Source organism: Providencia sp. 2024EL-00732 (genome assembly GCF_044006275.1).
GTDB classification, from domain to species: domain Bacteria; phylum Pseudomonadota; class Gammaproteobacteria; order Enterobacterales; family Enterobacteriaceae; genus Providencia; species Providencia huashanensis.
The window spans coordinates 1-115,343 of the sequence record NZ_JBIPDG010000004.1 but is presented as its reverse complement, the minus strand read 5'-3'; the positions used below and the strand labels follow the sequence as shown (position 1 = coordinate 115,343).

Below are 115,343 nucleotides of genomic sequence, written 5' to 3'. Positions count from 1 at the left end.
AACCAAAAACATTGGGTTGACCATTTTGGCTCCTCTTTAGCAGTTCTACATTTACTCAATCAAGAAGAGGACGCACCAGATTGGCCGACATGTTTAGTTATATACGAGGAAGGTCGCAAAGTTGATTTCACATTTGCTGAGCCTGAACGCTTATATAAAATGAAACGTGAGGGGTTAGATGCGACATTCTCTCGCGGGTTTATTGTTTTGTTAGATAAAACTGGGATCACTGAAGGGCTACCAAAAGATGCCAATTTGCTATCTTTAGCACCAAGACCGTTAACAGAGACTGAGTTTTCACAAACTGTCACAGACTTTTGGCACGAAGCCCATCAAGTCGCCATAGCACTAACCCGTGAAGAATTATGGGTGGCATGGTCAAGAAGTGCCGATATGAAGCACTATTTCTTAACGCTACTTGAGCACCTTGTAACCATACAAGGTAAGCATGTTTGGTATAATGGCCGCAAGTACCATGAATGGATGCCACAAAAGTACATACAGGCACTAGAAATCATTTTTAATTGCAGTACCTCAGAAAAAGCTGCCTTGTCATTACAATGTTTAATGCGTTGTTTTGATGAGGTGAGTATCGACCTTGCCAAGTTACAGGGCTTTTCTCCTGCGCATAATTTAGCAAAAAAAATGCAAATGTTAGTCATTGGCTTTTTACAAGATAATGGCTTGCTACCTGAAGGATTATAATTAATTAGCGTAGAGTACAGCGAAAAAAGGCGATTTAATGACTATCTTTACAAAACAATGAGTTCTTTTATTTTGACTTTCAAAAGATGACTCATTTAACGGTATAACTGTATACAAGAGTTACCCTCAGTTAAATAAACCATCCCTTTTGAGCCCCAACACCAGGGGCTATTTTTTTATCTTGTCACTTTTCAGTTTATCTCAGTCATATTTAAGTCACTAACTAATTCATGCACTTTTTAAAGGTATGCTTAGAACCATTGCGCGCTTGCCGAGGTATGGATTGCCGACTGAGTATTTACGGGGTAGTGAATTGGCTTGAACTGCTGTTAAGATGGTGGGTCGTGCAGGATTTAAATTCTGCGAATTTAGCCTGCGGCCTGAACCTGCAACCAGCTTGCCGAGGTATGGATTGCCGACTGAGTATTTACGGGGTAGTGAATTGGCTTGAACTGCTGTTAAGATGGTGGGTCGTGCAGGATTCGAACCTGCGACCAATTGATTAAAAGTCAACTGCTCTACCGACTGAGCTAACGACCCATCTGAATTGCTTGAATTGTTTGTTTCTTTTAGATGGTGGGTCGTGCAGGATTCGAACCTGCGACCAATTGATTAAAAGTCAACTGCTCTACCGACTGAGCTAACGACCCATCTATATAACTTTTCTAACTAATCACAGCTTCTTACCCTTCGGGTTGAACCTGCAACCATCTTAATAAAACTCAATCATCTACCGACTGAGCTAACGACCCATCTAAAACTATATTTATTTTTGGTATCTCGAGGTTTTCGGCTAACCGTATTCTCGTATCAACGGCGGCTTATATTACTGATTTCTGACGATGGTGCAATGTTTTTTTTACTAAAATAGATTGAATGCGCACTTATCATACTGATAACCCCGAAATATTCGGCAATATTGCTTCGGGGTTAGTAATTAAAGTGTACTCAACTTTTTTTCTGCTAATTTTGAGCCTGCACTGTTTGGATATTGCTTTAACACCTGTTGGTAAACAGCCTTTGCTTTATCCTTTTGCCCTTTGTCTTGCATGATCAGCCCAACTTTATATAAAGCTTCACTGCTTTTCTGAGATTTAGGATATTGCTTAACTACAGTTGCAAAGTAAAAAGCCGCGTCATCTTTGCTGCCTTTGTTGTAGTTTAACTGCCCCAACCAATAGTTGGCGTTAGATTGATACCCAGACTTAGGGTAGGTTTTGATAAACCCTTGAAGCGCATTAATAGCCCCATCAATTTGGGCTTTTGATTTGCTTTCCATTGCAAGCTTAACTGCCGCATTATAATCATCTTTCTCATTTCCACCTGTATTAGCTGATGCAGCAGGTGTAGTTGAAGAAGATGCATTTGATGCACTAGTGTCAGGTGTTTCACCTGTATTGGCAGAATTGCCGTCACCCGAGCCATTTAATTGCATATACAAATCTTTTTGACGCTCAATAACTTGATTCAATTTATATTCACTTTCTTGAATCTGACCACGTAACATATCTATGTCGCGTTGGTTATCGGCAAGCTGTTGCTGGATTTGATACATAATTTGGCCTTGAGAATTAACCGCAGTCTCAAGTTGGGTAAGACGGTCTGTTGTTGAACCAGATCCGACATTGTTGATTGGCGCTTGGGCAATAGCGGCCCAAGGGGCCGCTACGCCAACCAATAACGACAGACCTACAATTAGATGTCTGAAGTTACTGTTCATAATAGATAATTTCTCTTATCTATTAGTATGCAATGACTGCACGACGGTTTTTCGCGTAGTCTGCTTCAGTGTGACCTAACACAGCTGGTTTTTCTTTACCGTAAGAAACCAGTGAAACTTGGTCACCAGAAACACCTTTGCTTTGCAGATACATTTTAACTGCATTAGCACGACGCTCGCCCAGCGCGATGTTATATTCTGGAGTACCGCGCTCATCCGCATGACCTTCAACAACAACACGTACAGATGGGTTGCTACGTAGGAATGCTGCATGCGCATCTAACATTTCCGCATACTCTGGAGATACGTTGTATTTATCGAAACCAAAGTAAACAGTGTTGTTTTGTTGCAGCTGTTCCATTTGCTGACGTGCCAGCTCTTCCGCAGACAGACCAGTGTTAGTTTGGTTAGTAGAAGTATCTACGCCATCTTGGTCATTGTTTTTGTTAGAGCTACAAGCTGCGACTGCCATGATTGGTAATGCGATCATCAGCCCTTTAAGCACTTTATTCAGTTGCATCGTTTTGATCCTTAATATTTTTTTGCCACACATTATTATTATGCATCACAGATACGGCGACCAGGCAGGGAATTTTACCTGTCCATCGGTAGCCGGAAGACGCGCTTTGAAACGCCCGTCGGTCGAAACTAGCTGCAATATAGTCCCCAAGCCTTGAGAGGAGCTATAAATTACCATAGTGCCGTTAGGTGCGATACTCGGCGTTTCATCTAGGAACGTTTTCGTTAAAAATTCAACGTTGTTCGTTGCCAGATCTTGTTTGGCGACATGTTGCTGACCGCCGCCGGAGCTGACCATCACTAAGAAAGTACCATCCGGACTAACATCAGCGTCCTGATTTTGTGTTCCTTCCCAAGAAACACGTTCAGGGCTGCCACCATTAATATTCATTTTATAAATCTGCGGACGTCCCGCCTGATCTGAAGTATAGACTAAAGTTTGGCTATCCGGCATCCAGCTTGGTTCAGTATTGTTGCTACGACCATCTGTTACTTGACGAATTTGCCCACTCGCTAAGTCCATAACATATAAATTCAAGCTGCCTGTTTTAGACAGTGCGAATGCCAGTTTTGTCCCATCAGGAGAGAATGCAGGTGCCCCATTGTGACGTGGGAATGATGCAACCTGACGGACTGCTCCTGTAGAAAGAGTTTGAATAACAAGCGCTGAACTACCGCTTTCAAAAGTGACATACGCGAGTTTTTCGCCATCTGGTGACCATGCTGGCGACATTAAAGGTTCTGGTGAACGATGAACTGTAAACTGGTTAAACCCATCGTAGTCAGAAACTCGTAATTCATATGGATACTGACCGCCTTTGTTAACCACAATATAAGCAATACGCGTGCGGAATGCACCACGAATACCGGTTAGTTTTTCAAAGACTTCGTCACTTGCAGTATGAGCTGCATAACGTAACCATTCTTTAGTGACTTTATATTGGTTCTGAGATAAAACAGCACCTGGGTTAGCTGCAACATCAACCAGTTGATAGCTGACAACAAAGCTACCATCTGCGGCTGGCTGCACTTGCCCTACAACCACTGCATTAATACCCAATGCAGTCCATGCTTCTGGAGTTACTTCAGAGGCTGTACCGGGTTGCTGAGGCATACGACTTGGTTCAATAGGGTTAAATTTCCCGCTATTACGTAAATCAGAACCTACGATTTGGCCTACTTCCTGTGGGGGTGCTCCAGCACCTGTCCATTTAAAGGGTACGACACCAATCGGTTGAGCTGAATTAACACCTTCAGTGATCTCAATACGTATTTCAGCCTGAGCCACTGTCGCCCATAGCATTAGGAACCCTAAAACTACTTTAAAAGCCTGCTTCATTCTTGTCTCCCTTACTACGGATTGTTTACCACCGCAATAATTCGCTGAATTTTAACAAAGGTATAATAACAAAACTAGATACCACACAAACTATTTATTCTAATGCGATAGATTTTTCAATACAGATAGCTCTGACTTACTTAAATCAAGGTTTAAAATCGACGACGATACCTTCCCTCTTAACCCTTTCAAAAATTTTATCTGAATCGGGTCTTGGCATCGAAGCTAACTTCGCAGCTCGAATTGCCGCATCACATAACGCAGCGTCGTTCGTCGGGTTATTTTTAGGTTTAATCCCCATCAAAGCGCCATCCCGTGCGAGCACCAATTGCAATTCGCAAGTCCGCCCACGATAAGTATCTGAATCATAGAACTTACTTTGGATTGCCGCTTTTACCTTACCTGCATAGTTATCAACATCTGCGTTTGAGGCCCCTGATTTTTTACCGCCACCAGTTCCAGCAGAAGCTTGGCCGCCCTGTTTACTTGGCCCAGAAGCAGTTAAATCGCCGAGTAAATCATCTACAGAAGCCGCATTTTTTGCCGCCTCTGCTTTCGCTTTCGCTGCTTTAGCTTTCGCTTCTTTATCTGCTTTCTCTTTCGCTTCTTTATCCGCTTTAGCCTTAGCTTCCTTGTCTGCTTTTATTTTAGCTTCTTTATCAGCCTTTTCTTTGGCTTCTTTTTCTGCTTTTTCTTGAGCTTCTTTCTCTGCTTTAGCTTTAGCCGCTTCGGCTTCTTTTTTAGCTTGAGCTTCAGCTTTCGCCTTTTCAGCTGCCTGCTCTTTAACTAATTTTTCCTTTTCAGCTTTCGCTTTCGCGGCAGCTTCTTCCGCTATTTTTTGCTCTTCCTTGGCTTTTTTAGCGGCTTCTAATGCTTTTTTCTGTTGCTCTTCAGCTTGTTTTTGTTGCTTAGCGGTATCTCGTTCAGTTTTGATACGCTCTTGTTCAAGCTGTTGCAGGCGTTTTTGTTCCTTTTCTTGCTGCTCTCTTAGCTCAGCCTCTTGTTTTTGTTCTTGCTCTTTACGCTCTTTAGCTGCTTGTCTGACCATGTTTTGTTGTTTTTGCATTTGTTCATATTGCTCAACAACCACGCCAGGGTCGACCATCACCGCATCGATGACAGTCCCTTCTTCCCCGCCACCACCAAGTTTGACGACGGAAACTAAAGAGCCTATAACAATCAAGCCAATCAATATGATGTGCAATACAACAGACATCACTAATGAACGGTTTAGGTTATCTTTTTTCTCTTTTGACTTTCCCACTCTGGTATCCAAAAAAAGAATTGTGACTTATTCAAACCACAACAACCCAGCCTAGATAGGCTGAGTCATCAAGCCGACAGATTTTATCCCTGCACTGTGCAAAATATTCAGAGCCTTAATAACTTCTTCATAAGGCACCTCTTTTGCACCACCAATTAAGAAAATCGCTTTTGGGTTTTTCTCTAATTGTGATTTCGCTTCAGCAGCAATCTGTTCTGGTGGAAGCAATTCTAATACCTCACCATCGAGCCGCATATTATACTGCCCAACACCCGACACCTCTAAAATTATAGGTGGATTGTCACTTGATGATACGGTTTGTGTATCTGTTGCATCCGGTAATTCAACTTCCACACTCTGGGAAATAATGGGTGCCGTTGCCATAAATATCAGTAACAGCACCAACAAAACGTCCAGCAGTGGAACGATGTTGATTTCGGATTTCAGCTCACGTCTGCGACTAGTGCGCGCCATTCGCTTATCTCCTCAACTTATTTCTTATCAGCAGAGAATGCTTGACGATGCAAGATGGCTAAAAACTCTTCCATAAAGTTATCGTAAGTTTGCTCTAACTTATTGACTCGTAAGTTCAAGCGGTTGAAAGCCATAACCGCAGGAATCGCTGCAAACAAACCTATCGCGGTTGCGATAAGTGCTTCGGCGATCCCCGGAGCAACCATCTGTAATGTTGCTTGTTTTACCGCACCCAAAGCAATAAACGCATGCATAATTCCCCATACTGTCCCGAATAAACCAATATATGGGCTAATCGAACCAACAGTACCTAAAAATGGGATATGTGCTTCTACTGACTCTAATTCACGATTCATTGATATACGCATCGCGCGTGATGCACCAGTAACCACCGCATCTGGTGCGTGAATATTTGCCTGATGTAAACGAACGAACTCTTTAAAACCGGAGTGGAAAATTTGTTCAGCTCCGCTCAATTCATCACGGCGAGCTTGGCTTTCTTTATATAAGCGCGATAGCTCAATACCTGACCAAAACTTATCCTCAAATGCCTCCGCCTCACGGGTTGCAGCATTTAAAATTTTCGTTCTTTGAATAATAATGGCCCATGATGCAATAGAAAAACCGATCAAAACGAACATAATGAGCTGAACCAAAAGGCTCGCTTTAAGGAATAAATCCAGGATATTCATGTCAGTCACTGTTTAAACTCCGCGACAATAGACTTAGGAAGCGCAATCGGCTTCATTTTTGATGTGTCCACACAAGCAATTAGGGCATTAGCCCCACAAAGCAGGTTACCTTGTGAATCAACTAACCTTTGATGAAAAGTTAATGAGGCACGTTTCATTTCAACAATTTGCGTCTCAACCTCCAACAGATCATCTAGCTTTGCCCCTTTTACAAAATCAATTGTCATGCTACGCACAACAAAACCAAGGTTATCAGCAAGCATACTTTGTTGGTTGATTCCTTTATTTCGCAACATTTCGGTTCTTGCTCGCTCAAAAAATGCTAAATAACGTGCATGATAAACTACACCGCCCGCGTCTGTATCTTCATAGTACACGCGAACTGGCCAGCGAAATAACATAACAACCACTCCGTCTTAGGTTAAATTAACTAACGGTGCCACTATACGCAAGACAGTGCCAGTTTGGAATCACTTTGAAAGTAAAGATATCAAAAATAATTATGGGTCCATTGACCCACAATTAGCAATTAGAATTATCTAAAGACTTGTAAAAGTCCCCAAATAAGAATGATGGCAGCAGGTAATGGATGGAAAATCGCACGCCAAATGACTTTTTGGGGTTTGAAACCAACACCAAAAATCATCGCACTGCAAGTTGCCCAAATTAATAACAGCCCTTGCCAAATTTGGAATGAACTGGTTTTTGCAGCAAATAGAGATGGGTCCCACATCACTGCACCAGCTGTAACTAAAGCTAAAATAAGGATAAGGGCCCTTAACGGCCCCTTATCCAATAGCTGATAGGTTTTATCCACCAGCATTTTATTTACTCACCATCTTTAGCTGCTTTAGAGTCTTCAGAGTGCTCTAATGCTAGTGCTGCAATCACTGCAAAACTACAAGCTAACAGCGTGCCGAGAATCCAGGCGAAATACCACATAGTTATGCTCCTTAATACAGTGAATGCTTGTTGCCTTCGATGAAGTTTTTGTCCAGACGACCAAACATTTTGTAGTAACACCATGCGGTGTATGCCAGTACGATTGGAACAAAGATAGCCGCGACAACTGTCATGACTTGCAATGTGAACAAGCTAGATGTTGCATCCCACATGGTCAAGCTTGCATTTGGCATAATGCTTGAAGGCATGATGAATGGGAACATTGCTACACCACAAGTTAAAATGATACAAGCGATAGTTAATGAAGAGCTCACAAACGCCCAACCATTTTTGTCTGCTTTACTGAACAGCATAGTCAGTAGTGGCAGCGCTAAACCCAGTGCAGGCAGAGCCCACAGGATTGGGTAAGTATTGAAGTTAGTCAACCAAGCCCCTGAAACAACCTCTACGGTTTTATTCAGTGGGTTTGATACCGCATGGTGATCAATCGCTGAAGTGATAACATAGCCATCGATACCCATTACTAACCAAACACCAGCACCCGCAAACGCTAACAGTGTGACTAACGCACAGATATAGGTTGCTTTACGTACACGTAGGTACAGCTCGCCAGTGGTACGCATTTGCAGATAAGTTGCACCTTGGGTAACAATCATCATTAAACCAACCACACCCGCTAACAGACCATATGGGTTCAGCAGACCAAACAGGTTACCTGTATAGGTTAAGTACTGTTGGTTATCAATTTGCAGTGGGACACCTAATAATAGGTTACCAAATGCAACACCGATAACTAATGGTGGAACGAAACCACCGATGAACAGACCCCAGTCCCACATGTTACGCCATTTTGGGTTCTCCAGTTTTGAACGGTAGTCGAAACCCACCGGACGGAAGAACAAAGCAGCTAACACTAAAATCATCGCGATATAGAAACCGGAGAATGATGCCGCATAGACTTGTGGCCATGCAGCAAACATCGCACCACCCGCAGTGATTAACCAAACTTGGTTACCATCCCAGTGCGGTGCAACGGCATTAATCATGATACGGCGTTCGGTATCTGTTTTACCTAAAATAGGTAATAAGAAGCCAACGCCCATGTCAAAGCCATCCGTGACAGCAAACCCAATCAGTAATACACCGATAAGGATCCACCACACAAACCGAAGAACTTCATAATCAAACATAAGTGGCTCCTATTTACTGAACGTCGTGTGCAGAAGTGTTTTTCTGTTCAAAGTGGTAGCGACCAGTTTTCAGGCTACTAGGCCCTTTACGAGCGAATTTGAACATTAAGAACATTTCAGCAATTAAGAACAGTGTGTACAGACCACAGATCAATACCATAGAGAAGATCAGGTCATGGGTCGTTAAATTAGAATGAGCAACCGACACCGGTAATACTTCACCAATTGCCCAAGGCTGACGACCATACTCTGCAACGAACCAACCTGATTCAATTGCAATCCATGGTAGTGGAATACCAAACAGTGCAATACGTAACAGCAGTTTGCTTTGACCAATTTTGTTACGGACTACTGACAGGAATGCCCAGCCAATAATTAATAACAACAGGAAGCCAACACCAACCATGATACGGAATGCCCAGAACAGAGGCCCTACGTTAGGAATACTGTCTTTTACTGCTTTTTGAATTTGCGCTTCTGTCGCATCAACAACATTTGGTGCGTATTGTTTTAACAGAAGACCATAACCGAGATCTTTTTTGCTAGCTTCAAATGCAGCACGCAATTCAGGATCTTTATTTCCAGCTAACAGTTCTTGTAATTGACCATATGCAACCATACCGTTACGGATACGAACTTCGTGTTGTTTCATTAGATCTTTCAGACCTAATACTGGCGTATCAACAGAACGAGTTGCAATGATACCCATCGCCCAAGGAATTGAGATAGCAAACTTGTTTTCTTGCTTCTCAGTATCTGGCCAAGCGATTAAGTTAAATGCAGCTGGAGGCGCATGGGTTTCCCACTCAGCTTCAACCGCAGCGAGTTTAGTTTTCTGAACGTCACCCATTTCGTAACCTGATTCATCACCAAGAACGATAACAGATAGAACCGCAGCAATACCAAAACTAGCAGCAATTGCAAAAGAACGCTTAGCAAAAGCAACATCACGACCTTTAAGTAGGTAGTAAGAGCTGATACCTAAGATAAACATTGCACCAGTACAATAACCTGCAGCCACTGTGTGGACAAACTTAACTTGCGCAACTGGGTTTAAGACTAGCTCAGAGAAGCTAACCATTTCCATACGCATTGTTTCAAAGTTGAAGTCAGCTGCGATCGGGTTTTGCATCCAACCATTCGCCACTAAAATCCACAAAGCAGAGAAGTTAGAACCTAAAGCAACTAACCATGTTACAGCAAGGTGTTGAGTTTTGCTTAAACGATCCCAACCAAAGAAGAATAAACCAACAAAAGTAGATTCTAAGAAGAACGCCATCAAACCTTCGATTGCCAGAGGCGCACCGAAGATATCTCCAACGTAATGAGCATAGTAAGACCAGTTAGTCCCGAATTGGAATTCCATGGTCAGACCCGTTGCAACACCTAGGGCGAAGTTAATACCAAATAACTTACCCCAGAACTTAGTCATATCTTTATAAATTTGCTTGCCAGACAGCACATATACCGTTTCCATGATCGCAAGCAAAAACGCCATACCGAGCGTTAATGGCACGAACAGGAAGTGATACATTGCAGTTAAGGCAAACTGTAATCGTGACAGTTCGACAATATCAAACATCTTGACTCCTTGCTCCTAGCAGGAAGACACCGACTTGCGGCAACCCAGCTTCCAGATTAAATTTCGAAGAAAGCCTCTTAACTACCAGCAAAAAATGCCTCAAAACAACAAATAATTAACAAAACCAAAAGAAAGAACAATACTATAATAATAGTACGCCTATCTTCACATACAATAAACTTCTTTTACGTGACTCAGATTTGAATTCTGAATTTACATCAATAATTATACCCTTTAATAGAAAATAGAGTATTTGATCGTGCACCAATTTAAGCAATTTCGACAAATAAAGCTAGAGGTAATAAATTGATTTACGTCAATTTTTTTCCTGTTGTTAATTGATTTGCATACCAGTCAATTAATAGTTATTCACTTGTTAATGTACTGTTATTGGTATTGATATAAATGTTCTTATTTTTTCTAAAGATTAACAAAAAAATATAACCTTTTTATTAAGAAGTCTAAAAAAGAATATTTAATTTCTAATAGTATCTTATTTCAAAGCTATTATGAATTTTATTAATATACGAACTTATCTCAACTAAAATCATATATTCGGTTAATTAACTTTCCCCAATAATTATAAAATTGACCTGACACAACTTTCTCGTTTTTTGCTTAAAATGGGCTTTGTAGCCCATCAAAGCTATGGAGCATTTTCACAGATAGCCGTACCTGTACTCGTATCTTTTAATATTTTTAAGTATAGACACTCTTTGCCAGAAATCCTTATCCTCTCTCCAGAAATTACACTAACGGCTTTTAAAGCCATAAAAAAACCCGTACTCAAATAAGCACGGGCTTTCGTCTCTTACGGCTGCTAGTTACCTAGCGGATCATTTACTTATTCAGTAATGATTTCACGGCATCGCCGATGTCTGCAAGGCTACGAACGGTTTTCACGCCCGCAGCTTCTAATGCAGCAAATTTCTCATCCGCAGTACCTTTACCGCCAGCAATGATTGCGCCAGCATGGCCCATACGTTTACCTTTCGGTGCCGTTACGCCAGCGATATAACCAACTACTGGTTTAGTTACATGCTCTTTAATATAAGCCGCAGCTTCTTCTTCCGCGTTACCACCAATTTCACCGATCATGACAATCGCTTCAGTTTGTGGGTCAGCTTGGAACATTTTCAGGATATCAATAAAGTTTGAACCTGGGATTGGGTCACCACCGATACCAACACAAGTTGATTGGCCTAAACCTGCATCAGTAGTTTGTTTTACCGCTTCATAAGTCAGCGTACCTGAACGTGAAACGATACCGACTTTACCTGGCATATGAATGTGACCAGGTTGGATACCAATCTTACATTCACCTGGAGTGATAACGCCTGGGCAGTTAGGGCCGATCATGCGAACGCCAGCTTCATCCAGCTTCACTTTCACAGTCAGCATGTCCAGAGTTGGAATACCTTCAGTGATGGTGATAATCAGTTTAATGCCTGCATCGATAGCTTCTAAGATAGAGTCTTTACAAAATGGCGCTGGCACATAGATAACAGACGCAGTTGCACCTGTCGCTTCAACCGCTTCGCGAACTGTATTGAACACCGGCAGACCTAAGTGTGTTGTACCACCTTTGCCTGGTGTAACACCACCGACCATTTTTGTACCATAAGCAATCGCTTGTTCTGAATGGAATGTACCTTGACCACCAGTAAAACCTTGGCAAATCACTTTGGTGTTTTTATCGATTAAAATAGACATTATTTAGCCTCCGCTGCTGCTACTGCTTTTTTAGCTGCGTCAGTCAAGCTGTTAGCAGCGATAATGTTCAAGCCGCTGTCTGCCAGTTTCTTAGCACCTAATTCAGCATTGTTACCTTCTAAACGCACAACTACTGGTACATTTACGCCAACTTCTTCAACTGCACCAATGATGCCGTCTGCAATCAGGTCGCAACGAACGATACCACCAAAGATGTTAACAAAAACGGCTTTCACGTTTTCATCAGAAAGAATGATTTTAAATGCTTCAGTTACACGCTCTTTAGTTGCGCCGCCACCAACATCTAAGAAGTTTGCAGGTGCGCCACCGTGAAGTTTAACAATGTCCATAGTTCCCATTGCTAAGCCTGCACCGTTAACCATACAACCAATGTTACCATCTAATGCAACATAGTTGAGTTCCCACTGCGCTGCTTGAGCTTCGCGCGCATCTTCTTGAGATTCATCACGTAGTTCACGGATTTCTGGCTGACGATATAGCGCATTACTGTCGATGCCTAATTTGCCATCTAAGCAAACTAAATCACCCGCAGTACTGATAACCAGAGGGTTAATTTCTGCTAAAGCTAAGTCACGCTCAAGGAATAAAGTTGCTAGACCCATAAAAATTTTAGCAAATTGGCTAACTTGTTTACCTGTTAAGCCTAATTTAAATGCCAATTCACGGCCTTGGAAAGGCATTGGGCCAGTCAGTGGGTCGATAATTGCTTTATGAATTAATTCAGGCGTTTCTTCAGCAACTTTTTCAATTTCCACACCACCTTCAGTCGATGCCATGAAAACAACACGACGAGTGCTACGGTCAACAACCGCACCTAAATACAACTCTTTATCAATGTCAGTCGCTGTTTCAACAAGAATCTGGTTTACTGGTTGGCCGTTAGCGTCTGTTTGATAAGTCACTAAGTTTTTACCTAACCAGTTTTCTGCAAATGCTTTAACTTCGTTAATATCGCTAGTGACTTTAACGCCACCTGCTTTACCACGTCCGCCTGCATGTACTTGGCATTTAATTACCCATGGGCCATTGCCAATTTTTTTAGCAGCGTCTACGGTTTCAGCGACTGATGAACAGGCATAACCTGTTGGTGCAGGCATCCCATAACGTGCAAACAACTGTTTTGCCTGGTACTCGTGTAAATTCATGATGTTCTATCCATAATTGAGTCTGAAGAGGCGTTTATTCGCCTCCTGCAATTGTTACTGATTTAGCAACCCGCAAGCGGGTTGCATCGGTTACTTCAGACCGGGCAGGTTGTTCCTACCCTGTTATGTTGCTATACGTCCAGCAGTAAACGAGTTGGATCTTCCAGCATATCTTTGATAGCGACTAAGAAGCCCACTGACTCACTACCATCGATTAAACGGTGGTCATAAGACAGCGCTAAATACATCATAGGAAGAATCTCTACCTTACCATTTACAGCCATAGGGCGGTCTTTAATGGCATGCATGCCTAAAATTGCGCTCTGTGGTGGGTTAATGATAGGTGTAGACATCAGAGAACCAAATACGCCACCGTTAGTGATAGTGAAGTTACCACCACTTAAGTCTTCAACAGTTAATTTACCATCGCGACCTTTAACAGCCAGTTCTTTAATTTTTTTCTCGATATCTGCCATGCTCATTGCATCAACATCACGTAGAACTGGAGTTACCAGACCACGAGGCGTAGAGACGGCAATGCTGATATCAAAATAGTTGTGATAAACCACATCGCTGCCATCAATAGAAGCGTTAACTTCTGGATAGCGTTTCAGTGCTTCTACCGCAGCTTTAACATAGAAGGACATAAAGCCTAAACGTACACCGTGGCGTTTTTCGAATGCTTCGCCATATTGTTTCCGTAAGTCTTTAATTGGTTGCATGTTAACTTCATTAAATGTTGTCAACATTGCAGTGGTGTTTTTCGCTTCTAACAGGCGCTCTGCGATACGTTTACGTAAACGTGTCATTGGTACACGTTTCTCGCTACGGTGTGCTAACGGCGCTTGTGGTGCAGCAGGTGCTGTTGCTGCTGGAGCTGCTGATTTATTTGCTGCTAAATGTTTTTCAACATCTTCACGAGTCAAACGACCACCAACACCCGTCCCTTTAATGTCAGCTGGGTTCAGGCTATGTTCTGCAATCAAGCGACGAATAGCTGGGCTCAGAGCGTCATTACTTTCAGTCTCTAGGCTTGCAGTTTGGCGTTGTGCTGGCGTTGCTTCCTGTGCATCTTTAACTTCAGCAGGAATACCTGAGCTATCACCTAAACGAATACGACCTAACAGTTGTTTAGATAATACCGTCGCGCCTTCTTCTTCAACGATAGCTTCTAACACACCTGCTTCACTTGCAGGCACTTCTAACACCACTTTATCTGTTTCGATCTCAACCAGGACTTCGTCACGCTGAACACTATCACCTGGTTTTTTATGCCATGTGGCAACCGTGGCATCTGCAACGGACTCAGGAAGATCGGGAACAAGAATTTCTACGCTACTCATTTTCTATCCTTTAATTATTCAATGTTCAAAGCGTCATTAACCAGGGCTTTTTGTTGTTCCTGGTGAACGGACGTATAGCCAACTGCTGGTGATGAAGAAGCAGCTCGACCTGCATAACGTAAAGTAGCCCCTGCTGGGATAGCTTCACGGAAATTATGTTGACTGCAATACCAAGCACCTTGGTTTAATGGCTCTTCTTGACACCATACAAAGTCTTTAACATCAGTAAATTGCGCCAACGCTTTTTGGATATCATCGTGTGGGAACGGATACAACTGCTCAATACGCACGATAGCAACGTCAGTTTGTTCATTCTTACGACGTTGTTCTAACAGATCGTAATAGACTTTCCCTGAACACAGAACGACGCGTTTCACATTTTTCGGATTGATTTCATCGATTTCACCGATAACTGGTTCGAATTTGCCATTCGCCAGTTCATCCATACTAGATACTGCTAATGGGTGACGGAGCAGAGACTTCGGTGACATCACAATCAGAGGACGACGCATGCCACGTAAGGCCTGACGACGTAACATGTGGTAAACCTGAGCTGGTGTTGATGGAACACATACTTGCATGTTTTGATCAGCACACAGTTGGAGATAACGCTCTAAACGTGCAGATGAGTGTTCTGGCCCCTGACCTTCATATCCATGTGGCAGTAACATTACAAGGCCACACATACGACCCCATTTTTGCTCACCAGAGCTAATGAATTGGTCGATAACAACCTGAGCACAGTTTGCGAAGTCACCAAATTGCGCTTCCCAAATCGTCAGAGCACGTGGTTCAGTCGTCGCATAACCATATTCAAATGCCAATACTGCGTTTTCTGTTAGGACAGAGTCCCAAACGTTGAATACGCCTTGACCGTTATGAATATTTTGTAATGGAACATAGACAGAACCGTTAGTTTGGTTATGAATAACCGCATGGCGGTGGAAGAATGTACCACGACCCGCATCTTCACCTGACAAACGAACAGGAACACCTTCATCAACCAATGTTGCATAAGCTAAAGTTTCAGCCGCACCCCAGTCGAGTAATTTTTCGCCTTTCGCCATTTCAGCGCGATCTGCATAAATTTTCTCAACACGAGACTGAGCAACAACACCTTCAGGAATAGTGCTAACTTTAGTTGCCAATTCAGTTAAACGTTTGATATCAACGGTCGATTTGTATGATTCATCCCATTCATGGTTCAAATACGGAGCCCATGTATAAGAATTGAGTCCCATTTCACGGTACTCTTCAACCACACAATTACCTGCATCTAAGGCATCACGGTACAGATTGACCATTTCAGTCACATCATTAGCACTCAACACGTTCTCTGCAATTAAACGGTCCGCATAAATTTTACGTGGTGTTGGATGCTGTTTGATTTTTTGATACATCACAGGCTGAGTTGCACTTGGCTCATCCGCTTCGTTATGACCATGACGGCGATAACACACTAAATCGATCATCACATCACGTTTAAATGTATTACGGAAATCTAGCGCTAAGCGAGTCACAAATGAAACGGCTTCAGGATCATCAGCATTCACGTGGAAAATAGGCGCCTGCACCATTTTCACGATATCAGTACAGTATTCAGTTGAACGGGTATCTTTCGGATTTGAAGTAGTAAAACCAATTTGGTTGTTAATAACGATACGTACAGTACCGCCAACTTCATAACCACGAGCCTGAGACATGTTCAGTGTTTCTTGAACAACACCCTGACCGGTAACTGCGGAGTCACCATGAATAGTGATTGGTAACACCATGTTGCTGCGACCTTCGTCCAAGCGATCACGACGAGCACGCACTGAACCAATTACCACAGGGCTAACAATTTCAAGGTGAGATGGGTTAAATGCTAACGCTAAGTGAACACGAGAACCGGCGGTTTCAAAGTCAGACGAGAAACCTTGGTGATATTTAACGTCACCCGCACTTGAATGGTCTTTATGTTTACCCGCGAATTCATCGAATAATTCACCAGGTTTTTTACCTAGGATATTCACAAGAACGTTTAAACGACCACGGTGAGCCATCCCCAGAACAACTTCACGAGTATCCTGTTTGCCTGCGTGGTGAATTAAATCTTTCAGCATTGGGATCAGGGCATCACCGCCTTCCAATGAGAAACGTTTAGCCCCTGGGAATTTAGCCCCGATATAGCGCTCAAGGCCTTCAGCGGCGGTGAGTTCCGCTAAGAAACGTAATTTTTCTTCTTTAGAGAAAACTTTTGCAACATCAACTGACTCAAGACGTTGTTGAATCCAACGTTTTTCTTCAGTATTTGTGATATGCATATATTCAGCACCAATCGAACCGCAATAAATGCGTTTCAAGTGCTCATATAGCTCACTAAGTTTCATGGTTTCTTTGCCAATAGCAAATGAACCCACGTTAAAGGTTTCGTCGAAATCTTCTTTCGTCAGATTATGGAATGCTGGGTCTAAATCTGGAACAGATTCGCGTTTCCAAAGCCCTAACGGGTCAAGATTCGCATTCTGGTGCCCGCGGAAGCGGAATGCATTTATTAACTGCAAAACTTTGACTTGTTTTGCATCGATAGCTGGATCGCTAACAGAAGTGTGATAACGCGTAGAGTCTTTTGCTAAGCGGCGGAAGTAATCGCGCGCTTGGGAGTGGAATTGTTCACCACTAGTACCTAAAGTAGCACCAGGAAGTTGCTCAAAAATGGCTTTCCACTCGGCATCTACAGAGTTAGGGTCAGTCAGATAATCTTCATAAAGCTGTTCTATATATGTCTGGTTCGCGCCTGCCAGAAAGCTTGAATCCAGCCAGTCCTTCATTACGCCGTTCTGCATTGTGATCCCTTAAGCTTTAAAAGCTTTAGTTTTCGCCGTGGTTAACTAATTACCGCATTTAAGCGGCCTCGATAAAGGTTCTCTTGGACGTGCTTTATGCATGTTCTCTCTTTGGGAGGCCCTTTATCAGTAAGGGTTTCCCTTTTAAGGAACCTTTAAAAACTGGCTACGGTTTTTAAAGGCCCCTATGCTTGGGCTGTCGTCTTCATCTTTTTTTGCAGTTGGCTATTTTTTCTACTTTTTACTGTTACTTTCTTTGCTTTCACTTTTTTGCGCTTTTGTTATGACAACGTTTTATTAAGTGCTACATTTTATATATGACAATGTTACTTTCTGATGCTCGTTGTGGGTATTTCGTTTTCGCGCTTTTGTGACCTTAAGCGCTATTTAAATTAAAAACCCTACTTTACTTTACGCCCTATTTTTAAGTTATGTATTTATTTTGTGCTATTCCCATTTTAACCCGTAGCACTTAAGCACTACGGGTTAAATATTCACTATCAGGCAGTATGTTTTAGCAACATAGATTTAATATGACCGATAGCTTTTGTTGGATTTAGCCCTTTAGGGCATACATTGACACAATTCATGATGCTATGACAGCGGAAAACACTAAAAGCGTCGTTCAGATCATCTAATCTTGAATCCGTTTCAGTATCGCGGCTATCGATCAGGAAGCGGTATGCTGCCAGCAAGCCCGCAGGCCCAATAAACTTATCTGGATTCCACCAGAAAGATGGGCAAGAAGTCGAACAACAAGCACATAAGATACACTCGTATAAACCATCAAGTTTTTCACGTTGTGCAGGAGTTTGTAAATTCTCACGAGCAGGTGGGTTCTTATTATCATTAATAAGATATGGGCGGATTTTCTCGTATTGGGTATAAAACTGAGTCATGTCGATAATCAGGTCGCGCACAACAGGCAAACCTGGTAACGGACGGATAACAATTTTTTTCCCACCACGGATTAAAGCGGACAATGGTGTGATACACGCCAGCCCGTTTTTACCGTTCATATTGACACCATCAGAACCACAGACACCTTCACGACAAGAACGACGGAATGACAGTGTTGGGTCCTGTTCTTTAATTTGGATCAACGCATCCAACAGCATCATGTCACGCCCTTCTGGCACTTCGAGGGTGTAATCTTGCATGCGTGGGGCGTTGTCCACATCTGGATTATAACGATAAATCGAAAATTGTAGTTTCATAGTTTATTTCTCCGCAACTGGATTAACACCACGCATTAGTAGGTACGAATTTTCGGTGGGAAGGCTTCACGCAATTTTGGCTGCATGTTGACTTCACGACGCGTCATCGTTTCAGATTGCGGTAAATATAATGAGTGACATAACCAATTCGCATCATCACGCTCTGGATAGTCAAAGCGGCTATGCGCCCCACGACTTTCTGTACGGAAGTTCGCTGCTTGTGCTGTCGCATAAGCGGTTTCCATCAGGTTATCCAGTTCTAAACACTCAATACGCTGAGTGTTGAACTCTGTTGAGGTATCATCAAGACGTGCATTTTGCAGGCGTTCACGGATCACTTTTAGCTCTTCCAGACCTTTCGCCATCGCATCACCTTCACGGAATACCGAGAAGTTATGCTGCATACAGGTTTGCAGTGCCTTGCGGATCTCAGTTGGATCTTCGCCAGTACGAGCCCCTTCCCAACGGTTAAAGCGTGTCATCGCCGCATCAATATCGGATTCAGAAGCATCACGCATTGAACCTTGTTCCATGATGGACTCTTTTAGGTGTAGACCCGCAGAACGACCAAATACGACTAAGTCGAGCAATGAGTTACCGCCTAAACGGTTAGCGCCGTGTACAGATACACACGCAATTTCACCCACAGCAAACAGACCTGGGATAACTTCGTCTTCGCCTTTTTCGTTATAGCGAATCGCTTGGCCAGTCACTTTTGTTGGAATACCACCCATCATATAGTGACAAGTTGGAATAACTGGGATTGGCTCTTTGATTGGGTCAACGTGAGCAAAGGTACGGGATAATTCAAGGATACCCGGTAAACGAGACTCGAGAACTTCTTTCCCTAAATGATCCAATTTCAGTTTGGCATGTGGACCCCAAGGACCATCACAACCACGGCCTTCACGGATTTCAATCATGATTGAACGTGCAACAACATCACGACCGGCCAAATCTTTCGCATTTGGCGCATAACGTTCCATGAAACGCTCACCGTCTTTATTCAGCAAATAACCACCTTCACCACGGCAACCTTCTGTCACAAGAACCCCTGCGCCAGCGATACCCGTCGGGTGGAATTGCCACATTTCCATATCTTGTAAAGGAACACCAGCACGAGCTGCCATCCCAACACCATCACCGGTATTGATATGCGCATTGGTGGTCGATTGATAAATACGCCCTGCACCACCCGTAGCTAAAATGGTCGCTTTAGCTTTGAAGTAAACTAATTCGCCAGTTTCCATACAAATTGCAGTACAGCCCACCACATCGCCGTCTTGATTTTTAACTAAATCAAGGGCATACCACTCTGAAAAGATGGTTGTGTGATTTTTTAAGTTTTGCTGATACAAAGTATGTAACAGTGCGTGACCAGTCCGGTCAGCCGCAGCCGCAGTACGTGCCGCTTGCTCGCCACCGAAATTCTTAGACTGACCACCAAATGGACGCTGATAAATACTGCCATCGTCTAAGCGAGAAAAAGGTAACCCCATATGCTCTAATTCTAGGATAGCCTCGGGCCCTGTTTTACACATGTATTCGATTGCATCTTGGTCACCGATATAGTCGGAACCTTTCACGGTATCATACATATGCCATTCCCAGTTATCAGGGTGAGTGTTGCCTAAAGCAACAGTGATACCACCTTGCGCTGATACTGTATGAGAACGGGTTGGAAATACTTTTGACAGCAGAGCACAAGACAGGCCCAACTGTGAAATTTGAAGTGCTGCACGCATACCTGCGCCACCAGCACCAATAACGATAGCGTCAAACTCTCTGATTGGCAGATTCATTTATGCACCCCACACAACAATTGTTCCGTAAATTAAATAAGCCAACAGACCAACAACGATAGCCAGCTGCAGCACTAAACGAATTGCTAGCGGCTTGACATAGTCAGTTAGCACTTGCCACATGCCAATCCACGCATGCACAAGAATCGAGAACAATGTGAGGATAGTAAATACTTTCGTCACAGAAGAAGCGAAGAAACCACGCCATACTTCATAAGTAATATCATTGATAGCAACAAAACCAACAATGTAGATTACGTATAATACGATAATAATCGCAGAAGCACGGATTAACAGCCAGTCCTGGATACCAGTACGGCCTAAAGCAGAAGCATTACTTACCATACTAAGATCCCCGCCAGAATTGCCAGAATTACGGTGATAACAAATGTAATTTTTGCAGATGAGTTACCAGCAGCAAGGGTTTCATCAACACAGCCAAAATCCATCAGCATATGACGAATACCACCACAAATGTGGTAAGCCAATGCCGTTAGAATGCCCCAAAGAATGAACTTAGCAAAAAAGCCAGTCATTATTTCAGACGCGTATTGAAAACCTTCTGGAGAGGAGAGAGATGTCCCTAGCAACCAAAGCAGAATACCAACTGCGATGAGAGTAATGACGCCAGAGACACGGTGCAAGATCGAAGATATTGCAGTGATCGGGAAATGAATCGTCTGCAAATCAAGGTTGACAGGTCTTTGTTTTTTCACAATTTTGCCCACACAGCTCTTTATTATTTTCCATCCTCCGGACCTGGGGTGGAAATCAGACAGCGACAGGGGGTACAAAATGCAACTTAACACAAACTCTAATCCATCATGTTTAAATAAAGTTGCATACTGATCACGCTGGGAACTCCTACTACAGGGTAATCCGGAGACCTGCCGCTAGTATAAAGTCTTCACAATGCCATTACAATTCCCACACAAAATGTTTGGGGACATTTAGCCCGAACAGTGAGAAGGATCACGATTTAAACATTTTGTATAAATGTGCTTATCTTATTTGACAATGATTCAACATTTATCTTACATATAGGTCTAGCAGAATTATCTTAAGGTGTGGGCGTTCCCTCACTGAAAAATAAAAAACATGAATGTTGCAATGTTAAGTACCTTCCAATTTGAACTGTGACAGGTATTACTAACAAAAGTTATGAAAGTTGTTCCTCTTACCACAAATAATGATATTGTAAGTAAAACAACAAAAAGAACATAACATCTACACACTCATAAACAACCTAATTACATTGTCGTCGGTCGTCAGATTTCAGGTTTTATGTGATAGCTAGCTGATTTTCTAATCATACCGGTAGAACAATGCACGAAGAAACAGTATAACGCTGAGCTTCTGGGTTGTTGGGTGTCGATTATCAAGCGCTAAGGAGACCGTAAATGGCTGATAACAAAGCTAAGCTAACGACTGGTAGTAAGGGTGATATTGACCTCGATATTTTAAGCCCTACCATTGGTCAAGACGTTATCGATGTCCGAACTTTAGGTTCAAAAGGGTTCTTTACCTATGACCCTGGTTTTACTTCTACTGCATCCTGTGAATCAAAAATCACCTATATCGATGGTGATAAAGGCATTCTGCTGCATCGTGGTTTCCCGATCGATCAACTCGCTACCGAAGCTTCTTACCTCGAAGTTTGTTATATCCTGTTATACGGCGAAGCACCGACTCAAGAGCAATACGACACATTTAAAAATACGGTAACTCGCCACACGATGATCCACGAGCAAATCACTCGCATGCTGAATGGCTTCCGTCGTGACTCACACCCAATGGCAGTGTTATGTGGTGTAACAGGTGCACTGGCTGCGTTCTACCATGATGCATTGGACGTGAACAACCCGCGCCACCGTGAAATTACAGCTTATCGTCTGCTGTCAAAAATGCCAACTGTTGCGGCAATGTGTTATAAATACTCCATTGGCCAGCCTTTTGTTTATCCACGTAATGAACTGTCGTACGCGGGTAACTTCTTGCATATGATGTTCTCTACACCATGTGAAGAATATGTGGTAAATCCAGTTCTCGAACGTGCAATGGATCGGATTTTAATCCTACATGCTGACCACGAACAGAACGCTTCAACATCAACCGTACGTACTGCTGGGTCATCAGGTGCAAACCCATTTGCTTGTATTGCTGCGGGTATTGCGTCTCTGTGGGGGCCAGCTCACGGTGGGGCTAACGAAGCCTGTTTACGCATGTTGGAAGAAATTCAAACCGTTGAGCATATCCCTGCATTTATCGAACGTGCGAAAGACAAAAATGACTCTTTCCGCTTAATGGGCTTTGGTCACCGTGTTTATAAAAACCATGACCCACGTGCAACTGTGATGCGTGAAACTTGCCACGAAGTACTTAATGAGTTGGGCTTAAACGATAGCTTACTCGAAGTCGCTATGGAGCTAGAACGTATTGCCCTGAATGACCCGTACTTCATTGAGAAAAAACTGTATCCAAACGTTGACTTCTATTCAGGCATCATATTGAAGGCAATGGGAATTCCATCTTCAATGTTTACTGTTATTTTTGCTATTGCACGTACAATTGGTTGGATAGCCCATTGGAATGAAATGCATGATGACGGTCTGAAAATTGCTCGTCCTCGTCAGCTGTATACGGGTTACAGCCAACGTAAATTCAACTCTGGATTAGCAAAAAAATAATATTCAATTAAATCTATCCCCCTACAAATACTCAAGCCTCGGTTTATCGAGGCTTTTTCTCTTTTACTGTTGATATTCCCGCGGTGTTACCCCACTCATTTTGCGAAAAAAACTGATAAAAGCACTATCACTGGCTAAGCCAAGCTCTTGAGTAATAAAGTGATATGGGTGATTTTGTGCCAATAACTCAATCGCTTTAATAAACCGCCATTGTTGCCGCCATGTTTGATAAGTCATTCCGGTTTCTTTTAAGAAAACCCGTGTAATGGTTTTTTCACTTGCGCCAATCGTTTGAGCAAGTTGGTTTAAATTAGGTGGTAATTGCTCGATATCGAGGCCTTTAAAGCGCCTATCTTGAGGAAGTGCAAGTAATGTTGGCTCAGTCGTTGCACTTTGTAGTTCATCGATAAATACTGGTAATAAATTTGCTAAGCGCCCTTGTTGCCAATCACTGTCAAACGGGGCAATTGCAATCCGTTCAAGTACCTCTCTTAGCAGAGGTGAAATGCTCAAAATGACGACTTCATTCGCTATTTTTTTAGCATATTGTTCACTTAAATACACCGAACGATAGCCCACAGATGCGCGCATTTGTGCTCGGTGACAAACAAATGGAGGTATCCATGCCACCCTTCCAGGAGGTAATAGAGAAATTCGGTTCTCAAGTGAAATTCGTATACACCCTTGTTGTGTAAACAAAAGCTGCCCCATTTCATGGCTATGTAAACCAGAATCATGTTGCCCCATTTGAGCTGCTATTCCCAATACTGGCGCTGTATACCAGTGAGTTTGAAATTCATCTGTTTGTTCTAGCCAAGCCATAATGTCCCTTTTTTGATATTTATAGTCTTTATTTTTGTAATGGGACACTAAAAATACCATTAAACTGCTTGTCATTGAATAGTTGTATTCATCTTCACCATCTATTTTTTATTAATATAAGCAGGATAATTGGTATGAAACACCCTCTTTCATTATGGCTTGCTGTTGCCTTAATGATGTTTCCACAAATCGTGGAAACCATATACAGCCCAGCATTGACCAACATTGCTAGCGCATTTAATGTCGATGCTGAACAAGCATCACAAACATTATCATTCTATTTCTTTGCTTTTGCGCTAGGTGTCGTATTTTGGGGAAGAATGTGTGACACGCTAGGCCGCCGCCCGACTATCCTGGCAGGTCTGTTGATCTACGGTATCGCCTCTATCTGCGCGTTGTTTATCACACACTTTTATTTATTACTGTTAATGAGAATGCTTGCCGCATTTGGTGCCGCCGTCGGTTCAATTGGAACACAAACCGCAATGCGTGATAGCTATCAAGGGCATGAATTAGCTAAAGTTTTTTCAATTATGGGTATTGCCCTAGCCATTAGTCCTGCATTAGGGATGTTATTCGGTGCGGGGTTAGTTAGTTTTGGCGGATATCTCGCCGTTTTTACTGGCTTGGCATTTCTCGCGGTCGTGCTTTTTATTTGGTCTACTTGCCGTTTACCAGAAACACGCCCTGAAAATGTGATCAAAGTCCCATTTATGGCGACATTTTTACGAATGATCACAGATAAAGAAATTGTTAGAAATGTGATCTTGATAGCATTTTTCAACATTAATTTATTTAGCTATTATCAGCTGGCACCTTTCAGTTTTGAACGATTAATGCTCACTCAGCAACAATTTGGTTTAACTGGAATTTTATTAGCACTTGGAGTGGGCTTAGGGTCAATCATTAATCGTCATTTATTGGCTAAAAAACACACATCTGAGCAACTTGTTAAGCTCTCTAGCATCATATCTTTGATAAGTGGTTGCTTGGTTTTTGCTCTGATGGATTCTATTTGGTTCATTTTACCGGTGATTGGTGTAGTTATTGGATATGGAATTGCTATTCCTAATATCCTTGCACATGCTTTAAATCGCTATAGTGATAGAAAAGGTACTGCTGGGGCTATTTTAGGTTTGTTTTACTATATCGGACTCGCCATTGGTTTGATGGTCGCAGGCTGGAGCCAACACTTAGGCTTGGTATTAACCATTTCAGGGTTGGTTCTTGTTCTTTCATCATTACGCTATCGAATTTATACGAGTTAACTTTTTATTTTACTAATTACACATAATTTTCTACGCATTTTACATCACAAGTATGTGACTAGGGGTCGCGAGTGTAGCCAACACCGCCAAGGTTAGAATTAGAAACTCAATGAAGATTAGCTTGAAAATTTAATTATCTAAATAGTTCGAGTTGTGGCTAGGCGGCAAATGAGCGACTCCCTAAGAGCATAGCCAACACTGCCGAGGTTAGAATTAGAAAATCAATGAAGATTAGCTTGAAAATTTAATTCTCTAAATAGTTCGAGTTGTGGCTAGGCGACAAATGAACGACTCCCTAAGAGCATACACAAGTATGTGACTAGGGGTCGCGAGTGTAGCCAACACCGCCGAGGTTAGAATTAGAAAATCAATGAAGATTAGCTTGAAAATTTAATTCTCTAAATAGTTCGAGTTGTGGCTAGGCGGCAAATGAGCGACTCCCTAGGAGCATACACAAGTATGTGACTAGGGGTCGCGAGTGTAGCCAACACCGCCACAGCTCGAAATATGACGAGAATTAGGCTGGGTTATCGATATCGATAAACTCTGCGTCTAACCCATGGTGATCAACTAGCCACTTAGTCAGCGCTTTAATCCCATAACGCTCTGTCGCATGATGCCCTGCACTGTAGAAATGGATACCCATTTCTCTTGCTATATGGATTGTTTGCTCTGAAACTTCACCTGTCACAAATGCATCTACGCCAAACTCGGCGGCTTGTAAGATAAAGCCTTGTCCGCCCCCTGTGCACCATGCAATTTGGCGAATTTCATCTTTAGCATTGTCACCACAATGCAACACTTTGCGACCAAGGCGGGACTCTAAGCGCTGGGTTAATTCCTGTGGTGTAATCGGTTGATCAAAGAAACCGAATGGCATTAATGGATCAATTTGGCCATTTACTTGCACACCCATGATATACGCAAGCTGAGTATTATTACCTAATTGATGATGAGCATCTAAAGGAAGATGGTAACCATAAAGGTTAATATCATTCGCTAATAATGTTTTTAAGCGATTTTTTTTCATACCTTTAATAATTGCGGGCTCATTTTTCCAAAAATAGCCATGGTGAACAATCACAGCATCCGCTTTCTTTTCAACTGCCACGTCCAGTAGTGCTTGGCAGGCTGTTACACCGGTGATGATTTTATGCACATGAGGGCGCCCCTCAACCTGCAATCCATTTGGTGCAAAATCTTGGAATTCACTAATTTTCAGCTCATCATTAATGATTTCTTCTAATCTTAAATTATGCATTATGTGGTCCTTTTTACTACACCGCTATAGGGTCAACCCCATCATTTTGAATGTAATTTACTGATAATCAATAAGCATAAACGGAAACATGCTTTTTTTCTGTGTTATTTGCTGTAAATAAGGATGCTAACCAAAAAGAAAGGTAATAAAGAAAGGCAATAAGGAAAAGAAAAACAGGATGAGGGATAAAAAAAACAATATCCCCACAATAGGTCATTGCAGGGATATGGCATTACCACTTAAAAGCAAAGCAATTATTAATGATGGCTTTCAAACGTGGCTTCTGAACGCTCTAACCAAACGGGCTTATCGCTGGTTTTAGCCCATACTTTGTGTAAATGGCTATAAAATTTTGCTCGTTGCGGATGAAAAACCATAACCGGAAACGCAATAATGCCAGCTGTAACAGCAGCAGTGCGGCGTGCAAGTACCTGATTACGGGAATATTCGCGATATGTGGACATCGGTATCCTCCTTCAGTTGCCACTCTATTTGTCGATTCCAGAATTGCTCTAAAACCCCAAATAATGACTGTTTAGAAGAGCGACTAAAACCGAACAGATAATATAAAAATTAACTGTCAATATCATAGCGCAAACTGTGTAATAAAACTACTCATCTGACCACTATAAATTAAAATTTACATAATAAAATGATAAATTCCGTTGTTTTATTACATTATTTAACCTGATTGCGTCAAAAACAAACAAATCAGCAACATTTACATAACAATTATTCGCTTTAACTCGCCATCTCTGTTTTATTTTATTCCCTCGTATAAAAATACATTTTTATACTTTTTTTACACCGAAGGTCTATTTTTTATCAGCTTCTTTACAACGGAAGTTTTAGCCTTATTGCATGGAAATAATAAGGAGAAAATACTGTGTCATTACTTTCCATTATTGGGGCAGTTCTCGTTGTGTTACTGCTGGTTTATCTGGTCTATGCCCTGCTAAGCGCGGAGGATTTTTAATATGACCACTACCACAATTTTAATTATCGGTAGCTTTTTACTCGTGCTGTTTATTTTGGCAAAACCATTAGGCAATGGTATTGCTCGGTTAATTGATAGCGATATACCGAGTACGCTAATAAAAAGCGAAGCCCTTCTTTGGCGCTTAGGCGGCGTAAAAAAGCCAGGGCGAGAAATGGCGGAAATGACTTGGCTACAATATGCCTTATCGATTTTACTGTTCAATATTTTAGGCTTTATATTGCTGTTTTCTATATTAATATTCCAAGGTCATTTGCCCCTTAACCCACAACAATTTCCGGGAATGAGTTGGGATTTAGCCTTTAACACCGCAATTAGCTTTGTCACAAATACTAATTGGCAATCCTATAGCGGTGAAAACACATTAAGTTATCTAAGCCAGATGTCTGGGTTAACAGTACAAAATTTCCTTTCCGCTGCAACAGGGATTGCCGTTGTTTTCGCCCTTATCCGAGCATTTTCACGCCATGGTCGTAAAACGGTTGGTAATGCATGGGTGGATATCTACCGTATTACTGTGTATCTACTTTTCCCATTAGCGATTATTTTTGCTCTATTTTTTGTTAGCCAAGGTGTTATCCAAAACTTCTCAGATTACCTATTAGTTAATAACCTAAATAATAGCAACCAGTTATTACCAATGGGGCCTGTCGCCTCTCAAGAAGCAATTAAGCTACTCGGTACTAACGGAGGCGGTTTCTTTGGAGCTAATTCTTCACACCCATTTGAAAACCCAACGGCATTAAGCAATTTCGTACAAATGTTAGCCATTTTTCTAATTCCAACAGCGTTATGTTTTGCTTTTGGCCGTGTCGTTGGCAACAACAAACAAGGTCACACCCTGTTATGGGTGATGGGGATTATTTTTGTCGTTGCTGCCATAGCGGTTATCAAAGCAGAGTATGTTGGTAATCCATTTTTAAGTGAATTCCATGCGACTACCACTGCCAATATGGAAGGAAAAGAAAGCCGCTTTGGTATCTTAGGCTCCGCATTATTCGCTGTTGTAACAACGGCTGCCTCTTGCGGTGCTGTTAATGCAATGCATGATTCCTTTACTGCGATGGGTGGCATGGTGCCGATGTGGTTAATGCAAATCGGTGAAGTGGTTTTCGGCGGTGTGGGATCTGGCTTATATGGCATGTTGCTATTTGTTTTACTCGCTGTATTCCTTGCTGGGCTAATGATTGGTCGTACTCCTGAATATCTCGGTAAAAAAATCGAGGTGCGCGAAATGAAAATGGTTGCACTGGCTATTTTAGTGACTCCCACTTTAGTACTACTGGGTACCACACTTTCATTAATGACTGAAGCTGGGCGTGCAGGGATCTTAAACCCAGGCGCTCACGGGTTTAGTGAAGTGTTATACGCTTTTTCCTCCGCAGCGAATAATAACGGTAGCGCGTTTGCTGGACTTAGCGCAAATACACCGTTTTACAACCTGCTATTGGCGGTCACCATGTTCTTAGGACGTTTTGGCGTCATTCTGCCAGTTCTCGCCATTGCAGGTTCGATGGCAAGCAAGAAACCTCAAGCGCAAAGTAATGCAACATTACCCACAACAGGTCCGTTATTTATTGGTCTGCTTGTATTCACTGTACTTCTCATTGGTGCGCTGACCTTTGTACCTGCCCTTGCGTTAGGTCCAATTGCAGAGCAACTACACATCGGTTTCGCGGGATAATGAGGGGAAGAAAATGAAAAGTAATAACATCAAATTATTTGATAATAAATTAATCAAACAATCTATCTTTGAAGCATTCAAAAAATGCACACCGCAAGCACAATGGCGAAATCCCGTGATGTTCGTGGTGTATATCGGCAGTATTATCACCACCCTTTTATGGTTAGCAATGGTAACTCATTACACTGAGGGTAACGCTTGGTTTAGTGGAATGGTGACACTATGGCTATGGTTTACACTGCTCTTTGCTAATTTTGCCGAGGCGCTAGCTGAAGGGCGAAGTAAGGCACAAGCCCAAAGTTTAAAAGGGGTAAAACAGCAAAGTAACGCAACTCGTTTGGCTTCTGCATCAATGGATGCGGCTCAAGAAATCGTGATTTCAAGCCAGTTACGTAAAGGGGATATCGTGCTTATCCATGCTGGAGAAACAATCCCTTGCGATGGTGAAGTGCTTGAAGGTGGTGCATCTGTCGATGAAAGTGCAATTACTGGTGAGTCAGCTCCTGTGATCCGTGAATCCGGTGGTGACTTTTCCTCAGTCACCGGAGGGACTCGCGTTCTTTCTGATTGGTTAATTGTTGAATGTACCGTAAACCCCGGTGAAACATTCTTAGACCGAATGATTTCAATGGTTGAAGGCGCACAACGTCGTAAAACCCCCAATGAAATCGCTTTAACGATCCTGTTAACCGCCCTGACGATTATTTTCGTGTTGGTATGCGCCACCTTGTACCCATTCACGGTTTTTGCTGCCGATTATGCAGGCGCAGGTAGTGCGGTCTCTATTCTAGTCCTTATTGCTTTATTAATTTGCTTAATTCCAACCACTATTGGCGGGTTACTCTCTTCTATTGGTGTGGCAGGGATGAGCCGTATGTTAGGTGCAAATGTGATTGCCACCAGCGGTCGTGCAGTGGAGGCTGCGGGTGATGTCGACGTCTTATTACTCGATAAAACCGGTACTATCACCCTTGGTAACCGACAAGCATCTGAGTTTTTGCCTTTAACGGGTGTGACTGAACAGCAACTAGCAGATGCAGCTCAACTTTCTTCTTTAGCCGATGAAACCCCTGAAGGGCGTAGTATTGTCGTGTTGGCGAAACAAAAGTTTAATTTACGTGAAAGAGATATTCATGGCCTGAATGCTACCTTTGTTCCGTTCTCTGCAATGACTCGTATGAGCGGTGTCAACATTGGAGAAAGAATGATCCGCAAAGGTTCTGCGGATGCGATACGCCGCTACGTTGAAGCAAACCATAGTAAATTCCCGATAGAAGCCGACCAATTAGTTGAAAAAGTCGCTCATTTAGGGGGAACCCCTCTTGTTGTTGTGGACGACCAAACAGTACTCGGTGTTGTAGCATTAAAAGATATTGTTAAAGGGGGAATGAAAGAGCGATTTGCTCAAATGCGTAGCATGGGGATCAAAACAGTTATGATCACCGGAGATAACCACTTAACAGCCGCCGCTATTGCTGCAGAAGCCGGTGTCGATGACTTCCTCGCTGAGGCAACCCCCGAAGCAAAGCTCGCATTAATCCGCCAATATCAATCAGAAGGCCGACAAGTTGCCATGACGGGTGATGGTACCAACGATGCCCCAGCATTAGCGCAAGCGGATGTGGCTGTAGCGATGAACTCAGGGACACAAGCGGCCAAAGAAGCAGGTAACATGGTTGATTTAGACTCTAACCCAACCAAATTAATTGAGGTCGTCCATATTGGTAAACAAATGTTGATGACACGAGGCTCATTAACAACCTTTAGTATAGCCAATGATATTGCAAAATACTTTGCCATCATTCCAGCCGCTTTTGCTGTCACTTGGCCTCAACTTAATGCATTAAATATTATGCAGTTACATTCACCTGCATCTGCGATTCTCTCAGCGGTGATCTTTAACGCTTTAATTATCATTTTCTTGATCCCATTGGCGATTAAAGGGGTCAATTATCGCCCTATGAGCTCCCAATCATTGTTGCAACGTAACTTAAGCCTCTATGGTTTAGGTGGGTTAATAGTGCCATTTGTTGGGATTAAATTAATTGATATGTTTATTCGCTTATTTGGGATATAAGGAATTGATAATGAACATGATCCGCTCTTCTATTATTATGTTAATAATTCTCACTTTATTCACAGGGATCGCCTACCCATTGATGGTGACAGGGCTTGCTAATGTCTTTTTCCCTTGGCAAGCTCATGGCTCCTTACTCACTCAAGATGATCAGGTTATCGGTTCTGAACTGATTGGACAAAATATACAAAGTGAAAATTACTTTCATGGGCGGCCCTCTGCAACCGCTGAAGCCCCTTATAATACATTAGCATCTGGCGGTAGTAATTTAGCCGTTAGCAACCCATTACTATTACAAACAATGGAACAACGAAGTGCCCAACTTCGCTCAGAAAACCCAGCGGCTGACAAGAGCATCCCTGTTGATTTATTAACAGCCTCTGCCAGTGGATTAGACCCCAATATTTCTGTTGATGCGGCGTTATATCAAGCCCCGCGAATTGCTAAACACAGACAGATCCCACTAGAAGAGGTAAAATCATTAATTAATACTCATACTGAAAATAGTGTATTCGCTTTTTTAGGCGAGCCTGTTATTAATGTCTTAAAGTTAAACCTTGCTCTTGATGAATATCAGCAACAAGCCAATAGCCAAACTCACTAAGGCCTATTATGAAAAATCAGGAACCTAGTCGCCCTAATCCCGACGATTTATTGGTAAAGGCCAATGAAACAGGCCGTGGCAAATTAAAAATTTTTTTCGGCGCCTGTGCTGGCGTCGGGAAAACCTATGCCATGCTTCAAGAAGCCCAAAGACTAAGGTCACAAGGATTAGATGTGCTTATTGGTGTAGTAGAAACCCATGAACGCGAAGAAACAGCTGCGTTACTTGAAGGTCTCTCACAGTTACCACCAAAGCGTATCCAACATAGGGGACGCCGTTTAACTGCTTTTGATATTGACGCCGCAATTGCTAGGCACCCAGCCATTATTTTAATGGATGAATTAGCATTTAGTAATCCTAATGGCAGCCTACACCCTAAACGCTGGCAGGATGTCGAAGAGCTATTAAATGCTGGTATTGATGTCCTTACGACCATTAACGTTCAACATATTGAAAGTTTAAATGATATCGTCGGAAGCATTACTGGTATTCGAGTGCGTGAAACGGTTCCTGATCATATTTTTGATGCCGCAGATGAAGTCGTATTAGTTGACTTGCCTCCTGATGACTTACGGCAACGCCTAAAAGAAGGCAAAGTTTATATCTCTGGGCAAGCAGAGCGAGCAATCGAACATTTTTTCCGTAAAGGGAATCTCATCGCGCTACGTGAGCTGGCTCTACGTCGAACTGCCGATCGCGTTGATGACCAGATGCGGGAATTTCGTGATGGCAAGGGGCAAGCCCCTGTCTGGCATACCCGGGATGGCCTTCTATTATGTATTGGTCATAATATGGGTAATGAAAAGTTGGTTCGCACCGCGGCTCGCCTTGCCGCAAAGTTTGGCAGTGTATGGCATGCTGTATATGTGGAAACTCCTGCGCTCCATCAATTACCCGAGGCTCGGCGCAGAGCCATTTTAAAGGCATTACGTCTTGCTCAAGATTTAGGCGCTGAAACCGCCACGTTATCTGACCCTTCTGAAGAAAAAGCCATATTACGTTATGCTCGAGAACATAATTTGGGCAAAATACTGATTGGTCGTCGCGATAAGCAACGTAAATGGCCCATATTTAATTTACGTCCTGGCTTTGCTGACCGTCTTGGCAAATTAGGGCCAGACCTTGACTTGGTGATCGTCGCGCTAGAAGAAAAAAGCGAATGGGATAAAGAACCAGAGAGAAAACCTTTCTCTGAAAAATGGCGTTCAGACATGAACGGTTATTTGATGGCGATTGTGATGTGTGCTGCAATTACCGTGTTCTCACGCACATTTTTGTTAGCGTTAGATAAAGCCAACTTAGTCACGCTCTATCTACTCGGCGTGGTACTTATCGCGCTATTTTATGGCAGGCGCCCTTCTGTCTTTGCGGCACTAATTAATGTTATTAGCTTTGATTTATTCTTTGTTCAGCCCCATTTTTCCCTTGCTATCATGGATATGCAATATTTAGTCACCTTTACGGTTATGCTAATTGTTGGCGTCGTTGTGGGGAATTTAACTGCTGGCATGCGCTATCAAGCCCGAATTGCCCGTTATCGTGAACAACGAACGCGACATTTATATGAAATGACAAAAGAATTAGGGCAAGCACTCAGCACCGATGACATCGGCAGAACAGGCTATCACTTCCTTAATAACGCGTTCCAAGCCAAAAGCTGTTTATTAATACCCAATGCTGAGGGGCAATTATTGCCCTTAAAATGTGAGGGGCACAGTGCAATGCAAATTGATAATGCAATTGCCAAATGGAGCTTTGATAAACGCCAACCCGCAGGAGCTGGCACCGATACTCTTCCCAGCGTCCCCTATCAATTGCAACCTATAACAACCGCAGATCAAACACTTGCCGTCTTAGCGATTGAACCTAGAAATATGCGCCAGTTGTTGATCCCAGAACAACAACGTATGTTACAAACCTTCACTGGGTTAATTGCCAGTGCCCTTGCTCGGTTAGAGCTAACCAAACAAGCCGAATCCGCAAAATTAGATATTGAACGTGAGCAATTGCGTAATTCATTACTCGCGGCCCTTTCACACGACCTAAAAACACCATTAACCGTTTTATTTGGGCAAACTGAAATATTAATGTTGAATTTGTCTGCTGAAAACTCGCCACTTACTGAGCAAGTTAATAAAATGCGCCAACAAGTTCTGAGTACTTCGCGATTAGTCAATAATTTACTCGATATGGCACGGCTGCAATCTGGTGGTATTCAACCTAATTTAGAGTGGCAATCACTACAAGAAATTACCAGTAGCGCTGTCAGAACATTAGACTATACTTTACATAGTCATCCTTTAGATATTGATATCCCTGCTGATTTATTACTCTATTGTGATGCCAATTTGATAGAGCGGGTGCTTATCAACCTATTAGAAAATGCCGTAAAATATAGCCATGAAGATACCCCAATTGGTATTAAGGCGAGGGTTGAAGGGCAAAAAATTCATATTGAAATTTGGGATGCCAGCAATGCAATCCCTGATGGACAAGAAAAAACTATTTTCGATAAATTCTCTCGAGCGCAAAAAGAATCAGCCATTCCCGGAGTTGGCTTAGGCCTTGCTATTTGTCGTGCCATTATTCAATTACATGAAGGGGAAATATGGGCTCAGAACAATAATAAAGGTGGAGCCAGCTTCCACTTTGTTTTACCTTTAAAACAACTACCTGATATTGAAACCGAAATTTAGGAGAACAACCACTATTGTGAGTACTCATCAAATCCTGATCGTTGAAGATGAAAAAGAGATCCGCCGCTTTGTTCGCCTTGCGCTGGAAGGTGAAGGCTGGAAAGTTTTTGAAGCAGAAAACTACCAACGCGGGTTGATTGAATCTGGGACACGGCAACCCGACTTGCTTATCTTAGACCTTGGGTTGCCTGATGGCGATGGGCTTGATTTAATTCGTGATTTACGCAAATGGAGCAGTATTCCTATCATCGTTTTATCCGCTCGAGAAGACGAATCTCAAAAGGTTGCCGCCCTTGATGCAGGTGCTGATGATTATCTGACTAAGCCTTTTGGCATCAGCGAATTACTCGCACGAGTCCGTGTCGCCTTGCGTCGTTTTGGCAAAGCGGCACAAGAAAACTCACAATTTCAATTTGGTGATATTACGGTCGATTTTATTAATCGGGTTGTCACTAAGCAAAATGAAGAATTACACCTTACTCCCATTGAATTCCGCTTGCTCAGCGAGTTAGTTGCTAACAGCGGCAAAGTATTAACCCAACGGCATTTATTATTACAAGTATGGGGGCCGAGCTATATTGAGCATAACCATTATTTGCGAATTTATATGGGCCATTTGCGGCAAAAATTAGAAAATGACCCAACTCGCCCAATTCATTTACTTACAGAAACAGGCATTGGTTATCGCTTTATGCCTTAAATTGAATTCTAGGAATCTTACCGATAGTTTAAATTAAACGGCTGCTTATAATTTACTCACCTTTTTTCTATGGAGAGAAATTCGTGCAATCACTTACAGCCCAACTATCAAACCGCTTTTCCTCTGCTTTAGTGCTTTTTTTAAGTGTTTTTGTCACCACTCAAGCTCTAGCATTAAGCCCTGAAGAAAAAATTCGTACTGAATCATTATTAGCAGAACTCGGTAAACAACAAAACCTGACTTTTACTCGTAATGGTACGGAGCATTCTGCAACTGATGCTGAATCTCACTTGAGATTAAAACTGCGTAAAACTGAGAAACGCCTCAATACTACTGAACAATTTATCGATAACGTTGCTTCAAAATCATCGGTTACAGGGGAAGAATACCAAGTCAAGGATGCACAAGGTAATGTTTTCCCTGCCAATCAATATTTACATGATTTATTGAAAAACAGTGTGGATAAAAATTAAGAAGTCACAGTAGGTGTTTTTAACCATAAATAAAAACACCTACTGGATGATTGACTAGTTTGCTATCATCTCCCCGACTTTAACAGCCACCCAACCTGCTGGTGTTGTTGCCCCACCGACAATGTTTGTCATTTCAGAAATACCTTCTGGGACAGGGATATTTGAATTAACTGCCGCCTGTGTATACTCTTTAGAAATATCTGTCCCAACATAATAAATAGATGTAAGGACAAGTGTTCCACAAATAAACATTCTAAACATATTACGCTTACAGAAAGGCGTAACCATTGCTAATAAAAACATTAATGAAGCAAGGTCAACGAAAGGTAATACTTTATTACCCGGTAAAATAAATGCGAGCACAATTGCCATTGGGATGAGTAAAAGCCCTGTCGCTAATACTGATGGCTCTCCAATTAATAAAGCGGTATCCATTCCTATATAGAAGTCTCGATTAGGAAATACTTTTTTCAATTTAGCTTCAACGGCATCTCGTACAATTAATAAACCTTGAACTAATATTTCGATCATTTTAGGTAGCAATAACATTGCAGCAGATACAGTAACGGCCAACGCAACAGACTCACTAATGCTATAACCTGCCATTAATGCTAAAACTAAACCAAGAATAAACCCGAGTGTTAATGGCTCGCCAAAAACACCAAATTTTTTATTGATCGTTTCGGGTTCTAAGTTAATTTTAGAAACCCCCGGTATTTTTTCAATAATATAATTAGTTGCTATTCCAAAGGGAACATACATGATACAAGTTAAATGCGGGAACGAAATTCCTTTTAAATTATAGTTTCGCTGTAAATAAGGCGCAGTAATATCCGCAGCAACTAATGTTAAAATAAAAATAACATAGGTGATACCAATTGAGAGCCAATAACTTTCAGTACCTGCGTAAACGACTGAACCAACAAGTAAGAAGATCCAATAATTAAAAATATCGATATTAATGGTTTTTGTCATTTTAAAAACAACCATTAATAGGTTTATCACAATAAAGCCTACGACTACCGGTAACATAATCGGAGAGCCCCACCCAATCGTTGATGCCGTAGGCCAACCTGTATCAACAACCGTTAGGTTTAACCCCATTTTCTCTACCATTGATTGCGATGCAGGGCCAAGATTAGATAATAATAAATTAATTACCAATCCAACGCCGACGAAGCCAATTCCCACAAGCATCCCTGCTTTAAATGCTGTACCTACTCTTACGCCAAAACATAATGCAATAATAAAGAAAATAATGGGCATCATGACAGATGCACCAAGGCCTATAATACTATTGATAATATCCATAGCATTTTCTCACGTAAAAGGATTTGAAATAGAATGCATGGTAATAGCACGCATTCTATCGTTTAATATTAAATTTTTATTTTAATTTAATAACTCTATTTTATTTCCTTCAGAAATAACTCTGAAAATAATTTTGGTGTATTGCTAAATGCATCAAGAGTACTCCCCGCCATATGAGGTGTGATAGTGATATTATCTAATAAATAAAATTCACTATTATCTTTTAGTGGTTCATCATCAAAGGTATCAATTGCCGCCCCCATGATTCTTCCATTCTTTAATGCTTCAATCAAATCACTTTCATTAATTAAACCTGACCGCGCCGTATTAATAATAGTGGTGGTCTTTTTCATTAAATCAAAATGTTTTTTATTAATTAAATTTTGTGTTTCGCTGGATAGCCTTGCATGTAAGGAAATAATATCCGCTTGGGAAACTAATTCTTCTAAGGTTTCAACTTTAGTAAACCCAGCAATATCGCTCACATATTTATCATAATATAAAATTGTACACCCAAAACCGGATAAAAATTTAGCAACTAACTGTGCAATATGCCCAAAACCGACTAACCCTATTATTTTCCCGCCTATTTCGGGAATAACATCTGCATTAGGAAAATCTTTACGCCAATGCTTATCTTTAAGTGCGTCATGTGCTCGGGCAATATTACGCGTCTCAGATAACATTAACCCGACAGTAAACTCAGCGACACTACGCGCATTACGCCCTGGTGTATTGAACACCTTAATTCCCTTGCTTTTCGCATATTCAACATTAATATTTTCAATACCGCCACGCAGTACCCCGATATATTTTAGTTTTGGCAAACTATCAATCACCGCTTTATTTATTGGCGCAAATTGGGTGACCACTAATTCAGCATCTTGTGCACTTGTATACAGTTCAACGGGTAAAATTACCGCTTCTGAACCATGCTGCTCAATTTGTAAGTTATCTTCTTGAAGCTTTTCGATGGAGCTGTGTGTCCACTGATTAACCGTCACATCAATACCGTTATTACGTAATTTCTCTAAGCCTAAATCCATCGTATTCTTTTTAATGAATAAATCGGCAATCGCAAGGCATTTCATTTTCTTTCCCCTTTTACTTAACGCATTAACATGCCACCGGTCACATCAATGGTTGCACCAGTCATATAACTCGCTTTTTGTGAAACTAAAAATACCCCGATATCTGCAATTTCGGATGGAGAAGCGACGCGACCATTTGGTATACGATTAAGATAATATTCCGCATTATTGCGCAAATTCTCACGGATCATCTCCGTATCCATAATGCCTACTGCAATGTTATTCACATTAATATTTTGTTTTGCCACTTCTCTAGCTAATGAGATTGAAAAAGCCACTAACCCTGCTTTACTGGCCGCATAATGAGAATGCCCAGTTGTTGAACCATGAAAAGCTGCTTGTGAGGTGATATTCAAAATCGAACCTGTTATTTCCTTAGCTAAACATTGGTTAACAAATAGCTTGCTTAGATGAAAAACTGATTTCAAATTCACATTCATCACCTTATCCCAATCCTCCAATGAGATTTCGCTCACTTTACCTGATAGCCAGACAGCCGCATTATTGACCAAAATATCAAACTGCCCGAACTCACTTAACCCACTATCGAATAGGGTATCGATAGCTTCGCTATCACTTAAGTCGGTTCTAATGGCTTGGACTTTTACACCACTTTTCCCATTGATTTCTTTCACTAATGACTCTGCATCGTCAGGATGACTGCGGTAAGTAAAACAGACATTAACGCCTTCTTGTGCTAATGAACGAACAAACTCACGTCCAAGCCCTGTCGCCCCACCTGTCACTAATGCGTTTTTTCCTTGTAAGTGAAGTTTCATAATTAATTCCTTTTATTATTCAGTAGCTAGCATATGCATTGGTGAACGACTATGGGATTTCCATGTAGCTTGCATATCATCAAGCATGCGTTTATACAGTGCGTACTTTTGCTGATAAACGGTTTTATTCGCTGTATCCGGCTTGATGATATCGGCTACTTTGACCATCACTTCACAGGCAGCAAATACATCTGGGAAATGCCCTTCCATCACGGCCGCTGTCATGGCCGCACCCAGTGTGCCGTGTTCTTGAACATCTACAATTTCAAGCTGGCACTGGAAGATATCAGCAAAAATTTGTAGCCAAACTGGGGAATGCGTTATCCCTCCAGCAATACGAACCACATCACTGAGTTGTGGGTTAATCTTTCTTAACCTTTCAACGTGATAAAGATGACTAAACGCGACCCCTTCATAGATAGCACGCAAAAAGTGCCCACGATGATGAAAACTAGTGACACCAACAAACCCTGCTGTTGCATCTGGAATGGTATTGGAACCAAAAACAAAAGGAAAAAACATGAGTTGGCTTTCGCTTGGTGTTGTTGCAGCAACGAGTTGATTACAAAGCTCATAAACTGAACCGCCCTTCGATTCTTCGAGTTGTTTGTCCGCTGCCATAAAATGTGTAATAAACCACTCTAAATTACTGGCAGAGGTTGGGCTGGCTTCTGTAATTTGCCATCTATTTTCCATTGGATAAATAGATGTCATAAATAGGTTTTTATCAACGACTGGCTTGTCTGTTACGTATTCATTAATACTCCACGTCCCCGCCACAATCGCTAATTTATTAATTTGGTTAACACCCGATGCTAAAGATGATGCTGAAATATCAAATATCCCCCCTGATACAGGAGTACCCGCACTTAGCCCCGTCAACTCAGCAATTTCGGGGGTGATATACCCACAACAATCCGTTGATAATTTGATTGGTGGCAGCTTGTCTTTCCACTCTAAACCGCCCCAAAATTCAAGAATTTCATCGTCATAACAACGGTCACGTACATTAATTAAGTTAGTCCCTGAAATATCTGTCAGCTCTTGGTATGCCTCACCTGTTAAATAAAAACGGATCAGGTCTTTGACCATAAAAATATAACGGGCTTTTTGTAAGCTCTCAGGTTCATGATCACGCAACCATGCAAGCAACGCAACAGGCTGCCCTGCCCAGATGGACTGCATCGTTTTTGGCAAAATATCACTTTCAAATCGAGGTGACCGATACCAGTTTTCGACATATTGTTTTGCTCGATTATCTGTGGATACGATACCATTACGCGTCGCATTTCCCTGTTCATCAACGAGGTACAACCCATTTCCGTGACCTGTCACAGATATACCAATAATATCCTCAGCATCTATAGCGGATTTTTTTAGCACCTCTTTAATAACTAAAAGATTTGATTGCCAAAGTTCTGCAATATCCCTTTCAGTGAAAAAAGGTTTTGGAGTGATCATTCGTGTCGTATTTGAAGCAATAGAGACGACCTGGCCTTCTAGGTTATAGATAGCTGCTTTGGTGACGGTTCCACCATTATCAATGCCCATGACATATTGTGTTTTCATTATGAGCCTCTTTGTAATCGGATTTTTATAATTGTTGTTTACCAAAGGGTATGTTCACTGGTTGTAATTCCGTTAAAGCCGGTATAGAAAATTTTATCGACAATATATTTTCTTTTTACAAATCCACCTGCAATGAATGGTTTATTACTTTGATTAAAGCTTCTTTTTAATAAATCAAAACAACTACAGGCATATTCAGCTGGTAATAATTCAATAGCATCAACATCAACTGAATTGTTTTTAACCATATTACTTGCTTGCTCTAATGAACGAGAATCCACTAGTAATACTCTGAATATTGTGTCTAACCCTTCTTTTTTTGCATAACGTAGAGCTGTAAAATTTGAAGAAATAACACCGTCAACTTTATAAAAGTTTTTAAGCACCGTAATACCTGATTGGTCAGGTTTAAATCCACCTAATAATTCTAAATGGACTAAAACTTTTTTCCCTGCCTTATGGCATTTTCCAATCATAGATTGCAAATTACCAATATCGGCATCTGGTAATAAAATATATTCAGAACGACAATTTAATGCCTTCTCAAAATATTTGTAATTTCTGACTGATGGAATAACGGTGTTATTTAAATTCATTATTTAATTCCAATTATTTTGTATTTTGATATAGAGCATAAGCTTCTTCAGGTGATGCCCCTTGGTGAATAATGGCATTTAAACCTGCAACCATTGCGATAGGTTTAGGGTCTTGTGTAATGTTACGCCCAACCGCAACACCTTTAGCCCTCATATTCATGCAATGCTCTACAAATTTAAAGTAGCCAAGTGTATCTGTTTTTGGTCCACCCAAAGCTAAAACAGGGACCATCGAAGCTTCAACAATCAGATAGTCGTCTTCGGTACCTGAAAAACGCGTTTTGATCACATCAGCACCCAGCTCTACGGCAATACGGGCGGCATCCGCAATAACTTTGGCTTCATTGGATTCTGGACTAGTCACTGGGTAACCATAAGGCAATGATTCTACAATGAAAGGCATATTCCATTGTTCTGCTTCTTTTACCAATCTAGCGACCATAGCGTGGGTTTTTTCTTCATTAAATGCGCCAGGAAAGGTCATACAAACCATGCCATCAGCATCTATTTTTAGTGCGTCCTCTGTCGTAAATACCTGTTGCGTGTCAGGTACACTGTTATCATATACATTCACCGTTGAATCAACACGCAGCACAATCGAAATGTCTTTAAACTCCTTCTGGTAATTCCTTGCCATACCGTAAGTTACCAGCGCACAATCCAACCCATTAGCGACTAATTCTGGCATTTGTTTTATTGTATTATCGATACCTTCTGTTTTTGTCGAGAAAAAATAACCATCTAATGCTAGCGTAACGGATTTCCCATCCTGAGCAAAAATCTTAGATAAACGACGTTGTTTTGACATAATATTTCCTTAGAATAAAAACAAAAAAAGCCCTCAGAGATCTGATTAAGATCTCTGAGGGCTTTCAGTTCACTGACCCTGTTATTTATATTTTTAATTATTAAAACCAAGTAATAGATTATTTGATCTTTTTTAAAAATATAAATTTAATTTATATTTAACCTAACTAATGGTTTTTCAATTTAACCTGAAAAAACATTAGTTATTAAGATTAATAAAAACAAATTAATCACTTTATGTGTTACATATCTTTATTAATCTTAACTGGAGTATATCTTTATCATACAATCTTTCAAACTGTCTAACCGATTTTATTGTTTTGTGATTTAAATCCCGTAATCAATTTTTGATTTCAGTATTTTCAGATATTATTGGTTAATAACCACAAGAAACCATAATTAATTTAGCGTAGTTCTTTCTATACAGCAATAAACCACTTTATTTACAAGGGTAATAACTGATTAAATAACCTCATTTTCTGTTGATTATTTTTTATTATTCTCTATTCAATATCACAGAGAAAACAAAAAATCCCCCCTAGAAATATACATATGTATGTGACTAGGGTTAGAGGGTAAAGCCAATGCACCTAATGTGCATTGGCTTACAACATTTTTTAGTTGGACTCTATTTTAGCCCAAGTATCACGCAGCCCTACCGTCCTATTAAAGACCAAGTTATCCGCGCTACTTAAACGGTTATCTGCACAAAAATACCCTTCACGCTCAAACTGATATGCTTTTTCAGGGGCAGCATCTTTTAAGCTTGGTTCAACAAACCCTTGGCGAATAACCAATGACTCTGGGTTGATTACCGACAGGAAATCCTCTTCTGCACCCGGGTTTGGTACTGTAAATAAGCGGTCGTACAAACGAATTTCCGCTGGCAGTGCGTGTGCTACGCTAACCCAGTGAATAACCCCTCTGACTTTACGCCCATCCGCAGGGTCTTTATTTAATGTACCTGCATCGTATGTACAATAAATAGTCGTGATATTGCCCTCTGCGTCTTTCTCAACACGCTCAGCTTTGATGATATAAGCGTTACGTAAGCGAACTTCTTTACCTAAAACTAAACGTTTATATTGACGATTTGCTTCCTCGCGGAAATCTGCACGGTCAATATAAATTTCATTGCTAAATGGCACTTGGCGAGTGCCCATCTCAGGTTTATTTGGGTGATTTGGTGCCGTTAAGATTTCTTCACCAGCAGGCATGTTTTCAATCACCACACGCACTGGATCAATAACCGCCATTGCACGCGGAGCTGACTCATTCAGGTCATCACGAATACAGGACTCTAATGATGCCATTTCAACGTTGTTGTCTTGCTTAGTGACACCAATACGTTGGCAGAACTCGCGGATAGAAGCTGCGGTATAACCACGACGGCGTAAACCTGAAATGGTTAACATGCGTGGATCGTCCCAACCATTGACATGTTTTTCTGTCACTAATTGGTTCAGTTTACGCTTAGACATCACCGTATATTCCAAATTCAGACGAGAAAACTCGTACTGACGTGGATGACAATCAATCGTGATGTTATCTAATACCCAATCATATAAACGACGGTTATCTTGGAACTCAAGTGTACATAAAGAATGTGTAATACCTTCTAACGCATCAGAAATACAATGTGTGAAGTCATACATCGGATAAATGCACCACTTATTACCAGATTGGTGATGTTCCGCAAACTTAATACGATATAAAACCGGGTCGCGCATCACCATAAATGGGGATGCCATGTCAATTTTAGCACGTAAACACGCTTTACCTTCCTCAAAGCCACCTGCACGCATTTTTTCAAATAATGCTAAGTTATCTTCAATTAAACGCTCACGGTATGGGCTATTTTTACCCGGCTCTTTCAAAGTCCCGCGATATTCACGGATTTCATCAGGGCTGAGCTCATCAACATAAGCAAGACCTTTGTTGATCAGTTCAATTGCGTATTGATACAAAGTATCAAAATAATCAGAGGAATAACGAACATTCCCCGTCCATTCAAAACCTAGCCATTTAACGTCTTCTTGAATGGAGTTAACGTATTCGACATCTTCTTTTACAGGGTTGGTATCATCAAAACGTAAATTACATTGTCCCTGATAGTCCTTGGCAATGCCAAAATTCAAGCAGATTGATTTCGCATGACCAATATGTAAATAGCCATTCGGTTCTGGTGGAAAACGTGTATGCACTGATGTGTGTTTTCCGCTCGCCAGATCTTCATCTATGATCTGACGGATAAAATTTGTTGGGCGAGCATCTGCCTCATTCATTGTCATCATTCCTCAATGCCAAAAGCGCGCTAAAAGCGTGTAGTATCTGAATATATTCTATCATAATCAATCAGGAAACAACCGTTTGATTGCGCTTAGCCACCAAAAGGTGCAACAAACTGGAATTTAGGGCAAAAAACTCCCGACATCAGCCCAATTCATTTTTAAGTGAACAACATCACCATTAACACCACTAGCAATAATAGCGGATAACTTTGTGCATGACGTTTATCACTAAGATAAGGCATTAGTAAACCAGCAAAGCGAATTCCCAGCCATGACGCTGCGATTAAAATCAATGCACCTTTAATGTAGATCATCCCAAGGAAACCCGCGCCAAGGTCAATGTGTTGGTCGATAGCAAAAAAGAAGTACGTCAATGTTCCTGTAATCGCCATTGGTAATGTCAATGGATTGGCAAATGCAGCCGCTTGGATCATACTCGCGCCTCTACGTCGCATTAAAGGGACTGTCATCACGCTCCCACCGACCCCAAGAAATGCAGCCACAGCACCAATCACCACCCCAATGGGGGTATCTGCAAAAATGCCCCCTTGTGATGCGGTTACACCATTTGCCTGTGTATTCATAAAACCAGGGCGGATAAAGCAATCTAAAATAGTAATAACTAAGTAACCTATAAATATCCAACGGATCAACGCACTATCTATTGATAGCGCCACTATTGCCCCTAAAATTCCACCAATTGAAATAGGGATAACAAAGGGACGTATAATCGGCCAACTCAGGTTGCCTTTAAGGTAATGAGCACGGCTAGAAAGCGCCGATGAAAAGATCATTACACAGGTTGATGTTGCTACCGCAATTTGCATTGCTACACTGCTTGCCTCGCTTTGCGGCCCCCACACTAAAGTAATCAAAGCATATAACAATGGAACCGTAATAAAACCGCCACCAAAACCGAATAATGCCGTTGTTATTCCTGAAATAAATCCAAACAAACACAGTAGCCAATCCACAGATAAGTCCTCATGAGTCATTGAAAAGTTATCTTATCGATGAAAAAAGCCCCTTGCTTATGCAAATTAGACAACCTAGTTTGAGATTTCGCCAAAATAATTAACAAATTTAATTTTTTAACACGAAAAAAATAGAGTATTTTTATTACTCTATTTTAGGGTATTATTCACAGTTACCTTTCATACTAGTCATAAAATAAAATTTTAGTAAATTAACCAATCGCATTTTTCTGATTATCTCTATATTTTTTTAGGTATGCCTTTATTTGTTTTTCTACTTTATCATTACATTCATTTACCCAAGTGCGGTTATTAGGATTTTGTTGCTTACATTTATCGCCCTCATTTGATATTTTGAGTAAATCAACATAAGTATCAAAATTCTTGAGGTAATATGCATCTTGCCCCTTTGGATTATCTCTTGCTACCATTTCTAAGTAGTACTTAGCTTTATTAAAGTCCTGAGGGACCCCTCCGGTCCATGTAAATAAATCGTCGAAAGGTTTTTACCTGCGGTAAGTACCTTATTACCATAAAGGTGGTAAGCTTGTTCATAATATAAAATTGCTTCTGGCATATTTATTTCCCCCCCATTACCATGCTGATAGTTTACCCCTGTAAATAACAGAGCTAATCCATTGTTAGAATTAATTTCTAGCACACTCTTCTTTTGTAACTTTCACATTATGTAAATGCTTAAAATCGGTGCAACCAATTCTGAAAAAAGAAAACAAAGCATAGTTATCATCTTCCTTATTAGATTTTAATGCCCGATGATATAATTCAACCACTTGTTGTTGATTTTTGGGATAAGGTACTCGTTTAGACAGATCTGAGTCATAACGTAGCTCTGTTTCATTATACCCAATGGTATATAGACGATCCCTTACAGTTGGAATTAAAGGAGGGGTTGTATTTCCTCCCCACGTTGGAGTCCCCATCATAAACGCTCCTATAACGATAGACCATGAAATCAGCCTCACGAAATTTCTCCTAAATCAATGGTAGGGAGTGAAACTGTATGAGAATAGCTTGTTATGGTACCTGCTATTAAAGAATGACTAAAAAACTGTTGATTATTTGATGTAATCGTCAATGTAGAAGCACTTTTATAGCGAACATGGTCATTAAAAGACAAATTATCTTTTGATGTCCCCCAATCTTCCCCTGGACTAAGCCCCATGCTAATCTGTTCATAATTATGTGTCACTGGGTTAACGCCTCGAATACTAATATAGGTGTGTCCCCATTGAGATGTACTCCCTATATCTTCTCCTAAATGATTGTAAATTGGACTTCCTTTAGGCGCGACATGAATGGTTATACTGGGTGGCCCTATCTGCATCGGGTTATGACTTGCACCTAAGTTTCTGTGTATATTCATATCTTCTAGCTTATGAATCTGTAGATGCTTCACTGATTCCGTCATATTACATATTCCTTATGTTATTACTTTAAATAAATCCCTAACATTGCCACAATCTTTTACTTTTATTTTAAATAATAACAATGAATTATTTACCACTTATTTTATTATTTTTTTAAATAGTTAATCCATCTTTATAGAAAAATATTAATCTGTATAAAAACAAGTGAATTATATTATTAATAATATAATTAATTATCATCCATCTAGATAATCGAATGAAACTTGGCAATCATATTTACTAAAATCAATTTTACGTTTTATATAATATTGAAGATTAGAGCCCCAATCAGAAACCACATCAAAACAACCATTAATTAATAATGTTTTTCAGGGTTAATAGTTGCTTCTATAATGCTACCGTCATTCTCTAAGTCAATAGAATACTCTTCACCAACATATTCTTCTGTTTGTTTATCAAACCAGATGAATTTTAACCCCATAATTTTCTCCTTATAGACACCTTCTTATATTGCTTTTAGATGCTTTGATTTTAATTATTCGCGTATTTCAGCCCCAAAAAAGCTAAAAATTAATTATGTTTTTTTTATAAACCAAACTCAATTAATACTGATTATCATTATTTGTTATACCCTGTATGGTTCTCTTTTCCTTATTAAATATCATAAAAAAGGGTGGCCTAAGCCACCCTTTTACTAACTTATAATATTAAACTGAATTATTTCAGCACATTATAAATAACCGTTTCGCCTGCTTTCACGTCGCCTTCAACTAAAATCTCGACACCCGCGAAATCATCGATATTGCTGATGATAACTGGGCTAATCATTGATTTAGCATTAGCTTCAAGGAACGGTAAATCTAATTTCAGGATAGGTGTACCCGCAGTCACTTCTGCACCTTCTTCCACTAAACGAGCACAACCTTCGCCTTTCAGTGCAACCGTATCAATCCCCATATGAACGATGAGTTCGACACCGTTTTCTGTTTCAAGGCAGAATGCGTGGTTAGTTTCGAAAATTTTCACCACCGTACCTGATGCCGGCGCTAACACTTCGCTGCTTGTTGGTTTGATAGCAATACCATCACCCACAATGCGGCTAGAGAATGCTTCATCTGGTACGTCGTCAAGGGAGAAAACTTGACCACTTACTGGCGCAACTAAGGATAGAATCGCATTACCTTTTGCTTTCTCAGGCTCTGCGGCTTTTTTCTCTTCTGCCGCTGCAACTGGCACAGAACCTGCAATTGGGCCTTTTGCAATCACTTCAGTCATTGCTTTTGCGACCAATTCAGCTCGAGTCCCCACAATCACTTGAACATTCTGTTTGCTTAAACGGATAACACCTGAAGCGCCCAAACGTTTGGTCATGGCATCATTAACAACTGCTGAATCTTTAACGCCTAAACGTAAACGCGTAATACAGGCATCAATACTGACGATATTGTCGCTACCACCTACTGCGGCAACATATTGGCGTGCTTCTTTTTGGATATCGCTGTCACTGCTATCAGCAGGGCTAATGCTTTCGTCATAACCGTCAATGGTTTCGTCACCCGCACTTTCTTCACGACCTGGCGTTAACAGGTTAAATTTGCGGATCATAAAGCGGAAAATGACATAGTAAATACAGAAGAATACTAAACCTTGGACAATCAACATATACCACTGAACAGCTAATGGGTTACGTGATTGCAACAGCATATCGACTAAACCTGCACTGAAACCGAACCCAGAAATCCACTCCATGGTGGCTGCGATATATACCGAAATACCCGTTAATAATGCATGAACAACATACAGTATTGGCGCCACGAACATAAATGAGAATTCAAGAGGTTCAGTGATACCAGTAAAGAATGCCGCGAATGCACCCGCGATCATGATACCCGCTACTTTTGCTTTGTTTTCTGGACGTGCACAGTGGTAAATCGCTAATGCTGCACCCGGCAAACCGAACATCATAATTGGGAAGAAACCAGCTTGGTAGCGGCCAGTAATACCCACAGTTGCAAGACCTGCTTCAATAGACTTAGCACCGCCTAAGAAGTTTGGAATATCATTGATCCCTGCAACGTCAAACCAGAACACAGAGTTAAGTGCATGGTGCAAACCAACAGGAATTAATAAACGGTTGAAGAAGGCATAAATACCGGCACCAACTGAGCCTAAATCTTTAATGCTTTCACCGAAAGACACTAAACCGTTATACACCACCGGCCAAACATACATCAGTATGAAGGCTAAGATGATCATTAAGAAAGAAGTTAAAATCGGGACAAGGCGACGACCACTGAAAAACGACAATGCTTTCGGTAGCTCAACACCACTGTAACGATTGTACAATTCAGCAGACAGTACCCCAACTAAGATACCGACGAACTGGTTATTAATTTTACCAAATGCCGCAGGAACCGTTTCCAACGGAACATTCATAATCATGGAATAAGATGCAGGAGAACACAGTGTTGTCACCACTAAGAAGCCGACAAAACCGGTCAGTGCAGCTGCACCATCCTTATCTTTTGACATTCCATAAGCAACACCAATTGCAAACAGTACGGACATATTATCAATAATTGCCGCACCAGATTTAATCAGTAACGCCGCGATTGCACTATTCGCTCCCCAACCATCTGGGTCGATCCAATAGCCAATCCCCATAAGGATTGCTGCGGCTGGTAGTACAGCAACTGGCACCATAAGTGCCCTACCAATCCGCTGTAAGTAGCTAAGAATATTCACAAACTCCCCCTTTATCGCCCTATTTTTGCCCCATTTACGGGATCTTCTTGTTCACACACCTAAATCATAATTTAGGTTATTGAGAGTATCAATTTCATAGTCTAAATTAATTGTTTCGCGATGCAAAATAAATAGGTGTGATTTGTGATAAATGTCAACGAAAGAGTTCCTGATATGACTAAATTAGTAGCTATTATTGAAAACTTATTTTATGATTAAAAATAACTTATTTAAGCCATTAACCTGTATATTCTCAGCACACTTGAAACGATGTTATGAGATAAAAATAACATGGCAACCAAGTGATAACGCACAATAAATTTGAAGTATAACGAGTATTCCTATATCTAATGAATAACATCAGGGATACATATATACATGAAAGATTTCACAGACTTATTAGAGGTAATAGAGACATGAGGCTAATCCCACTTAACAATGCACATGATGTCGGAATCTGGTCCGCACAGTACATCGCTGATAAAATCAATGCATTCAACCCAACTGCAGAGAAACCTTTTGTACTTGGGTTGCCAACAGGTGGTACCCCCCTAGCAACATATAAGGCACTGATTGCTTTATACAAAGCGGGTAAAGTGAGTTTTAAGCACGTAGTAACATTCAATATGGATGAATATATTGGTATTCCAGCTAATCATCCTCAAAGCTACCATACCTTTATGCATGAAAATTTTTTCAATCATATTGATATCCAAGCTGAAAATATCAACTTACTTAATGGCAATGCCCCTGATGTTGATGCCGAATGTCAACGCTACGAAGATAAAATTAAATCTTTTGGTAAAATAAACCTGTTTATGGGCGGCGTTGGCAATGATGGCCACATTGCTTTTAATGAACCCGGTTCATCTTTGAATTCTCGCACGCGAATTAAAACGTTAACACCAGAAACTCGCCAAGCAAATTCGCGCTTTTTTGACAATGATATTAACCAAGTACCTAAGTTTGCATTAACCGTAGGTGTTGCCACATTAATGGATGCCCAAGAACTGATGGTCTTAGCTACTGGTGCCAATAAAGCGAATGCCGTACACGCTGCCGTTGAGGGCTCTGTTAACCATATGTGGACAATCAGTTGTGTGCAAATGCACCCGAAAGCACTGATTGTTTGTGATGAACCCGCAACACTCGAATTGAAAGTCAAAACACTTAAATATTTCAAACAGCTAGAATCTGAAATTCTTGAGAAGTTTAACTAAGATTATATTTATCAATCACCCGATCAGCGAAAGCTGGTCGGTGACCCAAATCCCCAGAGGTCAGGAGTTTTAAGCCATGTATGCACTAACTAATTGCATTATTTATACAGGTCATGAAAGACTGGATAACCATGCTGTCATCATTGATGGTGAAATCATCAAGGATGTTTGTCCTGTCGCTGAACTGCCTGCCAATATTCCACAGCATGATTTACAAGGGGCTATTCTCTCCCCTGGTTTTATTGACTTGCAGGTCAATGGCTGTGGCGGTGTCCAATTCAATGATAATAAAGAAAATGTTACATTGAAAAACTTGGATATCATGCAAAAAGCCAACGAGCGCACAGGCTGCACAAGTTATTTACCGACATTGATCACTTGTTCCGATGAGCTAATGAAACATGGCGTTGAAGTCATGACTGAATACTTAAAAGAACATAAAAACCAAGCGCTTGGGCTTCATTTAGAAGGCCCTTACATTAATGTCATCAAAAAAGGCACACATAACCCCGAGTTTATTCGTCAACCAACAGCACAAATGATTGATTACTTAGCTTCTCACGCAGACGCTATCACTAAAATCACCTTAGCACCTGAAATGGTTGAACAGGGTTATATCCGTCAATTAAAAAACGCGGGTATCGTTATTTCAGCGGGGCACTCTAATGCCACATATGAAGAAGCCAGACTGGGCTTTAAAGCGGGTATAAATTTCTCAACCCACCTTTTCAATGCTATGCCATATATTTCAGGCCGAGGACCAGGGTTAGTCGGTGCCATTTATGACACACCGGAAGTGTATGCTGGAATTATTGCTGACGGTTTACATGTACAATGGGCAAATATTCGCAACAGTAAGCATTTAAAAGGTGATAAATTAATTTTAGTCACAGATGCAACTGCACCAGCAGGGATTGATCCGCAAACTGGTGAAATGGATCATTTTATCTTTGCAGGTAAAACCATATACTACCGTAATGGATTATGTGTGGATGAAAATGGCACACTCAGCGGTTCATCACTGACTATGATTGATGCAGTCAAAAACAGTGTAGAACACGTCGGCATTGCATTGGATGAAACACTTAGAATGGCAACGCTCTACCCCGCAAGAGCCATTGGAGTTGATAACACCTTAGGGTCGATTGCTCCTGGTAAAATTGCGAATTTGACCGCGTTTAACCACGACTTCAACGTCCTCGCAACCTACGTTAACGGAGACGAAGTCTACAAAAAATGAGTAACTAGCTAATGAATCAAAGCCACTCGCTAAAGCAAATTGGTAATATTGATCTCGTCAAACAATTAAATAGTGCCGTCGTTTATAGCTTGATTGACCAACAAGGTCCGATATCAAGAATTCAAATAGCGGAGCAAAGCCAGCTTGCCCCAGCCAGTGTCACTAAGATCACTCGCCAACTACTCGAACGTGGTTTAATCAAGGAAGTTGACCAGCAGGCCTCCACTGGGGGCCGCCGTGCCATTTCAATTGTTTCTGAACATAAAAATTTCCATACTATTGGTGTCCGTTTAGGGCGCTATGATGCCACCATAGCCTTATACGACTTAGGTGGTAAAATGATTATTGATGGTCATTATCCTATTACAGCGCCTTCTCAGCAGGCTGTCGAAGAAAAGTTAATTGCTGCCCTTGAAGACTTTATTGATAAAAACCATCGTCGCCTTAAAGAGTTAATCGCAATTTCTGTTATCCTTCCGGGGTTGGTTAACCCTCACAGCGGTATTGTCTATTACATGCCGCATATTAAAGTTGATAACTGGCACCTTATTGATAATTTACAATCACATTTTAATATCACTTGCTATGCTGGCCACGATATTCGCAGCCTAGCCCTTGCTGAGAGCTATTTTGGTGCAACCCGTGATTGTGAGGACTCACTTCTAGTACGTATCCACAGAGGCGCTGGAGCAGGCTTAGTTATTAACAAAGAAATCCTGCTCAATCACCGTGGGAACTTAGGGGAGATTGGTCACATCCAAGTAGACCCACTGGGTGAACTATGCCACTGTGGTAATTTTGGTTGCTTAGAAACCATTGCCTCAAACCAAGCTATCGAAGCCCGCGTAAGACAGCGCCTAGAACAAGGTTATTCAAGTTCTCTGACCGCAGAAACCTGTACAATTTCTCATATCTGCCAAGCGGCCAACAAAAGTGACCCGCTAGCGACTGAAGTCATCCAACATGTCGGTCGTCAGATCGGTAAAGCCATTGCTATTTCAATAAACCTCTTCAACCCTGAAAAAGTGGTTATTGCAGGTGACATCACAGAAGCCGAACTGGTTCTTATTCCGGCGATCCAAAGCTGCATTGACACTCAAGCCCTTAAAGGTTTTAGAGAAAACTTACCTATTGTCACATCACAACTTGTCCATAACTCAGCAATAGGCGCATTTGCCCTCACCAAACGAGCTATGCTTAATGGTGAGTTACTGCAAAAATTATTTGAAAATTAATTTCTCCGTTTATTTTTCATAAAAGCAGGTTTTATGCCTGCTTTTTTGTTTTCCCCTAACGCGAAAACTCAGCAATTCATTGGATTGATTAAACTTAAATAACTTAAATTTTAAAGCTGGGTTCCACTCTGTTTTCACTAAGTATACGTTTTCAACGCTGCTATCATTCGAATAATTCCCCTTCCATCTTGATCCTCCCGAAAAAGATTTTTTCAAATATGGGCTTGTTTTTTGCTGGCTTTATCGACAAAATGATTATTCATCAGACAAACAGACGCATTTTCTGAAAAATAGTGCAAAAAGCTGTTGACTGTCGTGTCTGTAATTAGCATAATGCGCCCCGCAACGCCGACGAAGGTTATGCAAAAAAAGATGGCTATGTAGCTCAGCTGGTTAGAGCACAACACTCATAATGTTGGGGTCACAGGTTCGAATCCCGTCATAGCCACCATTATTTGCGGGAGTGGCGAAATTGGTAGACGCACCAGATTTAGGTTCTGGCGCCGCAAGGTGTGCAAGTTCAAGTCTTGTCTCCCGCACCATTTTCCTTCTCGGTAGCATTGAATTTAAGATTGGGGTATCGCCAAGCGGTAAGGCACCAGGTTTTGATCCTGGCATTCCCAGGTTCGAATCCTGGTACCCCAGCCATCTTAATACAATCTGTAGTAGAATTCCCGGATGGGGTATCGCCAAGCGGTAAGGCACCAGGTTTTGATCCTGGCATTCCCAGGTTCGAATCCTGGTACCCCAGCCATCTACTACCCTATCTAGATTGTCAAAAACTTCATTTTGAAAAATATAAAATGGCTATGTAGCTCAGCTGGTTAGAGCACAACACTCATAATGTTGGGGTCACAGGTTCGAATCCCGTCATAGCCACCATTGTTTGCGGGAGTGGCGAAATTGGTAGACGCACCAGATTTAGGTTCTGGCGCCGCAAGGTGTGCAAGTTCAAGTCTTGTCTCCCGCACCATCTACCTTCTTGGTAGAACAAAATTTAAGATTGGGGTATCGCCAAGCGGTAAGGCACCAGGTTTTGATCCTGGCATTCCCAGGTTCGAATCCTGGTACCCCAGCCATCTTTCTTCACTTCCTTCTTTCATTTTTCCTATCTCAGTTTACTGATTGATTTTCTCCTATAATATCAACGCGATGCCATGCTATTTTGGTTTATTATTTTTATTAAAAACTTAAATAGAAACAATTTGGCATTCCACGAATAAATCCATACATCTCTTTCTACACGCGCTATTTTTATAAATTTTCCATATTTTCATGCTGGTTATTAGCTGAAAAATTTCTTTTCATTGCCTGCCTTTTACAAATCATCATTATCCGACAAATAACAAATTTAGTTCCTTACAGTTAAAATAGGTCAACATTTAACGCATAAAATTTACCTTTGTTTAACTTTTATATCAAATATGTGACTTAAGTCATTTTTTATTAACCAGTGAAAGTGGTAATCTTCCGACGAATTGTAGTTAGGTGTGATTAATGGCGGGTAAGATCCTTTCTAGCTGCGGTCATTAGTACATTCAATCCCATCTTCCATTCCAATTGATTAGCTCTCAAAAACTCTAATAAAAGTTTTAAAACCTAATAATTATAAATTGCCAAACGTAACATTTTTACAGAGAAAATTTATGCGAAACATGATAAAGCAACCAATATATAAGATTTTATATGTTCAAGTGATCGTAGCCATCTTGCTCGGTATTGCACTTGGTCACTTTTTCCCTGAGGCCGGAGAATCATTAAAACCACTTGGTGATGGGTTCATCAAAATAGTAAAAATGATCATCGCACCTGTCATCTTTTTAACCGTAGTAACCGGTATTTCAGGGATGTCTAATATGAAAGCGGTCGGCAGTGTCGCTGGTAAAGCTATGCTGTACTTTCTGACTTTCTCAACCATTGCATTATTTATCGGCCTTATTGTCGCGAATGTCATCCGCCCAGGTTCTGGGCTTAATATCGACCCAGCAACGCTCGATAGCACAAAAGTTGCTAGCTATGTCGAAAAAGCCCATGAGTCTTCCATTGTTGGCTTTTTGATGAACATCATTCCAGATACGGTCATTAGCCCATTAGTGAATGGTAATATCCTACAAGTCTTATTTATTGCGATTATTTTCGGGTTAGCATTAGCCGCAACAGGTAAACATGGTGAGCCAATAGTTAAATTGCTGCAAAACTTTTCTGAACCTGTGTTCAAAATGGTTGCGATGCTAATGAAACTAGCACCTATCGGGGCATTTGGGGCAATGGCATTTACCATTGGTAAATATGGTATTTCATCTATCGGTAACTTAATGATGCTGATAGTAACTTTCTACATTACCTCCCTGCTCTTTGTCTTAGTTGTTCTTGGCGCTGTCGCAAAATACAACGGCTTCTCAATCATCGAACTCATTAAATACATCAAGGATGAACTTTGGCTCGTTTTAGGGACTTCTTCTTCTGAAGCTGCACTACCAAGTTTGATGAGAAAAATGGAACGGGCTGGCTGTGAAAAATCAGTTGTAGGTTTAGTGATCCCAACAGGTTATTCATTCAACCTTGATGGTACCAATATCTATATGACCATGGCTGCACTGTTTATTGCCCAAGCCACTAATATTGAACTCACAATTTGGCAGCAACTTTCTATACTGCTTGTCGCAATGATCAGCTCAAAAGGAGCTGCAGGGGTGACTGGCGCAGGGTTTATTACTCTCGCAGCAACATTAATGGTAGTACCAAGCATCCCTGTTGCAGGTATGGCATTAATCCTCGGTATCGACCGTTTTATGTCAGAATGCCGTGCTTTAACTAATTTAGTTGGTAACGCATGCGCCTGTATTGTCGTCGCCCGTTGGGAAAAAGAATTAGATACCGAAAAGTTAGCACATGCATTTTCAGATAAAAATGAGACATTTGACCCAGAGGTAACTGAAGGTGATAGCATTATCAATATCAATAAATCAAATGATATACAACCTATTGATCTAGTTAACAATAAACCAAATTTATTACCTTAAATAAAATAGGCCGCTGGTAGCGGCCTATTTTATTGTCCATTTCACATCAACGTTATAACCCTAAGGCATATTTCAATGCCAGTTTTTTAGCTTCTCCAGCGCGCTGAGCTGCCATTAACCCGAGGTTTCTTAACATTTTCAACCCCGGTAAACTTTCACTAAATGCCATATAGAAAACATCCATCCCTGCTTGCATAACTAAGTTGTCAGGTAAACGACGACGCTGATAACGTTTTAATACCTCAATGGAGCACCAAGGCTGTAGATATTCACGTGCATAAATGACTTCTTTTAACAACGCATCTACATCACGGTACCCAAGATTGACGCCTTGCCCCGCTAATGGATTAATGGTGTGCGCCGCATCGCCAATCAGTGCTAGACCATCAAGAACATAGCGGTTCGCGTGATGACGTGTTAATGGGAAAGCCCCTGAAGCCACTGCGGTTATTGGCCCTAAACGTTCAGGGAAGGCCTCTGAAACCGCCCCTGTTAACTGTTCCATCGACATCCCTTGCAGACGCCTAATTTTGTCAGGGCTATCATACCAAACCAAAGAAGCCCAGTGATCATATAAAGGCAAGAATGCTCTAGGGCCCGATGGAAAAAACTGTTGCCATGTTTTATCTTGCTGAGGTTGCTGTGTTTGAATAGTAATTAACATACATGATTGGCGATATTGCCAACCACGGTTGCCAATCCCCGCCATTTTACGCACTTGGGAGTTAGCGCCATCGGCTCCCACAACAAGTTGCGCTTCTATAGTTCGGTTATCATCTAATTCAATACACCACGTTTTTTGGTTCTGAGGCCGATATAAATTAACCAGCTGCGCAGGGCAAACCAATTCTAAATTGTCGTATTTTTCACACTCACGCCATAGTGCAAGTTGCAGTACGCGGTTTTCAACCATAAACCCGAGTTCTGGCAACCCAAGGCTTTGAGCGTCAAAAAGAACATTGCTACCCGGTTCTTCCCATGTTTCTAGCTGCCTGTAAGGGGCACTCCTCATGGCCTCTACATGCTGCCAAGCACCTAATTGTTGCAATAATTCAACGGATGCACGGCTAATCGCAGAAATACGGACATCAGGTGCGCTTTGTGGATCGAATGCCGCTGGTTTTGCCTTTTCAAGCAAAGCGACTCGCATGCCTTCTTGGGCAAAGCCCAATGCTGCCGCGGCACCCGTCATACCGGCTCCCACCACGACAACATCATAAGATTCGATTAATTTATTCATCACATTAGCTACACTATTCATTGTTTGATGGGATTATTATTTGATTAAGCTATTGTACCCAATATTTGCGGCTCTCACAGAAAATATCCATGTTAGAAACCCATAAGAGTGCTACATTGAGTGAATACCGCGACGCCATAAGTGGCCTGTTTTGCTTAAAAGCCGTTAATTTGCATAAAAATTAACCACAAATACTCAACATCCTCTAGTCACTGATGCCTCAAATGAATACAATACGCCCTAACTTTAAAACAATAGGCAAATTGCCTGCCCTTAAATTTGGTGTAGTGATATTATTTTAAATATCTTTGCATTTATCCCATCATACAATGATGTTCTTCATCAAAATGCATGCAAGTTCCCAAAAAGAGGGTAGGACTTTGGATTTACAACGCGTTTCGAGGTCCATTACACTAGCCGCTTCGAAAACACCGGATATACGACATGTCGACGAATAAAAAGCTATACATTAAAACTTGGGGTTGCCAAATGAATGAGTATGACTCATCCAAAATGGTTTCTTTATTGGAAAACACCCATGGTTACCAACTCACTGAAGTTGCAGAAGAAGCTGATTTATTACTGCTAAATACCTGCTCAATTCGTGAAAAAGCGCAAGAAAAGGTTTTCCATCAACTCGGGCGTTGGAAAACGTTTAAGGATAAAAACCCAGATATCATTATTGGTGTCGGCGGTTGCGTAGCCTCACAAGAAGGGGACTTTATCCGTCAGCGTGCACCAAGTGTTGATATTGTTTTCGGTCCACAGACCTTACACCGCTTGCCTGAAATGATTAATCAGGTGCAAGGTACCCGTAGCCCTGTGATTGATATCAGTTTCCCTGAAATTGAAAAGTTTGATCGCTTACCTGAACCACGAGCAGAAGGCCCAAGCGCATTCGTTTCAATTATGGAAGGCTGTAATAAATATTGTACTTTCTGCGTAGTGCCTTATACACGAGGCGAAGAAGTTAGCCGCCCTTGTGATGATATTTTATTTGAAATTGCACAATTAGCAGCACAAGGTGTCCGTGAAGTTAACTTGTTAGGGCAAAACGTTAACGCTTATCGTGGTGAAACCTTTGATGGTGAAATTTGCTCATTTGCCGAATTATTACGCCTCGTTGCTGCTATCGATGGGATTGACCGTGTACGCTTTACAACCAGTCATCCAATTGAATTTACAGATGATATCATTGAAGTATACCGTGATACCCCTGAATTGGTGAGCTATTTACACCTTCCAGTGCAAAGTGGTTCTGACCGTATTCTTACCATGATGAAACGGGCTCATACCGCACTAGAATATAAAGCCATTATTCGCAAACTGCGTGAAGCTCGCCCTGGTATTCTTATTAGTTCAGATTTTATTGTTGGCTTCCCTGGCGAAACTAACGATGATTTTGAAAAAACTATGAAGTTAATCGCTGATGTGGATTTTGATATGAGTTTTAGCTTTGTTTACTCAGCGCGTCCCGGTACACCTGCGGCCGACCTTCCAGATGATGTCAGTGAAGATGAGAAAAAACAGCGTCTATACTTATTACAGCAGCGCATTAACCAACAAGCCATGAGCTTTAGCCGTGCCATGTTAGGCTCTGTACAACGCATCTTAGTGGAAGGCCCTTCACGTAAGAGCCTCATGGAACTTTCTGGCCGTACCGAAAATAACCGCGTTGTGAATTTTGAAGGCACACCGGATATGATTGGTAAATTTGTGGATGTAGAAATCGTGGACGTCTATGCAAACTCTCTACGCGGCAAAGTGATCCGCACAGAGGAGCAAATGGATCTTCGTGTTCACGAATCCCCTGCATCTGTCATTGCACGTACTCGTAAAGAAGATGAGCTAGGTGTTGGCAACTATCAACCCTAAGTAATAATCTAACGATAGGATATTCAGTGACCGATACAACAACTTTGCAAATCGCAACACAAGAAATCTTTCTAGAACCCGCAGATAACCAGCGTTTAATGAGCCTCTGCGGGCCATTTGATGACAATATTAAGCAACTTGAACGCCGTCTTGCCATCGAAATTAACCGACGCGATAACCGTTTTAAAATATCGGGCAAACCACTTAATGTACAAGCGGCAAGTAAAATTTTACGCCAGCTGTATGTGGATACCTCCCCTGTGCGCGGTGTTATTCCGGATATAGACCCTGAAAACATTCACTTAGCGATACTCGATAGCCGTGTCTTAGAGCAATCCGCTGACAGCGTGCCAGACTACGGTAAGGCCGTGAATATCAAAACAAAACGTGGTGTAATCAAGCCTCGTACACCAAACCAAGCGCAATATATCGCAAATATTTTAGACCATGATATTACGTTTGGGATTGGCCCTGCTGGGACAGGGAAAACATACTTAGCTGTTGCCGCTGCTGTTGATGCACTAGAGCGCCAAGAAGTTCGCCGAATATTGCTAACTCGTCCAGCTGTTGAGGCTGGTGAGAAGCTCGGTTTCTTACCGGGGGATCTAAGCCAAAAAGTTGACCCTTATCTTCGCCCCCTTTATGACGCCTTATTTGAAATGTTAGGCTTTGAAAAAGTTGAAAAACTGATTGAGCGAAACGTGATTGAAGTTGCGCCATTGGCGTATATGCGCGGTCGCACATTAAATGATGCTTTTATTATTTTAGATGAAAGCCAAAACACGACCATCGAACAGATGAAAATGTTTTTGACGCGTATTGGGTTTAATTCCAAAGCGGTGGTAACAGGGGATATTACCCAAGTTGACTTACCGCGCGGCAGTAAATCGGGTTTACGTCACGCCATAGAAGTCCTTTCTGGGGTTGATGATTTAAGCTTTAATTTTTTCCACAGTGAAGACGTTGTTCGTCACCCAGTAGTGGCTAAAGTTGTTATGGCTTATGAAGCATGGGAAGAGCAAGACAATAAGCGCCGCCAGCAGTTACGTGAAGAAAAAGAACGACAACAGCAATTTGAAAAGCAGGAAAACCAATAAATGAGTGGCATCGATATTATTCTCGATTTACAAATTGCATGTGAAAATCCGGACGGCTTACCCTCTGAAGCTTTATTTGAACGCTGGTTAGCCGCAGTACTGCCTAAATTTCAAGCGCAAAGTGAAGTCACCATTCGCATTGTAGACGAAGCGGAAAGCCATCATTTAAACTTAACCTACCGAGGAAAAGATAAGCCCACAAATGTATTATCTTTTCCTTTTGAAGCACCGCCGGAAATTGAGCTGCCATTATTAGGCGATTTAATTATTTGTCGTCAAGTTGTTGAGCAAGAAGCGATTGAACAACAAAAAAGTGCTGAAGAGCACTGGGCACATATGGTGATCCACGGTTGCTTACATCTACTAGGTTATGACCATATTGAAGATGATGAAGCTGAAGAAATGGAAAGCTTAGAAACTGAAATCTTAGCAGAATTAGGTTATGACGACCCCTATCTTGCAGAGAAAGCATGATCTAACTATAATTTTTCTAGTTATCTTTTATAAAAAAGCATTATTTTACAAAAAACTGACGGTAATTATGAGGATAAACCGTCAGTTTTATGCTAAAAAAGAATCAAGCAAGTTGTTTTTATTAACTAACCTAGCTCTAAATACTTTAACTTGTGCTATTAAACCCATAGCCGAGTACAGCTAACAACGCTGTAGTTCAAAGTATGTCGAGTATTTTATTGAGGAATACAAAATTAACCGCCATGAGCGACGATAACTCTTCGAGTAGCGATAACCCTGGTCCTAAGAAAGGGTTTTTTGCACTATTAAATCACCTGTTCCACGGTGAACCTAAAAATCGTGATGACTTAGTCGAATTAATCCGCGACTCTGAACAAAACGATTTGATTGATCCTGATACCCGCGAAATGCTTGAAGGGGTAATGGACATTGCGGATCAACGCGTACGCGATATTATGATCCCGCGTTCCCAAATTGTTACCTTAAAACGCAATCAAACGCTTGATGAGTGCCTTGATGTCATTATTGATTCAGCCCACTCACGCTTCCCTGTTATTAGTGAAGATAAAGACCACATAGAAGGTTTATTAATGGCAAAAGATTTGCTGCCATTTATGCGCACTGACGCAGAACCTTTTAGTATCGATAAAGTCTTACGTCAAGCAGTTGTTGTACCTGAAAGTAAGCGAGTAGACAGGCTACTCAAAGAGTTCCGCTCTCAACGCTACCATATGGCTATCGTCATTGACGAGTTTGGTGGTGTGTCAGGGCTTGTTACCATTGAAGATATTTTAGAGCTTATTGTTGGCGAAATCGAAGACGAATATGACGACCAAGATGACGTTGATATCCGTCAACTCAGTCGGCATTCTTATTCTGTCCGCGCGCTGACGCAGATAGAAGACTTCAATGATGCTTTTAATACACAATTTAGTGATGAAGAAGTTGATACCGTGGGCGGTTTAGTTATGCAAGCCTTTGGTCACTTACCTTCCCGTGGTGAAGTTATCACTATAGACAATTACCAATTTAAAGTTGCCATGGCAGACAGTCGTCGAATTCTTCTGCTTCACGTGAAAATTCCAGATGACGCGCCAGTTCCGACTTTGGAAGAAGAACAGACTTAATGAATTCAACGTCTATTTATCAAAGTCAGCGGTTACGGTTACTGCTGGCTTTACTATTTGGAGCCAGTGGAACACTGGCTTTTTCGCCTTTTGATATCTGGCCCGCTGCACTACTTTCTATTCTTTTCCTTCAATTACTCACCTTACAGCGGACGGTTAAGCAATCTTTTTCGATTGGCTTTGCTTGGGGGTTTGGTTTATTTGGTAGCGGTGTCAATTGGGTTTACGTGAGTATTGCTGACTTTGGTGGAATGCCTGGCCCTGTTAATGTACTTATCGTTATTCTTCTGGCGGCATATCTCTCTCTTTATACCGGTCTATTTGGGGCATTACTCACTAAATTTGCTCCCAGTGCCAATATCTGGCGTTTAGTCTTCCTTGCACCTGCACTTTGGCAGTTAACTGAATTCCTACGAGGTTGGGTATTAACTGGCTTCCCATGGCTCCAATTTGGTTATAGCCAAATTGATGGGCCAATGAAAGCATTAGCACCAGTTTTTGGTGTTGAAATGGTTACCTTGTTGCTATTTAGTATCAGTGGCCTATTAGTGCTAGCGATAATACGCCGCAGTTTTATGGCCTTAATAGCGGCTGCGGTTTTATTGTTTGCCCCCCTACTTGCCAAAAATATTCAATGGTTCACCCCTCTTGAAACCAAAAAAATGCAAGTCGCTTTAGTACAAGGCAATATTCCCCAATCGATGAAATGGGAAGCCAGCTTTTTACAAAAGACCAAAGACACCTATATGGAGTTATCAAGGCCTTATATAGGTAAAGCTTCACTGATCATTTGGCCCGAATCTGCCGTCCCTTCCGTTGAACTCGATAACCAAGCTTGGTTAAAATCCCTCGATCAACTGCTGGCAGGCTCTAATACGCGCTTAATAACCGGAATTGTCGATGCAAGGCCAGCGAATGGTGAGTATGAATTTTTTAATACTATTATCGTATTAGGTGATAAAACACCGTATCTTTACCCTTCTAAAAATCGTTATAACAAACACCATTTAGTTCCATTTGGCGAGTTTGTTCCCTTAGAGGATATACTACGCCCTATTGCCCCTTTCTTTAACTTACCTATGTCAGGTTTTAGCCGAGGTGATTATCAACAAGCTCAGCTAGCGGTAGGGAATATGCATCTTACAGCCGCAATTTGCTATGAGATAATCTTAGGTACGCAAGTTAGAGATAACTTTAAGCCAGATAGCGATTACTTACTTACCGTATCGAATGACGCATGGTTTGGAAAATCGATTGGTCCATGGCAGCATTTCCAAATGGCTCGAATGCGTTCGTTAGAGTTAGGTCGCCCATTACTACGCTCAACCAATAATGGAATTACTGCTGTGATCAGCGCTGACGGGACAATCCAAGATATACTGCCTCAGTTTAAAACAGCAGTACTTGCCAGTGATGTCATCCCGACGACAGGGTTAACGCCTTATGCACGTTGGAGCAATTACCCAATGTGGGCCGTGGTTGTCATCTTTGGCTTACTAGGTTTCACAATGAACCAACGTAGAAAAATTTAATCTGTCATCAGCCTCAATAAGCAAAAATATTGAGGCTGATGAAACTAAGCTAACCAACAAGTAACCCTCGTAAATCTGAGATTTTCACTGTAACAATACAGCCCGCATTAAACTGTAAAAAATCATCTTCTATTCCATCTGAGAAAATAACGCCATTATCAGGCATCAACGATTCAAGCATTAAAGGTGATTCTGTTTCTATCGTGCCAAACACCCATTTCGTGCCCGTTGTTTTACTTAAAAAAGGCTCCCTAACGCTAAATTGCAATTTATTGTCTCCCCAACCAAATCCATTAGAAAGGGGATGATGTGCCACGCCTGTAATCGCTTTAGCTCCAGCTAAAATAGATTGAAACCACCCCGTTGAACCCAACCCTGTTGAAACTATAATTCCAGAAGAAGATTGAAACTCTTTCTCCCCTTTCCAATTCAATAAATAACGCGCAGAGGTATGGCTTTTCGGGCCAATGAACAAGTCATTCACCGCTAATAATGATTGACCATCATTGGTTGTTGCTTGTGCAAAAGTAACTGTTTTTTGCTCTGCCTTGCCTTGTATTGTTTTTTGTACAACTTCCTTTAGTTGGCCTATTTCAAAAGGTAATAATTTGCCATCCCATCTCGCTGGGTCTGGGTTAATCGCAATAATAGGCTGCCCATTCAGGTACTTTAACGTATTGGCAACTAAGCCATCCTGCCCGATCACAACCACAATATCTTGCTTAGAAAATTGGTAACTGGGCAATAGTTTTCTTTCTAATAATTGAAACCTACCTAATGGTTTTAATATTGATTCAGCTTGGATTAATTGCCTCTGATAAAGATCATGCTCATTAAGATAATCATCAACTTCCACATGGTTATGCTCTAAATAGAATTTCGCTTGTGGCCATGTATTAAAGCGTTCAATCAATTCCTGTAAGCGCGTCTTACGTGTTACTAATACAAATCTAGCATTATCCATTCCTTCCATTACTTCCCTCCTTTTTTCATTAGTTGACCAAATAGATCAGGTGATAGATTAAGTTCCCCTATCTTCCCTGCATTTTGAGCCAGTGACTCAAAAGCCATTGCCATTAATTGTTCTGGGTTCATTTTTGCCAGCGCTAGCGCTTTTAAATTTTCAACGGGTAACTGGCTATAGGCTTTCATTTTGGTTTCAATAGCATAAGCATCTGCTTCTGATTGAATACGCTGGTTTCCCACACTGAGCGTGACTAACTCTTGGCGCTTTGCCTCTGCACTAACTTGTGCAACCAACTCTTCTTGCTCTATTTCTGCTCGTTCACGTAATAGCTTACGTTCATTATCAAGGCGAGCTTCTTCAATTTGTTGTTCTTTTGCTTGAACAGATAAATCCGTTTCTAATTCCGCTTCTTTAATCGTTCTTTCTTGTTCAACAGAAAATTTGCGTCTTGCGTAAATAGCATCATCCGCTTCTTTTAGAATTGACTCCCTCGCTTGCGCCTCTAACGCTTTAAGAGTTTCAGGTGAAGGCGCTATTGCAGCAAAAGAGACGTCTAAAATTTCAAGGCCTAATGACTCAATTAGCGTTTGTTCTGCCAGTTGTTGAGTGACTAAAGTCACTAATGATTGGCTAATAAGTAATGCATCACGCAATGAAGTCGTTTGAATTCTGGCTTGGATAATAGTTTGCGCAGCCCTCACTACTCTATCACTCAATTTAAGTGGGTCTTCAGAAGCGTGATTTTTTCCATCTTTAGTTAAATTGAAATTTAATACATTTGCTGTTTTTTCTGGGTTCTTCACTTGAAATGAAATTTGCCCCTGAATGCGTAAACTTTGAAAATCCGCAGTTTGTAAATTAAAAATAAAAGGAGCTTCTTGAGCACTTAACGGTAATGCCGCAATAGATGTCTTATCCGAGTTATACCAAAAACTAATCCCCTTTCCTTGCTTACGCACTTTCCCATTCACTGACTGAATAACAAATGTAGATGAGTCTGCTTTGAAATATTTAAAATTGAACATAGTCCACCTCTCATTAATGTCCTTATGACTTTAAATAATTATTGTCCTATAGACACAAACAAGTCAAGCATTAAATGTCTTAATGACATTAATTGGCTTTTAGCGTATGATAGCTCTATTGATTTGAGTGCAATTTAAAGTAGGTAACAATATGAATGAAAAAGAATTTTTAGCAGGATATAACAAAAATGAATATCTCTCACCACTGCTGACTGTTGATGCCGTCTTGTTCACATATCATGAAAACACACTCAAAGTCTTATTAGTCGAAAGGGCAAATTTCCCTGAAAAGGGGAAATGGGGGTTACCTGGTGGCTTCGTTGATGAACAAAATGATAAAACTATCGAAGAGACAATCCTACGTAAGCTAAAAGAAAAAACAGGGGTTATCCCGCCTTATGTTGAACAACTTTGTACGGTAGGTAATAAACAACGTGATCCTCGGGGTTGGTCTGTCACTGTCTGTTATACCGCTTTAATTGCTTATCAAGATTGTGAAGCTCATATTGAGACCGTCGAATCAGTAAAATGGGTATCTATTGATGACATCGCTACATTGCCTCTGGCATTTGACCATTTACAACTCTATCAACAGGCTCGTGAGCGCTTACAACAAAAATCACTTTATTCCATCGTACCCGGCTTTGCTTTACCTGACGTTTTTACACTGTCTGAATTGCAGCATGTCCATGAGGTTTTAATTGGTAAGACTTTGCAAAATAAGTCTTTTAGACGTCGTTTAGAACAAGCAGACTTGCTTATCGATACAGGGGAAAAACGCCATGAGCGCGGCCGACCAGCCAATTTATACCGCTTAAAACCCCAATCGGCTGAATACCGTTTTATTCGTAATTTAGAATTTTAATCATGAGTACGCCTGATAAATAGCGATTATCAGGCGCAATAATAAAGGTTAGAGGCAAATAGCAGGAGTAACAATATAGGTAAAAATTAATTTATTGGATTTATAATAATTATGCGTGATCCCATCAGGGAACATTTCATGTAAAATTTTCATTCCTGCATCCTTACCGCAGTAATTTATATCTAAGACCTTACGCATGTTCTGCTGCCAGCTATTACTCTCTAGCACATTGTCAGGGATCCCTTTGATAGTATATTGATAAAACAACATGCCATTTTTTTCTGTCACCTCTGTTAATAATGTTACATCATCAATCAACATAGGTAATGACTTCGCCATTTCAGACAAAAAAATACCACGCAGCATTGTCGGGTCATCATCTGACTTGGCATTAAATGCATTGATTTTATCTTCTGTCGAATTGCTTTTAATTTCATCAACGCGCTGTTTTAATTCTGAATTCGCAGTTGCTACAGAAGACGGCTCAGATTTTGCTTTTTCTTCCGTATCAGGCGAGCACCCAACCATTAATACTGCACCTAACAGTAAGCATACTGTTTTTTTGAACACTACCATCCCATCCACCTATTTTATTATTTATATAGCAGGATGAGTTTACCATAATGATAAATTAAACTTATAGACAGAAAAATCCCCTTTTAACGAGCGAGGGGATCATAAAAATATTAAAATGAGGCTAACCACATACGCATTTTTAAACCATAAGAGCTAGTCCAGCCTGAAGTAAAACTAACTAACTCGCCGTTATCAATTACCATAAACGTCGGTGTTGCACTGACTCCTACCGCATTCGAGAGCTGCCCACTACTGTCATTGATAACAGGGAAGTTTAAATCCTTTTTTTCCATCCCTGAGACTAAGCGAGCCGTTTCACCGGAACGTATGGCAACAGAAATAATCGGCATACCTGATTGATTTAAATCTGAAACTGTTGGCGAAGTTAGATTGCACACACCACACCATGTAGCCCAAAAATAAACCAATATCGGTTTTTCTTTACTTAACTCAGCTAATGAAACCGTTTCACCATTAACTAAAGTATGTTGTTCCAACAATGCAGGGGCTAAAGTTTGTGGTTTACGCCACAAGTCCATTACCGTAAAGGCAACAAACAATATAATGGCTAAAACGATAATTTCTTTAGACCACTTTTTCAGTCTATTCATACGGTTATTAACCTATTTGTTATCAAATAGTACAAATTTAAAGTGTAGCAAAGCAAAGCATTTAATCGAAATTAATGCTTTGTCATTAAGTTAAAATGCTTTCTTTGCTGATTCGCTAATACTTTTCTAAGTCAATCTTAAGCTTAGCTTTATCCCCTAAATAATTCGTGTTGTGGCTAGGCGGCAAGTGAAACTAAGCCCTAGGAGCATACATCAGTATGTGACTAGGGTTAGTATGCCAAGCCAACAACGCCACAGCGCGAAGTATAACAAGGATATTATTTGAGCTTAGCCAACTGCTCTTTCACTATCGCTTCAAACTGCTGCGCATCAATAGCCCCTGGGATCATTTCTTCACCGACTAGTGTCGCTGGTGTCCCATTCACTCCCAGTTTTTCAGCTAACATCATGTTAGTACGAATACCTTCACGGCTTTTTTCGCTCGCTTTCAGTTTATCATTACCCGTCGCTTTCAGGGCTTCTTTGATATTCGCATCAGACAGCATGCCTTGCTTTTGCATAAATTTATGATGTAACGCTTCAAACGCCTTTGGATTCTCTTGCCATAATGTCATCGTTAATTGAGCCGAATCCATTGAAGTCTGGCCTTTAAATGGCAGATATTTGATAACCACAGCAACATCATTTGGATATTTTTTCACGATATCCTCTAGTTGTGGGTCAAAACGTTTACAGAACGGGCAGTTAAAATCAGTAAAGTTGACCAAAACTAGCTTCGCATTTTTATTACCTAAAACTGGGCTAGTTGGGTCATTAAATAATGCCTCTTTTTCCATTTTTAGCGTTTCTTTCATCTGCGCTTGTTGCTTCTCACCCTGTTTGGCTTGCAGTGCGACGATCGCCTCTTCTAAAATCTCAGGGTTTTCTACTAACGTATCTCTGACTAACTTACGAACTTGTGCTTCCTGTTCTGCATTTAGTGGCGCGGCTTGTGCCATTGCACCAAACATAAGTGATGAAAATAGAACAGCTAAAATTGTTTTATTCATTTTGTGGCTCCTTTGGCCTGATTCATAACTGATATTAACGACTCACGGTCAAGTATAGTTGACAGTACTTCGCCTTCGGCCAAGTTAGGGCCATAAATTTGATTAAATGGAACAGCTACCTGCCCACGTTTTTGTAAGAAGGCAGTAATTTCTGGTGATGGTTTCGTCCAATCACCACGTAAAGCGACGACGTCAGGCTCACTAAGAAGCTGCTGAATATCATCTCTCAATAACACATTGTATTTATTCGCCTTACAAGTCACACACCATTCAGCGGTTACATCAATAAAGACACGTTTATTATCGGCCAGTGCATCTGTAATTGCCTGCTCAGTTAATGGCTGCCAATCTACACTATCCTTTACTAAAGAACGGCTTCCGGTATGTTGCTCTTGCGTCATCCACACAAAACCAATAGCGAAAACAGCAAATAACAACAATGGCAAGAACGCAGCTCGTCCCCCTCTTTTTATCGCAATAAAAACCACCAGCAGTACTAAGAAAATTACCGCTATAGCTGTTGATACTGTGACACCAAAATGAGGAATTAATAAGCTAATTAACCACAAGCTGGAGAGGAGCATCATCACCCCAAGCACAGCACGTAATTTTAGCATCCACATGCCAGGTTTTGGTAATAACCTTGATATTACTGGGAAAGCGGCGATTAATAACCAAGGCAAACTCATCCCGACTCCCAGAGCCGTGAAAATCAACCATAACTCTTCCATCGGGGCGGTAAGTGCAAAAGCAACTGCGGTGCCCAAAAATGGTGCAGAGCAAGGAGTCGCTAGCAGGGTTGCAAAAACGCCTTGCCAAAAATGCCCACTATTTCCATGCCCACCAGCGGTTGCAAGACGAGTGTTAGCCTTACTCCCTAAATTAATTTCAAATAAACCAAATAAATTAGCAGTAAACAGTGCTGTAACTAGCACCATAAAACCAATAAACCATGGGTTTTGAAACTGAATTCCCCAGCCAACGGCTTGTTGCCCAACACGTAACAGCGTCATGAGTAAAGCAAGTAACCAGAAGGAAACTAAAATTCCTAAGGAAGATAATAAAAATTGGCGACGAATGGTTTTTTGTTCACCTTGAGGCACCATCAATACAGAGCCCAGCTTCATCGCAAGCACAGGAAGAACACATGGCATTAAGTTAAGGATTAACCCACCAACCAAGGCAAATACCACCACTTGCCATAAGGAAATTGCACTTCCAGCGCTACTTCCACCAATAGTTCCTGAAAATGAACCAACTTGGCTATTAATTTGCTGAGAAATATCACCATCACTCACAACAAATGAAACAGTTTTACCGGTTAAATCTGGGGATTCCCCCCCCCAATCATCACCAACGTCGATAGTTGCTGTTAAATGCTCCCCTGAGACTTCAATCTCAGGCACCCCTAATGTTGCACCTTCAACAACATCAGTGAAGATATTCGGTTTCCCCCACGAGCTACCTGAATTTTTTTGTAATTCGATAACGAGCTTGTCATGGGCAAAACCAACTTTAGTTTGCTCAACTAAACCACTTGTTGGCGGTACTGCCCCTTTCGCTTGGTTAAACGCCCAAGTAAAATCAGCAGGAACAGGCTCAGTTAAATCGAGCTCAAACGGATAATCCGTTAAAATACAAACGTTACTACAAGTCGATAATGTTAATGTCCCAGCCAGTTTATCTAGTTTTTCAGTACTTTTGACTGTAATAGGGAAAACAACATCCCCCATATAGCCTTGAGTTGATACCCCTGCGACATCAAAACGCCCAGGCGTTGGCCATTGCCAATCGGTGGACTCTACAGGTGATGACCACACAATTTCAGGTGCAACGCCCCCCTCTCCCGGTGAGCGCCAATAAGTTTTCCAGCCATCATCAAGTTTCACATCAAGCAAAATATCGATTTTACCCTGTTCTTGGGTAGAACTGAGTAACCTCACTTGTGCATGCCTTGGGGTGTTATCACTCATCCACCCGTTATTCGCTGGTTGCAACCACCCCGTATCCGCAGCATGAATGCTGCTCGAAAAAAGAGCAAATAAAATTAAAAATGAATTAATCAAAAAACGCATTGTTTCCTCCAGAATAAATTACACAAACAGATCCCTATTTGTTGTGTGCTAATTCCGAAGATTACAAAACTGTAAATGTCGTCTGACACGAGGGGGGGCATGTTTCTCTTCATTGTTAGCTCTAGATATAAATAGATTAGTGCAAAATAGAGTTAATGCAGCTAAAGAAAGAAACATAAAGAAGAATGGTTCAATAACAGCAGGCAACAATGTCATTAATGACTTCGCGCTAAGTTCACAACTGGAAAGTTGAGTACTACTGTTATCACTCTGTTCTATTTGAGGTTGTTCGACATAGCTAAAGCTATACCCGGTAGGGTCTTGCGCCTGTACTAACACATTAGGCACAAAAAAATTGGCGAACAGACGCTCTCCGACAGCACGTTGGTTCATACAAACCAACACCATCAGACAGGCGAGTATCACTAATCCTTTACCTAATTTCAAATGCCTGTTCATGCGTATCTCGGTATATCTTCCTGAAATAACACCAATTATATGGTTTACACGCTAGTAGCAATGATAAAAACCATGCTTTGATTAATACCATTACACCATCTATAAGTTAAATAGAGGTTACATCTTACACAGCAAAACATTCCGTACAAGTATCATCATCTAACTTTACAAAAAAACATTCCTTTTTAGCTCAATGAAAATCTAAACACATCTAAAAGTAGGCACAAAAATTGCTTTATTTTAATCATCGAGTGAAAACGAAATGATTTGCACTCTAACGGTGCATGATTGTCGGATTTAAACAAATTTTAGCCGCTGTTTATCATGTTAGTGCAGCAATTCAAGAAATCGCCAAATAATATGCGAGACAGCTCCCGAAATTGAAACAATTTGTTTTCATTAATTAACAAATTTAATTACTTTTTAACAATAATAAAACATATAGCGGATAATCGCGGCATTGTCTAAATCAGCAAAATATCCGCAAACACAACACAACAAAGCCAAAGTCATTCAAGGGGTATCTAACGGAAGAACAACAGTTTAGCTAACAGCAGCTTTAACCGCAATTAGCCCAACTGACGCTCGCCCGTCAAGATAGCGTTTGAAATACGATGGGTTTACACCGATGGTCTAAAGGAGCTGTAATTATGCGTATAAGTAAGCTTGTATTATCAATGATGATTTTAGGTGCAACCTGCGCTGTTCAAGCAGAAGAGCTAAACGGTACTCTGAAAAAAATCAAAGACAACGGTGTAATTGTTGTTGGTCACCGTGAATCCTCTGTCCCATTTTCCTACTATGATAATAGCCAAAAAGTCGTTGGTTACTCACAAGATTATTCCAACGAAATTGTCGATGCAGTAAAGAAAAAACTCAATATGCCTGATTTACAGGTCAAACTGATCCCGATTACTTCACAAAATCGTATTCCATTACTGCAAAATGGCACATTTGATTTCGAGTGTGGCTCAACCACCAATAACTTAGAGAGACAAAAACAAGCTGCCTTCTCTAACACTATCTTCGTGGTCGGCACACGCTTGTTAACCAAAGGCGATTCAGGTGTGAAAGATTTCGCAGATTTAGCTGGGAAAAACGTCGTGGTTACCTCTGGTACCACCTCTGAAATTCTACTCAATCAGTTAAATGACGAAAAAAATATGAAGATGCGCATTATTAGCGCCAAAGACCACGGTGATTCATTCCGTACCTTAGAATCCGGTCGTGCAGTTGCCTTTATGATGGATGATGCGCTGTTAGCGGGTGAGCGTGCTAAAGCTAAAAAACCTGAAATATGGGAGATAGTCGGTACACCGCAAACTGAAGAGGCCTATGGCTGCATGTTACGTAAAGATGACCCTCAGTTTAAAGCTCTCGTTGATGAAACTATCGCCAATGCACAAACATCAGGCGTCGCAGAGAAGTCCTTTGAGCGTTGGTTCAACCAGCCAATTCCACCCAAAAATCTCAACCTGAAATTTACGTTATCCGATGAAATGAAAGCCTTATTTAAAGCACCGAATGACAAAGCATTAAACTAATAAAAAGACAAACAGGGTATTACTGTGAAGTAGATAGTGGCAAGGCGGTCGTTCCCCGCCTTGCATACTTATCGATAACAGTATTCGGGGATCTAATTGCCCACAGGAAGTCAACATTATGTCTATTGATTGGAATTGGGGGATTTTCCTTCAGGAAGCCCCGTTTGGGAATACCACCTATCTAGGGTGGTTAATATCTGGCCTTGAAGTCACCGTTACACTTTCTATTTGTGCATGGATTATCGCATTCTTAGTCGGTTCAATTTTTGGTATTCTACGTACCGTACCTAATCGTTACTTAGCCTTTATTGGCACTGCCTATGTTGAGTTATTCCGTAATGTACCATTGATTGTGCAATTCTTTACATGGTATTTGGTGATCCCTGAGCTGCTGCCTCGCTCCATTGGGGATTGGTTTAAAATGGAGTTAGACCCTAACTACCAATTTTTTATTTCTTCAATGTTATGCCTTGGGTTATTCACAGCCGCACGGATGACCGAACAAGTTCGAGCCGCTATTCAATCGCTCCCTCGCGGGCAGAAAAGCGCAGCTCTGGCGATGGGGCTAACTCTCCCACAAACATATCGTTACGTTTTATTGCCGAATGCTTACCGAGTAATATTGCCACCAATGACCTCAGAAATGTTGAATTTGGTCAAAAACTCAGCAATCGCATCAACAATAGGCTTAGTTGATATGGCTGCACAAGCGGGGAAACTACTGGATTACTCTGCCCATGCATGGGAATCATTTACAGCCATAACATTAGCTTATGTTGGTATTAACGTCATCATTATGATTTTAATGTCGCTACTCGAACGAAAAGTTCGTTTACCTGGCACTATTGGAGGGCGATAAGATGCTTTACGAATTTGACTGGAGCTCAATTGCACCGAGTATCCCCTTCTTAATTGATGGCTTTATTGTCACCGCTAAAATTACACTTACCGCCATTGTCGTCGGGATTTTATGGGGAACAGTCTTAGCTGTTATGCGGCTATCACCTTTCAAGCCTATCAGTTGGTTTGCTGCCTTATATGTTAATACCTTTCGTTCTATCCCGTTAGTCATGGTTTTATTGTGGTTTTATTTGATTGTGCCTAGCTTATTACAAAATGTTCTAGGCTTATCACCAAAAAATGATATTCGTTTAATTTCAGCAATGATAGCCTTCTCCCTTTTTGAAGCGGCCTACTATTCAGAGATTATTCGTGCGGGTATACAGAGTATTTCCCGAGGTCAGGCATCAGCAGCATTAGCACTTGGTATGACAAATATGCAAACCATGAGGCTAGTTGTATTACCACAGGCTTTCAAAGCAATGGTACCATTGCTACTAACTCAAGGTATTGTCTTATTTCAGGACTCCTCATTGGTATACGTCCTAAGTTTGACGGACTTCTTCCGGACAGCCACTAACATTGGCGAACGGGATGGCACACAGGTGGAAATGGTACTATTCGCAGGTCTGGTGTACTTTATAATCAGTTTTGGCGCTTCCATGTTAGTGAATTATCTTAAGAAAAGGACTGTTTCATGATTACCCTGAAAAATGTATCTAAATGGTATGGCCAATTTCAGGTGCTTACAGACTGCACAACTGAAGTCAAAAAAGGCGAAGTCGTGGTAGTATGTGGGCCATCTGGCTCTGGTAAATCCACATTAATAAAAACAGTGAATGGCTTAGAACCTATTCAGCAGGGTGAAATTTTTGTGAATGATATTCAAGTTAATAGCAAAAAAACTGACCTTGCAAAGTTGCGTTCTAAGGTGGGAATGGTGTTCCAGCACTTCGAGCTATTTCCGCATCTATCAATTATAGAAAACCTAACATTGGCACAAGTCAAAGTATTAAACCGAGATAAAAAAGCCGCTGAAGCTAAAGGGTTGAAACTCTTAGAACGAGTTGGCTTAACAAGCCATGCGAACAAATTCCCTGCTCAATTATCAGGGGGACAGCAACAACGTGTCGCCATTGCCCGCGCACTTTGTATGGACCCTATTGCAATGTTATTTGATGAACCAACATCTGCTCTTGACCCTGAAATGATCAACGAAGTACTTGATGTCATGGTTGAATTAGCTCATGAAGGGATGACCATGATGGTGGTTACCCATGAAATGGGCTTCGCCAAAAAAGTAGCAAACCGCGTGATCTTTATGGATGAAGGGAAAATTGTTGAGGACAGTAAAAAAGAAGACTTTTTCGCTAACCCACAATCTGAACGTGCTAAAGATTTCCTTGCGAAAATACTTCATTAATTCATCTCAATAATATATCTAAACAACGTGGCAGGGCTCCCTTGGAGTCGCTGTCACGTAATCTTCCATAATTTATCGTCTAACCGCATTTTTCTTAACAACCATGAAAATCAACCGACAAAATATTTCCATCTTATAGATTACTCACCCCGACGAATTAGACTGTACTCACTGCGATTTCACCACGTTATTTACACAAGAATTATGTACACAAGAATTGTTGTGTCGAGGGTTATAATAAAGCGCTATACCGTTGCACCAAAAACGCTCATGAAACCGCACTATTTTGGTATAAAGCGCTTTAGCTCGTCATTCTTCTTTAGTCATTTTTTTAAATATTAACTGCCCCATTACGCCACCGCCACCATCATTTGGGTGGTTAACACCATCCATTACATTCACAGATGCAAAATCAAATGGTGAGACACCTTCTAAACAGGCAGCATTTACCCCGTATTCCTCTGGGTTTGATCGCCGTTGATGAAAGGTATAAATACCGCACACCGAACAAAAAAAATGAACAGCTTGATGAGTATTAAAACGATATTCTGTTAACTTATCTTTTCCTTCCAAAAGTTTAATCCCTGATAATGGTGCAGAAACAGCGACAGCCCCTCTCATCGCACAGAAAGAACAATTGCAGCGCCTAGCCGTATTTAACCCATCGGTTAATTTCACTGTAAACTTTATTGCCCCACAGTGGCATTGAGCTTTAATCGCGTTCATTTGTTTCCCCTTTTATCGGTATCACCTCTAATTTACGTTCAATGAGTTCATCTTATTTAAGGAATTCATGCTTTTTCATTCGGGACAATAAAGACAATGCTCTTTCTATAGAAATAAACAACAACTTGCTGAATTCAAAATAGTTCAAGAAACCACTACCATTTAGCTGTTTTTTTAGTTAAGTTGTTTGGTTATCGGCATAAAATATGCTGATCCCGTTCCCCGAAAAGCAATATTCAGCTTCCCCCCGCAGGTTCAGCTAATCAACTATTGTTGTTTTCGGTACAGATCCGCTATGCTATGCGGATCTAAATAAAGATAGACATCCACGCTACAGATGTAGCATTTATATTCACCATAGGATTATCGGTGCCATGCAAGAACAATATCGTCCAGAAGATATAGAGCCTAAAGTACAGCGTCACTGGGATGAAAAAGAAACTTTCAAAGTGACAGAAGACAACAGCAAAGAAAAATACTACTGCCTGTCCATGCTACCTTACCCTTCTGGTCGACTACACATGGGCCACGTACGTAACTACACCATCGGTGACGTTATTTCTCGTTACCAACGCATGTTAGGGAAAAATGTACTCCAACCAATCGGTTGGGATGCGTTTGGCCTACCTGCTGAAGGTGCTGCGGTTAAAAACAACACAGCTCCTGCACCTTGGACATACGCCAATATCGATTACATGAAAGGCCAGCTAAAAATGTTGGGCTTTGGTTACGACTGGAACCGTGAAGTCACAACCTGTACCCCTGAGTATTACCGTTGGGAACAATGGTTCTTCACTAAATTATATGAAAAAGGTTTAGTGTATAAAAAAACCTCAGCGGTTAACTGGTGCCCACACGATTTAACTGTACTCGCCAATGAGCAAGTTGTTGATGGTTGCTGCTGGCGTTGTGATACCCCAGTTGAACGCAAAGAAATCCCACAATGGTTTATTAAAATCACAGATTACGCAGAAGAACTGCTCAATGACCTCGATAAACTCGAAGATTGGCCAGAGCAAGTTAAAACGATGCAACGTAACTGGATCGGCCGCTCAGAAGGGACTGAAATCACCTTTAATGTAGCCGAACGTGATGAAACATTAACCGTTTATACTACCCGCCCAGACACTTTTATGGGGGCGACTTACGTGGCTGTTGCCGCAGGTCACCCTTTAGCTAAAGAGGCAGCGACTAACAACCCTGAATTAGCTCAATTTATTGATGAGTGCCGTAATACCAAAACCGCAGAAGCGGATATGGCAACCATGGATAAAAAAGGGATGGCAACAGGGTTATTCGTTGTGCATCCATTAACCCAAGAAAAACTGCCAATTTGGGTCGCTAACTTTGTTTTAATGGAATACGGTACGGGTGCTGTCATGGCAGTTCCTGCTCACGACCAACGTGACTGGGAGTTTGCACACAAATACAACTTACCTATCAAAGCCGTTATTGCTGATGCAGAAGGCAACGAGCCTGATTTATCGCAAGAAGCTATGACGGATAAAGGTTCTCTGATTAATTCAGGTGAATTTAGCGGGTTAGATCACGAAGCTGGTTTCAATGCGATATCAGACAAACTGGTTGCTCTTGGCGCAGGTCAACGTAAAGTAAATTATCGTTTACGTGACTGGGGAGTTTCACGTCAACGTTATTGGGGTGCACCTATCCCAATGGCAACATTAGAAGATGGCACAGTCGTTCCAATTCCTGAAGATCAACTGCCAGTAATTTTACCTGAAGATGTCGTAATGAATGGTATTACTAGCCCGATTAAAGCCGACCCTGAGTGGGCTAAAATCACGATTAATGGTCAGCCAGCCCTGCGTGAAACAGATACCTTCGATACTTTCATGGAATCATCTTGGTATTACGCTCGGTATACATGCCCACAACACAATGAGGGTATGTTAGACCCAACTGCGGCTAACTATTGGTTACCGGTTGATCAGTACATTGGTGGTATCGAACACGCTATCATGCACTTAATGTATTTCCGTTTCTTCCATAAATTAATGCGTGATGCAGGCTTAGTAAACTCCGATGAGCCAGCTAAACGTCTGCTGTGCCAAGGCATGGTATTAGCTGATGCATTCTACTACACTGGGAGTGACGGCCAGCGCGTTTGGGTTTCTCCAGCAGAAGCGATTGTTGAACGTGACGATAAGAACCGTATTATTAAAGCTGTAGACGCAGAAGGCCATGAACTGGTTTATACCGGTATGAGCAAGATGTCTAAGTCGAAAAACAACGGTATTGACCCACAATTAATGGTCGAAAAATACGGTGCCGATACCGTTCGTCTGTTTATGATGTTCGCCGCACCACCTGAATTAACCCTTGAATGGCAAGAATCTAGCGTAGAAGGTGCGAACCGCTTTGTTCGCCGTGTTTGGCGTTTAGTACACGAACACTCACAAAAAGGGGCTACCTTACCTTTAGATATCAGCACGTTAACGCCAGAGCAAAAAGACTTACGTCGCGACCTGCACAAAACGATTGCTAAAGTTACCGACGATGTTGGCCGCCGCTATGCATTCAACACTGCTATTGCTGCTGTGATGGAGTTCATGAACAAACTCGTTCGTGCCCCACAAGAGAGCGAACAGGACCGTGCGTTAGTTCAAGAATCTCTAGAAGCAATTACGTTAATGTTGTCACCGATTATCCCACATGCTTGCTTCGAAATGTGGCAAGCGCTTGGGCATAATGAAGATATTGATTTTGCTTCTTGGCCAGTTGCTGATGAGCAAGCGATGATTGATGACACCAAGCTGGTTGTTGTTCAAGTTAATGGTAAAGTCCGTGGTCGCATAACAGTTCCTGCTGATGCAAACCAAGAGTTTGTACTGGATATGGCACAAAAAGAGTCTAGCGTAGCGAAATACCTTGAAGGTGTTAGCATCCGCAAAGTAATCTATGTTCCAGGCAAATTGCTAAACCTTGTTGTAGGTTAATAGTTAGGTTGATGGCTGATAAGGAGGCCAGGTGCGTTATCTGATAACTTTATTTTTGAGCCTGGCGGTGCTAGTCACCGCAGGCTGCGGTTTTCGCCTTCAAGGAACCACCCAAATTCCTGAAGAACTGAAAACGTTGCAGCTGAGTTCAAGTGACCCATATGGCTATCCTACAAGGGCACTTAGGGAGCAGTTACGGCTGAATAACGTAACAATCCTTGAAACAGGCAACGCAAGTGTCCCTATTTTGAAAGTCCTCGGTTCCAATGAAAACACGGAAACCGTTTCGATTTATCAAGATGGTAAAGCAGCAGAAAAGCAACTTACACTTGTTATGAATGCGCAAGTGTTGATGCCTGATGGCGCTATTTACCCGCTACAAAGTCGTGTTGAGCGTACTTTCTTTGACAACCCTTTAGAAGCACTTGCGAAAGATGCAGAAAAAGAAATTGTTAGGCAAGAAATGCAGGAGCAAGCTGCACGTAACTTAGTTCGTAAGTTACTGCTTGTCCACTCAGCCGAACTTGAAAAAGCAAAAAACCAAGCGGCTGATACGAACACGCAACCATAATGACGCGTATTTACCCTGAACAGCTGGCCTCTTCGTTACAAGAAACGCTAAGAGGCCGCTATTTGATTTGGGGCAATGAGCCCCTTCTACTTCAAGAAAGTCAAGATGCCATCCGCAAAGCTGCCCAACAACAAGGCTTTGAGGAACATTTTGTGTATTCTCTTGAGCAGAACACTGACTGGGATGAAATTTTTAGCCAATGTCAGGCGCTAAGCTTATTCGCTAGTCGTCAAACTCTGACGCTGTTATTACCTGAAAATGGCCCCAACGCAGCAATGGCGGAAAAATTAAGCCAGTTGTCGCAGTTACTTCACCCAGATCTACTCCTTGTACTACGTGGACATAAACTAACAAAAGCCCAAGAAAACAGCGGGTGGTTTAAAGCCCTCAGTAAAGAGGCCGTGTATGTCAGTTGCCTGACGCCTGAATACCAACGGCTCCCTCAGTGGGTATCGAAACGCGCGTACAGTATGCGCTTATCTTTAGAAGCCGAAGCCAACCAACTGCTCTGTTATTGCTACGAAGGTAATTTACTAGGTTTGGCGCAAGCCCTTGAACGCCTGTCATTACTGTACCCTGATGGCAAACTCACCTACCCCCGAGTTGAAAATGCAGTTAATGATTCTGCCCATTTTACACCGTACCATTGGGTCGACGCGTTACTTGCAGGTAAATCACGCCGTTCATGGCATATTTTAGAACAACTTCAACATGAAGATGTTGAACCCGTCATTTTGTTACGTTCAATACAACGTGAATTAATACTGCTTATTACGTTAAAACGCCAATCAGTCACAACACCATTGAAAACGTTATTTGACCAACACAAAGTTTGGCAAAACCGCCGTGGAATGATCTCTGAAGCACTACAGCGTTTAACGTTGCATCAATTACAATCTGCACTAATGTTATTAACACAAGCTGAAATCCATATTAAACAAGATTTTAGTCACTCAGCATGGCCTGACCTACAATCACTATCTATGTTATTATGTGGTAAAGCATTTGCAGAGAATTTTATTCATGACTGACCATTTTTCGCCTAAAGATAAACACAATCACCTTCAAGCGTTATTTGGTGGGACATTTGACCCGATCCACTTCGGTCATTTACGCCCTGTTCAGGCTCTAGCTCAACAAGTTGGGTTAGAAAAAATTATTTTATTACCCAATCATGTCCCGCCACACCGTCCGCAACCAGAGGCTACCCCATTGCAGCGTTTGGAAATGGTAAAATTAGCGGTTAAAAATAACCCGTTATTTGCCATCGACACTCGTGAGCTAGAAAAAGATAGCCCTTCATATACGATAGAAACACTTTCTCAACTACGCCAAGAAATGGGCCCAACCCAACCCCTTGCGTTTATCATTGGGCAAGATTCCTTGTTATCTATTAATACATGGTACGAATGGGAGAAAATTCTTGATAATTGCCACTTATTAGTTTGTGCCCGCCCAGGATATGCTACGCAATTTACCGACCCCAAAATGCAAGCTTGGCTGGTACAACATCAAGCCACAACACCCTCGCAACTAAGCCAATCTGCCAATGGTTATATTTTTATTGGTGACACCCCTCTTATCAATATTTCTGCCACAGAAATACGTGAAAAACTAAATGCAGGGGACACCTGTAGCGAACTTATCCCTGAAACCGTTCTTCAATATATTCACCAACAGCACCTTTACCAACGATAAGGAAGTTCTCTTATGGGGATGCAATTAGGGTAAGGTTCAAAAAAATATTGTTCACTCAAATAGTTATCAGGGTATTGCACCAATAATTGGCGCATCATTGCTAACGGCTGGCTTATTGGTAAATTCCCTTCTCGATAATCATTGATCAACCATAACAACCGTTTTTTCTCATCTGAGGTTGCTTTACGTTTAAAATATCCTTGCATATGGCTAAGCGCATTTACTTGAATATTTCTAGCTGGAAGGGACGAAAATATTTCCATTAGCCCTGCTTTGTAGTGGTTAAAAAAACCGTGGAGATCGCTTCCCTTACGAATACTTGCCACTAAGCGGCCAGTTAATTGATACCCCACAGGAGAATATGCCATTATCAAATATTTATGGCGGCTATGAAATTGGATGATTTCAGCCTGTGTTAGGTGTTGGCATAAGTTATTAAGCCTTTGCAAAACATACAGTTTCGTTAAGAAACTATCCCAGTAGTCGACATCATGCCATTGCTCGTCAGTGATCACCGCAATACTCGCTGGAAATAACCCAGCCAATTGAAGCCTATCTTGCGCAGCACAAATAATGCCATCTACGCGGTTGTGGGCTGAATTGACAACATCAGCCGTTAGGTATTCCACAATAGGCTCTACCCATGGTTGAATTTTCATGGGGAGATGACTACCCCCTTCAAATACGAAAATATTTGGCTTCATTATTTGCACAATATCCATCTCACTCTAAAATATTTGCTAGGGTGCGAATTTGTTGAGTTATTTTGTAAAGTTAACACAAACCTCTTGCTCAAGTGAGCAGATATCCCTATAAATTTCACTCCATAATGAATAAAAAAGAATTTAGCCGATTTTTCTTAAAATCTAGGGTAAAATGGCTTCGCTGAGAATGATTTTGATTCATTAGCTATCAGCAAACGCTTTATCTACAAACTACAAACAGTGTTTAATGTAATATTCTGTTTATTTGAATGAAAGGTGAACCTTTTGCAAGGAACTGAACTCCAACAATTTATTATCGATCAGCTTGATGATGCCAAAGCAGAAGACATTATCACTATCGATGTTCAAGGGAAATCAAGTATTACCGATCAGATGATCATCTGTACAGGGACATCAAGCCGCCATCTGATGTCTGTCGCTGACCGGTTAATAGATGCCTGCCGTAAAAATGGTTTAATGCCATTAGGTGTTGAAGGGCAAGGCATTTCTGATTGGATCGTAGTAGACCTAGGTGATGCTATTGTGCATATTATGCAAGACGAAAGCCGCCGCATGTACGAATTAGAAAAACTCTGGAGCTGAGTTTGAAATTACAACTCATCGCCGTTGGAACAAAAATGCCGGACTGGGTCCAGACCGGCTTTATGGATTACCTCCACCGTTTCCCTAAAGATATGCCGTTTGAATTAACGGAGATACCCGCTGGGAAACGCGGGAAAAACGCAGATATAAAACGCATTTTAGAAAAAGAAGGCGAGTTAATGCTCGCAGCCGTGGGTAAAGGAAACCGTATTGTCACCTTGGATATTCCAGGAGATCGCTGGGATACTCCCAAACTGGCCATTCAATTGGATAAGTGGAAACAAGATGGCCGTAATGTCAGCTTATTGATCGGTGGTCCCGAAGGGCTAGCTCCCGCTTGTAAGGCGGCGGCTGAGCAAAGTTGGTCATTATCACCACTTACGCTTCCTCACCCACTAGTTCGTGTCCTTGTTGCCGAAAGTCTTTATCGCGCATGGAGTATTACGACTAATCACCCTTATCATAGGGAATAGTTTGGTTTGAATAAGTTCAAAATGGCAATGGGATGAAAACACAACGCACCCCTTTTCGCGACCACACCGCAGAATCTGTTTTGTTTATCCGCCGAGCGCTTATTGCTTTCGGCGTGATTGTCATTTTAACCTCGATCCTCGTGACCAATTTGTACCATTTACAAATTGTTCGCCATGAGGATTACCAAACTCGCTCTAATGATAACCGAATCAAATTGGTGCCCATTGCACCAAGCCGTGGCATTATCTACGATCGGCAAGGAACACAGCTCGCCCTAAATAGCACTTTTTATCAGTTAGAAATCGTGCCAGAGAAAGTCGATAACCTACAAGAAACCTTAGACAAACTTCGTGATATCGTTGATTTAACCGATGAGGATATTGCTAATTTTGAAAAAGAACGTAAGCGCTCACGTCGTTTTACCTCTATCGCCTTAAAAACACAATTAAATGAAGTTCAAGTGGCTCGCTTTGCCGTAAACCAATACCACTTCCCCGGTTTAGAAGTTAAAAGTTATCAACGTCGCTCCTATCCATATGGTTCTGCATTGACCCATGTCATCGGCTACGTCGCTAAAATTAATGATAAAGACATCGAGCGCCTTGATAAAGACGGGTTATTACCCAACTATGCGGCTAGCCATGATATTGGTAAATTAGGCATCGAGCGTTATTATGAAAGTGTATTACACGGTAAAACAGGCTATGAAGAAGTCGAAGTTAACAGCCGAGGGCGGGTTATTCGCCAGCTTCATGAACAACCGCCTCAAGCTGGCCGGGATATCTATTTAACGATTGATCTCGAGTTACAAATCTATATTGAAAAATTATTAACCACTAGCCGTGCTGCTGTCGTAGTGACAGACCCACGCAACGGGGAAATACTGGCGCTGGTTTCTAACCCAAGCTATGACTCAAACCTGTTCGTCAACGGTATCTCAAACAAAGATTACCAAGCGTTACTGAATAACCCTGATAGGCCGTTGATTAACCGAACAACCCAAGGGCTTTACCCCCCAGCCTCAACCGTAAAACCCTTTATTTCTGTTGCCGCATTGAGTGAAAAAGTCATCACGCCCAACACCACAATATTTGACCCCGGTTGGTGGCAACTCCCCGGCTCAGAAAAACGCTACCGAGATTGGAAACGCTGGGGCCATGGTAAGCTGAATGTGATGAAATCTATTATTGAGTCTGCAGATACCTTCTTCTACCAAGTTGCCTATGATATGGGTATTGACCGTCTCTCTGTATGGATGACCCGCTTTGGCTTTGGCGAGTACACTGGGATCGACCTTGCCGAAGAGCGTTCAGGCATTATGCCTACTCGTGAGTGGAAACAAAAACGTTATAAGAAACCTTGGTACCAAGGGGATACTATTCCAGTCGGGATCGGCCAAGGCTATTGGACTGCTACCCCAATTCAAATGTCAAAGGCCTTAATGACCTTAATCAATGACGGTCAGGTCAAAACGCCTCACTTACTTTATGGCACCAAACTTGGTAATGCCATGGTGCCTTATGAAGATAAAGAAACCACTCAAATTGGGGACATTCATTCGGGTTATTGGGAACTCGCTAAACAGGGGATGTATGGCGTAGCCAATGCACCTAATGGTACAGGTCGTCGTAGTTTTATCGGTACCCCTTATAAAGCTGCCGCGAAGTCTGGAACGGCTCAAGTCTTTAGTTATGAAACCTATAATGCAAGTAAACTCGCCGAGCACTTGCGTGACCATAAATTGATGATTGCTTATGCGCCTTATGATAAGCCAACTATCGCTGTCACTATTATTTTAGAAAATGGCGGCGCAGGTCCTTCTGTAGGGGACATAGTGCGGCAAATATTTGACCATGTTCTTCTTGGTGATAACCGTACAGAAATTGCCACCTCACCAACTAGCGCTGGGGAGGACCGCTGATGTCCCGTTCAAGCTATCAGCTTCAACCAAATACAGTGAGCTATAAAAAAGATGACAGACGATAAGAAAAAAATTTCATTATCAACACGTCTGCACATAGATGTGCCTATGCTATTAATTATCATGGCATTGCTTGCCTATAGCGCGTTTATTATGTGGAGCGCTAGTGGTCAAGACCCTGAAATGATGGAGCGAAAGCTAGGGCAAATAGCTTCTGGCTTTATTGTAATGATCGTTATGGCTCAAATTCCCCCTCGAATGTATGAAAATTGGGCTCCACATCTGTTTATCTTTTGTGTCATTTTATTAGTTTTTGTCGATGTGTTTGGGCAAATCAGTAAAGGGGCCCAACGTTGGCTAGACCTCGGTTTTATTCGTTTCCAACCTTCAGAAATTGCAAAGATAGCGGTGCCACTTATGGTTGCCCGCTTTATGAATCGTGATTTGTGTCCCCCTTCATTTAAAAATACACTGATTGCACTCGTCCTCATTTTTGTACCGACATTATTAGTGGCTGCACAGCCTGACCTTGGAACATCAATCCTTGTGGCGGCTTCGGGGTTATTTGTCTTATTTCTTGCTGGGATGAGTTGGCGGCTGATTGCTATTGCTGCTATCGCCCTAGCGGCCTTCATTCCATTGCTGTGGTTCTTCTTGATGCATGGCTACCAACGGGCTCGTGTCATGATGTTATTGGACCCAGAAACTGACCCATTAGGTGCGGGCTACCATATTATTCAATCAAAAATTGCGATTGGTTCTGGTGGGTTAATGGGGAAAGGTTGGCTGCACGGTACACAATCACAACTTGAATTTTTACCTGAAAGGCACACTGACTTTATTTTTGCTGTATTAGCCGAAGAACTTGGCTTAGTCGGTGTTCTTATCCTTCTTGGCTTATATATTTTGCTGATTATCCGCGGGCTCTATATTGCCGCCAGCGCACAAAATACCTTTGGTCGAGTGATGGTTGGTGGTTTGATCTTAATCCTTTTTGTATATGTGTTTGTGAATATCGGCATGGTCAGTGGTATATTACCTGTCGTTGGCGTTCCCCTCCCCTTAGTGAGTTATGGCGGTTCTGCCTTAATTGTTTTAATGGCTGGATTCGGTATTATCATGTCGATACATACACACCGAAGATTCCTTTCAAAAAGTTTATAAAATGAGGCTTAGTATGCGTTTACAATGGATAATGCTTGGTGTCACTGCCGCGCTACTTAGTGGCTGTGTTACAGAAGAGGTTAAGCAACCCGCCCAAGTGCCAACCAATGTGCCCACTCAAGATGTATTAGGTGCTGAACCTCATTATGAGCCATATCACCCAACAGCAAATAGTGATTACTCACGTAATGGCCAGCAATACCAAATCGTACGTGACCCGGCACAATTTAGCCAAGTTGGCTACGCTTCAATTTATGGTGCTGAATCAACAGGCAATATGACTGCCATTGGTGAACGAGTTAACCCCGTAGAATTAACCGCAGCACACCCGACTTTGCCAATCCCTAGTTATGTGCGTATTACCAATATGATGAATGGCCGCATGATGGTGGTTCGAGTCAACGACCGTGGCCCTTATATGCAAGGTAAAAGCATTGCTATTTCTCGGGCTGCGGCTGACCGCTTAAATTTATTACCAACCACTAAGATTAAAATAGACGCTATCCAAGTCGCCCAAGACGGTACACTTTCTGGTACCGGTACTGTCGGCTCTAATTTTGTTAAGCAGAGCTATGCACTACCTGGGCGCCCACAGCTAGGTTCAGGCCCTATGGGAACGCCTGTGATGGAAAACTTACCAACGCCAGAAAATGCGTTGCCTGTCCAACAGCCCAAAGAACCTATGCAACCAGTGATGCCTGATATGAGCTTACAAACCCCTACGCCAGAGCCACAACCCGCGGCCGAAGAAGCGGTGCCTGAGCGTGGCTTTTTAGTCCAAGCGGGTGCAATTAGCAGCCAACCGAACGCACAAAAAATGCTGGATGAACTAAAAACACAATTTAATGTTCCTGGGCGTTTACAACCCTACAATGGTATCTACCGGGTTCAATTAGGGCCGTTTAGTACTCGACAACAAGCTGTTGAAGTACAGGGCCGTCTACAATCAGAAAAAAACCAAACTTCGATGGTAGTCGCACCTTAAATCTGAATACATACCAAACATTTTAGGTCTCTCAACATTGTGATGATGTTGATGGGGCCTAAAGTATGACTGTATCAAACTGACAAAAATAATTGGTGGAGCGCAAAAGTGGCTTTTTTCTTGCCCTATTCTTTTGCTAAACTGCGCCTCCTTGTGTTAACCGAATTTCGGATGTAAATGGTAAAACCATGAATAATGTCGCTCCATCACGCATCGTGCGTTATACAGTGCTGGGTTCTGCTCTGCTTCTTTTGACTGCCAGTATTGCAAATGCCAATGACAGCTTTCCAAACACTTCAATTCCCGCAGCACCAGCCATAGATGCTGAAGCCTATATACTCATTGATTATAATTCAGGAAAAGTCCTCGCTGAAAGTAATGCGGATCAGCGTCGTGACCCAGCCAGTTTAACCAAGATGATGACCAGTTATGTTATTGGTCAGGCGATTAAATCAGGTAAAATTGGTGCAAATGACATAGTCACCGTGGGTAATGATGCATGGGCAACCGGTAACCCTGTGTTTAAAGGCTCATCCTTGATGTTCTTAAAACCAGGAGATCGAGTCAGCGTTTCTCAACTGACTCGTGGGATTAACCTGCAATCAGGTAACGATGCTTGTGTTGCAATGGCTGATTATATCGCTGGAGATCAAACCAATTTTGTTCAATTAATGAATGGATATGTGAATAAATTAGGTTTGAAAAACACCCATTTTGAAACTGTTCATGGCTTAGATGCAGAAGGCCAGTATAGCTCCGCACGTGATATGGCGCTTATTGGTCAAGCTTTAGTACGTGATGTACCAGAAGAATATGCCATTTACAAAGAAAAAGAATTTACCTTTAACAACATCCGCCAAATTAACCGTAACGGTTTGTTGTGGGATAAGAGCCTTGCTGTTGATGGGATCAAAACAGGTCACACAAATGCCGCAGGTTTCAACCTTGTTGCATCCGCAACAGATGGTGATATGCGTTTAATTTCCGTTGTGATGGGTGGGAAAAGCAGCAAAGGACGTGATGCTGAAAGTAAAAAATTACTCACTTATGGTTTCCGTTTCTATGAAACAGTTAAACCATTACAAGCTAACGTTGATTTTGCGAGTGTTCCTGTTTGGTTTGGTGATGAAAATGAAGTGAAATTAGGTGTAGTGGATGACCTATACTTAACGATACCTCGGGGACGGTTAAAAGATTTAAAAGCCAGCTATGAACTGTCAACGACAGAATTACAAGCGCCTTTGACCAAAGGTCAGCAAGTCGGTACGATCAGCTTCCAGCTCGATGGAAAAACTATTGAACAACACCCTTTAGCCGTTCTAAAAGATGTTGAAGAAGGTGGCTTTTTCAGCCGATTAATTGACTATATCAAACTATTATTTCACCGTTGGTTTGGCTAGGGCTTGAAACAAAAATAAATCACCCCCATATAGTAAGCATCGAAATGTTTGTTGGATGAATACTTTTGATTGGCTGGTTTAATACCAGCCAATCTTTTTCAACCAGCGACACAATTTAAAAAATTAGGAGTGCCCATGAAAACGAAATTAGGTGAACTGCTTGAGTTCCCATGTCCATTAACTTACAAAGTGATGGGCTTGGCACAGCCTGAGTTGGTTGATCAAGTGATTGAAGTTGTTCAGCGTCATGCGCCTGGTGATTACTCTCCCGATGTGAAACCAAGTAGCAAAGGCAACTATCACTCAGTTTCTATTACTATTAATGCAACACATATCGAACAGGTTGAAACCTTGTATAGCGAATTAGGCGCATTAGAATTAGTTAAAGTTGTGCTTTAATCAACGAGTAAATAAAAAACCAAATAGTGAAGTGACCCCCAATAGCTGGACAACCAATTACTGGGGGTTTTTTATGCCAAAATACAGCCGAGATTTAAAAATTATCATTGCTAACCATTAATTCTGTATCTACTCACTTATATACAACAAGCTAATACCTTGACAACTTGATGTGTAACAAACATAGGCGTTATACTGACCTAACGATAATGACAACGTGGACGCTTAATTTTGTCAGACAGAAGTATAATCATCCGCCAACTTGGCCTCGCGCCTTACCAACCCGTTTCTGATGCGATGCACCAATTTACGCAATGCCGTACGCCTGAAACCTGCGACGAAATTTGGCTCGTTGAACACCCCCGAGTATTTACTCAAGGCCAAGCCGGTAAAGCCGAGCACGTACTTGCTCCTGGCAATATCCCAGTCATTCAAAGTGATCGGGGGGGCCAAGTTACCTACCATGGCCCCGGCCAGCAAGTCATGTATGTTATGCTAGACTTAAAACGCAATAAACTTGGTGTGCGTGAGTTAGTCACCGCACTAGAAAACACGGTTGTGAATACCCTCGCCCATTTTCATATCGAAGCTTACCCTCGCCCCGATGCGCCCGGTGTATATGTTAACGGGGACAAAATTTGTTCTCTTGGTTTACGCATTAGGCAAGGCTGTTCTTTCCATGGGCTTGCTTTAAATATCGATATGGACCTTGAGCCATTTAACCGTATAAACCCTTGTGGTTACAGTGAATTAAAGATGACTCAGATTAGTGATCTTGCTCCCAAAGTGTCATTATCTGATGTTCAGCCTGTGCTAATCCGTCAATTCTGTGACACACTAGGATTTCATATTGTTCAATAATAATGCTATAATTTTTTAACATTTTTAAACTATTTTTTAATGAATGGGTTACGGCTTTCCATTCGGTTTTATTTAGAATTAAAAATTATCCATCAGCATAAAAGATAACTGGAACCGTCATATTATGAGTAAACCAATTCAGATAGAACGCGGAATTAAATATCGTGACGCCGACAAAATGGCGCTGATCCCTGTCAAAAACGTTGTGACTGAACGAGAAGAAATTCTACGTAAACCTGACTGGATGAAAATTAGGCTTCCCGCTGACTCAACTCGTATTCAAGGCATTAAAGCCGCTATGCGTAAAAATGGTCTACATTCGGTATGTGAAGAAGCCTCCTGCCCAAACCTTTCCGAGTGCTTTAACCATGGTACAGCAACCTTTATGATCTTAGGTGCTATCTGTACTCGACGTTGCCCATTCTGTGATGTTGCCCACGGTCGTCCAAACGCGCCAGATGCCAATGAGCCAGAAAAATTAGCGCAAACAATCAAAGATATGGCATTACGGTATGTCGTTATTACTTCTGTGGACCGAGACGACCTACGTGATGGTGGCGCACAGCACTTTGCGGATTGTATTCGTGCTATTCGCGAAAAAAACCCTTCAATTAAAATTGAAACATTAGTCCCTGACTTTCGTGGGCGTATGGATCGCGCACTAGAAATTCTGACCGCAACGCCACCAGATGTCTTTAACCATAATCTTGAAAACGTACCACGCGTTTATCGCCAAGTTCGCCCAGGCGCGAATTATGAATGGTCATTAAAATTACTCGAAAAATTTAAAGAAGCGCACCCTGATATCCCAACTAAATCAGGGCTAATGGTTGGGTTAGGCGAAACGAACGCCGAAATTATTGAAGTTATGCGTGATTTACGCCGTCATGGCGTAACAATGCTAACGCTTGGTCAATACTTGCAACCGAGTCGCCATCATCTGCCTGTAAAACGCTATGTTAGCCCAGCAGAGTTTGACGAAATGAAAGAAGAGGCAATGGCAATGGGCTTCACCCACGCAGCTTGTGGGCCTTTTGTACGCTCGTCTTACCATGCAGACTTACAAGCTAAAGGTGAAGAGGTCAAATAACCCCCTAGCTTTTTGGTACGCTACATTATTTCTATAAAGCCGGGTTCAACCTATTTGTTTAAATCCGGCTCTTGTCTTTTACTGCTTAATAAAAAACTCGCCCCAGTTAACTAGAGCGAGTTTATAGCTGTTAGTTTCTAATTGTTAATTATTAAAATTACAGAGAGACAACGTTAACAGCAGATGGGCCTTTAGCACCTTCAGTGATTTCAAATTCGACTTTCTGGCCTTCCGCTAAGGTTTTGAAACCTTCGCTTGCAATCGCAGAAAAGTGCACAAATACATCTTTGCTACCATCTTCTGGAGTGATAAAACCAAAACCTTTAGACTCGTTGAACCACTTAACGTTACCTTTAACTTTAGACATCAAATTATTACCTTTAAAATAAAATAGACACACCATCTGTATCAGGCTCAGTACATCAGATATCTAAGTTACTTGTCTACAACCTAGATCACGAAAATTGACTAAAAAAGTAAAAATATATTATTTATCGGTATTATCTGTGCAAATTCCACCCATAATTCTTACAAATAGCAATTATTACAACTAATAGTATTAGCTATAGTGAATTATTTAGATATTACTTCTCATGCAATAGTAACCAACCTTTAATATCTAGGCCGCCAGTATAACCGACTAGCTTTCCATCATGCCCTAATACACGATGACAAGGTACAATTAAAGAAATGGGGTTACGTGAATTAGCCATTCCAACAGCACGACAGTAATTTACAGAACCTAACTTTAAAGCCAAATCCTTATAGCTCCATCGCTCACCATAAGGTATCCCACATAAATGCTTCCAAACTTTCTTTTGAAACTCAGTTCCCTGAGGATTTAAAGCAACCGTAAAAACTTTTCTTTTATGACTAAAATATTCTTTTAACTCTTTCACGCAAAGTTTGGAGTGTTCATTCTTAATTTCTTTTTCTGTTTTTTCTTCAACAAAGTACAGGCTCGTTATTCCGTCATCATCAGCCGTAATATGGATCCACGGTTTAGGAAACTTTTCCGGTGTTTCTAAATATTGATGGTACATAGTATCTCCTTAAAAGGAATCAATTACCTGATTGTATATACAGTTATAGAGTAAATTATTTCCGCTTTGCAATAATCTTTTTTCTTAGTGTCACCAACTGAATCACTAAATCCACTTATTTTTTATTTTCAATGTTAATAACAACCTAGCAAATAATTAGAATAATTATCATTCAACTTTTCATATCCACTACATATTGTATGGTTGATAAATAACTCACCCATATATAGTATTTACTTATTAATCTTGTTGGCTATGACACGTTAAAAAATCAAAAGGTAAATAATATGACTGAGATTACCATTTATAGTAAGCCTAATTGCGTTCAATGTAATGCAACATACCAAGCGCTAGATCGCAAACAAATTTCCTATCAGGTAATTGACCTCACTCAAGATGACCAAGCCCTTGAGCTAGTTAAAAAATTAGGCTATCAACAAGTCCCAGTAGTCATTGCTGGGGACAAACATTGGTCTGGGTTTCGTCCAGATATGATTAGCTTATTAGCGGCCTAGAGGTTCTTATGGCAACGGAAGCGCTTATCTATTTTTCCAGTCGTTCTGGAAATTGCCATCGCTTTGTTAAAAAGTTAGGCCTTCCAGCAACACGGCTCCCCATTGGTCGCCAAGAAAACAGCCTAATTGCAACAAAACCTTATGTTTTGTTGCTGCCTACTTATGGTGGTGGAGGCTTAAAGGGTGCCGTCCCAAAAGAAGTGATCCAATTTCTAAATATTGAAGCCAATCGCTCACTTATCCGTGGAGTGATCGCTGCGGGTAACACCAACTTTGGCGATGCCTATGCCATTGCTGGGGATATTGTCGCGCAAAAGTGCCGTATTCCTTACCTTTACCGTTTTGAGCTTCTTGGCACAGAAAAAGATGTTCAATCCGTTAAGCAAGGCCTTCAAATATTTTGGCAGCGTACTGACAACTAGAGTTATTTCAAAATGGATAAAATGCAAAATACCACTGATATAGACTATCACGCACTTAATGCTATGTTGAATTTATATGATAGCAAAGGCCACATTCAATTTGATAAAGACAAGGAAGCTGCACATCATTATTTTAGGCAACATGTAAATCAAAACACTGTATTTTTTCATGACTTAAAAGAAAAATTAGATTTCTTAGTGCAAGAAAACTATTACGAAAGTAGCGTATTAGGTCAATATGATTTTGAGTTTATCAAATCATTATTTAAACAAGCTTATGCGCATAAATTTCGTTTCCAGACTTTTTTAGGTGCCTTCAAATATTACACCAGCTATACCCTAAAAACCTTTGATGGTAAACGTTATTTAGAGCGTTATGAAGATCGTGTCTGTATGGTGGCATTAACACTTGCACAAGGCTCAGAAAGCCTCGCGATGTTATATGTGGATGAGATCATCAGCGGTCGTTTTCAACCTGCTACCCCCACATTCCTGAATTGCGGTAAAAAGCAAAGAGGTGAACTAATTTCTTGTTTTCTTTTGAGAATCGAAGACAACATGGAATCCATCGGTCGCTCCGTAAATTCAGCATTACAATTATCCAAGCGTGGCGGTGGTGTCGCATTTTTAATGAGCAACTTACGTGAACAAGGCGCTCCAATAAAATTGATTGAGAATCAATCATCTGGTGTAGTCCCTGTCATGAAAATGCTAGAAGATGCCTTTTCCTACGCTAACCAATTAGGGGCTCGTCAAGGTGCCGGAGCCGTTTATTTACACGCGCATCATCCTGACATTATGCGTTTTCTTGATACTAAACGGGAAAATGCCGATGAAAAAATACGCATCAAAACGCTTTCTCTAGGGGTTGTTATTCCTGATATCACTTTCCAGTTAGCAAAAGATAATCAAGATATGTATTTGTTCTCTCCTTATGATATTGAACGCATATATGGTGTTCCAATGTCCGAAATTAGTGTGACAGAGAAATACCATGAAATGGTAAATAACAAGGGGATCAAAAAATACAAAATTAATGCGCGAGAATTTTTCCAAACCTTAGCTGAAATTCAATTTGAATCGGGATATCCTTATATTCTCTTCGAGGACACTGCCAACCGGGCCAACCCAATCGCAGGGCGAATTAATATGAGCAACTTGTGTTCGGAAATACTGCAAGTTAATCGCCCTAGTACTTATGAAGATGATTTAAGCTACCAACAGATTGGTAAAGATATTAGCTGTAACTTAGGTTCAATGAATATCGCTAAAACAATGGACTCCCCTAATTTTGCTCAGTCTATTGAGGCTGCTGTGCGGGCTTTAAGTGCAGTTTCAGATATGAGTGATATACGCTCAGTCCCTTCTATTGCACAAGGTAACCGCCAATCCCATGCCATTGGCTTAGGGCAAATGAATTTACATGGCTACCTTGCAAGGGAGCACATTCATTATGGTTCTGAAGAAGCGTTGGATTTTACCAATATTTATTTTTACTGTGTCACTTATTATGCGCTAAAAACATCCAACCAATTAGCCAGAGAAAGAAAAACTGCATTTGTTGGCTTTGAACACTCTACATATGCCTCTGGTGAATATTTCGATAAATATATCAACAACCTTTGGTTACCAAAAACACAGAATGTGCAGGAATTATTCCGACGTTCGGGTATCGAAATTCCAAGTCGTGAAGATTGGCTAGCCTTGAAACAGTCAATTATGACCCACGGAATTTACAACCAGAATCTGCAAGCTATCCCTCCGACAGGTTCAATTTCCTATATTAATAATTCAACATCTAGCATTCATCCTATCGTTTCACGAATAGAAATTCGTAAAGAAGGTAAAATTGGGCGCGTCTACTACCCGGCTCCTTTTATGGATAACAAAAATCTAGAGTATTACCAAGATGCTTACCAAATCGGGCCAGAAAAAATTATTGATACCTATGCAATGGCCACTCAACATGTTGACCAAGGTTTATCTTTAACCCTATTTTTTAAAGATGATGCCACTACCCGCGATATCAATCGTGCGCAAATATATGCATGGCGAAAAGGGATAAAAACACTGTATTACATTAGGTTACGCCAAACCGCCCTAGAAGGAACCGAAGTCGAAGGCTGCGTATCTTGCACTCTGTAATAGGAAAAAATCAAATGACCACCAGCACATCTTATACACCTGTTAAAGCTATCAACTGGAACCGACTTCAAGACGATAAAGATTTAGAAGTTTGGAACCGGTTAACCACCAACTTTTGGTTACCTGAAAAAATCCCGCTCTCCAATGACACACCATCTTGGAACACGCTTACTGCGGCAGAAAAACAGCTCACTATTCGAGTATTCACTGGCTTAACGTTACTCGATACCATCCAAAATACGGTTGGTGCTCCTTGTTTAATGCCTGATGCTCAAACCCCTCATGAAGAAGCCGTATTATCTAATATTAGCTTCATGGAAGCGGTACACGCTCGGTCTTATAGCTCAATATTTTCAACATTGTGCTCGACCACTGATGTCGATGACGCATACCGTTGGAGTGAAGAAAATACAGCGTTACAGAATAAAGCCAAAATCATCCTTTCTTATTATTGCAATTCACATCCACTGAAGAAAAAAATTGCGAGTGTATTTTTAGAATCATTCCTTTTTTATTCAGGGTTTTATTTACCTATGTATTGGTCAAGTCGAGGTAAATTAACTAATACCGCAGACCTCATTCGATTAATTATTAGGGATGAAGCTGTACATGGATATTATATTGGCTATAAATTTCAAAACTCATTACAACAATATGATAATGAAGTACAAAAAGAAATTAAAGATTTCACTTTTTCATTATTACTTGATTTATATGAAAATGAAGTTAAGTATACGCAAGAACTGTATGACTCGGTGGGTTGGTCAGAAGATGTAAAAAAATTCCTTCATTATAATGCGAATAAAGCATTAATGAATTTAGGTTATGAAGCATTATTCCCAGATACAGTGACAGATGTTAGTGCTGCAATATTATCCGCATTATCCCCAGATGCGAATGAAAACCATGATTTCTTTTCGGGCTCTGGCTCATCTTATATTATTGGAAAGGCAGTAAGTACCGAGGATGATGATTGGAACTTCTAATAAACCAGTAAATTTAGTTTATCTATCAAAGCAAATCCCCTAAAAAACTATATCATGATGAATAATAATGATTTTATTTATCATGATATTTTTTAGCTCAAAAAACAGACGATTTATTTCGTTTTTTATATGTATATCTGTTTAATTACTCATTTTTAATGAGTCAATCTGGCAAATTATTTGAAAATAATCCATATTTCAATTATTTTTGATAAGATAAATTAATATAAACTAGTGTATATTACATTTATTTTTCTACTCTAAATGTTAATTTTTATCCGTATTAATAATAAATTAAAAACTTATTACCCCAATAGATTGTATTAAATGCGCTATCTAATAAATTCAGTCTCACCAGTTAGTTAACCTATAGGATCTTAAATTAACGCACTAACGAATTAGGCTAATTATTTCTTTAATCAGCAAGAATAATTCGTCTTTTCTGCATGTGATTTTTTTGATTAATTATGCTTAACCGAGGGTTGTCAGTCGATTTTATTATGCTAGGGTTTATTGCTTGCAAGTTTTGCTAATAACTAAAACAGGAATAATTAAATTTAAACCATAATGATCGAACCCATTAAACTAAAATAGGAATTTCTGCCCTAATAATTTTCAACCGATAGTCGCAATTTTAAAATATTGTTTAAGCTATCACGACAGAATTAATCACATTCAATATGGGCAATCATTCTTCCTTATTGATTGAAAGTTGGGTAAATAATATATGGCAACAAAATTAGAAGTTAAAAATTTATATAAAATTTTTGGGGAAAATCCTGATCCGGCCTTCAAGCTACTGAAATCAGGAATGAGTAAAGATGATATCTTTGAAAAAACAGGCCTAACCGTAGGTGTTCAAGATGTTAATCTGACGATTGAAGAAGGCGAGATCTTTGTCGTGATGGGGCTTTCTGGCTCAGGGAAATCCACGTTGGTACGCCTCCTCAATCGCCTGATAGAACCGACAAGTGGCCAAGTCATGATTGATGGAGAAGACATCTCCGGTATTACTGACAAAGCACTGCGTGAAGTTCGACGAACTAAAATCAGTATGGTGTTTCAATCATTTGCACTTATGCCGCATATGAACGTGATTGATAACACTGCTTTTGGTATGGAACTTTCTGGTATTTCGAAAGAAGAACGGCATAAAAAAGCAATGGATGCCCTTCAACAAGTCAACCTAGAGAAATGGGCTAACTCATACCCTGATGAACTGTCAGGAGGTATGCGTCAACGTATAGGGTTGGCAAGAGCACTAGCCAATGACCCTGATATCCTATTAATGGATGAGGCTTTTTCTGCGCTAGATCCCTTGATCCGAACTGAAATGCAAGATGAGTTGCTCTCTTTACAAGGGGATAAACAGCGCACCGTTGTTTTTATTTCCCATGACCTTGATGAAGCCATGAGAATTGGTGATCGCATTGCCATCATGCAAGGGGGAGTCGTTGTTCAAATAGGCACTCCAGATGAAATTCTGAATAACCCTGCGAATGATTACGTCAAAACATTCTTCCGTGGCGTTGATATTAGCCAAGTCTTTAGCGCCAAAGATATTGCTCGTCGGCGACCTGATGCTCTTTTACATATCGCACCGGGTTTTGGTCCGCGTTCTGCCCTTAAAGTTCTAAATGACGAGGACCGCTATCATGGTTATTTGATCTCTCGAGGTCATACCTTTGTCGGTGTCGTTTCTGTTGAATCCCTCGAAAAAGCGCTCCGTGAAAAAGCCGGTATTGAATCTGCAATTTTAACCGATATCGAGCCTATTCAAGGCGATACATCTTTGAATGAAGTTATCTCAACTGTAGCGCAAGCTCCTTGTGCGGTACCAGTCATTAACGAAAAAAATCGTTATTTGGGGGTAATTTCGAAAGGAATGCTGTTGCAAGCACTGGATAAGGAGACGCCAAATGAGTAAACATAATCAAGAACAAACAACTAACCAGCAAGATCCATGGGCGGATGCTTCAGTGCAAGAAGCCCCAACACAAACCCCAGAAACTGCTGCTGATGATCCATGGGCTGCGAGCTCCGATAATAGCCAAACATCTTCAGATGACCCATGGGGTAATGCCCCAACAACAGATGCACCAGCGGAATCTGGCAGCAACGACTGGTTAGATGCAGCGCCAACAGATGGCGTATCAATTGATCAATTTAACTTTATGGACCCATTTCAGCACACATTGTTACCATTAGATTCGTGGGTAACTCACGGTATTGATTGGGTAGTACAAAATTTTCGCCCAGTATTCCAAGCTATTCGTGCACCAATTGATTTTATTCTCAGTGGGTTCGAGCAATTTTTAACCTCCCTGCCCTCCCCCGTCGCCATTATTTTATTTGCTTTATTAGCATGGCAATTCGCAGGAAGAGCAATGGGTATTGCAACATTCGTTTCAATGATTGTTATCGGGGCAATCGGAGCATGGTCAGAAGCCATGGTCACATTATCATTAGTATTAACGTCTCTGTTATTTTGTATTGTTATCGGGTTACCCCTCGGAATATGGCTTGCACGTAGTGATAGAGCAGCAAAAGTAGTCCGTCCACTACTCGATGCCATGCAAACAACACCCGCGTTTGTCTACCTAGTCCCCATTGTGATGTTATTTGGTATTGGTAATGTACCTGGCGTGGTGGTCACCATTATTTTTGCATTACCCCCGATCATTCGTTTAACCATTTTAGGTATTAAACAAGTCCCAGCAGACTTAATTGAAGCCGCAGAGTCATTCGGAGCCAGCCCTAGCCAAATGCTATTCAAAGTCCAGTTACCTTTAGCTATGCCGACAATTATGGCAGGGGTAAACCAAACATTGATGTTAGCACTATCCATGGTGGTGATCGCCTCTATGATTGCTGTCGGGGGCTTAGGACAAATGGTTCTACGCGGGATAGGACGCTTAGATATGGGATTAGCCTCTGTTGGTGGGGTTGGGATCGTCATCCTTGCTATCGTATTAGACCGCTTTACACAATCGTTAGGCCAAGATACACGTGGCAAAGCACTATCACGCTGGTATCAAAAAGGCCCTATTGGGTTAATCACTCGCCCATTCAGTAAAAAATAAACACGTTCAACACATCCTCCATCCACGATAGAGCCATTATTTGGCTCTTCGCTTGCAAAGCCAAGCGACGAACCAAAATAGAAGGATAAACATAATGAGAAAGCCAATTATTCTTGCAACTGCCCTGACTGCTATTCTTAGCTCTTCACTCGCGTATGCGGAGTCATTACCGGGTAAAGGAATTAAAATAAACCCTGTACAAAGCACCATCAGTGAGGAAACATTCCAAACCTTAATTGTCTCAAAAGCCCTTGAAAAGCTCGGCTATGATATTAACCCTATCAAAGAAGTGGATTACAACGTTGCCTATTCCTCTATTGCCAATGGAGACGCAACTTTCCTAGCCGTAAGTTGGGTACCTTTACATGATGCACAATATGAAGCTGCCGGTGGTGATAAAGCCTTTTATCGCCAAGGGGACTATGTTGTCAATGCAGCACAAGGCTATTTAATTGATAAAAAAACCGCTGATAAATATAACATTACCAACATTGAGCAATTAAAAGACCCAAAAATCGCAAAATTATTTGACTCTAACGGTAACGGTAAAGCGGACTTAACTGGCTGTAACCCCGGTTGGGGCTGTGAAGCTGCGATCAATACACATTTAAAAGCTTACGACCTTGAAAAATCTATCGATCACAATCAAGGAAACTACGCGGCTATGATGGCCGATACCATCACGCGCTACAAAGAAGGGAAACCTATTTTCTACTATACCTGGACCCCTTACTGGATCAGTGATGTGTTAAAACCAGGCCGTGATGTAGTTTGGTTAGAAGTGCCTTTCTCGGCAATGCCGAATGGTGAAAAAACAGATACTACGCTTCCTAATGGCAAAAACTATGGTTTCCCACCAAACACAATGCACATTGTAGCGAATAAAAAATGGGCTGCCGATAACCCTGCTGCGGCGAAATTGTTTTCCATTATGAAATTACCTATTGCCGATGTGAATGCGCAAAACTTAAGGATGCATAATGGAGAAGCTTCTCAAGCTGATATTGAACGCCATGTGAATGGATGGATTAAAGCACACCAATCCACTTTCGATGGCTGGGTTGAAGAAGCAAAACAAGCTGCCAAATAAGTTAAACTACTGAGCAAAAACTAAAAACCATCTTCTTCTTGAAGATGGTTTTTTTTATAAATAGCGAAAAGAAATAAACCAAGCTTTTGAATTTTGTTTATAGTATTTGCCTAATTGATGATTGGTAATAAAAAATGAAACAACCACAAACGGCTGAACTCACTACTGGCCTAACCATTTTAATGGCAATTTCGACAGGTTTAGTTGTCGCTAGTAATTACTATGCTCAACCTCTGTTAGAGACTATTGCCGAGCAATTTAACCTTACCACCAATATGGCTGGGTTTATTGTGACCGCTGCCCAGTTGGGGTACGCTGCTGGTTTACTATTTTTAGTCCCTTTAGGGGATTTATTTGAACGTAAACGCTTAATTTTGGTTATGACCTTTCTTTCCGCGTTAGGTCTCCTAATTACAGCTTTATCAAATCATGTATGGCAAATATTATTAGGTACAGCTCTCACTGGTTTATTTTCAGTGGTCGCTCAAGTACTTATTCCACTAGCAGCATCTATCGCCAAACCACATCAACGCGGTAAAGCGGTTGGTATCATTATGAGTGGGTTACTGCTTGGAATTTTACTTGCAAGGACAGTTTCAGGGGCTGTCGCCATGGTGGGTGGCTGGAGAGCTATCTATTGGGTAGCTTTCGCTTTATTGATCCTATTGATGATTGTGCTAGCCATCAAATTGCCTCGCTATCACCAAAAAACCAATCTGAACTATTTTCAGTTACTTGGCTCTATCGGTCGCTTATTTTTTGGTACTCCCGTGCTTGCCGTAAGAGCCTCGCTCGGAGCACTTTCATTTGCTAATTTTGGTTTACTATGGACAGCGATGGCTTTTTTATTGGCAAGCCCACCGTTTAATTACTCTGAAGGCACTATTGGCTTATTTGGTCTGGTTGGGGCTGCTGGAGCATTCATGGCATCTCAGGCAGGACATCTTGTTGATAAAGGGAAAGGCAAACTCCTGACCACAATTGGGCTCGTTTTGTTGTTGTTATCGTGGATACCTATAGGGTTAGCTAAACACTCTCTCGTTGCATTTATTATTGGCGTCTTAGTTCTCGACCTTGCAGTACAAGCTGTTCACGTAACAAGTCAAAGTACGTTATACCGTATTTTACCAGAGGCTCGTAATCGGCTTACTGCCGGTTATATGACCAGTTATTTTATTGGTGGAGCGCTAGGCTCACTACTTTCGGGTTATGCTTATGAACATGCAGGATGGGAAGGCGTAGCCATTTCCGGTGTTATCTTAACTGCAATCAGTTTAATTATTTGGGCAATTGGTATTCGTTTTGACCCTACCATCACCGCGCAGGATCAATAACGTTTCTGCAGATAAAAACGCAGCTAACATTTCAGACAAAATGCTAGCTGCAGTGCTTTAACACATAAACAAACCTAACATATCAAAGTGATACCCTATAAGTTTATCAAATAAATATTTTGAATATTGAATTAATAAATATTCATATATTCATTAAATAGTTTTATTTGTTATAATAACTAAGGCGAAAGTTAGCAAATGACACTGTTAAACAAATACTATATCTTAATTAAAAGGTATACTAATAGTTAGTTGTGGCAATTATTAACACATAGAATAATATATAAATTAAACAAAACTCGGTATTTATACGTAATAATTAAAATGTTCCATCTAACTTGTAATTATTGAGTAATAAAAAAAGTGGTATTGAGTTAATGTGATGTGATTATATATTGTTTTATATGATTATATTTAGTGCCTAAATCGATTTATTTTTGGTTGCTTCATAACCAATCATGTCTAAAAAAGCAAAAATGATTGGTTACGCTATACTGAAACCTGTAAATTACATTCATAAAATTTATGAATGATGTATCATAATCAAAATAAAATCGACGGTATTAAGTAAGTATAATTGCTAATTCTATCTTTTAATATACCATTTAGGTGGTTGATGACAGTTGTAATCTTACCAACTGAAACTAATAAGGTATCCAAATAATGGAAAGTTCATTTACACCGACTGAAGAACTACTAAACGCTCGTGTTGCACAGCAAGATTCACATGAAGCACCGATTCCGTATCAAGAAATTCTCTTAACACGCCTATGTATGCATGTTCATGGCAAGCTACTTGAATCACGTAATAACATGTTAAGAGCTCAAGGTATTAATGAAACTTTATTCATGGCATTAATGATCCTTGATACAAAAGACTCCCGTAGTATCCAGCCCTCTGAACTTAGTGCAGCACTCGGTTCCTCACGAACCAACGCCACACGCATAGCCGATGAGCTTGAAAAAAATGGTTGGATTGAACGTAAAGAAAGCCATAACGACAGACGTTGCCTACACTTGCATTTGACTGAGAAAGGAACTGAATTCTTAAATGGTTTATTGCCACCTCAGCATGGCGCCCTTATTGATATTTGGTCTGTTTTGGATGCTAATGAAAAACAACAGCTGGATATGCTGATGCGTAAATTACTGACCAAACTGGATACGATAAAAGATTAACCATGATCTTTGTAGGGTTAATGTATTTGAGGCATTCTTACGCTCAAAGGTGAAAAAAAACTTTTCAGCTAACAATATTTCGTTATCCTTTCATTCTTATGCTTTGCGATATCCCATCGAGCAGCAAAATCATTTGTAGTCTTAGTTTCCAGTGGTTAATCCCTAACTACTGGAAACAATTGTGATCCCTATCCATCGAACATGGAGAATATGAGTATGAGTTCCCCTGAGGAAATGCAACAAACGCAGACTCCCCAACCAAATAAAAAAAGACAACGTAGAAATGCGCTCGTGTTTTTAACCATTATTTTTATTGCTATTGGCGTTGGCTGGGCTGTTTACTGGTATCTCGTACTTCGTCATTATGAGTCTACAGACAATGCATATGTCGCAGGTAACCAAGTACAAATTCAATCTCAAGTTTCTGGAAGTGTCATGACGGTCAATGTTGATAACACTGACTTCGTCAAAAGTGGGACCACGCTAGTCACGCTCGACCCTAGGGATGCAGAAATAGCACTTGAAAAAGCAAAAACAGAACTTGCCAATAGTGTGCGCCAAACACGCCAACACATAATTAACAGCCGCCAATTGCAAGCGAACATTGCCGTTAAGCGTTCAGAACTTAACCGATTACAAAATGATTTAAAACGCAGAGAAGTTCTAGGTAGTAGCAATGTTATCGGCAAAGAAGAACTACAACATGCCAGAGAGGCTGTCGTCAGTGCAAAAGCCGCATTAGATATGGCAATTGAACAGTACAATGCCAATCAAGCCATTGTTCTTAACACCCCAATAGCAAAACAACCCGCTGTAGAACAAGCCGCAACACAAGTGAGAAACGCTTGGTTAACCTTACAACGAACTAAAATCGTCAGCCCCGTCGATGGTTATGTTTCCCGCCGCAGTGTACAAGTAGGTTCACAGATTACGCCTTCAACACCATTAATGGCTATCGTCCCTTCTAGTGGCATGTGGATTGACGCTAATTTTAAAGAAACTCAACTTGCGGATATGCGTATTGGCCAAACTGCAAAGGTCACCACTGATTTCTACGGTAAAGATATTGTTTTCAATGGAACCGTCGTCGGTTTAGATATGGGGACAGGAAGTGCATTTTCATTACTCCCTGCACAAAATGCGAGCGGTAATTGGATCAAAGTCGTACAACGTCTCCCCGTTCGTATCGCCTTAGATGCTAATCAAGTTGAAGAGCATCCCCTGCGCATAGGGTTATCAACTGAAGTGACCGTCGATACTTTAAATAAAGATGGCAAAGTACTTTCTAAAGGCATGCGCGATACACCTGCATACCACACTGCAGCATTAGCCGTTGATATGTCACCTGCCGATAAAATAGTTACTGAGATAATTAATAATAACTCAGGGAATAAATAAGTGAGGGAGCAACCGTGACGCCAGCACCGTTAACAGGATCAAAACTTGCTTGGATGACTATTGCCCTTTCATTGGCAACCTTTATGCAAGTACTTGACTCTACGATTGCTAACGTAGCGATCCCAACTATTGCGGGTAACTTAGGTGCTTCTAACTCACAGGGAACTTGGGTAATTACCTCCTTTGGTGTCGCTAATGCAATTTCAATTCCAATCACTGGCTGGCTAGCTCGCCGGATAGGCGAAGTAAGGTTATTTTTGTGGTCGACAGGGCTATTTGCTTTAACTTCATGGCTATGTGGCATTTCTAGTAGTTTAGAAATGCTAATTTTATTCCGTGTATTGCAAGGCTTAGTTGCAGGACCACTGATCCCATTATCTCAGAGCCTGCTTCTTAATAACTACCCACCAGCTAAGCGAAATATGGCATTAGCTCTTTGGTCAATGACCATTGTCATTGCGCCTATTTGCGGGCCAATTCTTGGTGGGTACATTAGTGACAACTATCATTGGGGCTGGATATTTTTTATCAACGTACCATTTAGTATCGCGATTATTTTTGCCATCATGAAAACACTAAAAGGTCGTGAAACAAAAATATCGATACAACGCATTGATACTATTGGTTTAGTATTGCTTGTAGTAGGGATTGGCGCATTACAAATCATGCTTGACCAAGGCAAAGAACTCGATTGGTTTAACTCTACCGAAATTATTGTTTTGACCATAATTGCCGTTGTTGCTATTGCTTTCCTGATCGTATGGGAGCTCACGGATGAACACCCCGTAATTGACCTTTCACTATTTAAAGAACGGAATTTTACTATTGGCTGCTTATCCCTAAGCCTCGCTTACATGCTATATTTTGGGACCATTGTATTACTGCCCCAATTATTGCAGGAGGTTTACGGCTATACCGCAACATGGGCAGGCTTGGCTTCTGCACCCGTTGGTTTATTACCCTTGTTAATTACCCCAATAATTGGTCGTTTTGGTAACCGAATTGACATGCGCTATCTGGTTACATTCAGCTTTATTATCTATGCTGTTTGTTACTATTGGCGAGCTTATACCTTTGAACCGGATATGAGTTTCGCAGCAGCAGCATGGCCACAATTTGTACAAGGCCTAGCCATCGCCTGTTTCTTTATGCCACTAACAACCATTACCTTATCAGGCCTACCGCCTGAGAAAATGGCTTCAGCATCCAGCCTATCCAACTTTACCCGTACATTAGCAGGGGCAATAGGAACATCGATTACTACCACGATGTGGACACAAAGGGAATCAATGCACCATGAAAACCTCACAGAGTTTGTCAACCCTTACAACCCTAATGCCCAATATATGTATCATGAACTGGCAAAGATTGGTTTGAATGAGCAACAAAGTGCTGCATATTTAGCGAAAACCATTACAGACCAAGGGCTTATTATCTCCGCAAATGAGATCTTTTGGTTATCCGCAGGGATTTTTATCTTATTAATGGTCATTGTTTGGTTTGCAAAACCCCCATTCGGTGCAGGTTCAAAAGGTGGTGGTGCACATTAGCCCCCGCTTTATCATCCTAGCCCCACTTTTTATGTGGGGTTATTTTTTTGCTTATCGCCTTTCTAACCAATACACTAATTCACTAATCAGATTGCTCAGGTAAATTATCATGAAATCATGGGTTGAAAATAGCCAGCTAGTAGAACTGATCAACACCTTAGATGACTTCCAAGCAGAGCAATACCGCAAAAAACTTATTTGCTATGTCAATCAATACCAAGAAATTTACCCTTTCGATATATTGGACGATGTTCAGGCTTATCTGCAGCTAAAACTTGAAGTTGATGACCTTGATTTTACTTGTATTCCACAAGAAGTTACTCAAGCCATCGAAACAGGCTATTATGAATACTGCATCAGTTTAAATGAAATTTCTGCAGCTTATAAAATCGTGACAAAAGTAACACCATTAACCCGCTTAGACCTTATTCAATTCGCAAATCATTTACTAGAAGCTTATTCATGTAATTATTCCGAAGAGGAATTTTTAGCCCCTAAATTAACTGAGCTAGTTTGCTTATTGCATAAATAATATTCTTTATACAAAAAATATTACATATTTGCTCAGTCATAGGCTTATAGCGCAATAACAACTCAACGAGTGAAACTCATTAAGCCATAAATAATTAATCGGCTATTGCTAAAAATACCCCCCATAATAGAAGTTAAGCCCGCATGACTTTTAATTTGCTATTTCGTCACGTATTTGTTCCCCCCACTCACACATCATATTGAGAACTGGAATTAACGTTTTTCCTCGGGGAGTTAAACTATATTCTACTTTAGGGGGGATTTGAGGGTATTCCTCTCTAAATACTAAACCATCTTTTTCTAACTCTTTAAGCGTCGAACTTAATGTCTTGTAAGTAATCGTTCCGATACAACGTTGTAACTCATTAAAACGGATCACTTCTTTATGTTGGGCTAACCAATACAAAATGATCATTTTATATTTGCCATTGATAACGGAAAGCGTATACCCGAAGCCAGTTTCTTGCGGGTTAATACCACTCAAAGCACATAATATTTCCTCTCTATTTTTCATATTATCACTATCCTTTAGGTAAGTATGTGTCGTCAGTGTGCGTATTTTCTTTTTTGAAATTGGATTTTATACTGTCAATACTTTCAAACAAAGGAATAATTTAGTGAAAACTTTAATCGTCGTCGCTCATCCTAATATGCAAAACTCTGTTATTAATCGTCATCTATTAGAACAAGCCGCCAAACAAACCAATGACTTTACGATCCATAATATTTATGAAGCTTATCCAGATTGGAATATTGATGTTGCTAGAGAGCAAGCGCTAATTGAAGCCCATGACAATGTGATCTTACAATTTCCTATTTATTGGTTTAACTCTCCGCCATTACTTAAAAAATGGCTAGACGATGTATTTACTTATGGGTGGGCATATGGTTCACAAAGTCACGACAGACTGAAAGAAAAAACGATCGCTTTAGCCGTTACCGCTGGAATTAGGGATGAGGACTACCATGCTGAAGGAAAATATCAGTATACACTCGCTGAGATATTGCGGCCGTTCGAAGTTACCGTCTTATACATTAATGCTAAATGGGGCGGCTTTTTTGGGTTTTATGGTACCGAAACATATGACGAAAAAGGACTAACTGAATTATCACCTGAAGGGAATATTACGGATAAACAAATGACCCAATATTTAGAATTTATTGAATCAATAAATTGTTAAGTTAGCTCTCACTTTATACGAGCTAAATGTAAATCCAGAACTAGCTTTACATTTAGCTAGCCTGGATTTAATTTTTACTCAGTGCGCTATTACTTAACTTGGTTTTGCTGCCACCATTGCGCCAACATAATTCCAGTTGCAACAGACACGTTCAAGCTTTCTACTTTACCTGTACCGCCAATATACAGACTCATATCCCCTTGATCCCACGTGCTATCACTTAAGCCATCACTTTCTTGGCCTAATACTAAGACCATTTTAGCGGGTAACTTAGCTTTCGCTAAATCTTGGCTTCCTTTATGGCTAGAGGTAGTCACAATGGTATAACCTGCTTGACGAAATTTATCCAACGTTGAGGTTAAACCGTCAGCATCAATCGCTTTAATATGCTCAGCGCCGCCTTCTGCGGTACGAATTGCTGCACCAGACTCTAGCATGCCAGCATCTTGCAAAATAACGCCTTTCACACCGAAGTGGGCACAGCTACGCATCATTCCGCCTAGGTTATGTGGGTTACCTACATCTTCTAGTGCTAATACACAATCTTTCTCTGCCGCTTGCTGTATATAAGCATCTGCGCTCATTCCACCACGCTTTTTGATGATAAAACAGACACCACCATGGTGTTCAGTGCCCGATGCCTTTGATAACTCTTCATCATCAACAACATGGTAAGCTTTACGGTTTGCCGCCATCCATTTTAATGCATCACGAAAACGTGGCGTCACAGATTGTAAGAACCACGCACGAACAATCGCATCAGGCCGGTTCTTAAACATAGCTTGGCATGCGTTTTCACCATAGATACGCGTTTCTTCCTGACGTTGCTTACGTAATTGCTCCGGGTCTATTTGGCTTTTACCCGCAATTCCACCATGGTCGTTAACCAGTTCTTCGCTATCTGGTTTAGAAACAGTGCGCCATGGTGAACGCTCACGAGATACATCATCGCGGCTATCAGAACGACGCTCCGGACGATTAGGGCGCCCACCACGGTCATTTCTTCCATCACGTCGGTCATTACTGCGTTTATCATTACCACGTCTATCGTCACGCCCTCCGTCACGACCACCACGGCGTTTATCATTATTTTTATTGTTGTCCGCTTCTTCACTACGGACATACATCACTTTTACTTTGCCGTTTTTACCACTAAATTCATTCGAGTCGTTCATCACTATCCCCTACTAAGCTATGGCGCGAAGATTACATGATGTTGCAAGGCTACGCCACCGATTCACGCTATTATCTCACCGAAAACTTATTGAATATACTTCTATCGTATAGAAATCGTTTTGCGTACAATAAGCCCCTCATTTTAAATCCCCTAAAAACCTTAATTAACCATGACCCCGAATGCAGTTTATCACCTTCGCCAGCAGCGCCTTGCATTATCAACTAAGCCTTTTAAAGCCAGAGGTTGTCGAGTAAAACGCTGTGAATATTGCTTGTTACCTGTTCCACAATGCTTATGCAAAGATACGGTATCATCACAAGCAAAAAGCCAATTTTGCTTAATTATGTTTGATGGCGAAGTATTTAAACCAAGTAATACTGGGAAATTGATTGCAGATATTTTGCCTAATACCCTCGCATTCCAATGGTCAAGGACTGAACCGGACGCGCAGTTATTAGCTATATTACAAGACACCACAAAACAACCATATCTTATTTTTCCAGAGAGCTACGCTGAAAGTGAACGCACCGTGGTAAATCAACCAAATATCTCTGAAAAACCCCCGTTGTTTATTTTATTGGATGGCACTTGGCCTGAAGCCCGTAAAATGTTTCGAAAAAGCCCTTATCTCAATAATCTTCCAATGCTTTCAATCAATACCAAAGCAAGAACTGATTATTTATTACGGACGCCATCAAGGGAAGAACAACACTGTACAGCGGAAGTTGCTGCAACAGTTTTAGAATTAGCTGGGGATACCAACGCATCTCAACAATTGTTCAGCCACTTCAACCTATTTCGCCACAAATATCTTGAAGGTAAACCTCACCATCCAATGGCACAAATGATGCTAAATGAAACCTCGCTCTAACTATTTTTGGGTAATTTTTTAATTTATTTTACGCACGTAGTACCAAGAAATTTTAACTTTCGGACCATCATCATCATAAAACGTGAACGTGCTTGTATAAATTAATTAAATTGGCAGGATAAACTAGCGCAAAGTCAAAGTTAGGGCATAGTATTCATAAGTATTACTCAGCCTATTTTATCTATTGAGCTTTTAGTTCGTTCCAGCAAAACGGAAGGTTACCAATCATGGGTTTAGTGAGTCAGCTAGAATCTTTATTCAGACCAAAGTCTATTGTTGTTATTGGGGCATCTGAAAATCCGAACCGTGCAGGTTCGGTGATGATGAAAAATCTCCTAACCAGTGGCTTCAAAGGGCCAATCCTTCCTGTTAACCCAAACCGTCATTCAGTACTTGGTGTATTTGCTTATCCATCAGTTGATGAACTCCCTCTTAAACCTGATCTTGCTGTAATTTGCACTCATTACTCACGGAATATCGATTGTTTGCATCAATTAGGTGCTGTTGGTTGTAAGGTTGTGATTGTTTTATCATCCCCTTCTATTCAATTTAATGAACTTAAAAAAGTTGCTCAACAGTACCAAATGCGGTTACTTGGCCCAAATAGCTTAGGCTTCCTTGCCCCATGGCAAGGGCTAAATGCCAGTTTTTCACCTATTCCAATTTTAAAAGGAAAACTCGCCTTTATCTCTCAATCTGCCGCGGTCTCAAACACTGTTCTTGACTGGGCAAGGCACAGAGAAATCGGTTTTTCCTACTTTATTGCCCTTGGTGATAGCATCGATATCGATATCGATGACTTATTGGATTACTTAGCTCGGGACAGTAAAACAAGTGCTATTTTGCTTTATCTTGAAAACATCAGTGATGCAAGGCGCTTTTTGTCTTCATCTCGTAGTGCATCACGTAATAAGCCAATTTTAGTCATAAAAAGTGGTCGTACGCGTAAAGCACAAGAACTACTCGGTGATAAACCTAGCTTAGACGCCGCCTATGATGCGGCTATCCAACGGGCAGGGCTTTTACGTGTACAAGACACTCATGAAATGTTTTCCGCCGTAGAAACATTAAGTTATATGACGCCATTACGGGGGGAACGCCTGTCTATCATGAGCAATGGTTCAGCACCCGCAGCGATGGCATTAGATGAACTACTGTTACGCAATGGTAAGCTGGCTAAGCTAAGTATTGAAACCGAAAATGAATTAAGCTCTTTATTGCCTCTTGATTTATCAACGCAAAATCCTATCGACTTAGGGGATGACTCAACAGTTGAACGCTACATCAATGTGCTAAATAAAATGCTTGATAGCCACGACCACGATGCTTTGTTATTGATCCACACACCGAGTGCGATCACTGAAAGCAAAATAATGGCAGAAAAAATTATTAAGGCCATAAAGCAGCACCCTAGGGGGAAATGGCTAACCATCCTAACCAATTGGTGCGGCGAATATTCATCTCAAGAATCACGCCGACTTTTCAGTGAAGCTGGTATTCCAACTTATCGTACTCCTGAAGGGGCTATTACCGCCTATATGCATATGGTGGAATACCGCCGTAATCAAAAACAACTCAAAGAAACTCCAGCGCTCCCTGTGGGTATTACGGCAAACACTCAGCAAGCTCATGAATACATCCAACAAGCATTAACTAACAACAACCTTCATTTAGATACCCATGAAGTCCAGCCTATCTTAAAGGCATATGGCTTAAACAGCCTTCCAACATGGATTGCCCATTCAAGTGATGAGGCCATTGAAATTGCAGAAAAAATTGGTTATCCCGTTGCATTAAAACTACGTTCTCCAGATATTGTCCATAAATCTGAAGTACAGGGGGTTATGCTTTATTTACGTAATGCGAAAGAAGTCGAGGATGCCGCAAAAGCAATTATTGAGCGTGTTTCCACTAATTTCCCTAATGCACGCATTGAAGGGTTACTGGTACAAAGTATGGCAAACCGAGCTGGGGCCCAAGAGCTAAGAATTGCTGTTGAATTAGACCCCGTATTTGGTCCCTTAATTATGTTAGGAGAAGGCGGTATTGAATGGCAACAAGAAAGCCAAGCAGCCGTCGCCTTGCCGCCACTTAATATGGCTTTGGCCCGTTATCTGGTAATCAATGCAATTAAAGGATATAAAATCAAATCCAGAAGTGCCCTAGAACCTTTAAATATACTAGGGCTATCTAGCTTATTGGTCCGTGTTTCAAATCTAATTATTGATTGCCCGAATATTACACGTTTAGACATTCATCCATTGTTAGCTTCAGGTGACGAATTTACCTTGCTTGATGTCTCTATGACATTAAGTCCAACAGATAGTGCAACAACATCGAGGCTTGCTATTCGCCCTTATCCGAGCGAACTCGAAGAAACTATCGCCTTAAAAGAAGACCTAACCTGCCTGCTACGGCCTATTCTTCCTGAAGACGAACCATTACTGAAGTCCTTTATCGAACAAGTCACCAAAGAAGATCTTTACTATCGTTATTTTAGCGAGATCAGCGAATTCACCCATGATGATCTCGCAAACATGACTCAAATTGATTACGACAGAGAAATGGCTTTCGTGGCCGTCAAAAACCAAGGTTCTAATCCTGAGATTATTGGCGTTACCCGTGCAATGGCCGATCCAGATAACCAAGAAGCTGAATTTGCTGTATTAGTGCGCTCAGATATGAAAGGGCAAACTCTTGGTTACCAGCTAATGCAAAAGCTGCTTAATTACACCCGTAACCACGGTATAAAAAAATTGACGGCAATAACCATGCCTGAAAATAGAAATATGATCAGCTTGGCAAAAAAATTAGGCTTTGAAATTGATGTTCAGTTTGAGGATGGGGTCGTAAACCTAACACTCTATCTGTAAAAAAACTGGGTATAACTACATAACTTGTATGGTAATTAAACAGGCTGTTAATTTGTACTAAATGGTTTGGCTAAATATGCTATCATCCATAGATCATTCGCTTGAAAATGTGCGTAAAGCGATTTGCTATTGGACTAATAAGAGAAAATTCACACTGTGATGTTGTCAAAATTAAAACAAGCAAAACATCAACAATATTTGGTTAGTTTACCTAAACTGTCTCAAGAAATTGCTGATGTAAAAACGCTATATAAGACAGAAGATTTTCGTGATGAACTGCTGAAACAAATTTCTCAGGCTCAAAATACTATCTACATAACCGCTTTGTATTTAGAGAAAGATGATGCAGGCAAAGACGTACTTCATGCGTTATATGCTGCAAAACAAGCTAATACATCATTGGATATCAAAATTCTCGTAGACTGGCACCGTGCTCAACGTGGCAGAATAGGCGTTGCAGCAAATGCAACTAACGCCGATTGGTACTATGACGTTGCTCAGCATTATCCTAATATCGATATTCCAGTCTATGGCATTCCTGTTAATACTAGGGAAGCCTTAGGTGTGTTGCACCTAAAAGGTTTCTTGTTTGATGATACTTTACTGTACAGCGGTGCAAGTATTAATGATGTTTACTTACAACGTCATGATAAGTACCGTTATGATCGGTATCATTTGATCAAAAATAGCCAACTTACCGCATCAATGAAAAAATTTATTGATGACTCGTTATTACAAGCCGAGGCTGTTCATTTACTAAATACAACAACTCGCCCTAAAACAGCTGAATTTAAACACTTAATCAAACAATTTCGTTTGGGATTAAGGGGTTCTTCTTATCAATTTATCGGGAATGCCTCAAACGATGAGCTATCCGTAACTCCATTTGTCGGTCTTGGTAAAAAGAATGATTTAAACCGTGTGATCACTCATTTAATGGGCTCTACCAATAAAAAGCTCACAATTTGTACGCCCTATTTTAATCTACCAGCAGTTTTAGTTAGAATTATTAGTCGGTTGCTAAGAGAGGGTAAGCAAGTCGAAATTATTATTGGTGATAAGACAGCTAATGATTTCTATATCCCACCTGAAGAACCATTTAAAATTATAGGTGCACTACCTTATCTCTATGAGATAAACCTGCGCCGCTTTGTAAGCCGTCTGCAACGTTTTATCGATAATCAACAACTGACCGTTAGGCTGTGGAAAGATGGTGAAAATACCTATCATCTAAAAGGGATGTGGGTAGATAATCAGTGGCAGTTAATAACAGGTAATAACTTGAATCCTCGGGCATGGGGGCTAGATCTTGAAAATGCAGTGCTTATCCACGATCCAAAACAAGAATTACAAGATCAACGTAGCCACGAATTAGAGTGCATCCGCACGCACACAAAAGTGGTAGGCCATTTTCGGGAACTTGATAGCATTCAAACCTACCCAGTAAAAGTAAAAAAACTTATCCGCAGATTACGTCGAATACGTGTGGATAGGCTAATTAGCCGGATTTTATAACCCCAGTCCAAGTCAGCGTCACTTTAGTGGCGCTTTTTATGGCCGTTGACTCGGTGATGATACCTACTATGTTTAAGCCATTCATTATTAGTATATTCATAATGTTAATCACTGGGTGTAGTGGTTATCATTGGTCTAATGATAACTGGAAAGGCAAAGATAAAGCCCAACACTTCGCATTTTCCGCAGCAATGGCTGCAGCAGGAAATGCATATGCTGATAGGCAAAATATGCGACATAGAGACGCAGCACAATTCGGTATTTTATTTTCAGTCTCACTAGGTGCTGCAAAAGAATTATATGATAGTCGGCCAGAAGGAACAGGTTGGAGCTGGCATGATTTTACTTATGACGTTGCTGAAGCTGTAGCAGGATATAGCTTATATCAATCATTTAAATAATCTTTGGTTTCATCTTTATCGTCCCCTTTCACTAAATCATTCCTTACCGGATGCCCCCTCTTCACTATCTTATACATTTCGTTCTCTATCGAAGCATCCCTAAAAAAATTGACTATATTAAGGCTTTCTAACTGAAGGGGGTTTTATGATCGCAGTACTATTTGAAGCAAATCCAATTCCTGAACAACAAAGCCGTTACTTTCAGCTAGCCGCTGAACTCAAGTCAGAGTTGCTAAATATTAAAGGATTTATTTCTATTGAGCGTTTTCAAAGCCTAACAACCACTGGGAAGATTTTGTCTCTATCGTGGTGGGAAAATGAAGAAGCCATAATTGAATGGAAAAACAATATGCAACACCAACATGCTCAATTTGAAGGAAAAAGCACCATTTTTTCACAATACCATATTCGGGTAGCACAAGTTATCAGAGATTATTCATTAAATAAAAGAGACTAACCTTTATGTATGATATTTATGTGATCCTTGATAATCAACCGGGCAAATTAGCGATACTTGGCGCTACATTAGGCCAACATGGCATCAGCCTCGAAGGTGGCGGTGTTTTTTCTGTCGAGGGCAAAAGCCATGCACATTTTTTAATTGAGCACACAGAAAATATTCATCAAGCTCTATTCTCCGTAGGTTTACAGCTTGAAAGCATTTCACAACCTGTAATTTGTCAACTCAATCAAGATTGCCCAGGAGAACTTGGCAAAATAGCTGCACACCTCGCTCATTATCATATTAATATCCTTGTGCAATATAGTGATCACAACAATAGGTTGATACTATTAACCGATAACAATGAGCTCGCTATTAAAATCACGAAAAAATGGAGTGTTCCCCGTGAGATCAATCCAGCCAGACCTCCTAACCGAGGAAAATGAACACTTAGAACGCTCAATTTCAAATGTTGCCTCTGCAATTGCTGACCCCTCAAGGGTCAGTATTCTTTGTGCACTAATGGATGGCAAGGCTTGGACTGCAACAGAGTTAAGTTCCGTTGCAGGGGTCACACCTTCAACGGCCAGTGCCCATCTGGCAAAATTGTTAAATAGTCAATTAATTACCTATCTGTCTCAAGGGCGACACCGCTACTATCGCCTCGCTGGTACAGATATCGCAGCTCTAATTGAAACTTTAATGGGGGTTTCAATGAAAATGAAGAGTCAACACCCCACCACCACACCTATTACCTTACGCAAAGCGCGCACCTGTTATAACCACCTAGCAGGAGAAATCGCAGTAAAAATCTATCAATCTATGCAAAAAAGAGGCTGGATATTAATCGAAGAGAACAAACTTTCTACATTTGGCATTGACGGTTTTAAACAGCTAGGCATCAAATTACCAATAAAGACAACAAAAAAAATGGTGTGTGAATGTTTAGACTGGAGCGAACGAAGTATGCATCTGAGTGGAGTCGCTGGCGCTGAATTATTAAAAATATTTGAGCAAAACGGATGGATAAACAGAATAAAAGGCTATAGGGAAGTAAGTTTTACATCAACGGGCAAAAAAGCCTTAAAGCGCTATTTTGAAATTGATATCACCTAATTTAACTATTTAATATTATTAGCATTCTTCGGTTCATATATGTAAAAAAGCCCCGTGATTTTCATCACGGGGCTTGATTAAGTGGCGGAACGGACGGGACTCGAACCCGCGACCCCCTGCGTGACAGGCAGGTATTCTAACCAACTGAACTACCGCTCCACTTATTCTTTTCGCCTTTCGGCAATTTACTGCTTCTTATAAGC

At 41.0% G+C, this 115,343-nt stretch carries 107 protein-coding genes and 10 tRNA genes (1 of these 117 running past the window's edge); 64 read left to right on the top strand and 53 right to left on the bottom strand.

The annotated features are described in order from the left end of the window. Window positions 1-705: the 3' portion of an aminoglycoside 6-adenylyltransferase gene (locus ACHB7C_RS08885; RefSeq protein ID WP_272678134.1), read on the top strand. Its footprint begins 165 nt before the window's first position; 705 of the gene's 870 nt are visible here — the last part of the coding sequence; its start codon lies beyond the left edge, outside the window; the stop codon is at window positions 703-705. A gap of 464 nt (window positions 706-1,169) precedes the next feature. On the opposite strand, the gene ACHB7C_RS08880 is transcribed toward ACHB7C_RS08885, so the two are convergent. From ACHB7C_RS08880 to sdhC, 21 genes are all read right to left on the bottom strand, one after another. Further along, window positions 1,170-1,245: transfer RNA gene (locus ACHB7C_RS08880), tRNA-Lys, on the bottom strand. A gap of 34 nt (window positions 1,246-1,279) precedes the next feature. Beyond that, window positions 1,280-1,355: transfer RNA gene (locus ACHB7C_RS08875), tRNA-Lys, on the bottom strand. A 287-nt stretch (window positions 1,356-1,642) separates the two neighbouring features. Beyond that, complete coding sequence (gene cpoB / locus ACHB7C_RS08870; protein WP_042848272.1) at window positions 1,643-2,425, bottom strand: cell division protein CpoB; 783 nt, start codon at window positions 2,423-2,425, stop codon at window positions 1,643-1,645. 22 nt (window positions 2,426-2,447) lie between these two features. Next, window positions 2,448-2,945, bottom strand: coding sequence for a peptidoglycan-associated lipoprotein Pal (pal, locus tag ACHB7C_RS08865; protein ID WP_004909091.1), 498 nt, complete (start codon window positions 2,943-2,945; stop codon window positions 2,448-2,450). A gap of 45 nt (window positions 2,946-2,990) precedes the next feature. Further along, window positions 2,991-4,283, bottom strand: coding sequence for a Tol-Pal system beta propeller repeat protein TolB (gene tolB / locus ACHB7C_RS08860; RefSeq protein WP_042848275.1), 1,293 nt, complete (start codon window positions 4,281-4,283; stop codon window positions 2,991-2,993). A 145-nt stretch (window positions 4,284-4,428) separates the two neighbouring features. Continuing rightward, window positions 4,429-5,547: a cell envelope integrity protein TolA gene (gene tolA, locus ACHB7C_RS08855; protein ID WP_042848278.1), complete on the bottom strand. Its 1,119-nt coding sequence runs from the start codon at window positions 5,545-5,547 to the stop codon at window positions 4,429-4,431. A gap of 51 nt (window positions 5,548-5,598) precedes the next feature. Beyond that, window positions 5,599-6,021, bottom strand: coding sequence for a colicin uptake protein TolR (tolR, locus tag ACHB7C_RS08850; protein WP_004256786.1), 423 nt, complete (start codon window positions 6,019-6,021; stop codon window positions 5,599-5,601). Between the two features lie 17 nt (window positions 6,022-6,038). After that, entirely contained in the window at window positions 6,039-6,722 is a 684-nt protein-coding gene (tolQ, locus tag ACHB7C_RS08845) for a Tol-Pal system protein TolQ (RefSeq protein WP_042848280.1), read from the bottom strand. Next, complete coding sequence (gene ybgC, locus ACHB7C_RS08840) at window positions 6,719-7,114, bottom strand: tol-pal system-associated acyl-CoA thioesterase (RefSeq protein ID WP_042848281.1); 396 nt, start codon at window positions 7,112-7,114, stop codon at window positions 6,719-6,721. The genes tolQ and ybgC overlap by 4 nt, the downstream gene beginning before the upstream one ends. Before the next feature lie 134 nt (window positions 7,115-7,248). Next, entirely contained in the window at window positions 7,249-7,536 is a 288-nt protein-coding gene (ybgE, locus tag ACHB7C_RS08835; RefSeq protein WP_042848283.1) for a cyd operon protein YbgE, read from the bottom strand. A gap of 5 nt (window positions 7,537-7,541) precedes the next feature. Next, window positions 7,542-7,655: a cytochrome bd-I oxidase subunit CydX gene (gene cydX / locus ACHB7C_RS08830; protein ID WP_004909083.1), complete on the bottom strand. Its 114-nt coding sequence runs from the start codon at window positions 7,653-7,655 to the stop codon at window positions 7,542-7,544. An 11-nt stretch (window positions 7,656-7,666) separates the two neighbouring features. Continuing rightward, entirely contained in the window at window positions 7,667-8,806 is a 1,140-nt protein-coding gene (cydB, locus tag ACHB7C_RS08825) for a cytochrome d ubiquinol oxidase subunit II (RefSeq protein ID WP_042848285.1), read from the bottom strand. Window positions 8,807-8,819: 13 nt separating this feature from the next. Then, window positions 8,820-10,388, bottom strand: coding sequence for a cytochrome ubiquinol oxidase subunit I (cydA, locus tag ACHB7C_RS08820; RefSeq protein ID WP_042848286.1), 1,569 nt, complete (start codon window positions 10,386-10,388; stop codon window positions 8,820-8,822). A gap of 840 nt (window positions 10,389-11,228) precedes the next feature. After that, window positions 11,229-12,101, bottom strand: a complete 873-nt coding sequence (sucD, locus tag ACHB7C_RS08815) for a succinate--CoA ligase subunit alpha (protein WP_042848287.1) — start codon at window positions 12,099-12,101, stop codon at window positions 11,229-11,231. After that, window positions 12,101-13,267, bottom strand: a complete 1,167-nt coding sequence (gene sucC / locus ACHB7C_RS08810; protein WP_042848289.1) for an ADP-forming succinate--CoA ligase subunit beta — start codon at window positions 13,265-13,267, stop codon at window positions 12,101-12,103. The genes sucD and sucC overlap by 1 nt, the downstream gene beginning before the upstream one ends. Window positions 13,268-13,398: 131 nt before the next feature. Next, window positions 13,399-14,610, bottom strand: coding sequence for a 2-oxoglutarate dehydrogenase complex dihydrolipoyllysine-residue succinyltransferase (odhB, locus tag ACHB7C_RS08805; protein WP_042848291.1), 1,212 nt, complete (start codon window positions 14,608-14,610; stop codon window positions 13,399-13,401). A gap of 14 nt (window positions 14,611-14,624) precedes the next feature. Then, window positions 14,625-17,438 carry a 2-oxoglutarate dehydrogenase E1 component gene (gene sucA, locus ACHB7C_RS08800; protein ID WP_042848293.1) on the bottom strand — a complete coding sequence of 938 codons (2,814 nt, stop codon included), beginning with the start codon at window positions 17,436-17,438 and terminating at the stop codon, window positions 14,625-14,627. 500 nt (window positions 17,439-17,938) lie between these two features. After that, window positions 17,939-18,655 (bottom strand): succinate dehydrogenase iron-sulfur subunit, encoded by a 717-nt coding sequence (locus ACHB7C_RS08795; RefSeq protein WP_042848294.1) that lies wholly within the window; start codon window positions 18,653-18,655, stop codon window positions 17,939-17,941. 35 nt (window positions 18,656-18,690) lie between these two features. After that, a complete protein-coding gene (gene sdhA, locus ACHB7C_RS08790; RefSeq protein ID WP_042848296.1) occupies window positions 18,691-20,457 on the bottom strand; it encodes a succinate dehydrogenase flavoprotein subunit in 1,767 nt (588 codons plus the stop codon). Further along, on the bottom strand, window positions 20,458-20,802 hold the full coding sequence (gene sdhD, locus ACHB7C_RS08785; RefSeq protein WP_042848297.1) for a succinate dehydrogenase membrane anchor subunit: 345 nt from the start codon (window positions 20,800-20,802) through the stop codon (window positions 20,458-20,460). Continuing rightward, the gene (sdhC, locus tag ACHB7C_RS08780) at window positions 20,796-21,185 is read right to left on the bottom strand and encodes a succinate dehydrogenase cytochrome b556 subunit (protein WP_004909059.1); all 390 of its coding nucleotides are present in this window, start codon (window positions 21,183-21,185) and stop codon (window positions 20,796-20,798) included. The genes sdhD and sdhC overlap by 7 nt, the downstream gene beginning before the upstream one ends. A gap of 672 nt (window positions 21,186-21,857) precedes the next feature. Here sdhC and ACHB7C_RS08775 point away from each other — a divergent pair. Continuing rightward, window positions 21,858-23,144 carry a citrate synthase gene (locus tag ACHB7C_RS08775; protein WP_206227056.1) on the top strand — a complete coding sequence of 429 codons (1,287 nt, stop codon included), beginning with the start codon at window positions 21,858-21,860 and terminating at the stop codon, window positions 23,142-23,144. A gap of 63 nt (window positions 23,145-23,207) precedes the next feature. Here ACHB7C_RS08775 and ACHB7C_RS08770 read toward each other — a convergent pair whose 3' ends face one another. Next, entirely contained in the window at window positions 23,208-23,966 is a 759-nt protein-coding gene (locus ACHB7C_RS08770; RefSeq protein ID WP_129466784.1) for a helix-turn-helix transcriptional regulator, read from the bottom strand. Window positions 23,967-24,100: 134 nt separating this feature from the next. On the opposite strand from ACHB7C_RS08770, the gene ACHB7C_RS08765 reads away from it, so the two are divergent. Continuing rightward, window positions 24,101-25,234, top strand: a complete 1,134-nt coding sequence (locus tag ACHB7C_RS08765) for a multidrug effflux MFS transporter (RefSeq protein WP_166687363.1) — start codon at window positions 24,101-24,103, stop codon at window positions 25,232-25,234. Window positions 25,235-25,751: 517 nt separating this feature from the next. Here ACHB7C_RS08765 and ACHB7C_RS08760 read toward each other — a convergent pair. Together ACHB7C_RS08760 and ACHB7C_RS08755 are read right to left on the bottom strand one after the other, a co-directional pair. Continuing rightward, window positions 25,752-26,495: a type 2 GTP cyclohydrolase I gene (locus ACHB7C_RS08760; RefSeq protein ID WP_042848301.1), complete on the bottom strand. Its 744-nt coding sequence runs from the start codon at window positions 26,493-26,495 to the stop codon at window positions 25,752-25,754. 257 nt (window positions 26,496-26,752) lie between these two features. Next, window positions 26,753-26,959: a YbfA family protein gene (locus ACHB7C_RS08755; protein WP_042848302.1), complete on the bottom strand. Its 207-nt coding sequence runs from the start codon at window positions 26,957-26,959 to the stop codon at window positions 26,753-26,755. Between the two features lie 422 nt (window positions 26,960-27,381). Between ACHB7C_RS08755 and kdpF the strand changes: the two genes are divergently transcribed. From kdpF to ACHB7C_RS08720, 7 genes are all read left to right on the top strand, one after another. Further along, complete coding sequence (gene kdpF, locus ACHB7C_RS08750; protein WP_042848304.1) at window positions 27,382-27,471, top strand: K(+)-transporting ATPase subunit F; 90 nt, start codon at window positions 27,382-27,384, stop codon at window positions 27,469-27,471. A gap of 1 nt (window position 27,472) precedes the next feature. Then, window positions 27,473-29,176, top strand: coding sequence for a potassium-transporting ATPase subunit KdpA (gene kdpA, locus ACHB7C_RS08745; RefSeq protein WP_042848305.1), 1,704 nt, complete (start codon window positions 27,473-27,475; stop codon window positions 29,174-29,176). A gap of 13 nt (window positions 29,177-29,189) precedes the next feature. Then, on the top strand, window positions 29,190-31,253 hold the full coding sequence (gene kdpB / locus ACHB7C_RS08740) for a potassium-transporting ATPase subunit KdpB (RefSeq protein ID WP_395347032.1): 2,064 nt from the start codon (window positions 29,190-29,192) through the stop codon (window positions 31,251-31,253). 10 nt (window positions 31,254-31,263) lie between these two features. Continuing rightward, on the top strand, window positions 31,264-31,857 hold the full coding sequence (gene kdpC, locus ACHB7C_RS08735; RefSeq protein WP_042848309.1) for a potassium-transporting ATPase subunit KdpC: 594 nt from the start codon (window positions 31,264-31,266) through the stop codon (window positions 31,855-31,857). A gap of 8 nt (window positions 31,858-31,865) precedes the next feature. Beyond that, a complete protein-coding gene (gene kdpD, locus ACHB7C_RS08730) occupies window positions 31,866-34,553 on the top strand; it encodes a two-component system sensor histidine kinase KdpD (protein WP_042848311.1) in 2,688 nt (895 codons plus the stop codon). A gap of 16 nt (window positions 34,554-34,569) precedes the next feature. Continuing rightward, window positions 34,570-35,253 carry a two-component system response regulator KdpE gene (gene kdpE, locus ACHB7C_RS08725; protein WP_071547831.1) on the top strand — a complete coding sequence of 228 codons (684 nt, stop codon included), beginning with the start codon at window positions 34,570-34,572 and terminating at the stop codon, window positions 35,251-35,253. 83 nt (window positions 35,254-35,336) lie between these two features. Continuing rightward, the gene (locus ACHB7C_RS08720; protein WP_071547830.1) at window positions 35,337-35,726 is read left to right on the top strand and encodes a DUF5329 family protein; all 390 of its coding nucleotides are present in this window, start codon (window positions 35,337-35,339) and stop codon (window positions 35,724-35,726) included. Window positions 35,727-35,780: 54 nt separating this feature from the next. On the opposite strand, the gene ACHB7C_RS08715 is transcribed toward ACHB7C_RS08720, so the two are convergent. The 14 genes from ACHB7C_RS08715 to nagE all read right to left on the bottom strand — a co-directional run bounded on the left by ACHB7C_RS08715 (window position 35,781) and on the right by nagE (window position 49,277). Then, window positions 35,781-37,037 (bottom strand): PTS galactitol transporter subunit IIC, encoded by a 1,257-nt coding sequence (locus ACHB7C_RS08715; RefSeq protein ID WP_042848317.1) that lies wholly within the window; start codon window positions 37,035-37,037, stop codon window positions 35,781-35,783. A gap of 95 nt (window positions 37,038-37,132) precedes the next feature. After that, window positions 37,133-38,128: a 2-hydroxyacid dehydrogenase gene (locus tag ACHB7C_RS08710; RefSeq protein ID WP_129466787.1), complete on the bottom strand. Its 996-nt coding sequence runs from the start codon at window positions 38,126-38,128 to the stop codon at window positions 37,133-37,135. Window positions 38,129-38,145: 17 nt separating this feature from the next. Continuing rightward, window positions 38,146-38,907 carry an SDR family NAD(P)-dependent oxidoreductase gene (locus ACHB7C_RS08705; protein WP_042848319.1) on the bottom strand — a complete coding sequence of 254 codons (762 nt, stop codon included), beginning with the start codon at window positions 38,905-38,907 and terminating at the stop codon, window positions 38,146-38,148. 15 nt (window positions 38,908-38,922) lie between these two features. Then, window positions 38,923-40,476, bottom strand: coding sequence for an FGGY-family carbohydrate kinase (locus tag ACHB7C_RS08700; RefSeq protein WP_166687358.1), 1,554 nt, complete (start codon window positions 40,474-40,476; stop codon window positions 38,923-38,925). A gap of 38 nt (window positions 40,477-40,514) precedes the next feature. Beyond that, window positions 40,515-41,072, bottom strand: coding sequence for a glycerol-3-phosphate responsive antiterminator (locus ACHB7C_RS08695; protein ID WP_042848322.1), 558 nt, complete (start codon window positions 41,070-41,072; stop codon window positions 40,515-40,517). 13 nt (window positions 41,073-41,085) lie between these two features. Continuing rightward, window positions 41,086-41,880, bottom strand: a complete 795-nt coding sequence (locus ACHB7C_RS08690; protein WP_395347028.1) for a class I fructose-bisphosphate aldolase — start codon at window positions 41,878-41,880, stop codon at window positions 41,086-41,088. A gap of 616 nt (window positions 41,881-42,496) precedes the next feature. Next, entirely contained in the window at window positions 42,497-44,164 is a 1,668-nt protein-coding gene (glnS, locus tag ACHB7C_RS08685; RefSeq protein WP_042848325.1) for a glutamine--tRNA ligase, read from the bottom strand. Between the two features lie 164 nt (window positions 44,165-44,328). Then, window positions 44,329-45,144 (bottom strand): sulfite exporter TauE/SafE family protein, encoded by an 816-nt coding sequence (locus tag ACHB7C_RS08680; protein WP_129466803.1) that lies wholly within the window; start codon window positions 45,142-45,144, stop codon window positions 44,329-44,331. A gap of 212 nt (window positions 45,145-45,356) precedes the next feature. After that, window positions 45,357-45,575, bottom strand: coding sequence for a hypothetical protein (locus tag ACHB7C_RS08675; protein WP_247606828.1), 219 nt, complete (start codon window positions 45,573-45,575; stop codon window positions 45,357-45,359). Window positions 45,576-45,791: 216 nt separating this feature from the next. Further along, the gene (locus tag ACHB7C_RS08670) at window positions 45,792-46,088 is read right to left on the bottom strand and encodes a hypothetical protein (RefSeq protein ID WP_395347025.1); all 297 of its coding nucleotides are present in this window, start codon (window positions 46,086-46,088) and stop codon (window positions 45,792-45,794) included. Window positions 46,089-46,123: 35 nt separating this feature from the next. Then, complete coding sequence (locus ACHB7C_RS08665; protein ID WP_129466789.1) at window positions 46,124-46,528, bottom strand: hypothetical protein; 405 nt, start codon at window positions 46,526-46,528, stop codon at window positions 46,124-46,126. A gap of 240 nt (window positions 46,529-46,768) precedes the next feature. Then, on the bottom strand, window positions 46,769-46,870 hold the full coding sequence (locus ACHB7C_RS08660) for a hypothetical protein (RefSeq protein ID WP_370661215.1): 102 nt from the start codon (window positions 46,868-46,870) through the stop codon (window positions 46,769-46,771). Window positions 46,871-46,887: 17 nt separating this feature from the next. Beyond that, the gene (locus ACHB7C_RS08655) at window positions 46,888-47,013 is read right to left on the bottom strand and encodes a colicin E3-like toxin immunity protein (RefSeq protein WP_311044899.1); all 126 of its coding nucleotides are present in this window, start codon (window positions 47,011-47,013) and stop codon (window positions 46,888-46,890) included. A gap of 236 nt (window positions 47,014-47,249) precedes the next feature. Next, the gene (gene nagE / locus ACHB7C_RS08650; protein ID WP_272678760.1) at window positions 47,250-49,277 is read right to left on the bottom strand and encodes an N-acetylglucosamine-specific PTS transporter subunit IIBC; all 2,028 of its coding nucleotides are present in this window, start codon (window positions 49,275-49,277) and stop codon (window positions 47,250-47,252) included. A 416-nt stretch (window positions 49,278-49,693) separates the two neighbouring features. Between nagE and nagB the strand changes: the two genes are divergently transcribed. From nagB to ACHB7C_RS08595, 11 genes are all read left to right on the top strand, one after another. Next, entirely contained in the window at window positions 49,694-50,497 is an 804-nt protein-coding gene (gene nagB / locus ACHB7C_RS08645; RefSeq protein WP_042848332.1) for a glucosamine-6-phosphate deaminase, read from the top strand. Between the two features lie 76 nt (window positions 50,498-50,573). After that, the gene (nagA, locus tag ACHB7C_RS08640) at window positions 50,574-51,737 is read left to right on the top strand and encodes an N-acetylglucosamine-6-phosphate deacetylase (protein ID WP_042848333.1); all 1,164 of its coding nucleotides are present in this window, start codon (window positions 50,574-50,576) and stop codon (window positions 51,735-51,737) included. 11 nt (window positions 51,738-51,748) lie between these two features. Next, window positions 51,749-52,972 (top strand): ROK family protein, encoded by a 1,224-nt coding sequence (locus tag ACHB7C_RS08635; protein ID WP_042848335.1) that lies wholly within the window; start codon window positions 51,749-51,751, stop codon window positions 52,970-52,972. Window positions 52,973-53,346: 374 nt separating this feature from the next. Next, window positions 53,347-53,423 (top strand) — tRNA-Met (locus ACHB7C_RS08630). A 6-nt stretch (window positions 53,424-53,429) separates the two neighbouring features. Next, window positions 53,430-53,514 (top strand) — tRNA-Leu (locus ACHB7C_RS08625). A 31-nt stretch (window positions 53,515-53,545) separates the two neighbouring features. Further along, window positions 53,546-53,620 (top strand) — tRNA-Gln (locus ACHB7C_RS08620). Between the two features lie 31 nt (window positions 53,621-53,651). Further along, window positions 53,652-53,726 (top strand) — tRNA-Gln (locus tag ACHB7C_RS08615). Window positions 53,727-53,777: 51 nt separating this feature from the next. Continuing rightward, window positions 53,778-53,854, top strand: a tRNA-Met gene (locus ACHB7C_RS08610). A gap of 6 nt (window positions 53,855-53,860) precedes the next feature. Then, a tRNA-Leu gene (locus ACHB7C_RS08605) sits at window positions 53,861-53,945 on the top strand. A 31-nt stretch (window positions 53,946-53,976) separates the two neighbouring features. After that, window positions 53,977-54,051: transfer RNA gene (locus tag ACHB7C_RS08600), tRNA-Gln, on the top strand. A 567-nt stretch (window positions 54,052-54,618) separates the two neighbouring features. Beyond that, window positions 54,619-55,995, top strand: a complete 1,377-nt coding sequence (locus tag ACHB7C_RS08595) for a dicarboxylate/amino acid:cation symporter (RefSeq protein ID WP_349488825.1) — start codon at window positions 54,619-54,621, stop codon at window positions 55,993-55,995. A gap of 52 nt (window positions 55,996-56,047) precedes the next feature. Here ACHB7C_RS08595 and ubiF read toward each other — a convergent pair whose 3' ends face one another. Then, window positions 56,048-57,235: a 3-demethoxyubiquinol 3-hydroxylase gene (gene ubiF / locus ACHB7C_RS08590; RefSeq protein WP_042848339.1), complete on the bottom strand. Its 1,188-nt coding sequence runs from the start codon at window positions 57,233-57,235 to the stop codon at window positions 56,048-56,050. 444 nt (window positions 57,236-57,679) lie between these two features. Between ubiF and miaB the strand changes: the two genes are divergently transcribed. The 5 genes from miaB (at window position 57,680) to lnt (ending at window position 63,340) form a co-directional block, all read left to right on the top strand. Continuing rightward, window positions 57,680-59,110 (top strand): tRNA (N6-isopentenyl adenosine(37)-C2)-methylthiotransferase MiaB, encoded by a 1,431-nt coding sequence (gene miaB, locus ACHB7C_RS08585; RefSeq protein WP_042848340.1) that lies wholly within the window; start codon window positions 57,680-57,682, stop codon window positions 59,108-59,110. A 44-nt stretch (window positions 59,111-59,154) separates the two neighbouring features. Beyond that, on the top strand, window positions 59,155-60,207 hold the full coding sequence (locus ACHB7C_RS08580; protein ID WP_042848420.1) for a PhoH family protein: 1,053 nt from the start codon (window positions 59,155-59,157) through the stop codon (window positions 60,205-60,207). After that, a complete protein-coding gene (gene ybeY, locus ACHB7C_RS08575; RefSeq protein ID WP_042848341.1) occupies window positions 60,208-60,681 on the top strand; it encodes an rRNA maturation RNase YbeY in 474 nt (157 codons plus the stop codon). It abuts the gene before it with no gap. Between the two features lie 242 nt (window positions 60,682-60,923). Further along, window positions 60,924-61,808: a CNNM family magnesium/cobalt transport protein CorC gene (corC, locus tag ACHB7C_RS08570; protein ID WP_042848343.1), complete on the top strand. Its 885-nt coding sequence runs from the start codon at window positions 60,924-60,926 to the stop codon at window positions 61,806-61,808. Continuing rightward, complete coding sequence (gene lnt, locus ACHB7C_RS08565) at window positions 61,808-63,340, top strand: apolipoprotein N-acyltransferase (RefSeq protein WP_395347020.1); 1,533 nt, start codon at window positions 61,808-61,810, stop codon at window positions 63,338-63,340. Before corC ends, lnt begins: the two co-directional genes overlap by 1 nt. A gap of 49 nt (window positions 63,341-63,389) precedes the next feature. Here the strand turns inward: lnt and ACHB7C_RS08560 are convergent, their stop codons facing one another. Both ACHB7C_RS08560 and ACHB7C_RS08555 read right to left on the bottom strand, forming a co-directional pair. Beyond that, window positions 63,390-64,313 (bottom strand): sugar kinase, encoded by a 924-nt coding sequence (locus tag ACHB7C_RS08560; protein WP_042848345.1) that lies wholly within the window; start codon window positions 64,311-64,313, stop codon window positions 63,390-63,392. Then, the gene (locus ACHB7C_RS08555; protein ID WP_042848346.1) at window positions 64,313-65,332 is read right to left on the bottom strand and encodes an SPFH domain-containing protein; all 1,020 of its coding nucleotides are present in this window, start codon (window positions 65,330-65,332) and stop codon (window positions 64,313-64,315) included. Before ACHB7C_RS08555 ends, ACHB7C_RS08560 begins: the two co-directional genes overlap by 1 nt. Window positions 65,333-65,483: 151 nt before the next feature. Here ACHB7C_RS08555 and ACHB7C_RS08550 point away from each other — a divergent pair, with 151 nt between their 5' ends. After that, the gene (locus ACHB7C_RS08550; RefSeq protein WP_042848348.1) at window positions 65,484-66,197 is read left to right on the top strand and encodes an NUDIX domain-containing protein; all 714 of its coding nucleotides are present in this window, start codon (window positions 65,484-65,486) and stop codon (window positions 66,195-66,197) included. 48 nt (window positions 66,198-66,245) lie between these two features. On the opposite strand, the gene ACHB7C_RS08545 is transcribed toward ACHB7C_RS08550, so the two are convergent. The 5 genes from ACHB7C_RS08545 to ACHB7C_RS08525 all read right to left on the bottom strand — a co-directional run bounded on the left by ACHB7C_RS08545 (window position 66,246) and on the right by ACHB7C_RS08525 (window position 70,928). Further along, window positions 66,246-66,773, bottom strand: a complete 528-nt coding sequence (locus tag ACHB7C_RS08545; RefSeq protein WP_048606353.1) for a hypothetical protein — start codon at window positions 66,771-66,773, stop codon at window positions 66,246-66,248. A gap of 110 nt (window positions 66,774-66,883) precedes the next feature. Next, window positions 66,884-67,384, bottom strand: coding sequence for a protein disulfide oxidoreductase (locus ACHB7C_RS08540; RefSeq protein WP_042848350.1), 501 nt, complete (start codon window positions 67,382-67,384; stop codon window positions 66,884-66,886). Window positions 67,385-67,662: 278 nt separating this feature from the next. Next, entirely contained in the window at window positions 67,663-68,394 is a 732-nt protein-coding gene (locus ACHB7C_RS08535; protein WP_042848351.1) for a DsbA family protein, read from the bottom strand. Further along, window positions 68,391-70,469, bottom strand: a complete 2,079-nt coding sequence (locus tag ACHB7C_RS08530; protein ID WP_210831384.1) for a protein-disulfide reductase DsbD — start codon at window positions 70,467-70,469, stop codon at window positions 68,391-68,393. The genes ACHB7C_RS08535 and ACHB7C_RS08530 overlap by 4 nt, the downstream gene beginning before the upstream one ends. Before the next feature lie 48 nt (window positions 70,470-70,517). Then, window positions 70,518-70,928, bottom strand: a complete 411-nt coding sequence (locus ACHB7C_RS08525; RefSeq protein WP_042848354.1) for a hypothetical protein — start codon at window positions 70,926-70,928, stop codon at window positions 70,518-70,520. Window positions 70,929-71,578: 650 nt separating this feature from the next. On the opposite strand from ACHB7C_RS08525, the gene ACHB7C_RS08520 reads away from it, so the two are divergent. The 4 genes from ACHB7C_RS08520 to ACHB7C_RS08505 all read left to right on the top strand — a co-directional run bounded on the left by ACHB7C_RS08520 (window position 71,579) and on the right by ACHB7C_RS08505 (window position 74,735). Beyond that, window positions 71,579-72,472: an amino acid ABC transporter substrate-binding protein gene (locus tag ACHB7C_RS08520; protein ID WP_042848356.1), complete on the top strand. Its 894-nt coding sequence runs from the start codon at window positions 71,579-71,581 to the stop codon at window positions 72,470-72,472. Window positions 72,473-72,590: 118 nt separating this feature from the next. Next, on the top strand, window positions 72,591-73,331 hold the full coding sequence (locus ACHB7C_RS08515) for an amino acid ABC transporter permease (RefSeq protein ID WP_042848357.1): 741 nt from the start codon (window positions 72,591-72,593) through the stop codon (window positions 73,329-73,331). A gap of 1 nt (window position 73,332) precedes the next feature. Further along, the gene (gene gltK / locus ACHB7C_RS08510) at window positions 73,333-74,013 is read left to right on the top strand and encodes a glutamate/aspartate ABC transporter permease GltK (RefSeq protein WP_042848358.1); all 681 of its coding nucleotides are present in this window, start codon (window positions 73,333-73,335) and stop codon (window positions 74,011-74,013) included. Beyond that, entirely contained in the window at window positions 74,010-74,735 is a 726-nt protein-coding gene (locus tag ACHB7C_RS08505; protein ID WP_042848359.1) for an amino acid ABC transporter ATP-binding protein, read from the top strand. Before gltK ends, ACHB7C_RS08505 begins: the two co-directional genes overlap by 4 nt. A 309-nt stretch (window positions 74,736-75,044) precedes the next feature. Here the strand turns inward: ACHB7C_RS08505 and ACHB7C_RS08500 are convergent, their stop codons facing one another. Next, complete coding sequence (locus ACHB7C_RS08500) at window positions 75,045-75,461, bottom strand: GFA family protein (RefSeq protein ID WP_042848361.1); 417 nt, start codon at window positions 75,459-75,461, stop codon at window positions 75,045-75,047. A 374-nt stretch (window positions 75,462-75,835) separates the two neighbouring features. Here ACHB7C_RS08500 and leuS point away from each other — a divergent pair, with 374 nt between their 5' ends. From leuS to nadD, 4 genes are read left to right on the top strand one after another with little or no spacing between them, the layout of a single operon-like run. Then, a complete protein-coding gene (gene leuS / locus ACHB7C_RS08495) occupies window positions 75,836-78,418 on the top strand; it encodes a leucine--tRNA ligase (RefSeq protein WP_048606348.1) in 2,583 nt (860 codons plus the stop codon). A gap of 31 nt (window positions 78,419-78,449) precedes the next feature. After that, on the top strand, window positions 78,450-78,989 hold the full coding sequence (gene lptE, locus ACHB7C_RS08490; RefSeq protein WP_042848364.1) for an LPS assembly lipoprotein LptE: 540 nt from the start codon (window positions 78,450-78,452) through the stop codon (window positions 78,987-78,989). Then, complete coding sequence (holA, locus tag ACHB7C_RS08485; protein WP_042848365.1) at window positions 78,989-80,020, top strand: DNA polymerase III subunit delta; 1,032 nt, start codon at window positions 78,989-78,991, stop codon at window positions 80,018-80,020. Before lptE ends, holA begins: the two co-directional genes overlap by 1 nt. After that, complete coding sequence (nadD, locus tag ACHB7C_RS08480; RefSeq protein WP_131680482.1) at window positions 80,013-80,687, top strand: nicotinate-nucleotide adenylyltransferase; 675 nt, start codon at window positions 80,013-80,015, stop codon at window positions 80,685-80,687. Before holA ends, nadD begins: the two co-directional genes overlap by 8 nt. On the opposite strand, the gene ACHB7C_RS08475 is transcribed toward nadD, so the two are convergent. After that, window positions 80,675-81,346, bottom strand: coding sequence for a DUF1722 domain-containing protein (locus tag ACHB7C_RS08475; RefSeq protein WP_225832864.1), 672 nt, complete (start codon window positions 81,344-81,346; stop codon window positions 80,675-80,677). The two genes, nadD and ACHB7C_RS08475, sit on opposite strands and share 13 nt — an antisense overlap. A gap of 321 nt (window positions 81,347-81,667) precedes the next feature. Between ACHB7C_RS08475 and rsfS the strand changes: the two genes are divergently transcribed. The 9 genes from rsfS (at window position 81,668) to lipA (ending at window position 90,288) form a co-directional block, all read left to right on the top strand. Continuing rightward, window positions 81,668-81,994 (top strand): ribosome silencing factor, encoded by a 327-nt coding sequence (gene rsfS / locus ACHB7C_RS08470; protein ID WP_080750930.1) that lies wholly within the window; start codon window positions 81,668-81,670, stop codon window positions 81,992-81,994. Window positions 81,995-81,996: 2 nt separating this feature from the next. Next, entirely contained in the window at window positions 81,997-82,467 is a 471-nt protein-coding gene (gene rlmH / locus ACHB7C_RS08465; RefSeq protein ID WP_048606343.1) for a 23S rRNA (pseudouridine(1915)-N(3))-methyltransferase RlmH, read from the top strand. Between the two features lie 32 nt (window positions 82,468-82,499). Continuing rightward, complete coding sequence (mrdA, locus tag ACHB7C_RS08460) at window positions 82,500-84,389, top strand: peptidoglycan DD-transpeptidase MrdA (protein WP_042848372.1); 1,890 nt, start codon at window positions 82,500-82,502, stop codon at window positions 84,387-84,389. 51 nt (window positions 84,390-84,440) lie between these two features. Then, on the top strand, window positions 84,441-85,553 hold the full coding sequence (gene mrdB / locus ACHB7C_RS08455; RefSeq protein ID WP_042848373.1) for a peptidoglycan glycosyltransferase MrdB: 1,113 nt from the start codon (window positions 84,441-84,443) through the stop codon (window positions 85,551-85,553). A gap of 13 nt (window positions 85,554-85,566) precedes the next feature. Next, window positions 85,567-86,538: an endolytic peptidoglycan transglycosylase RlpA gene (gene rlpA, locus ACHB7C_RS08450; protein ID WP_048606341.1), complete on the top strand. Its 972-nt coding sequence runs from the start codon at window positions 85,567-85,569 to the stop codon at window positions 86,536-86,538. A gap of 188 nt (window positions 86,539-86,726) precedes the next feature. Then, the gene (dacA, locus tag ACHB7C_RS08445) at window positions 86,727-87,938 is read left to right on the top strand and encodes a D-alanyl-D-alanine carboxypeptidase DacA (protein WP_042848376.1); all 1,212 of its coding nucleotides are present in this window, start codon (window positions 86,727-86,729) and stop codon (window positions 87,936-87,938) included. A gap of 135 nt (window positions 87,939-88,073) precedes the next feature. Next, complete coding sequence (ybeD, locus tag ACHB7C_RS08440; RefSeq protein WP_042848378.1) at window positions 88,074-88,337, top strand: DUF493 family protein YbeD; 264 nt, start codon at window positions 88,074-88,076, stop codon at window positions 88,335-88,337. Window positions 88,338-88,583: 246 nt separating this feature from the next. After that, a complete protein-coding gene (gene lipB, locus ACHB7C_RS08435) occupies window positions 88,584-89,198 on the top strand; it encodes a lipoyl(octanoyl) transferase LipB (RefSeq protein WP_395347214.1) in 615 nt (204 codons plus the stop codon). A gap of 124 nt (window positions 89,199-89,322) precedes the next feature. After that, window positions 89,323-90,288, top strand: coding sequence for a lipoyl synthase (gene lipA, locus ACHB7C_RS08430; RefSeq protein ID WP_042848383.1), 966 nt, complete (start codon window positions 89,323-89,325; stop codon window positions 90,286-90,288). A 157-nt stretch (window positions 90,289-90,445) separates the two neighbouring features. Here the strand turns inward: lipA and cspE are convergent, their stop codons facing one another. Both cspE and ACHB7C_RS08420 read right to left on the bottom strand, forming a co-directional pair. Continuing rightward, window positions 90,446-90,655, bottom strand: a complete 210-nt coding sequence (gene cspE, locus ACHB7C_RS08425) for a transcription antiterminator/RNA stability regulator CspE (RefSeq protein WP_014657708.1) — start codon at window positions 90,653-90,655, stop codon at window positions 90,446-90,448. A gap of 217 nt (window positions 90,656-90,872) precedes the next feature. Then, window positions 90,873-91,331, bottom strand: coding sequence for a methylated-DNA--[protein]-cysteine S-methyltransferase (locus tag ACHB7C_RS08420; RefSeq protein ID WP_042848385.1), 459 nt, complete (start codon window positions 91,329-91,331; stop codon window positions 90,873-90,875). A gap of 287 nt (window positions 91,332-91,618) precedes the next feature. Between ACHB7C_RS08420 and nrdH the strand changes: the two genes are divergently transcribed. From nrdH to ACHB7C_RS08360, 12 genes are all read left to right on the top strand, one after another. Beyond that, complete coding sequence (nrdH, locus tag ACHB7C_RS08415; protein ID WP_042848387.1) at window positions 91,619-91,846, top strand: glutaredoxin-like protein NrdH; 228 nt, start codon at window positions 91,619-91,621, stop codon at window positions 91,844-91,846. Between the two features lie 8 nt (window positions 91,847-91,854). Next, window positions 91,855-92,268, top strand: coding sequence for a class Ib ribonucleoside-diphosphate reductase assembly flavoprotein NrdI (gene nrdI, locus ACHB7C_RS08410; protein ID WP_042848388.1), 414 nt, complete (start codon window positions 91,855-91,857; stop codon window positions 92,266-92,268). Between the two features lie 12 nt (window positions 92,269-92,280). Further along, on the top strand, window positions 92,281-94,413 hold the full coding sequence (nrdE, locus tag ACHB7C_RS08405; RefSeq protein ID WP_071547823.1) for a class 1b ribonucleoside-diphosphate reductase subunit alpha: 2,133 nt from the start codon (window positions 92,281-92,283) through the stop codon (window positions 94,411-94,413). Further along, window positions 94,413-95,399: a class 1b ribonucleoside-diphosphate reductase subunit beta gene (nrdF, locus tag ACHB7C_RS08400; protein ID WP_261984780.1), complete on the top strand. Its 987-nt coding sequence runs from the start codon at window positions 94,413-94,415 to the stop codon at window positions 95,397-95,399. The genes nrdE and nrdF overlap by 1 nt, the downstream gene beginning before the upstream one ends. Window positions 95,400-96,126: 727 nt before the next feature. Next, a complete protein-coding gene (gene proV, locus ACHB7C_RS08395; RefSeq protein WP_042848391.1) occupies window positions 96,127-97,326 on the top strand; it encodes a glycine betaine/L-proline ABC transporter ATP-binding protein ProV in 1,200 nt (399 codons plus the stop codon). Continuing rightward, on the top strand, window positions 97,319-98,482 hold the full coding sequence (proW, locus tag ACHB7C_RS08390) for a glycine betaine/L-proline ABC transporter permease ProW (protein ID WP_042848392.1): 1,164 nt from the start codon (window positions 97,319-97,321) through the stop codon (window positions 98,480-98,482). Before proV ends, proW begins: the two co-directional genes overlap by 8 nt. A gap of 94 nt (window positions 98,483-98,576) precedes the next feature. Next, a complete protein-coding gene (proX, locus tag ACHB7C_RS08385; protein WP_042848394.1) occupies window positions 98,577-99,572 on the top strand; it encodes a glycine betaine/L-proline ABC transporter substrate-binding protein ProX in 996 nt (331 codons plus the stop codon). 134 nt (window positions 99,573-99,706) lie between these two features. Then, window positions 99,707-100,906 (top strand): MFS transporter, encoded by a 1,200-nt coding sequence (locus tag ACHB7C_RS08380; RefSeq protein ID WP_042848397.1) that lies wholly within the window; start codon window positions 99,707-99,709, stop codon window positions 100,904-100,906. Between the two features lie 663 nt (window positions 100,907-101,569). Further along, window positions 101,570-102,085 (top strand): transcriptional repressor MprA, encoded by a 516-nt coding sequence (mprA, locus tag ACHB7C_RS08375; RefSeq protein WP_042848398.1) that lies wholly within the window; start codon window positions 101,570-101,572, stop codon window positions 102,083-102,085. A 216-nt stretch (window positions 102,086-102,301) separates the two neighbouring features. Further along, the gene (emrA, locus tag ACHB7C_RS08370; RefSeq protein WP_042848400.1) at window positions 102,302-103,483 is read left to right on the top strand and encodes a multidrug efflux MFS transporter periplasmic adaptor subunit EmrA; all 1,182 of its coding nucleotides are present in this window, start codon (window positions 102,302-102,304) and stop codon (window positions 103,481-103,483) included. A gap of 14 nt (window positions 103,484-103,497) precedes the next feature. Next, window positions 103,498-105,033, top strand: a complete 1,536-nt coding sequence (emrB, locus tag ACHB7C_RS08365) for a multidrug efflux MFS transporter permease subunit EmrB (protein ID WP_042848401.1) — start codon at window positions 103,498-103,500, stop codon at window positions 105,031-105,033. A gap of 109 nt (window positions 105,034-105,142) precedes the next feature. Beyond that, window positions 105,143-105,565, top strand: a complete 423-nt coding sequence (locus tag ACHB7C_RS08360; protein ID WP_349488829.1) for a hypothetical protein — start codon at window positions 105,143-105,145, stop codon at window positions 105,563-105,565. A gap of 150 nt (window positions 105,566-105,715) precedes the next feature. Here the strand turns inward: ACHB7C_RS08360 and ACHB7C_RS08355 are convergent, their stop codons facing one another. Next, complete coding sequence (locus ACHB7C_RS08355) at window positions 105,716-106,078, bottom strand: helix-turn-helix domain-containing protein (RefSeq protein WP_042848404.1); 363 nt, start codon at window positions 106,076-106,078, stop codon at window positions 105,716-105,718. A gap of 103 nt (window positions 106,079-106,181) precedes the next feature. On the opposite strand from ACHB7C_RS08355, the gene ACHB7C_RS08350 reads away from it, so the two are divergent. Continuing rightward, window positions 106,182-106,745 carry an NAD(P)H-dependent oxidoreductase gene (locus tag ACHB7C_RS08350; RefSeq protein WP_395347006.1) on the top strand — a complete coding sequence of 188 codons (564 nt, stop codon included), beginning with the start codon at window positions 106,182-106,184 and terminating at the stop codon, window positions 106,743-106,745. An 89-nt stretch (window positions 106,746-106,834) separates the two neighbouring features. Here ACHB7C_RS08350 and ACHB7C_RS08345 read toward each other — a convergent pair whose 3' ends face one another. Continuing rightward, window positions 106,835-107,920: a tRNA/rRNA methyltransferase gene (locus ACHB7C_RS08345; protein WP_131680476.1), complete on the bottom strand. Its 1,086-nt coding sequence runs from the start codon at window positions 107,918-107,920 to the stop codon at window positions 106,835-106,837. Between the two features lie 171 nt (window positions 107,921-108,091). Here ACHB7C_RS08345 and ACHB7C_RS08340 point away from each other — a divergent pair, with 171 nt between their 5' ends. From ACHB7C_RS08340 to ACHB7C_RS08310, 7 genes are all read left to right on the top strand, one after another. Then, window positions 108,092-108,793, top strand: a complete 702-nt coding sequence (locus ACHB7C_RS08340; protein ID WP_042848409.1) for a tRNA-uridine aminocarboxypropyltransferase — start codon at window positions 108,092-108,094, stop codon at window positions 108,791-108,793. 227 nt (window positions 108,794-109,020) lie between these two features. Further along, a complete protein-coding gene (locus ACHB7C_RS08335; protein WP_048606336.1) occupies window positions 109,021-111,666 on the top strand; it encodes a bifunctional acetate--CoA ligase family protein/GNAT family N-acetyltransferase in 2,646 nt (881 codons plus the stop codon). A 159-nt stretch (window positions 111,667-111,825) separates the two neighbouring features. Next, window positions 111,826-113,181, top strand: coding sequence for a CDP-diacylglycerol--serine O-phosphatidyltransferase (gene pssA, locus ACHB7C_RS08330; protein WP_042848412.1), 1,356 nt, complete (start codon window positions 111,826-111,828; stop codon window positions 113,179-113,181). 68 nt (window positions 113,182-113,249) lie between these two features. Further along, window positions 113,250-113,582, top strand: coding sequence for a YfiM family lipoprotein (locus ACHB7C_RS08325; protein ID WP_395347210.1), 333 nt, complete (start codon window positions 113,250-113,252; stop codon window positions 113,580-113,582). Between the two features lie 145 nt (window positions 113,583-113,727). After that, window positions 113,728-114,039, top strand: a complete 312-nt coding sequence (locus ACHB7C_RS08320; protein ID WP_042848413.1) for an antibiotic biosynthesis monooxygenase — start codon at window positions 113,728-113,730, stop codon at window positions 114,037-114,039. A 5-nt stretch (window positions 114,040-114,044) separates the two neighbouring features. Beyond that, window positions 114,045-114,470, top strand: coding sequence for an amino acid-binding protein (locus ACHB7C_RS08315; RefSeq protein WP_042848415.1), 426 nt, complete (start codon window positions 114,045-114,047; stop codon window positions 114,468-114,470). Then, window positions 114,430-115,140 (top strand): ArsR/SmtB family transcription factor, encoded by a 711-nt coding sequence (locus tag ACHB7C_RS08310; RefSeq protein WP_395347002.1) that lies wholly within the window; start codon window positions 114,430-114,432, stop codon window positions 115,138-115,140. Before ACHB7C_RS08315 ends, ACHB7C_RS08310 begins: the two co-directional genes overlap by 41 nt. 82 nt (window positions 115,141-115,222) lie before the next feature. On the opposite strand, the gene ACHB7C_RS08305 is transcribed toward ACHB7C_RS08310, so the two are convergent. Further along, window positions 115,223-115,299, bottom strand: a tRNA-Asp gene (locus tag ACHB7C_RS08305). Window positions 115,300-115,343: the final 44 nt, after the last annotated feature.

Bases quoted from the DNA above. Each gene is read 5' to 3' on its own strand.
- cpoB (WP_042848272.1), bottom strand. From the start codon at position 2,425: ATGAACAGTAACTTCAGACATCTAATTGTAGGTCTGTCGTTATTGGTT.
- pal (WP_004909091.1), bottom strand. From the start codon at position 2,945: ATGCAACTGAATAAAGTGCTTAAAGGGCTGATGATCGCATTACCAATC.
- tolB (WP_042848275.1), bottom strand. From the start codon at position 4,283: ATGAAGCAGGCTTTTAAAGTAGTTTTAGGGTTCCTAATGCTATGGGCG.
- tolR (WP_004256786.1), bottom strand. From the start codon at position 6,021: ATGGCGCGCACTAGTCGCAGACGTGAGCTGAAATCCGAAATCAACATC.
- ybgC (WP_042848281.1), bottom strand. From the start codon at position 7,114: ATGTTATTTCGCTGGCCAGTTCGCGTGTACTATGAAGATACAGACGCG.
- ybgE (WP_042848283.1), bottom strand. From the start codon at position 7,536: ATGCTGGTGGATAAAACCTATCAGCTATTGGATAAGGGGCCGTTAAGG.
- cydX (WP_004909083.1), bottom strand. From the start codon at position 7,655: ATGTGGTATTTCGCCTGGATTCTCGGCACGCTGTTAGCTTGTAGTTTT.
- cydB (WP_042848285.1), bottom strand. From the start codon at position 8,806: ATGTTTGATTATGAAGTTCTTCGGTTTGTGTGGTGGATCCTTATCGGT.
- cydA (WP_042848286.1), bottom strand. From the start codon at position 10,388: ATGTTTGATATTGTCGAACTGTCACGATTACAGTTTGCCTTAACTGCA.
- sucD (WP_042848287.1), bottom strand. From the start codon at position 12,101: ATGTCTATTTTAATCGATAAAAACACCAAAGTGATTTGCCAAGGTTTT.
- sucC (WP_042848289.1), bottom strand. From the start codon at position 13,267: ATGAATTTACACGAGTACCAGGCAAAACAGTTGTTTGCACGTTATGGG.
- odhB (WP_042848291.1), bottom strand. From the start codon at position 14,610: ATGAGTAGCGTAGAAATTCTTGTTCCCGATCTTCCTGAGTCCGTTGCA.
- sucA (WP_042848293.1), bottom strand. From the start codon at position 17,438: ATGCAGAACGGCGTAATGAAGGACTGGCTGGATTCAAGCTTTCTGGCA.
- ACHB7C_RS08795 (WP_042848294.1), bottom strand. From the start codon at position 18,655: ATGAAACTACAATTTTCGATTTATCGTTATAATCCAGATGTGGACAAC.
- sdhA (WP_042848296.1), bottom strand. From the start codon at position 20,457: ATGAATCTGCCAATCAGAGAGTTTGACGCTATCGTTATTGGTGCTGGT.
- sdhD (WP_042848297.1), bottom strand. From the start codon at position 20,802: ATGGTAAGTAATGCTTCTGCTTTAGGCCGTACTGGTATCCAGGACTGG.
- ACHB7C_RS08775 (WP_206227056.1), top strand. From the start codon at position 21,858: ATGGCTGATAACAAAGCTAAGCTAACGACTGGTAGTAAGGGTGATATT.
- ACHB7C_RS08770 (WP_129466784.1), bottom strand. From the start codon at position 23,966: ATGGCTTGGCTAGAACAAACAGATGAATTTCAAACTCACTGGTATACA.
- ACHB7C_RS08765 (WP_166687363.1), top strand. From the start codon at position 24,101: ATGAAACACCCTCTTTCATTATGGCTTGCTGTTGCCTTAATGATGTTT.
- ACHB7C_RS08760 (WP_042848301.1), bottom strand. From the start codon at position 26,495: ATGCATAATTTAAGATTAGAAGAAATCATTAATGATGAGCTGAAAATT.
- ACHB7C_RS08755 (WP_042848302.1), bottom strand. From the start codon at position 26,959: ATGTCCACATATCGCGAATATTCCCGTAATCAGGTACTTGCACGCCGC.
- kdpA (WP_042848305.1), top strand. From the start codon at position 27,473: ATGACCACTACCACAATTTTAATTATCGGTAGCTTTTTACTCGTGCTG.
- kdpB (WP_395347032.1), top strand. From the start codon at position 29,190: ATGAAAAGTAATAACATCAAATTATTTGATAATAAATTAATCAAACAA.
- kdpC (WP_042848309.1), top strand. From the start codon at position 31,264: ATGAACATGATCCGCTCTTCTATTATTATGTTAATAATTCTCACTTTA.
- kdpD (WP_042848311.1), top strand. From the start codon at position 31,866: ATGAAAAATCAGGAACCTAGTCGCCCTAATCCCGACGATTTATTGGTA.
- ACHB7C_RS08715 (WP_042848317.1), bottom strand. From the start codon at position 37,037: ATGGATATTATCAATAGTATTATAGGCCTTGGTGCATCTGTCATGATG.
- ACHB7C_RS08710 (WP_129466787.1), bottom strand. From the start codon at position 38,128: ATGAAATGCCTTGCGATTGCCGATTTATTCATTAAAAAGAATACGATG.
- ACHB7C_RS08705 (WP_042848319.1), bottom strand. From the start codon at position 38,907: ATGAAACTTCACTTACAAGGAAAAAACGCATTAGTGACAGGTGGGGCG.
- ACHB7C_RS08700 (WP_166687358.1), bottom strand. From the start codon at position 40,476: ATGAAAACACAATATGTCATGGGCATTGATAATGGTGGAACCGTCACC.
- ACHB7C_RS08695 (WP_042848322.1), bottom strand. From the start codon at position 41,072: ATGAATTTAAATAACACCGTTATTCCATCAGTCAGAAATTACAAATAT.
- ACHB7C_RS08690 (WP_395347028.1), bottom strand. From the start codon at position 41,880: ATGTCAAAACAACGTCGTTTATCTAAGATTTTTGCTCAGGATGGGAAA.
- glnS (WP_042848325.1), bottom strand. From the start codon at position 44,164: ATGAATGAGGCAGATGCTCGCCCAACAAATTTTATCCGTCAGATCATA.
- ACHB7C_RS08675 (WP_247606828.1), bottom strand. From the start codon at position 45,575: ATGGTAGCAAGAGATAATCCAAAGGGGCAAGATGCATATTACCTCAAG.
- ACHB7C_RS08670 (WP_395347025.1), bottom strand. From the start codon at position 46,088: ATGATGGGGACTCCAACGTGGGGAGGAAATACAACCCCTCCTTTAATT.
- ACHB7C_RS08665 (WP_129466789.1), bottom strand. From the start codon at position 46,528: ATGAATATACACAGAAACTTAGGTGCAAGTCATAACCCGATGCAGATA.
- ACHB7C_RS08655 (WP_311044899.1), bottom strand. From the start codon at position 47,013: ATGGGGTTAAAATTCATCTGGTTTGATAAACAAACAGAAGAATATGTT.
- nagB (WP_042848332.1), top strand. From the start codon at position 49,694: ATGAGGCTAATCCCACTTAACAATGCACATGATGTCGGAATCTGGTCC.
- nagA (WP_042848333.1), top strand. From the start codon at position 50,574: ATGTATGCACTAACTAATTGCATTATTTATACAGGTCATGAAAGACTG.
- ACHB7C_RS08635 (WP_042848335.1), top strand. From the start codon at position 51,749: ATGAATCAAAGCCACTCGCTAAAGCAAATTGGTAATATTGATCTCGTC.
- ACHB7C_RS08595 (WP_349488825.1), top strand. From the start codon at position 54,619: ATGCGAAACATGATAAAGCAACCAATATATAAGATTTTATATGTTCAA.
- ubiF (WP_042848339.1), bottom strand. From the start codon at position 57,235: ATGAATAAATTAATCGAATCTTATGATGTTGTCGTGGTGGGAGCCGGT.
- miaB (WP_042848340.1), top strand. From the start codon at position 57,680: ATGTCGACGAATAAAAAGCTATACATTAAAACTTGGGGTTGCCAAATG.
- ybeY (WP_042848341.1), top strand. From the start codon at position 60,208: ATGAGTGGCATCGATATTATTCTCGATTTACAAATTGCATGTGAAAAT.
- corC (WP_042848343.1), top strand. From the start codon at position 60,924: ATGAGCGACGATAACTCTTCGAGTAGCGATAACCCTGGTCCTAAGAAA.
- lnt (WP_395347020.1), top strand. From the start codon at position 61,808: ATGAATTCAACGTCTATTTATCAAAGTCAGCGGTTACGGTTACTGCTG.
- ACHB7C_RS08560 (WP_042848345.1), bottom strand. From the start codon at position 64,313: ATGGAAGGAATGGATAATGCTAGATTTGTATTAGTAACACGTAAGACG.
- ACHB7C_RS08555 (WP_042848346.1), bottom strand. From the start codon at position 65,332: ATGTTCAATTTTAAATATTTCAAAGCAGACTCATCTACATTTGTTATT.
- ACHB7C_RS08550 (WP_042848348.1), top strand. From the start codon at position 65,484: ATGAATGAAAAAGAATTTTTAGCAGGATATAACAAAAATGAATATCTC.
- ACHB7C_RS08545 (WP_048606353.1), bottom strand. From the start codon at position 66,773: ATGGTAGTGTTCAAAAAAACAGTATGCTTACTGTTAGGTGCAGTATTA.
- ACHB7C_RS08540 (WP_042848350.1), bottom strand. From the start codon at position 67,384: ATGAATAGACTGAAAAAGTGGTCTAAAGAAATTATCGTTTTAGCCATT.
- ACHB7C_RS08535 (WP_042848351.1), bottom strand. From the start codon at position 68,394: ATGAATAAAACAATTTTAGCTGTTCTATTTTCATCACTTATGTTTGGT.
- ACHB7C_RS08530 (WP_210831384.1), bottom strand. From the start codon at position 70,469: ATGCGTTTTTTGATTAATTCATTTTTAATTTTATTTGCTCTTTTTTCG.
- ACHB7C_RS08525 (WP_042848354.1), bottom strand. From the start codon at position 70,928: ATGAACAGGCATTTGAAATTAGGTAAAGGATTAGTGATACTCGCCTGT.
- ACHB7C_RS08520 (WP_042848356.1), top strand. From the start codon at position 71,579: ATGCGTATAAGTAAGCTTGTATTATCAATGATGATTTTAGGTGCAACC.
- ACHB7C_RS08515 (WP_042848357.1), top strand. From the start codon at position 72,591: ATGTCTATTGATTGGAATTGGGGGATTTTCCTTCAGGAAGCCCCGTTT.
- gltK (WP_042848358.1), top strand. From the start codon at position 73,333: ATGCTTTACGAATTTGACTGGAGCTCAATTGCACCGAGTATCCCCTTC.
- ACHB7C_RS08505 (WP_042848359.1), top strand. From the start codon at position 74,010: ATGATTACCCTGAAAAATGTATCTAAATGGTATGGCCAATTTCAGGTG.
- ACHB7C_RS08500 (WP_042848361.1), bottom strand. From the start codon at position 75,461: ATGAACGCGATTAAAGCTCAATGCCACTGTGGGGCAATAAAGTTTACA.
- leuS (WP_048606348.1), top strand. From the start codon at position 75,836: ATGCAAGAACAATATCGTCCAGAAGATATAGAGCCTAAAGTACAGCGT.
- holA (WP_042848365.1), top strand. From the start codon at position 78,989: ATGACGCGTATTTACCCTGAACAGCTGGCCTCTTCGTTACAAGAAACG.
- nadD (WP_131680482.1), top strand. From the start codon at position 80,013: ATGACTGACCATTTTTCGCCTAAAGATAAACACAATCACCTTCAAGCG.
- ACHB7C_RS08475 (WP_225832864.1), bottom strand. From the start codon at position 81,346: ATGAAAATTCAACCATGGGTAGAGCCTATTGTGGAATACCTAACGGCT.
- mrdA (WP_042848372.1), top strand. From the start codon at position 82,500: ATGAAAACACAACGCACCCCTTTTCGCGACCACACCGCAGAATCTGTT.
- mrdB (WP_042848373.1), top strand. From the start codon at position 84,441: ATGACAGACGATAAGAAAAAAATTTCATTATCAACACGTCTGCACATA.
- rlpA (WP_048606341.1), top strand. From the start codon at position 85,567: ATGCGTTTACAATGGATAATGCTTGGTGTCACTGCCGCGCTACTTAGT.
- dacA (WP_042848376.1), top strand. From the start codon at position 86,727: ATGAATAATGTCGCTCCATCACGCATCGTGCGTTATACAGTGCTGGGT.
- ybeD (WP_042848378.1), top strand. From the start codon at position 88,074: ATGAAAACGAAATTAGGTGAACTGCTTGAGTTCCCATGTCCATTAACT.
- lipA (WP_042848383.1), top strand. From the start codon at position 89,323: ATGAGTAAACCAATTCAGATAGAACGCGGAATTAAATATCGTGACGCC.
- cspE (WP_014657708.1), bottom strand. From the start codon at position 90,655: ATGTCTAAAGTTAAAGGTAACGTTAAGTGGTTCAACGAGTCTAAAGGT.
- ACHB7C_RS08420 (WP_042848385.1), bottom strand. From the start codon at position 91,331: ATGTACCATCAATATTTAGAAACACCGGAAAAGTTTCCTAAACCGTGG.
- nrdH (WP_042848387.1), top strand. From the start codon at position 91,619: ATGACTGAGATTACCATTTATAGTAAGCCTAATTGCGTTCAATGTAAT.
- nrdI (WP_042848388.1), top strand. From the start codon at position 91,855: ATGGCAACGGAAGCGCTTATCTATTTTTCCAGTCGTTCTGGAAATTGC.
- nrdE (WP_071547823.1), top strand. From the start codon at position 92,281: ATGGATAAAATGCAAAATACCACTGATATAGACTATCACGCACTTAAT.
- proV (WP_042848391.1), top strand. From the start codon at position 96,127: ATGGCAACAAAATTAGAAGTTAAAAATTTATATAAAATTTTTGGGGAA.
- proW (WP_042848392.1), top strand. From the start codon at position 97,319: ATGAGTAAACATAATCAAGAACAAACAACTAACCAGCAAGATCCATGG.
- proX (WP_042848394.1), top strand. From the start codon at position 98,577: ATGAGAAAGCCAATTATTCTTGCAACTGCCCTGACTGCTATTCTTAGC.
- ACHB7C_RS08380 (WP_042848397.1), top strand. From the start codon at position 99,707: ATGAAACAACCACAAACGGCTGAACTCACTACTGGCCTAACCATTTTA.
- mprA (WP_042848398.1), top strand. From the start codon at position 101,570: ATGGAAAGTTCATTTACACCGACTGAAGAACTACTAAACGCTCGTGTT.
- emrA (WP_042848400.1), top strand. From the start codon at position 102,302: ATGAGTTCCCCTGAGGAAATGCAACAAACGCAGACTCCCCAACCAAAT.
- ACHB7C_RS08360 (WP_349488829.1), top strand. From the start codon at position 105,143: ATGAAATCATGGGTTGAAAATAGCCAGCTAGTAGAACTGATCAACACC.
- ACHB7C_RS08355 (WP_042848404.1), bottom strand. From the start codon at position 106,078: ATGAAAAATAGAGAGGAAATATTATGTGCTTTGAGTGGTATTAACCCG.
- ACHB7C_RS08345 (WP_131680476.1), bottom strand. From the start codon at position 107,920: ATGAACGACTCGAATGAATTTAGTGGTAAAAACGGCAAAGTAAAAGTG.
- ACHB7C_RS08340 (WP_042848409.1), top strand. From the start codon at position 108,092: ATGACCCCGAATGCAGTTTATCACCTTCGCCAGCAGCGCCTTGCATTA.
- ACHB7C_RS08335 (WP_048606336.1), top strand. From the start codon at position 109,021: ATGGGTTTAGTGAGTCAGCTAGAATCTTTATTCAGACCAAAGTCTATT.
- pssA (WP_042848412.1), top strand. From the start codon at position 111,826: ATGTTGTCAAAATTAAAACAAGCAAAACATCAACAATATTTGGTTAGT.
- ACHB7C_RS08325 (WP_395347210.1), top strand. From the start codon at position 113,250: ATGTTTAAGCCATTCATTATTAGTATATTCATAATGTTAATCACTGGG.
- ACHB7C_RS08320 (WP_042848413.1), top strand. From the start codon at position 113,728: ATGATCGCAGTACTATTTGAAGCAAATCCAATTCCTGAACAACAAAGC.
- ACHB7C_RS08315 (WP_042848415.1), top strand. From the start codon at position 114,045: ATGTATGATATTTATGTGATCCTTGATAATCAACCGGGCAAATTAGCG.